79 protein-coding genes and 1 other RNA gene (2 of these 80 only partly in view) are annotated in these 115,343 nt (G+C 34.6%); 38 read left to right on the forward strand and 42 right to left on the reverse strand.

What is annotated here, in order from left to right; all coding sequences use genetic code 11:
• Positions 1–5,959, reverse strand: partial view of a collagen-like domain-containing protein gene (locus tag M0M44_RS20635; protein WP_248727410.1) — the 5' portion only. The gene continues 353 nt to the left of window position 1, outside the view; only the first 5,959 of its 6,312 coding nucleotides appear in the window; its start codon is at positions 5,957–5,959; the stop codon falls past the left edge of the window.
• Between the two features lie 446 nt (positions 5,960–6,405).
• Positions 6,406–12,543: a T9SS type B sorting domain-containing protein gene (locus M0M44_RS20640; protein ID WP_248727411.1), complete on the reverse strand. Its 6,138-nt coding sequence runs from the start codon at positions 12,541–12,543 to the stop codon at positions 6,406–6,408.
• Positions 12,544–13,250: 707 nt separating this feature from the next.
• On the opposite strand from M0M44_RS20640, the gene M0M44_RS20645 reads away from it, so the two are divergent.
• From M0M44_RS20645 to M0M44_RS20665, 5 genes are all read left to right on the forward strand, one after another.
• On the forward strand, positions 13,251–14,051 hold the full coding sequence (locus tag M0M44_RS20645; protein ID WP_248727412.1) for a helix-turn-helix domain-containing protein: 801 nt from the start codon (positions 13,251–13,253) through the stop codon (positions 14,049–14,051).
• Between the two features lie 89 nt (positions 14,052–14,140).
• A complete protein-coding gene (locus tag M0M44_RS20650) occupies positions 14,141–14,965 on the forward strand; it encodes a hypothetical protein (protein WP_248727413.1) in 825 nt (274 codons plus the stop codon).
• Between the two features lie 315 nt (positions 14,966–15,280).
• Positions 15,281–16,267, forward strand: a complete 987-nt coding sequence (locus M0M44_RS20655) for an SDR family NAD(P)-dependent oxidoreductase (RefSeq protein WP_248727414.1) — start codon at positions 15,281–15,283, stop codon at positions 16,265–16,267.
• A 76-nt stretch (positions 16,268–16,343) separates the two neighbouring features.
• Positions 16,344–16,925, forward strand: coding sequence for a TetR/AcrR family transcriptional regulator (locus M0M44_RS20660; RefSeq protein ID WP_248727415.1), 582 nt, complete (start codon positions 16,344–16,346; stop codon positions 16,923–16,925).
• Between the two features lie 50 nt (positions 16,926–16,975).
• On the forward strand, positions 16,976–17,767 hold the full coding sequence (locus M0M44_RS20665; protein ID WP_248727416.1) for an SDR family NAD(P)-dependent oxidoreductase: 792 nt from the start codon (positions 16,976–16,978) through the stop codon (positions 17,765–17,767).
• Between the two features lie 64 nt (positions 17,768–17,831).
• On the opposite strand, the gene M0M44_RS20670 is transcribed toward M0M44_RS20665, so the two are convergent.
• The 14 genes from M0M44_RS20670 to M0M44_RS20735 form a co-directional block, all read right to left on the reverse strand.
• The gene (locus M0M44_RS20670; RefSeq protein WP_248727417.1) at positions 17,832–18,839 is read right to left on the reverse strand and encodes a VOC family protein; all 1,008 of its coding nucleotides are present in this window, start codon (positions 18,837–18,839) and stop codon (positions 17,832–17,834) included.
• Between the two features lie 51 nt (positions 18,840–18,890).
• A complete protein-coding gene (locus M0M44_RS20675; RefSeq protein ID WP_248727418.1) occupies positions 18,891–19,748 on the reverse strand; it encodes an SDR family oxidoreductase in 858 nt (285 codons plus the stop codon).
• 163 nt (positions 19,749–19,911) lie between these two features.
• Positions 19,912–20,490 (reverse strand): Crp/Fnr family transcriptional regulator, encoded by a 579-nt coding sequence (locus M0M44_RS20680; protein ID WP_248727419.1) that lies wholly within the window; start codon positions 20,488–20,490, stop codon positions 19,912–19,914.
• A gap of 158 nt (positions 20,491–20,648) precedes the next feature.
• Positions 20,649–22,046 (reverse strand): DHA2 family efflux MFS transporter permease subunit, encoded by a 1,398-nt coding sequence (locus tag M0M44_RS20685; RefSeq protein WP_248727420.1) that lies wholly within the window; start codon positions 22,044–22,046, stop codon positions 20,649–20,651.
• Between the two features lie 151 nt (positions 22,047–22,197).
• Positions 22,198–26,898 carry a hypothetical protein gene (locus M0M44_RS20690; RefSeq protein ID WP_248727421.1) on the reverse strand — a complete coding sequence of 1,567 codons (4,701 nt, stop codon included), beginning with the start codon at positions 26,896–26,898 and terminating at the stop codon, positions 22,198–22,200.
• Between the two features lie 91 nt (positions 26,899–26,989).
• Positions 26,990–29,446, reverse strand: a complete 2,457-nt coding sequence (locus M0M44_RS20695; protein WP_248727422.1) for a TonB-dependent receptor — start codon at positions 29,444–29,446, stop codon at positions 26,990–26,992.
• A 7-nt stretch (positions 29,447–29,453) separates the two neighbouring features.
• Positions 29,454–30,797, reverse strand: a complete 1,344-nt coding sequence (locus M0M44_RS20700; protein WP_248727423.1) for a PKD domain-containing protein — start codon at positions 30,795–30,797, stop codon at positions 29,454–29,456.
• A gap of 79 nt (positions 30,798–30,876) precedes the next feature.
• The gene (locus M0M44_RS20705; RefSeq protein WP_248727424.1) at positions 30,877–32,169 is read right to left on the reverse strand and encodes an IPT/TIG domain-containing protein; all 1,293 of its coding nucleotides are present in this window, start codon (positions 32,167–32,169) and stop codon (positions 30,877–30,879) included.
• Between the two features lie 33 nt (positions 32,170–32,202).
• On the reverse strand, positions 32,203–33,039 hold the full coding sequence (locus tag M0M44_RS20710; protein ID WP_248727425.1) for a hypothetical protein: 837 nt from the start codon (positions 33,037–33,039) through the stop codon (positions 32,203–32,205).
• Between the two features lie 155 nt (positions 33,040–33,194).
• Positions 33,195–34,367 carry a hypothetical protein gene (locus M0M44_RS20715; protein WP_248727426.1) on the reverse strand — a complete coding sequence of 391 codons (1,173 nt, stop codon included), beginning with the start codon at positions 34,365–34,367 and terminating at the stop codon, positions 33,195–33,197.
• The gene (locus M0M44_RS20720) at positions 34,364–34,804 is read right to left on the reverse strand and encodes a hypothetical protein (RefSeq protein ID WP_248727427.1); all 441 of its coding nucleotides are present in this window, start codon (positions 34,802–34,804) and stop codon (positions 34,364–34,366) included. The genes M0M44_RS20715 and M0M44_RS20720 overlap by 4 nt, the downstream gene beginning before the upstream one ends.
• Before the next feature lie 3 nt (positions 34,805–34,807).
• A complete protein-coding gene (locus M0M44_RS20725) occupies positions 34,808–37,849 on the reverse strand; it encodes a fibronectin type III domain-containing protein (RefSeq protein ID WP_248727428.1) in 3,042 nt (1,013 codons plus the stop codon).
• A gap of 3 nt (positions 37,850–37,852) precedes the next feature.
• Positions 37,853–43,006 (reverse strand): T9SS type A sorting domain-containing protein, encoded by a 5,154-nt coding sequence (locus M0M44_RS20730; RefSeq protein WP_248727429.1) that lies wholly within the window; start codon positions 43,004–43,006, stop codon positions 37,853–37,855.
• A gap of 4 nt (positions 43,007–43,010) precedes the next feature.
• A complete protein-coding gene (locus M0M44_RS20735; protein ID WP_248727430.1) occupies positions 43,011–45,077 on the reverse strand; it encodes a fibronectin type III domain-containing protein in 2,067 nt (688 codons plus the stop codon).
• 494 nt (positions 45,078–45,571) lie between these two features.
• Here M0M44_RS20735 and M0M44_RS20740 point away from each other — a divergent pair, with 494 nt between their 5' ends.
• The 5 genes from M0M44_RS20740 to M0M44_RS20760 all read left to right on the forward strand — a co-directional run bounded on the left by M0M44_RS20740 (position 45,572) and on the right by M0M44_RS20760 (position 53,342).
• The gene (locus M0M44_RS20740) at positions 45,572–48,031 is read left to right on the forward strand and encodes a tetratricopeptide repeat-containing sensor histidine kinase (RefSeq protein WP_248727431.1); all 2,460 of its coding nucleotides are present in this window, start codon (positions 45,572–45,574) and stop codon (positions 48,029–48,031) included.
• 6 nt (positions 48,032–48,037) lie between these two features.
• Positions 48,038–49,951, forward strand: coding sequence for a sigma 54-interacting response regulator (locus M0M44_RS20745; protein ID WP_248727432.1), 1,914 nt, complete (start codon positions 48,038–48,040; stop codon positions 49,949–49,951).
• A 209-nt stretch (positions 49,952–50,160) separates the two neighbouring features.
• Positions 50,161–50,727: a Crp/Fnr family transcriptional regulator gene (locus M0M44_RS20750; protein ID WP_248727433.1), complete on the forward strand. Its 567-nt coding sequence runs from the start codon at positions 50,161–50,163 to the stop codon at positions 50,725–50,727.
• 460 nt (positions 50,728–51,187) lie between these two features.
• Positions 51,188–52,507, forward strand: a complete 1,320-nt coding sequence (locus M0M44_RS20755; RefSeq protein WP_248727434.1) for an antibiotic biosynthesis monooxygenase — start codon at positions 51,188–51,190, stop codon at positions 52,505–52,507.
• A 37-nt stretch (positions 52,508–52,544) separates the two neighbouring features.
• Entirely contained in the window at positions 52,545–53,342 is a 798-nt protein-coding gene (locus M0M44_RS20760) for a DJ-1/PfpI/YhbO family deglycase/protease (protein WP_248727435.1), read from the forward strand.
• Positions 53,343–53,416: 74 nt separating this feature from the next.
• Here the strand turns inward: M0M44_RS20760 and M0M44_RS20765 are convergent, their stop codons facing one another.
• Complete coding sequence (locus tag M0M44_RS20765) at positions 53,417–53,992, reverse strand: Crp/Fnr family transcriptional regulator (RefSeq protein WP_248727436.1); 576 nt, start codon at positions 53,990–53,992, stop codon at positions 53,417–53,419.
• 217 nt (positions 53,993–54,209) lie between these two features.
• On the opposite strand from M0M44_RS20765, the gene M0M44_RS20770 reads away from it, so the two are divergent.
• The 5 genes from M0M44_RS20770 to M0M44_RS20790 all read left to right on the forward strand — a co-directional run bounded on the left by M0M44_RS20770 (position 54,210) and on the right by M0M44_RS20790 (position 57,490).
• A complete protein-coding gene (locus tag M0M44_RS20770) occupies positions 54,210–54,428 on the forward strand; it encodes a 2TM domain-containing protein (RefSeq protein WP_163410185.1) in 219 nt (72 codons plus the stop codon).
• An 11-nt stretch (positions 54,429–54,439) separates the two neighbouring features.
• Complete coding sequence (locus M0M44_RS20775) at positions 54,440–55,006, forward strand: cupin domain-containing protein (RefSeq protein WP_248727437.1); 567 nt, start codon at positions 54,440–54,442, stop codon at positions 55,004–55,006.
• Between the two features lie 17 nt (positions 55,007–55,023).
• Positions 55,024–55,578: a carboxymuconolactone decarboxylase family protein gene (locus M0M44_RS20780; RefSeq protein ID WP_248727438.1), complete on the forward strand. Its 555-nt coding sequence runs from the start codon at positions 55,024–55,026 to the stop codon at positions 55,576–55,578.
• A gap of 49 nt (positions 55,579–55,627) precedes the next feature.
• Positions 55,628–56,476, forward strand: coding sequence for an alpha/beta hydrolase (locus tag M0M44_RS20785; protein ID WP_248727439.1), 849 nt, complete (start codon positions 55,628–55,630; stop codon positions 56,474–56,476).
• A 249-nt stretch (positions 56,477–56,725) separates the two neighbouring features.
• Positions 56,726–57,490: a DUF2490 domain-containing protein gene (locus tag M0M44_RS20790; protein ID WP_248727440.1), complete on the forward strand. Its 765-nt coding sequence runs from the start codon at positions 56,726–56,728 to the stop codon at positions 57,488–57,490.
• Positions 57,491–57,498: 8 nt separating this feature from the next.
• On the opposite strand, the gene M0M44_RS20795 is transcribed toward M0M44_RS20790, so the two are convergent.
• Positions 57,499–58,476: a YheT family hydrolase gene (locus M0M44_RS20795; RefSeq protein WP_248727441.1), complete on the reverse strand. Its 978-nt coding sequence runs from the start codon at positions 58,474–58,476 to the stop codon at positions 57,499–57,501.
• A 401-nt stretch (positions 58,477–58,877) separates the two neighbouring features.
• Between M0M44_RS20795 and M0M44_RS20800 the strand changes: the two genes are divergently transcribed.
• Positions 58,878–60,248 carry a sensor histidine kinase gene (locus M0M44_RS20800; protein WP_248727442.1) on the forward strand — a complete coding sequence of 457 codons (1,371 nt, stop codon included), beginning with the start codon at positions 58,878–58,880 and terminating at the stop codon, positions 60,246–60,248.
• Positions 60,249–60,337: 89 nt separating this feature from the next.
• On the opposite strand, the gene M0M44_RS20805 is transcribed toward M0M44_RS20800, so the two are convergent.
• Both M0M44_RS20805 and M0M44_RS20810 read right to left on the reverse strand, forming a co-directional pair.
• A complete protein-coding gene (locus M0M44_RS20805) occupies positions 60,338–61,030 on the reverse strand; it encodes an SIMPL domain-containing protein (RefSeq protein ID WP_248727443.1) in 693 nt (230 codons plus the stop codon).
• Positions 61,031–61,081: 51 nt separating this feature from the next.
• Entirely contained in the window at positions 61,082–61,720 is a 639-nt protein-coding gene (locus M0M44_RS20810; RefSeq protein ID WP_248727444.1) for a rhomboid family intramembrane serine protease, read from the reverse strand.
• A gap of 119 nt (positions 61,721–61,839) precedes the next feature.
• Between M0M44_RS20810 and M0M44_RS20815 the strand changes: the two genes are divergently transcribed.
• On the forward strand, positions 61,840–62,712 hold the full coding sequence (locus M0M44_RS20815; RefSeq protein WP_248727445.1) for a lysophospholipid acyltransferase family protein: 873 nt from the start codon (positions 61,840–61,842) through the stop codon (positions 62,710–62,712).
• A 67-nt stretch (positions 62,713–62,779) separates the two neighbouring features.
• On the opposite strand, the gene glmM is transcribed toward M0M44_RS20815, so the two are convergent.
• Positions 62,780–64,168, reverse strand: coding sequence for a phosphoglucosamine mutase (glmM, locus tag M0M44_RS20820; RefSeq protein WP_248727446.1), 1,389 nt, complete (start codon positions 64,166–64,168; stop codon positions 62,780–62,782).
• A 206-nt stretch (positions 64,169–64,374) separates the two neighbouring features.
• On the opposite strand from glmM, the gene M0M44_RS20825 reads away from it, so the two are divergent.
• The 9 genes from M0M44_RS20825 to M0M44_RS20865 all read left to right on the forward strand — a co-directional run bounded on the left by M0M44_RS20825 (position 64,375) and on the right by M0M44_RS20865 (position 80,140).
• Complete coding sequence (locus M0M44_RS20825) at positions 64,375–64,959, forward strand: acyl carrier protein phosphodiesterase (protein ID WP_248727447.1); 585 nt, start codon at positions 64,375–64,377, stop codon at positions 64,957–64,959.
• 21 nt (positions 64,960–64,980) lie between these two features.
• Entirely contained in the window at positions 64,981–66,669 is a 1,689-nt protein-coding gene (gene ggt / locus M0M44_RS20830; protein WP_248727448.1) for a gamma-glutamyltransferase, read from the forward strand.
• 74 nt (positions 66,670–66,743) lie between these two features.
• Positions 66,744–68,528 (forward strand): chloride channel protein, encoded by a 1,785-nt coding sequence (locus tag M0M44_RS20835; RefSeq protein WP_248727449.1) that lies wholly within the window; start codon positions 66,744–66,746, stop codon positions 68,526–68,528.
• 63 nt (positions 68,529–68,591) lie between these two features.
• A complete protein-coding gene (locus M0M44_RS20840; protein WP_248727450.1) occupies positions 68,592–69,545 on the forward strand; it encodes a Fic family protein in 954 nt (317 codons plus the stop codon).
• Positions 69,546–69,647: 102 nt separating this feature from the next.
• A complete protein-coding gene (gene uvrA / locus M0M44_RS20845) occupies positions 69,648–72,479 on the forward strand; it encodes an excinuclease ABC subunit UvrA (RefSeq protein ID WP_248727451.1) in 2,832 nt (943 codons plus the stop codon).
• 24 nt (positions 72,480–72,503) lie between these two features.
• Positions 72,504–73,370, forward strand: a complete 867-nt coding sequence (locus tag M0M44_RS20850) for a toxin-antitoxin system YwqK family antitoxin (protein WP_248727452.1) — start codon at positions 72,504–72,506, stop codon at positions 73,368–73,370.
• Between the two features lie 420 nt (positions 73,371–73,790).
• Positions 73,791–74,519 (forward strand): LOG family protein, encoded by a 729-nt coding sequence (locus M0M44_RS20855; RefSeq protein WP_095931557.1) that lies wholly within the window; start codon positions 73,791–73,793, stop codon positions 74,517–74,519.
• A gap of 268 nt (positions 74,520–74,787) precedes the next feature.
• Positions 74,788–77,535, forward strand: coding sequence for a gluzincin family metallopeptidase (locus M0M44_RS20860; protein ID WP_248730022.1), 2,748 nt, complete (start codon positions 74,788–74,790; stop codon positions 77,533–77,535).
• Between the two features lie 190 nt (positions 77,536–77,725).
• Positions 77,726–80,140: an alpha-ketoacid dehydrogenase subunit alpha/beta gene (locus M0M44_RS20865; protein ID WP_248727453.1), complete on the forward strand. Its 2,415-nt coding sequence runs from the start codon at positions 77,726–77,728 to the stop codon at positions 80,138–80,140.
• Positions 80,141–80,199: 59 nt separating this feature from the next.
• Here the strand turns inward: M0M44_RS20865 and M0M44_RS20870 are convergent, their stop codons facing one another.
• The 3 genes from M0M44_RS20870 to M0M44_RS20880 all read right to left on the reverse strand — a co-directional run bounded on the left by M0M44_RS20870 (position 80,200) and on the right by M0M44_RS20880 (position 82,438).
• Complete coding sequence (locus M0M44_RS20870; protein ID WP_248727454.1) at positions 80,200–80,679, reverse strand: hypothetical protein; 480 nt, start codon at positions 80,677–80,679, stop codon at positions 80,200–80,202.
• 55 nt (positions 80,680–80,734) lie between these two features.
• Positions 80,735–81,469, reverse strand: a complete 735-nt coding sequence (kdsB, locus tag M0M44_RS20875; RefSeq protein ID WP_248727455.1) for a 3-deoxy-manno-octulosonate cytidylyltransferase — start codon at positions 81,467–81,469, stop codon at positions 80,735–80,737.
• A gap of 159 nt (positions 81,470–81,628) precedes the next feature.
• On the reverse strand, positions 81,629–82,438 hold the full coding sequence (locus M0M44_RS20880) for a class I SAM-dependent methyltransferase (RefSeq protein ID WP_248727456.1): 810 nt from the start codon (positions 82,436–82,438) through the stop codon (positions 81,629–81,631).
• 285 nt (positions 82,439–82,723) lie between these two features.
• Here M0M44_RS20880 and M0M44_RS20885 point away from each other — a divergent pair, with 285 nt between their 5' ends.
• Entirely contained in the window at positions 82,724–84,064 is a 1,341-nt protein-coding gene (locus M0M44_RS20885) for an outer membrane protein assembly factor BamB family protein (RefSeq protein WP_248727457.1), read from the forward strand.
• A 94-nt stretch (positions 84,065–84,158) separates the two neighbouring features.
• Here the strand turns inward: M0M44_RS20885 and ygiD are convergent, their stop codons facing one another.
• A complete protein-coding gene (gene ygiD, locus M0M44_RS20890) occupies positions 84,159–84,989 on the reverse strand; it encodes a 4,5-DOPA-extradiol-dioxygenase (RefSeq protein ID WP_248727458.1) in 831 nt (276 codons plus the stop codon).
• A gap of 89 nt (positions 84,990–85,078) precedes the next feature.
• The gene (locus tag M0M44_RS20895) at positions 85,079–86,488 is read right to left on the reverse strand and encodes an ATP-dependent DNA helicase (protein WP_248727459.1); all 1,410 of its coding nucleotides are present in this window, start codon (positions 86,486–86,488) and stop codon (positions 85,079–85,081) included.
• 344 nt (positions 86,489–86,832) lie between these two features.
• Between M0M44_RS20895 and M0M44_RS20900 the strand changes: the two genes are divergently transcribed.
• Positions 86,833–87,654 (forward strand): DUF3822 family protein, encoded by an 822-nt coding sequence (locus M0M44_RS20900; RefSeq protein WP_248727460.1) that lies wholly within the window; start codon positions 86,833–86,835, stop codon positions 87,652–87,654.
• The gene (locus M0M44_RS20905) at positions 87,651–88,256 is read left to right on the forward strand and encodes an RsmD family RNA methyltransferase (RefSeq protein ID WP_248727461.1); all 606 of its coding nucleotides are present in this window, start codon (positions 87,651–87,653) and stop codon (positions 88,254–88,256) included. Before M0M44_RS20900 ends, M0M44_RS20905 begins: the two co-directional genes overlap by 4 nt.
• Positions 88,257–88,396: 140 nt before the next feature.
• Here M0M44_RS20905 and M0M44_RS20910 read toward each other — a convergent pair whose 3' ends face one another.
• Positions 88,397–90,511, reverse strand: coding sequence for an outer membrane beta-barrel family protein (locus M0M44_RS20910; RefSeq protein ID WP_248727462.1), 2,115 nt, complete (start codon positions 90,509–90,511; stop codon positions 88,397–88,399).
• Between the two features lie 138 nt (positions 90,512–90,649).
• Between M0M44_RS20910 and M0M44_RS20915 the strand changes: the two genes are divergently transcribed.
• From M0M44_RS20915 to M0M44_RS20925, 3 genes are all read left to right on the forward strand, one after another.
• Entirely contained in the window at positions 90,650–92,008 is a 1,359-nt protein-coding gene (locus M0M44_RS20915) for a sensor histidine kinase (protein WP_248727463.1), read from the forward strand.
• Positions 92,009–92,018: 10 nt separating this feature from the next.
• A complete protein-coding gene (locus M0M44_RS20920) occupies positions 92,019–92,705 on the forward strand; it encodes a response regulator transcription factor (RefSeq protein WP_248727464.1) in 687 nt (228 codons plus the stop codon).
• Between the two features lie 97 nt (positions 92,706–92,802).
• Positions 92,803–92,997 (forward strand): hypothetical protein, encoded by a 195-nt coding sequence (locus tag M0M44_RS20925; RefSeq protein ID WP_248727465.1) that lies wholly within the window; start codon positions 92,803–92,805, stop codon positions 92,995–92,997.
• An 86-nt stretch (positions 92,998–93,083) separates the two neighbouring features.
• Here the strand turns inward: M0M44_RS20925 and M0M44_RS20930 are convergent, their stop codons facing one another.
• Positions 93,084–94,334, reverse strand: a complete 1,251-nt coding sequence (locus M0M44_RS20930) for a cation:dicarboxylate symporter family transporter (RefSeq protein ID WP_248727466.1) — start codon at positions 94,332–94,334, stop codon at positions 93,084–93,086.
• Between the two features lie 30 nt (positions 94,335–94,364).
• An RNA gene (gene rnpB / locus M0M44_RS20935) (RNase P RNA component class A) lies at positions 94,365–94,692 on the reverse strand.
• Between the two features lie 123 nt (positions 94,693–94,815).
• Between rnpB and M0M44_RS20940 the strand changes: the two genes are divergently transcribed.
• Positions 94,816–95,109: an SH3 domain-containing protein gene (locus tag M0M44_RS20940; RefSeq protein ID WP_248727467.1), complete on the forward strand. Its 294-nt coding sequence runs from the start codon at positions 94,816–94,818 to the stop codon at positions 95,107–95,109.
• Between the two features lie 89 nt (positions 95,110–95,198).
• Here the strand turns inward: M0M44_RS20940 and M0M44_RS20945 are convergent, their stop codons facing one another.
• The 6 genes from M0M44_RS20945 to M0M44_RS20970 all read right to left on the reverse strand — a co-directional run bounded on the left by M0M44_RS20945 (position 95,199) and on the right by M0M44_RS20970 (position 98,584).
• Positions 95,199–95,570, reverse strand: a complete 372-nt coding sequence (locus tag M0M44_RS20945) for a LysM peptidoglycan-binding domain-containing protein (RefSeq protein ID WP_248727468.1) — start codon at positions 95,568–95,570, stop codon at positions 95,199–95,201.
• Positions 95,571–95,577: 7 nt separating this feature from the next.
• Entirely contained in the window at positions 95,578–96,054 is a 477-nt protein-coding gene (locus M0M44_RS20950; protein WP_248727469.1) for a BON domain-containing protein, read from the reverse strand.
• A gap of 210 nt (positions 96,055–96,264) precedes the next feature.
• A complete protein-coding gene (locus M0M44_RS20955; protein WP_248727470.1) occupies positions 96,265–96,636 on the reverse strand; it encodes a LysM peptidoglycan-binding domain-containing protein in 372 nt (123 codons plus the stop codon).
• An 8-nt stretch (positions 96,637–96,644) separates the two neighbouring features.
• Positions 96,645–97,121, reverse strand: coding sequence for a BON domain-containing protein (locus tag M0M44_RS20960; RefSeq protein WP_248727471.1), 477 nt, complete (start codon positions 97,119–97,121; stop codon positions 96,645–96,647).
• A 246-nt stretch (positions 97,122–97,367) separates the two neighbouring features.
• Positions 97,368–97,766, reverse strand: coding sequence for an NIPSNAP family protein (locus tag M0M44_RS20965; protein WP_248727472.1), 399 nt, complete (start codon positions 97,764–97,766; stop codon positions 97,368–97,370).
• A 17-nt stretch (positions 97,767–97,783) separates the two neighbouring features.
• Entirely contained in the window at positions 97,784–98,584 is an 801-nt protein-coding gene (locus M0M44_RS20970) for a hypothetical protein (protein ID WP_248727473.1), read from the reverse strand.
• Between the two features lie 109 nt (positions 98,585–98,693).
• On the opposite strand from M0M44_RS20970, the gene M0M44_RS20975 reads away from it, so the two are divergent.
• Both M0M44_RS20975 and dnaX read left to right on the forward strand, forming a co-directional pair.
• A complete protein-coding gene (locus tag M0M44_RS20975; RefSeq protein ID WP_248727474.1) occupies positions 98,694–99,350 on the forward strand; it encodes a hypothetical protein in 657 nt (218 codons plus the stop codon).
• Between the two features lie 61 nt (positions 99,351–99,411).
• Positions 99,412–100,497, forward strand: a complete 1,086-nt coding sequence (dnaX, locus tag M0M44_RS20980; protein WP_248727475.1) for a DNA polymerase III subunit gamma/tau — start codon at positions 99,412–99,414, stop codon at positions 100,495–100,497.
• A 178-nt stretch (positions 100,498–100,675) separates the two neighbouring features.
• On the opposite strand, the gene M0M44_RS20985 is transcribed toward dnaX, so the two are convergent.
• Positions 100,676–100,837 carry a hypothetical protein gene (locus tag M0M44_RS20985; protein WP_248727476.1) on the reverse strand — a complete coding sequence of 54 codons (162 nt, stop codon included), beginning with the start codon at positions 100,835–100,837 and terminating at the stop codon, positions 100,676–100,678.
• Here M0M44_RS20985 and M0M44_RS20990 point away from each other — a divergent pair.
• Positions 100,836–101,180 (forward strand): DNA polymerase III, encoded by a 345-nt coding sequence (locus M0M44_RS20990; RefSeq protein WP_248727477.1) that lies wholly within the window; start codon positions 100,836–100,838, stop codon positions 101,178–101,180. The two genes, M0M44_RS20985 and M0M44_RS20990, sit on opposite strands and share 2 nt — an antisense overlap.
• A 95-nt stretch (positions 101,181–101,275) precedes the next feature.
• On the opposite strand, the gene M0M44_RS20995 is transcribed toward M0M44_RS20990, so the two are convergent.
• The 6 genes from M0M44_RS20995 to M0M44_RS21020 form a co-directional block, all read right to left on the reverse strand.
• Positions 101,276–101,854 carry an NAD(P)H-dependent oxidoreductase gene (locus tag M0M44_RS20995; RefSeq protein ID WP_248727478.1) on the reverse strand — a complete coding sequence of 193 codons (579 nt, stop codon included), beginning with the start codon at positions 101,852–101,854 and terminating at the stop codon, positions 101,276–101,278.
• A 205-nt stretch (positions 101,855–102,059) separates the two neighbouring features.
• Positions 102,060–102,620 (reverse strand): Crp/Fnr family transcriptional regulator, encoded by a 561-nt coding sequence (locus tag M0M44_RS21000; protein ID WP_248727479.1) that lies wholly within the window; start codon positions 102,618–102,620, stop codon positions 102,060–102,062.
• A gap of 12 nt (positions 102,621–102,632) precedes the next feature.
• Positions 102,633–103,205: a TMEM175 family protein gene (locus tag M0M44_RS21005; RefSeq protein ID WP_248727480.1), complete on the reverse strand. Its 573-nt coding sequence runs from the start codon at positions 103,203–103,205 to the stop codon at positions 102,633–102,635.
• 14 nt (positions 103,206–103,219) lie between these two features.
• Positions 103,220–104,110: a Ppx/GppA phosphatase family protein gene (locus tag M0M44_RS21010; RefSeq protein ID WP_248727481.1), complete on the reverse strand. Its 891-nt coding sequence runs from the start codon at positions 104,108–104,110 to the stop codon at positions 103,220–103,222.
• Between the two features lie 34 nt (positions 104,111–104,144).
• The gene (gene ppk1 / locus M0M44_RS21015) at positions 104,145–106,223 is read right to left on the reverse strand and encodes a polyphosphate kinase 1 (RefSeq protein ID WP_248727482.1); all 2,079 of its coding nucleotides are present in this window, start codon (positions 106,221–106,223) and stop codon (positions 104,145–104,147) included.
• A gap of 5 nt (positions 106,224–106,228) precedes the next feature.
• A complete protein-coding gene (locus tag M0M44_RS21020) occupies positions 106,229–106,714 on the reverse strand; it encodes a SixA phosphatase family protein (protein ID WP_248727483.1) in 486 nt (161 codons plus the stop codon).
• 496 nt (positions 106,715–107,210) lie between these two features.
• Here M0M44_RS21020 and M0M44_RS21025 point away from each other — a divergent pair, with 496 nt between their 5' ends.
• Together M0M44_RS21025 and M0M44_RS21030 are read left to right on the forward strand one after the other, a co-directional pair.
• Positions 107,211–107,843, forward strand: a complete 633-nt coding sequence (locus M0M44_RS21025) for a hypothetical protein (protein WP_248727484.1) — start codon at positions 107,211–107,213, stop codon at positions 107,841–107,843.
• A 54-nt stretch (positions 107,844–107,897) separates the two neighbouring features.
• On the forward strand, positions 107,898–115,343 hold the 5' portion of the coding sequence (locus M0M44_RS21030) for a T9SS type B sorting domain-containing protein (RefSeq protein ID WP_248727485.1). The gene runs 2,424 nt beyond the window's last position; only the first 7,446 of its 9,870 coding nucleotides appear in the window; it begins with the start codon at positions 107,898–107,900; its stop codon lies off the right edge, out of view.

Consider the following 115,343-nt stretch of genomic DNA (forward strand, 5'->3'; position numbering starts at 1 on the left):
TTGCACCTTTTAATCCATCTAAGAATTCAGTAAGTGTTTTACCGTCGTTTCCAGGAATGCCTTTCCAGATTTCATATGCTGATGCTCCAGTTGCTCCGGTTGCTCCGTCCGTTCCAGTTGTTCCTTTCAGTCCGTCTAAGAATTCTGTAAGCGTTTTTCCGTCGTTTCCAGGAAGACCTTTCCAGATTTCATATGCTGATGCTCCGGTTGCTCCGGTCGCTCCATTAATTCCGTCTGCTCCGGTTGCTCCTTTAATACCATCTAGGAATTCAGTAAGCGTTTTGCCGTCATTTCCAGGAAGCCCTTTCCAGATTTCGTATGCAGATGCTCCTGTTGCTCCAGTCGCTCCTTTAATACCATCTAGGAATTCAGTAAGCGTTTTGCCGTCATTTCCAGGAAGACCTTTCCAGATTTCATATGCTGATGCTCCTGTTGCTCCAGTCGCTCCATTAATTCCGTCTGCTCCGGTTGCTCCTTTTAATCCATCTAAGAATTCAGTAAGCGTTTTTCCGTCGTTTCCAGGAAGACCTTTCCAGATTTCATATGCTGATAGTCCAGTTGCTCCGTTTACTCCGTCTGCTCCTGTAGCACCTTTCAGTCCGTCAAGATATTCAGTAAGTGTTTTTCCGTCGTTTCCAGGAAGACCCTGCCAGATTTCATATGCTGATGCTCCTGTTGCTCCAGTTGCTCCTTTAATTCCGTCTAGGAATTCCTCATATGTTTTTCCATCGTTGCCAGGAAGTGCTTTCCACTCTTCGTATGCTGATGCTCCCGTTGCTCCGGTTGCTCCTTTAATTCCGTCTAGGAATTCAGTAAGCGTTCTGCCGTCGTTTCCAGGAAGACCCTGCCAGATTTCATATGCTGATGCTCCTGTTGCTCCAGTTGCTCCTTTAATTCCGTCTAGGAATTCCTCATATGTTTTTCCATCGTTGCCAGGAAGTGCTTTCCACTCTTCGTATGCTGATGCTCCCGTTGCTCCGGTTGCTCCTTTAATTCCGTCTAGGAATTCAGTAAGCGTTCTGCCGTCGTTGCCAGGAAGACCCTGCCAGATTTCATATGCTGATGCTCCCGTTGCTCCGGTTGCTCCTTTAATTCCGTCTAGGAATTCAGTAAGCGTTCTGCCGTCGTTTCCAGGAAGACCCTGCCAGATTTCATATGCTGATGCTCCGGTTGCTCCGGTTGCTCCTTTAATTCCGTCTAGGAATTCAGTAAGCGTTCTGCCGTCGTTGCCAGGAAGACCCTGCCAGATTTCGTATGCTGATGCTCCCGTTGCTCCGGTCGCTCCATTAATTCCGTCTGCTCCGGTTGCTCCTTTAATACCATCTAGGAATTCAGTAAGCGTTTTGCCGTCATTTCCAGGAAGCCCTTTCCAGATTTCGTATGCAGATGCTCCTGTTGCTCCAGTCGCTCCTTTAATACCATCTAGGAATTCAGTAAGCGTTTTGCCGTCATTTCCAGGAAGACCTTTCCAGATTTCATATGCTGATGCTCCTGTTGCTCCAGTCGCTCCATTAATTCCGTCTGCTCCGGTTGCTCCTTTTAATCCATCTAAGAATTCAGTAAGCGTTTTTCCGTCGTTTCCAGGAAGACCTTTCCAGATTTCATATGCTGATAGTCCAGTTGCTCCGTTTACTCCGTCTGCTCCTGTAGCACCTTTCAGTCCGTCAAGATATTCAGTAAGTGTTTTTCCGTCGTTTCCAGGAAGACCCTGCCAGATTTCATATGCTGATGCTCCCGTTGCTCCGGTTGCTCCTTTAATTCCATCTAAGAATTCCTCATATGTTTTACCATCATTGCCAGGAAGACCCTGCCAGATTTCATATGCTGATGCTCCTGTTGCTCCAGTTGCTCCTTTAATTCCGTCTAGGAATTCCTCATATGTTTTTCCATCGTTGCCAGGAAGTGCTTTCCACTCTTCGTATGCTGATGCTCCCGTTGCTCCGGTTGCTCCTTTAATTCCGTCTAGGAATTCAGTAAGCGTTCTGCCGTCGTTGCCAGGAAGACCCTGCCAGATTTCGTATGCTGATGCTCCCGTTGCTCCGGTTGCTCCTTTAATTCCGTCTAGGAATTCAGTAAGCGTTCTGCCGTCGTTTCCAGGAAGACCCTGCCAGATTTCATATGCTGATGCTCCTGTTGCTCCAGTTGCTCCTTTAATTCCGTCTAGGAATTCCTCATATGTTTTTCCATCGTTGCCAGGAAGTGCTTTCCACTCTTCGTATGCTGATGCTCCCGTTGCTCCGGTGGCTCCTTTAATTCCGTCTAGGAATTCAGTAAGCGTTCTGCCGTCGTTGCCAGGAAGACCCTGCCAGATTTCATATGCTGATGCTCCTGTTGCTCCAGTTGCTCCTTTAATTCCGTCTAGGAATTCCTCATATGTTTTTCCATCGTTGCCAGGAAGTGCTTTCCACTCTTCGTATGCTGATGCTCCCGTTGCTCCAGTCGCTCCTTTAATTCCGTCTAGGAATTCAGTAAGCGTTCTGCCGTCGTTGCCAGGAAGACCCTGCCAGATTTCATATGCTGATGCTCCCGTTGCTCCGGTTGCTCCTTTAATTCCGTCTAGGAATTCCTCATATGTTTTTCCATCGTTGCCAGGAAGTGCTTTCCACTCTTCGTATACTGAATCTCCTTTATCTCCTTTCTCTCCTTTATTGCCACTTACTTTTACCCATTCTCCTGTCTCAGGATCTTTAACATAAACATAACCAGTTTTACTATCAATCCATACCGTAGCGTTTGATGGTGCACTTACACCGTCGATTCCAGGTACTCCAGGACCTCCAGCTATACCGTCTGAACCGTCAAGACCATTAATCTTAACCCAGTCAGCTGTTCTGTCTCTCCATGCATCATCTCTGCCCTTAACCGTTTTATCTGTTCCAACGTAAGCATAAATATCTCCGTTTGGTGCTTTTATGATTGCATCAAGGGTAGTGATTGAACCAGCTGTTCCAGGTGCTCCATTAGCTCCAGGAATACCATTTTCTCCGTTTAATCCGTTGATTTTAACCCAGTCTGCTGTTCTGTCTTTCCAGGCCTGATCACGTCCGTCAACTGTTTTATCTGTGCCAACGTAGGCATAAATATCTCCTTTAGGATCTTTTACAATCGCATCAAGGGTAGTGATTGAACCCGCTGTACCAGGAGAACCGTTTACACCTGGAATACCGTCATTACCTGTTACTTTCACCCATTTTCCTGTTGCAGGATCTTTAACATAAACGTAACCTGTTTTGCTATCAACCCATACAGTAGCGTTTGATGGCGCACTTACACCGTCGATTCCAGGTATACCAGGACCTCCGGCAATACCGTCTGATCCGTCAAGACCATTGATTTTAACCCAGTCAGCTGTTCTGTCTTTCCAGGCCTGATCGCGTCCGTCAACTGTTTTATCTGTGCCAACGTAAGCGTAAATATCTCCGTTTGGTGCTTTTATGATCGCGTCAAGGGTAGTAATTGAACCAGCTGTTCCAGGTGCTCCATTGGCTCCAGGAATACCATTAGCTCCATTCAATCCGTTGATTTTAACCCAGTCTGCTGTTCTGTCCTTCCAAGCCTGATCGCGTCCGTCAACTGTTTTATCTGTACCAACGTAGGCATAAATATCTCCGTTTGGTGCTTTTATGATTGCGTCAAGGGTAGTGATTGAACCAGCTGTTCCAGGTGCTCCATTAGCTCCAGGAATACCATTGGCTCCATTCAATCCGTTGATTTTAACCCAGTCTGCTGTTCTGTCTTTCCAGGCCTGATCGCGTCCGTCAACTGTTTTATCTGTTCCAACGTAGGCATAAATATCTCCTTTAGGATCTTTTACAATCGCATCAAGGGTAGTGATTGAACCCGCTGTACCAGGAGAACCGTTTACACCTGGAATACCGTCATTACCTGTTACTTTCACCCATTTTCCTGTTGCAGGATCTTTAACATAAACGTAACCTGTTTTGCTATCAACCCATACTGTAGCGTTTGATGGTGCACTTACACCGTCGATTCCAGGTACTCCAGGACCTCCAGCTATACCATCTGAACCGTCAAGACCATTAATCTTAACCCAATCAGCTGTTCTGTCTCTCCATGCATCATCTCTACCCTTAATCGTTTTATCTTTACCAATGTAGGCATAAATATCTCCTTTAGGATCTACTACAATCGCATCAAGGGTAGTGATTGAACCCGCTGTACCAGGAGAACCGTTTACACCTGGAATACCGTCAATTCCATCTTCACCATTTAATGGAACCCACTTGGTGTTATCCTTAGGATCTCTAACATATACAATACCTGATGAATAATCAATATACATTTGTATTGTACCGTCTAATCCTTTAGTTCCAGGCAGACCATTTCCTCCGCTGATTCCATTTTTACCGTCGATTCCGTTTTTACCATTAATTAATATCCAGTTCGCAGGATCTTTAGAATCTGTATCTGGTTTTAAAATATAGACGTCACCTGTCGAATTATCTACATAAATTGTAGCATCAGCTGGGATATTAACTCCTGGTGTTCCAGGTGCTCCATTTCCTCCTGCTGCTCCGTCTTTACCGTTTAATGGCACCCATTTGGTGTTATCCTTAGGATCTCTAACGTATACAGTTCCTGTAGAATAATCAATATACATTTGAATTGTACCATCTAATCCTTTAGTTCCAGGCAGACCATTTCCTCCAATGATTCCATTTTTACCATCGATTCCGTTTTTACCATTAATTGGCAGCCAGTTCGCAGGATCTTTAGGATCTGTATCTGGTTTTAAAACATATACAGTACCTGTTGAATTATCTATATAAATAGTCGCATAAGATGGAATGCTTACACCTGGTGCTCCCGGTGCGCCGTCGCCTCCAGTAATACCATCTTTTCCATTATTTCCATCTTTACCATTTATTGGGATCCAGTTAGAAGGATCTTGAGAATCTGTACCTGGTTTTAAAATATAAACATCTCCTGTTGAATTATCTACGTAAATAGAAGCATCGGCTGGGATATTAACTCCTGGTGCTCCAGGCGCTCCATTACCTCCTGCTGCTCCATCTTTACCGTTTAATGGAACCCATTTGCTATTATCTTTAGGATCTCTTACATATACAACACCTGTTGAATAATCAATATAAATTTGGATTGAACCGTCTAATCCTTTAGTTCCAGGCAGACCATTTCCTCCATTGATTCCATTTTTACCATCGATTCCGTTTTTACCATTAATTGGAATCCAGTTAGCAGGATCTTGAGAATCTGTACCTGGTTTTAAAATATAAACATCTCCTGTTGAATTATCTACGTAAATAGAAGCATCGGCTGGGATATTAACTCCTGGTGCTCCAGGCGCTCCATTACCTCCTGCTGCTCCATCTTTACCGTTTAATGGAACCCATTTGGTATTATCTTTTGGATCTCTTACATATACAATGCCTGTTGTATAATCAATATACATTTGGATTGTAGCATCCAGTCCTTTAGTTCCAGGCAGACCATTTCCTCCATTGATTCCGTTTCTACCGTCGATTCCGTTTTTGCCGTTAATTGCAGTCCATGTTCCATCAGGGTTTTGAACATATACGTTCCCTGTCGAATTGTCTGTGTAAAAAGTTACACCTTCACCTGGATAGCCTGGGTCTCCTTTTATACCTGGAGCACCATTGCCACCTGCAATACCACTTGCTTCACCAGAAACCGCAAGTCTATGCCATCTGTCTATATACCAGTAGTAGTAGCCCGGCTTTATATCAGAACCTGATGCTGTATTATATAACAGTAAGCTATCTATATTACCATCTGACATTGTTGTAGTGTCTGTTGAACTTGTTAAAGCAACTCTCGGAATTAATATACCTTTATTTGTCGCAAAAACTTCCAGCTGTGCTGAATAACTGGTTGGATCCTTTTTACCTACAACTACCTGAGAGTAAGCAGAGAAACTACCCAAAACAAATAGTAAAGGAAGTAATCTATTCTTCATAAGATTGAATCATTAATTTGTTATTAAATTATTTCAATTGGCAAGACAACAAAAGTGGTAGTAAATCAATATCAAAAAAGTATATTCCTATTTTTAAAATCAGAATATATCCTTAATCTATATGATTTGTATTACTGAAGTGGACAGCCATTTTTTAGTTAAATTATCAAAACACAAATTTTCTACATTTATAATCTTTTTCTTACCACTAAAAGTTTTAATTGTTATATTTTAGGACATTTTTTTGAAATGAAAATTAACAGGAAGTATATTTGCGAAGTAATTTTCGATGAAGTAAAATGCAGGCAACGTAAGTATTAGCAGAAGAAAAACAGTATTAAAAACAAAAATCCCGGCTATATAAATAGTCGGGATTTTGTGCCGCTAAAGTAAAGCGATCCATTAATTGTTATAAAAAAAATATACTTTAAATATATCTAATTAGCTTATTGGCTGCTTACGTAAAGATAACCTGCTTTTTCTATTTTTCGTCCATTACTGTCGTATTCCAAAGTATAAAAATAAGTTCCTGTCGGAAGTTTGTTTCCTCTGGCAACAGTTGCGCGTCCATCTGAGAATCCCTCAAAAGGGCTTGTGACATTATCGTAACCGTTTTTTTCATAAACTATAACGCCGTATCTGTTGTAGATTTTTACAACATTATCTGGATAACAGTCAATTCCTTTAATAAATAAGCTGTCGTTTAGCCCGTCGCCGTTTGGCGATATGGCGTTGTATATTTCTTCGACACAAGACACATTTATGGTTTGTACCAATGAATTCTGGTTACCGCACTGATCTGAGGCGGTCCAAGTCCTGATGAGTGTATATCTACTGCTGCAATCTCCGTCGACCCGAGTTTCATCATACGATACCGCAGCGCTGCCACAATTATCTGTTGCTGTAAAAGCTGGCGCGGAGGGTATAGTATCACAATCTGCATTTATAACTGCTGTCGGCGGTGTTTCTGCAAATACTGGCGCTATGGTATCGTGAACTTGAATTATCTGCGTACAAATGGCCGTATTTAAAATTGTGTTTTCTCCAGCATCCCGCAGACCATTTCTATTGGCATCGTCGTATTCTGTTACGGTATATGTTCTTGTTACGTTAGCGTTACAGCCTGGATCTGGACTGTTTGCTGCAGTAATTTCAATTACTCCGCAATTGGTTTCAGCAATTTGGCCATCACCATTGCCTAAGGCCTCAAACTGTACTTCTGTTAAACTTACTTGTGAAGGAACCTCATCGTAACAAGAAACTGTCAAAGGCTGAAAAGTTGGACAAGTTACATTGAAACTACAGCAGTTTGGAGAAACTCCAGCAACTGTAACTGTATTACAAGCACTTGCATCCTGCAGGTTTACACTATAATTGGTAGCTGCGCTTATTAATCCAGAAGTCCAGGTATTTCCTGACCATGTACCTGGTGCCCCCGTACCTGATGCCGTATAAGGCTCCTGGCCGTTTACGGATAAAGTAATAGTATAACCTGCATTTGCTGTTGAACAAACTGCCGCTTCTGTGCCTACCAATGCTATCTGGCTGATAACGACATTTTGGTTTGCTGTTACACTGTTTCCATTTGCGTCATTAAATGTCCATGTTACAATTGTGGTTCCGACAGCTGTAATAGGAAAAGCAACTGTTGTTGTTCCTGTAATTAAACCTGAACATGCATCTGTAGTTGTTGGGACGGCAGGTGTTACGCTGCATTGCCCCGTTATATCAGCCAAAACCGGTACTACGGGCGGCGTTATATCATCAATAATTACATTTTGATTAACTGTTGCAATATTTCCGTTTCCGTCATCAAAACTCCAAGTTACCACTGTGGTTCCCTGAGCTGTAATTGGAAAAGATGTGCTTGTAGTTCCGGTTATTGTTCCTGAACATGCATCTACTGCTGTTGGCACAGCTGGCGTTGCTGCACATTCTCCTTTAACGTCGGCTAAAACTGGTACTACGGGCGGCGTTATATCATCAATAATTACATTTTGAAGGGCTGTTGAAATATTTCCGTTTCCGTCATCAAATGTCCAAGTTACTGCTGTAATTCCCTGAGCTGTAATTGGAAAAGATGTGCTTGTAGTTCCGGTTATTGTTCCTGAACATGCATCTACTGCTGTTGGCACAGCTGGCGTTGCTGCACATTCTCCTTTGACGTCGGCTAAAACTGGTACTGTAGGAGGTGTGAGATCATCTATAATTACATTTTGATTAACTGTTACAGTATTCCCTGAACTATCGGTAAAGTTCCATGTTACTGTAGTTGTACCCTGAGCCGTAATTGGGAACGAAGTGCTTGTGGTTCCTATTATTGTTGCGCTATCACAATTATCAACAGTAGTTGGAGCCGTCGGTATTACAGAGCATTCTCCTGTCAGATCAGTTAATACGGGCGCCGTGGGCGCAGTAGTATCTGTTATAATAACATTCTGGTTGGCAAATGAAGTATTACCGTTTCCATCATCAAAAGTCCACAATACAATTGTTGTACCCTTTGCTGTAATTGGAAATGGAGTTGTTGTTACTCCTGTTATTGCCCCCGTGCATGCATCAGAAGCTATTGGAACCGTTGGAGTTGCCTCACATTGTCCTGTTACATCTAATAATATTGGCATAACGGGAGAAAACGTATCTTCAATAATTACATTTTGAACGGCTGTTGCAATATTTCCGTTTCCGTCATCAAATGTCCAAGTTACTGCTGTAATTCCCTGAGCTGTAATTGGAAAAGATGTGCTTGTAGTTCCCGTTATTGTTCCTGAACATGCATCTACTGCTGTTGGCACAGCTGGCGTTGCTGCACATTCTCCTTTGACGTCGGCTAAAACTGGTACTGTCGGAGGTGTGAGATCATCTATAATTACATTTTGATTAACTGTTACAGTATTCCCTGAACTATCGGTAAAGTTCCATGTTACTGTAGTTGTACCCTGAGCCGTAATTGGGAACGAAGTGCTTGTGGTTCCTATTATTGTTGCGCTATCACAATTATCAACAGTAGTTGGAGCCGTCGGTATTACAGAGCATTCTCCTGTCAGATCAGTTAATACGGGCGCCTTGGGCGCAGTAGTATCTGTTATAATAACATTCTGGTTGGCAAATGAAGTATTACCGTTTCCATCATCAAAAGTCCACAATACAATTGTTGTACCCTTTGCTGTAATTGGAAATGGAGTTGTCGTTACTCCTGTTATTGCCCCCGTGCATGCATCAGAAGCTATTGGAACCGTTGGAGTTGCCTCACATTGTCCTGTTACATCTAATAATATTGGCATAACGGGAGAAAACGTATCTTCAATAATTACATTTTGATTTACTGACTGCGTGTATCCATTTCCATAATCAAAAGTCCAGGTTACTACAGTTGTTCCCTGAGTTGTAATAGGAAAAACCGTCGAGGTCGCGGCCGTTATAGTTCCTGCACAAATATCTGTTAAAGTTGGCGCAGTTGGTGTTGCTTCGCATTGCGCGTTGATATTGGATAAAGGAGATGGTAATACAACTGGATTGATTACTATTGATGCAGTCGTACTATTTGAGCAGGTACCATCACTAAAAAAGTAAGTCACAGTGTGATTTCCAGTAGTAGAACCCGCTAAATCTATAGCTCCTGTTATTTCATCAATGCTTAAACCTGCATCTCCGCTGTATACTCCTCCAAGAATACCCGTTTCAGTTGAAACAGCTGTTCCGGCTTGACAATAAAGTGCGTTTGGATAACTAATTGTTGCTATTGGAAGTGCATTTATAGTAATAAGTGCAGTAGTGGTATTAGAACAACTGCCGTCATTAAAGGTATAAGTTACCGTGTGATCTCCAACTGTAGAAGCTGCTAAATCAATTTCTCCCGTTGCTGCATTAATAATTAAATCAGGATCTGAGGAATAAATTCCTCCCGCTACGCCAATTTCTTCAACGGCAGCCGTTCCTGTTTTACAATATGGTGTAGCTAAATAGTTTATGGATGCTGTTGGCAAAGCATTGATAGTAACTACAACTGGTGAAATTGAACTACAACCATTTGCATTTGTTCCTTTTATATAATAGGTGTCAGCTATTGTGATTGCAGCAGGATCAGCTATGGGTACGGTGCCAATATCGTCAGAAAAATAAGTATAGGTCAAACCTGCATCACTTCCGGCAGTTATGGCAGCAGAAGTAATATCAACAGAATTGGGTGCACAAACCCCTGCAGGATTTGTAATAGCAATGGTGGGAAGCGGGTTAACATTGATAGTCAAATTAGAAACTGTGCTGCTGCTGCAGGGGGCTCCAAAAGTTACCGTAGCCGTTATATTATTTGCTCCCACTAGTAAATCTGCAAAATTTATAACAGGATCTTTAACATTTTCATTGCTTGCATTTATACCCGGTCCGGCCCATAAATAAGAAACAGCTCCCAACACATCTACATCGAGCTGTATAGTTCCTGAGCCTACATTACAAACCGTTGCAGGTGTAGCAATACCATCTGCAGTTATAGTTGGAGCGGCAGCTACACCAATCTGTGCAGATTGGGTAATAATATTACCACAATCATCTTTTACTCTAAAAAAATAAATATTATCTGTTAATCCGCTAAAAGTATTGCCATTTTGATAAGGTCCGTAATTGGTACCGCCGTCTGTACTTAAAGCATATTGCAACACGTTGCCGGGCGGAGGTGAAATAGATGTCGCTGTAATAGTCAAAACACCATTTGTGGCACCACTTGCACAGACATATCCCCCAGTATTTGTTTTATCAACTATAATAGCATTATTTGCATCAAAGGTAACTGTTTGAGTAAAAAAGTTTTGTGTTCCTCCTTTTGAGCGAAGAGCAAATACGTAGGTACCGTATCCCAAACCATTAAAAGGCAATGAAGCTGTTGTACTAGCTAAATCTCTTGTTTGGCCGACACTTGATGGTCCTGAAATAATAACAACCTGATAAGAAGGCGGGTCATCAAAAGTACCATTCATTACATAATTAAAACCTCCACAAACAGGGGTTGTTGTATAATTTGCAGATAAAGTTGCCGCAAAACCAGCCACCGTAACATTTATACTTTTTGTACCACAAGGGGTTGTTATATCTAAGGTATAATTTCCTTTTGGCCAGTTTGCTGTAGGATCAGTAGCATTTACTTTTGGGAAATTGGCATAACCTCCACCATCTAACGGTACATTGCCTGAGTATCCAACAGGTACTAATGAATTGTTTGAGGATGTTACTGTAAAACCGATTACATCTCCGGTTTGAAATGGACTTACATTTACACTTAAAGTCCCATAACCAACCACATTCATATTACGCGCAGATGCATATTGAAACAAGGTAATGTTTGGTGCCGCAGGAATAGTTATATTTTGTGAAACAGGTAAACTAAAATCTCCTGTTGTATTTCCTTCTGCATCTGTGTAAGTAACATGATAAGTAGCACCTGTTGTAAAACCGGTGAAATTATTTACCGGAGCGGTAACTGTTTTTAAAACAACATCAGCACTATTGGCAATATTTGTAAAAGTAACGTTTATTGGTATACAAGCAAGCGATGAAGGTCCCATACGTACTAATCCACTATTTGCACAATTAGTAGCTGCAATTGTATTATATAATATCTGTACAGGAAATTCTTTCGTATTTCCACAATTATCTATTAATACGGCCTTCATGTTAGCAATATCTGCTATTACACCGTCTCTTGTGGCAATTGCAGGCAAACCAATTTTTGTTTGTGTCGAAGGATAACCAGCACCTCCAACATCACTAAACCCATCGGCATCTATATCTTTACCATATAATAGTCCCTGATATTTAATTTTCCAGGTAAAGTTAGCAGCATCAGCTGCAGAAAGTATTGTATTAGTGGCAACATATCTAAAGTTAGCCGAATTCGTAACATAAAGTCCTGCTCCACAATTGTATTCGGTCGAATAACCAGGATAAGCAATATACCCTAATTTAATATCATTTAGTCCTAAAGTAGGGTTAGTAATAGATGTTGCTCCCGTAATTGTCTGACCGCAGTCATCTGTCACACTAATAATATAACTATTAGCTGGCAGAGCGTTAAATGTAAATGAATTTGCCGTTATACTTCCACTGCTTTGCAAGATGGTACCAGGAGCCGCTTGTGTTGCAATAGTATAAGTAAATGGGGTTTTTCCTGCCGTTACTGTTGCTGTTAGAACTGCATTGCCGCCAACACAGCCAGCGACCTTTGTCGGCGTTGTTACTACCATCGGTGTATAACCATCGGTAACAGCAATAGTCGTACTGCTATAAACTGTTCCTCCCGTAGATGCTCTTGCATTAACAACATAACTACCAGTAATTAAACCTGTAAAAACAGGATCATTGGTAAATTGAGTGCCATCTCCAGGAACTGGAGCAACAACAACCCCAGATCGGAGCAATTGGTACTGAGGCGTTGACCCAAGTCCTGTACTAGAAGCATTTACAGAACCGCTAGAGATACATCCGGTATTACTAGCTGTACCGCTTACAGTCTGCGCAAACGCAATATTACCCATAAAATTCATAACGGGTAACATAATTAGCATTACTACTAAAGTAATTTTTGATTTCATAATTGTTCATTATTAATTAAACACTCTTAGTCTGAATACAATGCTCCTAAAAAATAGAATTATAATGCATTAAAAGAATTTGTTTGGTAATTAAATTTTCTTATTTAATTGATTTTCTTCCTTTTACGAAAGCGGATGCAAAAGTCTTGCTAGTTAAATTCTAATTCTGTCTCTAGAAATTTTAAAAGTTGTAGATTAAGACTTTTTTTTAAAAGTCGAGATTTAAAAAAATTGAAAACAGAACAATCACCAATAACCACTAAACAACTTAATAACAAATAGTTAACACAAAATCTTTAAAAAAAAAAGTTAAAAAATCAATTAAACATTGTGGGCATGGAAAAAGTTATACCATTAATCTGGCTTGTAGTAATGGCTTTTATTAATGAATATCGTTTGAAAATTCAATTAAATCTAAAAGCGTATTGGAACAGATAATAGTAAAAGTACTGAATTTCAATATATTAATTAAAATTATTTTAAAAAAACAGTAACAAATTATAAACAAGAATAATCTTCCACGCTTAATTTGAACTATCATTTTAAGCAATTATGATAAAAACAAAAAGAGAACTGGTATTATTTTGTCAATTTTAAATTTAAAAAAGAACAGACAACGATAGCGCAAACTTTTAATTTGCTATTTTAGTTTTGTCAATACTATTCCCGAAAGAATAAACCTTTATCAATTACCGCAAAGAGAACAAATGAATCTGGATTTTTATCAGCCGAAAAATGAAATTTTAAAAAAATATATTGAAGGGTATTACTTTATTTCAAAAGATAAAAATTCGGGCTCTGTAAAATATCTAACTTTCCCTAATAATTTCTGCATTCTAACTACCAATGAAGATATAGAGGTTGAAATACAAAATAACGAAGTCATCCTAAAGTCATCGCCAGATAAAAATATCATGACATGTGTAGTTTCACGTTATACCAAACCTATTAAAATTCATTACAAAGAACTTATAAATGAAGTTACGATTTACTTTAAACCATTAGGAATAGGTCAATTTTTATCAGATTCAAAAAGTATTTTTTCAGAAAGTACTATTTTGGATTTTACTTTTATGCCTGACTTTAATGCTAAAATGATTGAAATTTTCAATTTGGACAAAGACAGACAAAGTCAGGAGCTTGAAGATTATCTGCTTTCTAAATTACAAGTCAAAGATTTTTCTTTAATTGAAAAAATACTTGCCGATATTGAAACAGATGAAAAGATTGAAGAAATCGCTCTTAAACATCAAATGAGCAGGCAATATTTGAATAAGCTCTTCACAAAACATATTGGGAAATCACCTTCAGAGTACCGAAAAATTCATCGTTTTAGAAACTCAATCCTTAAGCAGAAGCAAAGCAAGAATTTTTCTGAGTTATCTCAGTACGATTTTTACGATCAATCTCATTTTATTCGAAACTTTAAAGAGCTTACAAACAGGAAACCACAAATATTTTTCAAAAATATAGATACAGAAAAAGAAAATATTTGGCTGTTTGTCTAAACAGTTTCCATTTGTACAATTCTGCGATTTTGGGATCATATACTTTTACCCAATACCAAATAATGTAAAACAAAAAAATCCCAAAAAATATGAACTGGCAAAAAATACATCTTTTTTTACACACCTTTTGCAGATACTTTCTAGCTACCATCATAATCTTATATGCTTACGGTAAAATATTAAAAACCCAATTTGTATCACAGCCAAGCGTATATGATATGCCAATTGGCTCTCTCGATGGTTTTCGTCTTACTTGGTATTATTATGGTTATTGCAATTGGTATCCAATGGTTATTGCCGTTACTCAGATTATAAGCTCGTTTCTACTCTTTTTTAGAAAAACGACAAGAATAGGGATTATTCTTTTCCTAACTTTTATGGTCAATATTCTTCTAACAGATTTTGCTTATGATATTAATGCAAAAGAAATTGCGATAACATTAACCCTAATGGCATTGTTTGTACTATTTTCTGATTATAAAGTTTTTCTAAAATATTTTTTGGAAGAACCTCCATTGTATCAAAACAGTGACAGACCTAAATGGATGAATAAGATTAGCGTAATAAAATTCGTCTATATTCCTGCTGTATTCATTGGTTTCTTTATTATGTTCAGTATTATGAAAACCAAATACATGTCACAAGACGATTTTTACGGAACTTGGGAAAATCTTCAAACTAAAGAAAGGCTACATTTTGAAATCATGAATAATTTTCAAATTAACAAAACAGATCGACTGGATAGCATTGTAAATGGAGAATACTCGTTTACCAAAGATTCTTTAACTTTAAAAACTAATGATAAATCACAAAATAAAACAAAAGACTATCTGAAAGGAAAATATATCTTGCACAAAGCGGATCTAATTATTACAACCAAAACTGAAAATCTAAAATTTGTAAGGATTAGGTAAATAGCTTCATAATCAAAGACCCTTTTGCAATCTCTTAATTAAGCAATTAGCAAGCGTAATTATATAACAGCGAGCAAATAGTTTTCATCTAATTTTATATTTCAATTAGACGAAAAAGCTATTTCGTTGCTAAATTACTTGCTATGCTTTTTTTAAATCAAAAAAATAGAATATCCAGTACACGAACATCTGATAAAAAATATATCTTAAAAAGTAGTTCTAGCAGAACAAACGAAAAGCGCATCTTGTCTAAAAAAGCAATTTGAGTAACTCACCGCAGTAAAATGCGCTTTTACGCACTTTAATATTTAGGATATGAAGAATGAAGGAAAATATACCAATGATCTAAAAGGAAAAACAGTTGTTATAACGGGTGCAAGCAGTGGTGTTGGCCGTGCAGCCGCAGAAGCTTTTGCTCATGAAGGATGCAATTTAGTTCTAGCAGCCAGAGGTTGGAAAGGTATTAATGAAGTTGTAGAATTTTGCCGAGCATTAAATGTTCCTGTTGTGGGTGTTTCGGCAGATACTTCTATAGCCAAAGATGTAGAGAAAGTTGCCACAGAAGCCCTCGCTATGAGCGGTAAAATCGATATCTGGATCAATAATGCCGGAGTGATGGCAAGTGGAAAATTTGAAGAAATTCCGTTAGAAATTCATCAGCAGGTTATAAAAACCAATTTATTTGGATATATGCATGGAGCTTATAACGCAATCAAAATTTTTAAAAATCAAAATCACGGTATTTTAATTAATAATATATCAATTGGTGGTTTTATGCCCGCGCCTTACAGTGCTGTATATTCTGCATCAAAATTTGGTATTAAAGGTATGATGGAATGTTTGCAGGGAGAAATTTCTAATCGCAGACATATTCATGTTTGCAATCTCTATCCTCAATTACAAAATTCTACAGGAAATCTTCACTCTGCTAAGTATTCGGGTTTTGAAATCAAAATTCCTTTTATTGCTTCTGATCCCCGCGAAACTGCGGCTAAAATGGTTTATTTGGCAAAACATCCTAAAAAAGATTTGTTTCCTGATTTTAAAGCAGCCGCAATTACTACTACCTATAAATTGTTTCCAAAATTAATTAGTAATACAGCATCGACAGCACTTCGTCTAAAAATGAAACTCAACCAAAATAAGGAAAACAATCCTGGAAATGTGCTTACCAATTCGAAAGAGCCATTACGAGTTTACGGGAAACTGCCTTCAAAAACAGATTCTAATTTTGCTAAAACTGCAATTATGGGATTAGGCATCGCAGCCGCTTTATTTTTAGTTCTTAAAAAATCTTCTTAAAGGATACTATTAAAAAAAATTGCCTGAATCATTATTTTTATATAATTTTGTATCGATCGTTACAAAATAAAATCAAATGAGAGGCAGACCCACAATCTATGAAGATTCTAATATCATAAAAAAGGCTCAGGAAGTTTTTTGGCAAAAAGGCTACAGTGCAACCTCTTTAAGCGATTTGCAAAAAGCAACTGGAGCTGGAGCCGGGAGTTTCTACAATACTTTTAAAGGCGGAAAAAAAGAAGTTTTTAAAAAAGCTATTGAAGAACGCAGATTAGCTTTTGATGCTTTTAAAAATCAACTTGCTAAAAGTGATTCGCCTTTAGAATTAATTAAAGATTTTTTTAGAAGTATAGCAGAAGCTGACGCAGATGAACATCTGAAGGGATGTATTATCGCCAATACAATCGTCGAAATGGCTTATATAGATGAAGATCTGGAAGCAAATGCTGTACAGATTTTAAAAGAAGTCGAACAGATGTTTACAGCAACCATAAAAACCGAACAAATTAAAGGAAACATAAAATCTAAAACTGCTCCTGAGATTCTGGGAAAATACCTCATCACGTTTTGGTGCGGACTTAATACGCTCCGCAGAATGTATCCTGACAAGAAAATATTAAAAGATCAGATCGAAATGCAATTAGCTGTCATCAGCTAATTTTTTTGACTATTTATGTATCAATCATTACAAAATTAAATATTAAAAAAATGGATTTAAAATTAGAAGGTAAAAAAGCTTTCATCAGTGGATCGACTCAAGGAATTGGTTTTGCTATTGCACAACAATTATTAAATGAAAAAGCAGAAGTAATCATCAACGGAAGAGGTGAAGAAAAAACAAATCTGGCGGTCCAAAAATTGAAAACTGAATTTCCTAACTGTAAAGTATCTGGAATCGCAGCAGATTTTAGCAAAAAGGATCAAATAGATGCGCTATTAGGCCAATTAAATAACATTGATATTTTAATTAATAATATTGGCATATTCGATCTAAAAAACTTCGAAGAAATTGAAGATGAAGATTGGTATAAAATATTTGAAATTAATGTGATGAGTTCTGTTCGTCTTTCTAAGAAACTTTTACCACAAATGCTAGAAAAGAAATCAGGAAGAATTATTTTTATAAGCAGTGAATCTGGAGTTAACATTCCAGGAAATATGATTCATTATGGAATGACTAAAGCAGCAATGACTGCTGTGAGCAATGGCTTATCAAAACTAACCATTGGAACTGAGGTAACCGTAAATACCATTCTAGGCGGACCCACTTATTCTGATGGTGTTGCGACTACTATAGAACATATAGCATCCCTGCAGAATATTGAAGTGGAACAAATGAAAAATAGCATTGTACAGCAAACCAATCCGCATTCTTTATTGCAGCGTTTTATAAATCCATCTGAAATTGCCTCCCTTGCCGCTTATCTCGCAAGTCCTCTTTCTCTGGCAACAAATGGAGCTTCTCTACGAGCAGATGGTGGTGTTTTAAAAACCGTTTAATAGAAATTTAAAAAGCCAGAACTTATTGTTCTGGCTTTTTAAAACTTTCAAAATCAATTAAAAGTTATTCTTTTTGGTCCACAAAAACATACAGTTTCTGAACTTTACCATTTTCGATCACAAACAAATCCATACCGCTTACAATAGATGGTTTTACTTTTGAACCAAACTGCCAATACAAACGAACTATATTATGATTGGTTTCAACAGATTGGGCTGTAAATCTAAAATCAGGATTTTTAGTTTGAAGTTCTACGATGAATTTATTGATATCCTCAATTCCTTCGGCAATAAAATGACGGTCAACCATTTCAACATTAACCGCATAAACTTGATTTAATAAAGCTTTGCGTTTCACCTCATCTTTTTCATTCCAGATTTTAAGATGGTTTTCTACTACTGCCGTGTTCTTTTTAGAATCGAAATCATCAGCAGAAACTTTTTTCATTACTTCATTTTTTGGAGACCATAATATCGTTTTTGGATTCGTTTTTTCATATCCTTTCCCATTAGGATAAGAAACCAATTCCATTTTAGATCCCCAAGGCGTTTCAAAATAAACCCAAGTTTCTCCTGCTGTATCACCAGAAGTCATTGTAAAAGGTTCTCCTATCATTTTTACACCTTTACTTTTCAAATATTGCACAGATGCATTGATATCTTTTACATAAAATGCAATATGAGATGCTCCAATATCTTCTGTATTAGGGTGTGTTTTGCTTCCTTTATTGTCTGCATATTCAAACACTTCTATACTTGCTCCGTTTCCTGCATTGATCATTTTTATGGTAACGGCTCCAGTATTTGGATTAATGTGATTTAGTTTTTTCCAATCAGCGTCAAGCGGAATTGGTCCTAATTGAGTTACAGGTGTAAAACCCAGAACATCATTAAAAAATGTAACGGCTTTATTAAGATCAGGAACATTGATTCCGACATGATCGATTCCGACGATTCCTGCACTAGTTTGTGCAACTGTTTTTTCTGAAGCAGAAAAGAGTATTAATAAATTAAGCATTGTGGCTGCTGAAGTTTGCACTTTTTTATTTGATTTTTTATGCGTTGTTTTCATGATTATTTTCAATCTTAAGTAAATTATTAAAATGTGTTTTAAAGGAGGGAATTAATTGGTGTAAGCTGCGACCCATTTTGCTTTAATATTGGCGCGGGCTTCTATAAATTCTTTATCGGTTCCTTGAGCAATGGCATCTAGTGGAAAACGAAGCGGTCTCTCTCCTTTTTTCATACTTACCAATTCTAGAATACCATCGGCAATGGTCTGCGGATTCATATCAAACTGAGCCATTTTTCCAAATAATGCAGTGCCTAATGCGTTGAATTTTTCGGTTGCTGCTTCTCCATATTCTTCTACAATTTGTGTTTTGTCAGCGTGAATACCCGCTTTAGATCCGTTATTCATTTCTGTCGGATAAACTCCAGGCTGAATGCTTACGTTTTCAATTCCATAATCGGCAAGTTCGTCTTGCAATCCTTCTGTAAAACTTTCAACCACTAGTTTTGATGCGATATACGGAACCATAAATGGAAGTGTATGCGCGCTTGCTCCTGTTGTAATGTTAATTACGAGTCCGTTTCTTTCTTTTCTCATCGAAGGAAGCACTGCCTGATACATGCGAAGTACGCTGTAAACGTTTACATCAAACATTTTGCGAACCTGATCGATAGAATATCCTTCAAGCAAACCAAAACCACTTACTGCTGCATTATTGATTAAAACATCTATTTTTCCGTATTTAACTAATACTTTTTCGATTGCTTTAGTAACTGATGCATCATCTGTAACATCGATGTCTACTACTTCAATGTTTTCTATTGCTTGCAATTCTTTCGCAGCAGCGGCATTTTTATCATTTGTATTTCGCATTCCTGCAATTACGGAATGACCTGCGTTTGCTAATGTTACGGCTGTTAATTTTCCGAAGCCTGTACTTGTTCCTGTAATGAAAATTGTTTTTGACATGATTTCTAATATTTAAATGTTTATAATGTTTGTTTCTTTTGAACATTACAAAGTTGCGATGAATGCAAAACCTGTACATTGATTAGAAATAAGTAAAAACTTGATATAGATCAAGAGTTGGAAGAAGACATAAAAAAAGGAGCTTTAAAAGCTCCCTATACGTTTATTTCTTTGCTGTTTGTTTTCGAATACGGCTTAGCGTTTCTGGTGTCATACCCAAATACGAAGCGATCATAGTTTGAGGAATTCTCGAAGCAAAACCTGGATACTTACTTATAAAGTTCAAATACTTTTCTTCGGCCGTTAAAGTAAGTGAAGCCTGAATTCTATTTTGAGCGGCAATAAAACTTCTCTGCAGAATAGCATTTACCATATTATTAAATGCAGGAATTTCTCTGCATAGCAATTCAAAATTCTCATGAGTAAAAAGAACAAGCTCTGTATCTTCAATAGCATCAATATTAAAACGAGACGGTTGCTGCATCATTAAACTCTCGCGATCTCCTGTCCACCAATTTTCGATACTGAAATTATTTACATGCTCACTGCCTTTTTCATCAACGGTATAAGTTCGAACACAGCCTTTTGTAATAAAAGCATCGTATTTCCAGACATCTCCTTCTTGAAGCAAATATTGTTTTTTACGAAGTTTTTTAATTATAGCAAATGATTGAATACGTTCCGATTCTGCCTGAGTCAGTTCTGTTTTTTCTTCTAGATACTTTTGGAATATTTCATACATAGCATGTAAAATTATGCAAAAGCCATTTGAAGAACAAATCTTGATTGTAAATAAAACCGATCCTTTTAAAGAAGAATAACTTAATCCAAAACAAGTTAGATTGATAAGATAAGCTTTGATTTTTTTTAGAATTAACAACTTACTTATACGAAACAAAATTACATATAGCCTCCTCCATCTGTTTTACTTAATTTTGAAAAAGTAAAGCTTGAAAAGATCGTAAAAACAGCCAATGCAATAAAAGTATATTGAAATGCTTTTGAAGCGTCTACATTGAATATTCCGTCCTGAAATAAAGAAAGCGCAAGACTCGCCACAGAAACTCCAAAACTTACTGAAAGCTGCTGCATAATAACCAACATAGTATTTCCGCCGCTCGCTGTATCTTGATCTAAATCTGAAAGCGTAATGGTGTTCATGGCAGACATTTGTATAGAGGTGAAAATTCCGTAGAATATCATCAATAAAATATAGTATCCAATTGGGGTTTCTTTCGTTACAAATCCAAGAACAATCAAGACAATTCCTAGCAAAATGGTATTACTTATCAATACCGTCCTGTAACCAAAAAACTTTATAATATTTACCATAAAAGGTTTAACAGCAACATTGGACAAAGCAGAAGGCAACAGCAATAATCCTGATACAGATGCCGAGTAACCAAAACTGGTTTGCAGCATAAGCGGTAAAAGCAATGGCAGTCCGCCAATTCCAAGTCTGGTAATTAAACTTCCCATCAGCCCTATTTTTAAGGTTCTAATATTTAAAAGATGCAGGTCGATTATGGGTTTTTCAGTTTTTTTATAATGAATGTAATAAAAGAGAGAAAGCAGTCCGAAGAGAAACAATAAACTTAGAATTACAATCATGTGTGGTCGTCCGTTTCCAATAAGTTCTAAAACCAAAGTAATAGAAATTAGTGCCAAACTGAAATAAACCAATCCCCTAAAATCGAATCTTCCTACTGCGTGCTTAAAATTAGGCATAATGCGATATGCCATCGAAATTCCGATTAGTCCTATTGGTATATTTATTAGAAAAATCCAATGCCAACTGAAATTATCAGATAGAAAACCTCCTAAACTTGGACCAGCAACCATTCCTAACAATCCAAATAAGGTTATAAAGTTCATTGTTTTAAGCAGTTCGTTTTTAGGGTATTGGTACAAAATAGCCAATCGGGCAATTGGCACCATCATTGAAGCACCAACCGCTTGTAAAACACGTGCCATATTAAGCGTATTCAAATCAACTGAAAGGGCACAAAACAAAGATCCCATGATAAACAGAAATACAGCAATCATAAACATTGTTCTGGTGCCAAACTTATCTGCAAGCCATCCTGAAAGCGGAATAAACATTGCTAATGTGAGTGTGTAGGTTACAATAACCGAATCCATTTCGGTTGCCGAATATCCCATATTTTTGGCTATTGAAGGCAGCGAAGTATTAAGAATTGTACCATCTAAAGATTGCATAAACATGGCGATTGCAGTTACCAAAGGAAGCAGATATACTGCATTTTGTTCTTTCTTTTCTTCTTTATTATTCAGCATCTTTTAGTTTTAGATAAAAACTCGATTTGTAAGACTATGTAAATTAATAAAAAAAAGCGCTCCAAAGTGTTAAATCTGATTTTCTAAAATAAAAACCCGTTTGAGAATTCTCAAACGGGTTTTTAAAATTACTTAGCGTTCTTTATAGAATTTACCTAAAATCGGCTATGTTTTTATACTTATAAACAAACTCATTTGCTTGTTTATTTCCGGGCAAATTATACTTTACTACTATCTCATAATTTCCATGTCTCATGAATTGGAAATTATTATTATGAAATCGTTGAGAAAGTGCCATGATACCAGCATCTCCGTTAACGTATGAGTTAACTATTTGGTTGTTTAAATCAACCCAGTCTTCCTTATAGAAAAATGGCATGTTATAATTAAATGGAAAATTTCCTTTTGTATACGACTGATTGATATTGTTTTCTAAACTAACCGTATAATAAGAACTAAGTGGAATTCCTTTGGCTGGAACCACACCTAAATCGTTAGTATCTCTATTTGTTATAGTGAAAGTGCCGTTTAAAGGATAATCTTTGTATAAATATGGATAAATATCTACTAGGTAATATTGATCATTCAACTTAGATTCTGCTGTTATTACGGCTTTATTATCACTATAAGCTACTCCCATAAGATCAACTATATCAAAGGCTTCCTGACTCGAAATAGTATTGCTCAAATAAATAACATCTGAATCTAAAATTCCGAAATTATAATTTTGAGTACTAATCGCATTCATCTTAGATGCAAAAGTTCTGTACTTACTAGTATTGAATGAATAAGTTAGACGATCGATAGTTCCTTCAGATTTTGATACGGCATCGGCTTGGTTCTCTTTTATTTGTATATCGTTGCCTTCATCGCTAATCGTATTTGTTTTTGTATTCGATGCGGTATTTCTTGTTACATTCTGCTTTAAATTACTAACGATAGAGAAATTATATTTCTTTTCCTGATCGATATTTGGCAAGTTATAATATACTTCATTTGTAGCAGTATCATAGTTAAACGCAACCGCTTTTGCATTAGAAATTCCGTCTTGCTCTACCTTGATACTGGTTTCCCAATTAGCATCTTCAAACAAATAATCCTGACCACGCTTCAACTGAATATATCCTTTTGGATACTCTTCTTCAAGGAAATATTTTTGCTCTACAATTGGATAAGAGTATTTAATATTATTAAGCGGAATGTGGTTTGGCGCACCTCCTGTTGTAAATATTCTTTCTTCAAATTCTGTGGCCACTTTTCCGTCTACTTTTATAGGTTGGAAAGAACCATTCACCATTTTTTGGAAACTTACCTCAACTTGAACTTTCAATTCTTTATTTGGAGGAAGAATGTCGCTTGAGACAAAATTGACTCTGTCTTTAGTTGTGCTCCATTCAAAAACCCCAGGAATTTCTTTTGTTCCATCCAATACTTTGAATTTCTCTAAAATTATTTTGTAGGTCACATCACCAGAATCTTCAGGAATTACAAAAGCTTCATTCACCTTCATTGAAAATGCGGCTTGCGGCACAGCAAAAACATCAATATCTGTCGAACTTTGCTTTGGAGTTACATCGGTTATTAATTTAATTCCTCCAAGTGGCGACGGATTTTCAAATTGGCATTCTTCACCAATTTCAAATTTGAATCTGAATTTTCCTTTTATCAGTCCACCTAAGATATTCATGTTTCCAGCCATATAACCTCTCATCCAAACTGGATTTGGTAATTTCGCCTGCAATAAAACTGCGGCTCCTCCAGAAATAATTGGAACCTTTAATTTTAAGAAAGATAATTTAACTCTAATTCCAAGTTCTCCTTGCAGATAAGCATAAGATTGTCCGTTAGCATACCAACCATTTATACCGACACGGCTTCCTGTGTTGGAACATCTTGCTTCCTGATAATCTTTAAGCATAATATCGAATCCCATTCCTGCTTGAAAACGTGCGTAGAAAAGTAAGAAACTTAAATCTCCTGTATCAAAATCTAGACTGGCTCCAAAGGCTATACCTCCTCCATTTGCCAATGCATTTTCGTCACGCATATAATCCAGTTCTTTTAAGTCGACACCCAAAATTTGAGCAACTTGTGGAGGTGGCTCTGGACTGCCCGGAAGCACCGTTCCTGCCATAAAATAGCTTGTAGTTTTTAAATACATACCTGCCACTCCAATTTTAATTCCGCATCGGTCTTTTGGTGTTCCCATGTACATGTACCAATCTTTTGGATCTTTATGGAAGACTCCCCAAACGGCTCTTCCTCCTTCTCCAATTCCCGAAAGGAAATTTCCTGGCGTATTGATATAGACATCAGTAGTGGCGTGCATCGATTTGTTTTCAAAATCAAATTCGACAGCTGCTGCCATTTTTATTCCTACTGCTGCAGACAAATCTCCTGGAATTGCTTCTTTAGCTTCTGGAATATATTTGCTGGCAAAAGAACCTTTAAGATCATTTTCTGTAACTCCTAAAAAGCTTTTCTTAGCTGTAACATTTGAAGCTACTTTACCCATTAAATCGGTAACATTTTTAAGTCCCGGAATTTTAGCCATAACATTGGCTTTACCGAAAATAGCTAATCTGTTTATTCCTCCTTTCGAGTTAAATGCCATTTCAAATCCAGCTTCCCCATCGCAAATTGTTTCTGCTCCTACGTGAAAATAAATTAAAGCCTTAATTCCTAGACTTATTTTTTCGTCTGGCGTGTAACTTAGTCCCGAAGGAGAAAATTCGCCAATGGCAATATCTTGATTTCGATGCATTTTGTAATATGCTCCTCCACCAAAACCTGTAATCATAAAAGGAACACCTGGTGTTGGAGGAAACTTAACCGCTCCATCAAAATACCAATATCTAAAAGTAGTACGTCCGAAAATTGCTTTTGCTTTTACATTAACAACATCTACAACGTCGACTTCAACATCTGCATTAAATCCATCTCCATATACAGGGTCTTTTTCCATCAGAATAAGACCTCCTTTAATGGTTAATCCACTGAATTTACAATCTATATGAATTGCCGAAAGATCAAGACCAGCGTATCGGCTTCTTTGCCTATATCCATCATCATACATCTTACCTTTTATCCCAATTCTTGCGGTTGCTCCTGCTCCAATACTTTCCATTAAATTAATTCCTAAATCAAAATCAATTCGGGAATCATCTCCATTAATGGCTACGTTAATATTTCCGATAGAAACAGGGAAATTACCAAAACCAACCGTTCCTTTATATCCCATATTTCTAACAGAAATAATAGGTGAAACAGTCTGTAATTGCAGGTTCTCAAAAGTAATTCCTTTAAAGTCTACTGTTTTTTTACCTTCTACATCTTTATCGTCTGTTGCTCCTTTATTAGTTCCAAAAGAAACCGAACCATTTAGATTGGCTTTAGGCAAAAATCGTCCGTTGACTAATTTTAACTCGACAGAACTATTAGGCAGCAATAACGCTTTTGCTTTCCAGATATCAAAAGCTATGGAATCTTTTGTTATCACAACCAATTGCTGCTCTTCCATAGAAATAAATCCGTTGTATTCTAAACCAGCTCTATTGGTCTGTTTCGGTTTAGCAGAATCGGTTCCTGTTGCGCCAGCAGTTCCTGTATTGGCTGTCGCATTTGCTGCAGGAGTTGTAGCCGTTTCTTTTTTCTCTGGTGTGGCTTTACTAATGGGTAAAAGAATCTGTCCTTTTAAATTTGCTTTTACAAAAGTATTTGCCGCAATAGTTACATCAATATGGTCTAATGAATATGCCCACGATTTTTCTTGACTGGTTATTCCTCGATCTAAAGGAAAAACATTATCTGCATAGAAAGTTCCCGAAACCCCAAATTTATCTATAATAAGATTTTGCGCGCCTACATGAAGCCTTTCTTTACTTGATGCCGTATCTGTTGTTTGAAATTCCTTTGGCAGACCTACATCAAAAGTTTGGACAAAAACTCCTTTCCACGATTCCTGACTTGGAACCAAAAGCGAGTTTTTTGCATAATATTCTGGAAAAACAACTACAGGATCATTTTTTAAATCACTTAAATCTAATACTGCATTGCTTACCAGAAACTGAAAATTACCATCAAAATCTTTTCCGTTTCGTTTGTCTTTTAATACGAAAGGTTGCAGACTTACATTTAATAAAATATCGTTCCAGCTGCCTGCTGTAAAACTAAATTCTCCTCTAACTCTATTAGGAATTGGAACTGTTTTTCCGTTATAATAGGTTTTTGGAATTGTTGTTTTTGCTTCATCAACCGTTTTGGTCAACGGATCGATTGGCAGAATTAAATCTCTAGAAAACTCAACGGCGCCAGAAATCTTCATTTCTTTAAAACCATCACAATCAATCTTTACATAAGTCAAATCGTTTACGTTTCCAGTTGCCATATCGAAACCACCATATAACGAAATCTGCCATTTATCTTCGTTAAACGGAATGTCAACATTGCCCAGCAATACCAATTTAGCTTCTCCCATAATACCTCCCTGATGCGATAATTTTACATTATCTGCACCAAAGAAAAGCTGCATTGGCTGTCCTGTTTTTTTATCTTTCTGAGGAATATCAACTCTGCAAAAAACAGTTAAAGTGGTATACTCTGGCGTAAAAGTAGCCTTTGTAATTCCAATAGAATATTGAATGTTATTTACCGTATTACGAATACCAATAGGCAGTTCTACCAAATCTTGATTTGAAAATTTATCTACCCAACGGTCAGCGGCTTCAATCTTTTGTATCGAACTTGAAGCTGCACTTAATTCTTTTGGTGGCTGAATATCCTGTCCATAAGAAAAAACAACTGAAAGCATGATAAGCAGTGTCGCAAAATGTATTTTGTAATTTTTTTTCATAAGCAAATCATTCTGTTTTTTTGAAAAATAAAGCATACCGACTTCTTTTATATTTTTACTCTTTCGAACAGCAAAAGAGTTAATTTGACTATTAATTATTCTTTAAAAACTTAAAATCGACTTCTCCATCCTTAACATTTTTAACTGCTAAATCATGATAGAATGGAATTAGTTTGATTTTTATTTCTTCAATTATTGCTGCATCTGTTTTTTTCTCTTTCATCATTTTAAAGAAATCTCCTAGCTCTTCTTTATTAAAAGCAGAAAGGTTTTCATTTTGATGAAGCTGATCTACAGGTGTATTTGAAAGTATTCCAATCTCATTAAGCATCCATCGATGAACTAATAAAGGCTGTAATTTTTTATTTTTTCTATCTACAAGCTTTAGATATGAATTATAACTCACTTTATCTGTGACGTCTTTTTCATCTACACCATGCATCTTATGTTTGTTTACTCTTCCTAGAGCCATCACATAATCATTCTCATATCCTTCGTCTTTACGAACCATTTCTTCTCTTAAACTTTTTACAGTTTCATGAATGTAATTGTCGTATTTATTTAAGATGTCATTATTTAAATCGTATGCTTTTAAATAATTCAACGCTTTTTCTTTGAAGCTATCATCATCTGGAGTCAACGTAGTAAGTGTTAGCAGATGTTGCAGTTCTTCCGAATCTTCTTTTGGCATCGGACGAAGCGCTGACTGCATATCCTGAAGTTGCTTTATAATTTCGTCTCTCGTTCCTTCGTAAGTTTTGTCTTTATGATTTATTTTTAGAATGGGATTTAAAACCTCTTCTTTTTCTTTTTTAGGTTCTTTTTTGGCAGGAAGCTTTATTTTATCCAATGAACAGGTATAATTTAAAGTAGCCGTCAAATCATTAAATCTGTCTGTATTAGTACTGCTTCTAAACATTGAAATAACATTTAAACCAAAATTATGCCTTTGATACATTACATAACTATTGTTAAACTTGATTCCAAATACAGAGCTTGAATTCATATTTCCTTGCGAATTATTATAAAGAAATCCAAGGTTTGTGTTTAGCTTGTCTTTGAATAATTTCTTTGATGCTCCAACTGAAGCTCCTATAGAGGAATTATTGTTTCGGCTCACTTCATTTTTGGTATAATTAAGCGAACTGTTTAAAGCGACTTTCGTTGCAAGAAAACTAACCGTATGCGCTAAGTTATAATTTTGAACTGTGCTCGCCTGACCTTTTCTAATCACGCCTCCTTGTTCGTTGGCCTGACCTGCAATGCTATAATTAAAGTTTAAATTTTGATTTCTTTTTTTTCCGAAAGCATAAGACATATTTACATTAGCATTTTGAGACAATTGTCTGTAATCTAAAGTGTCTGCCTGCACTACATTCGGATTATTTATAAGTTCAAACTGATCTAATTTTTTATTGGTATAAGTAGAAAAATTAGAATAACTACCCGTAATGTTGATTTGATCTGTAACTCTATAATTCATGTTGATAGATCCTACAACACGTTTTGTATCTTGTTTTTTAACTTTTTCTAAATCGTCTTTTTGAAATCCTAAACTGGTCGAAACTGTAATTTTATCTTGATAAAAAGGTCTCGCAAAACGCAACGCAATGTTTTCTAAATCATTATTAAAATATAATGCTCCAAGGGTATTATAATTAGGATCAATGCGCTCATAAGTTAATCCGACAGTACTTTTCTGAATATTATAATCGAAATTAACGTTGAAAGCGTTCATATAACTGGTACTTTCTTTACCAGAAAATATTTTATCTCGAAAACCTCCGCCCGAAAGACTTTTACTTCTCGTATCATCGGTTAATACGGACAAGGCATACTCGACATTTAAATTTAAATTTTTCACTACCGAAGTGCTAAAAATCAAACTATTTACAAAGTTTTCTTTTGGCGTAACTCCGTTATCATTTACCATGTTTAATGAATTGGCATCGTCTTTGGCATAAAAACCAATCCAACCTAACTTATATTGGGCTTTCTCAAAACCTACTTTTGCCCCATAACCAAAACGCTGATAAATCGGAATTCCTCCTGAAGCATTTTCGGCTGAAACGGCTTTAAGCAGCTGTCCTCCCATCAAAGAGACTTTAAACGGACTATTTGGCGTCAGTTCTAATCCGACTCCTTTAAATGGATAACCACTTAACGTATAAGGCGAGAATGTCATACTTACATTTCCAATATAGGCCTTTACCCATTTGTATTTGGGCATAATGCTTAATCTGTTAAAATCAAATGGAGCAGTATATCCTAAATTATCTCCTTGATTGGTAAAACTATAAAACAACGGAACGCTAAAATTAAAAGCACTAATATTCAAACTCCCTGAAAACAGATAAGTGAAAGGTTCACGCGAATTTTCCATATTTGAATTGTAGTACATCATATTGGCATTAATGTTTCCTGTCACCTTAAAATTAGGTTTATAAAAATTCTGCAAATCTATGTCCTGCGCATATCCTTTCCTGCAAAAACAACAGCCCAAAACAATACATAACCAAAACAAGATTTTATTATTCTTTATCTTCATTTACCGGTTATTGTTTTTGAACTTTTATGTCGCATAAAATATAAGAACTTGCACCGTTCTTTACCATTTCTTTTATTTTAATGGCGCCTTTTCTGCCGTCTTGTGTTTTAAATAAAATAATTCTCGGATAGGTAAAACCAAATTCCTGTGCGCCTCCAGCACTATAACTTATGTTTAATGCTTTTATAGGCGTGTCATTTACCATGTTGTCAAACTGTGCTTCGGTAAAATTTAAACCACAATTACACAAGTTTTGAGAATTTACAAAAATGGTGCTTTGCGCATTTTTTAAGGCTAAAAATCCATAGTTATTGGCCTGATCTGGAGAGATGAATCTGTTGTATGTAAAATTGCTGTTTAGACCTTGAAATACAATATCTATTAAAGCGCTATTCTCATCGTTAATTTCGTTTGCTTTATAAACTTCACGTGTAACTGTCGAGAACATTGCACCAATATTATTGCCGTTATGCGCTGCGTTAATTCCTAATTTTATATTAGTAAATGTTCGCAGATTTGTATCGGGCAGAACTGTAATAGTCGATTTGAAAATCTGACTTGTTTTATCATTAAAAGCTTCTAAAGTCACTTCATGAGCGCCTGCATTTGAAAAAACAGCAGTTGGATTCTCTTCTGTAGAAACAGCTGGATTTCCACCTTCAAATGTCCATTTGTAATGGGTTGCGCTGACAGATTTGTTCGTAAAATTAATTGTTACAGGAGCTTCATAATCATCATCTTCAAACTTTGGCTCATAGGTAAACAAACTTATCAAGTACGGAGCAACCGTAATAGTTTTTGTCTGTTTTTCAGATTCAAAACCATTTGACACGGTCAAGGTTATCAGGTGTTCTCCCGGAGTTGTAAATACAACATTTGGAGGTGTTTTTCCTGAAAAAGAAGCTGGCGAACCGTCTTGAAATTCCCAATTAAAAGTCAAGCCTTCTCCAATAGTAGCATTCTTTAAAATTACCTCAACAGGAGAATAATTGCTTTTTACAATTTCATGTGTAAACTCAATATTAATCCCCTCTTTTATTACAACAGTTTGAGTAAATTCTCGACTCTCACCATCTACATTTTTTGCTGTTACTTTAATGGTATAAGTCCCCTGCTTGCTGTATAAAATCTCGCCCGGATTTTTAGAATTTGAAACAGAAGGATTTCCGCCCTCAAATGTCCATTCATACGTATCTGCACCCGTTATTTTATTATCAATTTTAATAATAACGGGTATAGATTCATCCTGATCAACATACGAAGTCGTGAACTCACCTTCTATGACTATAGCAGTTTCCTGATAACAAGAAGTAATAACAGTAAGTAAGAATAAGAGTAAAGTTTTTTTCATTCAGTGCATTTTAAAACACTGCAGTTATTAAAAACTGCAGTGTTTTTTATTCTATATTTTGAATTCTATTGATTAAAAATTATAAGTAACGCTTGATAATCTTATCTATAGAAATAGCCCAAATAATATTGTTTTTATAGCCAATTGATTTTATAGCTTGAGTATTTGTGTAATCAAGTGTCCATGTTTTGGCTCCATCTACTGTTTTGTAAATTTTGTTCTCTAAAACTGCCCAACCGGTATTAGCATCTTTAAATACCAACTTTGTGAATTTCTCTCCACTATAAATTTTAGTCCAAGAATCGCCGCCATCTGTAGTTTTGTAAATGGTTGAATTATTAATTAAAACATAACCATTTGCCTTATCTGCAAAAGAGACTTCTGCTGCTACAGTATTTGGTTCACTTGCAAAATAATGTTCCTTCCAACCGTCAGTTTCATTATTTTTAAATAAGATGTAAGGGTAATTTATGCTTTCTACTTTTTTGGTTCCAATAGCCCAAATATGATCGTTGTCAACTTCATCAGATTTGCTTATAGATCCTGGATCGAAACCTTTATCACTTAAATGAGCATCATAGACTTGTGAAAACTCAACTCCATCAGCCGTGATATAAACATCTCCGCCTGAAGTAATAATAGTTCCTTTTTTCATATCATCATCAACATAAACAGAGTAATAAATACCATTTGTTGTTGCGCTGATAAAATCCATTTTCGGAGAACCTCCAACAGGTACCTTTTGGATTCCAAATGCTGTGTCTGCCCAGCCCTCGTCATTTTTTGTAGCAGAAAAAGCTCCAGAAAAACCAGTTCTTCCCCATTCTACAAAAGTAATACCTCCGTCAAGTGTTCTATAAACTCCGCTTCCTCCATAATCTGCCATAGAATAGTACATTATTTTATCACTAACTACTTGAACACTATAGACTTTATTTTCATTTTTCTGAACGTTGTCCATTGTAAACCAATCAGTAGTAGATGATTTAGGTAAAACGCCTATATTTCCTTGATAAGCATTCTTAACTTCATTCGTAATGGTTCTATTCTCAATTGTTAAAGACAATTGTGGAACTAGTTTTTCAGTTGACGGCAATTTGAATACAATCTCAGTAGCTGTTGATGAAACAACTGTCGCAGAAACGCCGTCAAAGGCAATTTTAATATCACTTATCTTATCTGAAAAATTTTCACCAAAGATTGTAATGGTTTCTCCAACTTCTCCAAAGTTTTTAGAGTAGGATGTTACTTTTGCTGCTTTTATTACAACAACTGGCGGTTCTGGAGTTGAAGTGCTATCTGAATCCGAGCTACAGCTACCTAGTACCATAAAAAGTTGCAATACTGCGGCTAATAAGACTGTTTTTTTCATTTTAATTATTTTATACATTTTTTTTTTAAAATTCTATTTAGACTGACTTCCTAAAGTATATCCATTTCCAACCAAAACTCTCACAATATTCATTGCTGTTATATCTTTGCTCATTTTGTAACCTGTAGGGTTTCCTCTATTGTCGAAAGTCGCTTTGAACACTTTCCCATTGAATGTAATCACTTCCTGATTTAGTAGTTTTTCATATCCTGAGAACATACCGCCTCTGGCAAACCAAGTTCCTACTAAATTATTATCTAGGTCCATTATTTCATATTTTAAATCTCCATTTTGAGAAGGTGATGTCACTCTGATAAACCCGATTCTTTTATCGTCTATATCTTTATTTTGTGCCTTAATGCTAAAGATTGTACCATAATCATCAATCGCTAACTGATAGGTGTCTGCAATTTTACCAGCATTATCTATTTCGCCTTGAACGCCCAAACGCTTTGCAGCTATACCTGCTGATTCACCATTGATAAAACTTTCAATTGCTTCTTTGTTTAAACCTTCTGCTCCTACCATACCTCTATCCAATAATTCATAGACTATACTGCGGTCGTAATTGAAGGCACTAAATTTTCTGCTTTTGTTCTTAAACTCTAATTCGTTCGATTTCCCCGTCGCTTCATCTTTAATTTCAATCCATGGCAATACCATAGAATCTTCATTGGGAGCTTTCTTTAGTTCTGCCGTAATTGAATAACTTTTATCTAAACTAAAAATGGTAAAAAGCGGTTTTTTACCTTCTACAAAACCTATTGTTTTTTCGTCCAGTTTTATTTCTCCTTTGTCAATTTTTAATTTTTGAGCAAAACCACTAATACTAATTAGCATTACGATTAGGGTTAAAAGATTTTTTTTCATTTGTTAGTTTTTGTTTTTATTTTTTGTTTTTATTTTTAATTAATGTTGGATATAATCTTCTTTTTTTGTCATCAATGGGCGTTTTATATTTTAAATATTGCTTTGATTCGCAAGATGCTTGCGCTAGCAGGGGAAATTATATTTAAAAAAGTTTTTTATTCGTCTAGATATTTGGCTAACTTAACTTTGTTTTTTTCTATAATTTCACCTAATTTGTTAATATTTAAAGCCCCATCTGAGTCTTTAACTGATGGTCTTAATGCAACAACTTCAGGAAATTTTTTATTCGTCTCATTAGAATAAAAATTTACAAATACTTCAAAATTAATTTTAAGCAACACAGATAAGACAATGTTTTTTTTAGCAAGATCCATATTTAAAAAATCAAAATCAGTTTTGATTAAAGGAGGATCAGCACCATAAAATTTAATAATTGTATAATCATTATTAAGAACATTTACTTTTATCACTTCTTTTACAGAAAGACTATCTTTTTTGATCATGTTTAAAGGAATTCTGTACTTCTCTGAAAATTCATTTTTTGAAATATCAATTTTTTTTAAAACAACTCCACTTATTTTATCATGATAGGTTTTCTTATAATTAATTTGAATCTCCCTTGTCAAAAAGTTTTTCTTTTCATTTTTTTGACTTCCTTCATTATAAAAAGGAGAATATTCTTCATCAGTCAAGTCAAATAGTTTGTTTTTTTTTGATGGATCTTTTATGTTACCAAGATAATCAGTACACAAAGATGTAATATCTACCTTGTTTAATTTTAAATTACTTAAATAATCAATTGTTTTATCCGTACTTGTACCAAGTAAAAAAAATCCTAAATCAAAATTTTCTCCCATGTCCTTTACCATTAAATCATGAGAATTTTGTTGAATATAAAATACTGAATAAACTGGTTTAGGAAAAACTTCATTATAATTTATGTACTTAATAAATACTTCTTTGTTTACTGAGTTATCAAAAATATATTTTGAATCTAGTTTATAGTAATTCTTATAATCATCATAAATTAGCATCTTTTTTAAGTAATCTTCTTTCTTATAAATTTTAGGAATTTCATTTCCAAAAAATTTTTTTAATTCTTCTTGTGTTCTTAAATTAAAAGATTGACAAAGCTTTTCTTCATAAACCTCATTTTCAAAATCACATTCATTATTTCTTTTAATAATAAAATCTTTTGTATACTTTTCTATTGTCAGTTTCCCTTCACTTTCACTTGTTACAATTAAATTGTTACCCTCAAATTCTATTTGAGAGTACACATTAGCACTAGTAATTAATGAAAAGAAAGCTATTATCAATTTTTTCATTTTTTCATTTTTAAATAGTTTAACATAAAAATTATTATTATTGAGAAAAATATATATAAACTAAAAAAGAGCATAGTCTTTTTCCATTCTCCAAATTCATTATCATCAAACAACATTACATTGTCTGAATTTTTAAATTTTATGACATTTATGATTAAATTATTTTTCTTTTTTGAAGAAAGAGAAGGATACAAATTATATAATTCGTTTATATCATCGTCAAATCTTGAAAAATATACGTGTTCTTCTTTAATAGTCCCTTGAAAAGTAACGCTTTTTCTTTTTGAAGTCGAATTAGAAGAAGAACTAGTAATTGTCATTTTTTCTATCGAATAGTTACCCAAACAATAATCAAATATTCTATATCCCTCAAAAAACACATTGAAAAGGAATATCAATAATATTGATAAATACCATATAATTTTTATTGCTTTCATTACTTACTTTATAACATGTTTAAAACTTTTTTCTATCTTAAGATCTTCCCAAGTATGCTTAATATCTCCACCAGGTAATAAATCATAATCTCCTAATGTCACTTCCCCTTTAATTCCCACATAAGGTTTACCTACACCTAAAGCCCCCTCTACCGTTTTAGTTTTATCAAAATATGATAGCTGCCCCCAAGAAGATATTCCTGCATAAGGTTCTGCCTTAATTTTAATTAATTTAACATCAAAACCAATTTCTCCACCTACTTTTAGATCTGCTTGTAAAGCAAAATTCATCACAGTACCATTATCAGTAAAAGTTGTCTTATCATTTCTTCTAACAGACAGCATTTTACTATTTGCCGAAAGGCTAATAACAGGCTTTAAATAAATTTGTGCGACTGCAATTTTTAAATCAACTCCATATTTAAATCCTTTAAATTCTAAGTCAATTGAACCTCCAAACCCTCCTTCTCTTTTTATATTATAAAATCTTGATAGACTATCTTCTTCTACACTTTGTTGACCTTGATAATTTATATTAAAGACAAGTTTACCTGTATTATCTAATGTCCTTAGAACAGATCCAATATTATTAACATAATCCCCCAACTTTGTTAAAAGTGTTTTGACAGCTGGAGTAACTACTTCATATTGGACAGTATATGATGTTACCCATTCTACATTTGCAGTCTTACTGAGTAAATTAGGATATCCAGCAAATGCTTCTACTTTTATATCCTTATCATTTCCAATTTTTTGGCTAAACCTTAAAAGCCCATTCTTACTTTCAACATCAATATCATTAAATTTCCATTTAATATTTTGTTCAGGAATTTCATCTACTGCCAAATTAGGAGAATTTGAAATTTGAAATTTTGTATTTCGAGAAACACCTGGTTTAGTAACATAATATAATATTTCTCCATTTGAAGCAACTCTATCTTCATCTGACACATCAATCACTTCTAATGTGTTTATTTTAAAAGGTTTAACTATTAAATTAATTTCATTTGATAAATTTGGCTTACTATCAGTATCGGCAGCAGATTTTAATTGATATTTTAAAGTATTATCAATAGAAAAATCAAAATCAGCTTCCTTTTTTGATTCCATTTTTTTTAAATAATTATTTCCTTCTACTTTTTCAAGTCTGTTTGCTTTCTCACTTTGAAAAGCTAATTCATATTTTACATTTATTTCTTTATCTAATTCCCCCATTTTAAACCTATTATGTCCTAATAAATTTCGCTTAAATGGAATCTGTATTTTTTCTCCGTTTTTATATTTCTTTCCCTTAAATATTATAAAGTAATCATTTTTGCCTTTCTCTGAATTTTCAGTATTATTTGAATTCTCAACTATAGGATTTTCATCTTTTGTACTTACTGGATTATTCGGATTTTCAGGATTCTCAGAATTGCCGGGATCCAAATTAACTATAGGATTTGCTACAGTATCTGTATCAGATCCTGTGTTCGGGTTTGTATCATCATCAGCTCCTCTAGGTTCGTCATCAATATTCGTTACGATTTCATTATCATTATCGACAACAGTATCCGTTTCACCTTGTGGTCCAAAAATTTCTTCAACCAAAGGGTCTGGCTTTACACCAACTACATTTTTCCAATCTGGATTATAACTCGTTTCCACAATACCACTTATCAATTGATAATCGGTATTGATTACAATGCTATTAAACTCAACTGCAATTTTAGTATCTCCCAAGTAAGGCACAATAATGTATCCTCGCCCGGAATATGGGCTGTTTTCTCCTCTAAGTTCTAAAATAGTTACAGGAAAATCGCCAGCCCTAAATGTCTCGCTTTGAATTAAATTGGTAAGCGGTTTTTGATTCTGGATATTGATTTGCGGAACGATACCACAATTGTATGCAGGAACACCATTGGTTTCTGTGGTTGTTGTGAAAGTGCTTATGTTGGAATAAGTAAACGACTGAATTCCATCTTCGGCTGGATCACAGCTCGATCCTACTCTAAATTCATAGGTGACTCCTGGTTCTAAATTGGTGATTAAACTTTGTTTGTTTAAACTGTTTGATGAGAACCATTGTGCATTACGAACACCTTGTTTTTTATATTGTACTTGATAGCGTGTATGCTCTGGCACTCCTTCCCAAGTAATTTTTACACTTTTTGAGCTTTGAGATTCACTTAATAAAAACGTTGGTGCAGTACAAGACGCAGTGTATTTAAACGAATATATTTCGCTATATCCATCATTTTTAAAAACAGCATTTTCTGAAAGTCCTGTTGTCGAAATCGCTCGTACTCTCCATGCGTAACGTAAACCTGGAGTAAGTATTGGCATACTCAAATTATAGAGAACAGCTGTACCAAATAAAGTTTCTTCGTATAAAGTTGGTGACATTTGAAAGCCGATTTGAGGATCTAATGTTGGATCTAAAAGCTGTTTTAGCTCAAATTTATACGATATGTTAGTTGCGTTGATCTGACGCGGTGTCCAAGTAAATAAAATATTCGGAAACTCTGTCGAAGCAATTTGTTCGTTTTTCTGCGGTGTATTTAATAGTGGCGGATCATTTAAGATCAAATATAAATTGGCACAGCTTTTTTGAGATATTTTTTGATTCGTTACGTAATCGTACATCTCAAAACAAAAATTGTACATTCCCTCTGGCAACGGATTCGCATATTGCGCTGCAGATATTCCCTGCAGATTTTCTAACCTGAAAAGCGATGCAATATCGACATTCGTTAAAGTTTGAAGTTCTCCTCCATTTATATATATCGGCCTTTGTTCTTGTGCATAATCAGAAGTTTGGATGTTTAATCCGTTACCTTGTATGTACAGTTTTAAGCGTACTCTTCTTTGCGAGATAGAGATATCGGTTGGATTAATCAACAATTGCATCTTCGTATCCATGCTTGTCGCATAATCGGATATTTTGACGCTATACGGACTATTGAAAACTGGTGTTAATTGAACTGGATATAATTGTGCATATCCAACTGCATTAAAAAACAGAAATAGAACAATGAAATATAGGTTGTTGAAAAGGTTCTTCATTTTTTAATTGATGATAATTTTTTTAACCAATGTTTGCTGTCCTGTCTCCAATACTAAAATATACATACCCGATTGTAGTGAAGTATTAAAATCTATTTCATACTTTTTCTTTCCTGAGTCCTGTTTTTGAATCATAGTATTTTGTCCAGAAGAGGAGAACAGTCTTAAATTTATCGCACTGTTGTTTTCTAAATTTACAATTGCTTTAAAATTACCATTGTTCGGATTTGGGGTTACAATAAAATCTATAATAAATTGCGATGCCGTTTCGGTATTTGGCAATGTGCCGCGCTGTTCTACCATAATATTCTTGGTATAAACGGCATAACATTCTCCTTGTGTCTGCTTTAAGCCAATTGAATACACTCCAATTGCATCAAACTTTAAGGTGATATATTTTTCTTTTTGCTCTACAACTTTTACTCCATTTGGAACAACCCAATCTGTGCTTTCTCCAAAAGGACTGCTGGTATTAACCAAAATTACTTCCTCGTCTAAATAAGCCTGAGAACTCAATAAAAATTCTGCGCTAATTGCCATCTGGCTCGTTTTAATTACGATTTCATCTTCGCCAATACATCCTAAAGAAGAAGTCACTTTTACATGATACGTTCCTGCTTTTGATACATTGATTTTTGCTTCATTTGAAGTGAATCCGTTTGTAGAAGTCCAGCTATATTTTGCTTGCGGATCTTTTATTGAAGCATCTAAATCTAGACTTTGGTCAATACATAAAGTTCGATCTGGACCAACGTTGACAATAACTGGCTCAGGATCTTTTAAAACAAATCGCTTTTTATAAACGCAACATTCTGGACAAGTAATCGTAACTTCATAATTTCCAGCTATAAGATTATTTAAATCTTTGGTAACTGCTCCTGTATTCCATAAATACGTATAAGGCAAATTTCCTCCTGTAACATTAAGTTCTATAGACCCGTCGTTTCCTTTATAGCAAATAGGATTTTTAACCGTTTCCGTTGATAGAATTCCGTTTGGATCTCCCACAAAAATACTTCCTTGAACTACGCATCCTTTTGCATCTGTCGCTATTACAAAATAATTGTTTGTGGTAATGTTTTCTATTTTAGCACTTGTTTCTCCGTTTGTCCATTCGTATGTATAAGGCGGCGTTCCACCTGTTACATGCGCTTCTGCCCAACCGTCATCTCCAGTTGTACAGCCCACATCAAACTTCGTAAAGGTTAATTTCAACTGATCTGGTTGCGGTATATACTTCTCGGCATCAATTTCTTTGACTAAAACATTATTCACATAAGTACCCAATTTTATTCCGTTGGCATCTTCAATGTTTAGTGCATAAGTTCCTTCAGAAAGATATTCAGCTGTATCTCCTGTATTATTCCAAATAGTCCAAGAACCGTTGACTTGTTTTTTCTTCCAAGTGTAGTAATAAGGTAATCCATTATTTTTCGCTGTTGCAAGCTGAATTCCTCCTTTTACATGTGCTTTTAAAATTCCATCTTGCGATTCATCTCTTTGATTATCTAGAGGATTAGCATCAATCTCGTTACCAAACTCATTGCCCACATTACAAGAAATAGTGCGAATCACTTCAAAAGTAACTTCAAGAGGATCTGGATCGTCTAACTCTATAACAGAATTAATCACAGTACAACTTGTTTTATTTGTCGCCACATTGTAATTAGCATCTCGTACCGTTAAAGTATAAGTTTCTTCAGGAAGTCCTGTTAATGCTATGGTATAAATGTTATTGCTAAAGCTCGTGCTTGTGCTGGTTTGTGTTGTTCCTTTACTATTTTTCCATTCAAACCAATAGGTATTGTCTGCGGCAATAGTTCCGCCTGTAACCTCAACTACAATTTTTCCGTTTGTTGCTTTGTAGAAACTCGGATTTACAACCTCAGTATATTTAATCGCAAGCGGAGCTTTTGGCTGATCGATAAAAACTTCAGCATAAGCCGTACAGCCTTTTTTGTCTGTTGCAATTACCCAATAATTTCCTGTTTTTAAAACCGTATTTTTATCCGATTTAACTTCATTAGACCATTCGTAAGTATAATCTCCGCTTCCTCCTTCTGCAGTTGCAGTTGCCCATCCGTCATTACCTCCATTACAAAAAACATCTCCTTTTTCGATTTTCACAGACAAGACTGGAGGCTGATCCATAAATTGCGTCACATCTATCGCCTCGGCAAGCTCGTTGTTCACATAAGTTCCTAAAACAATTCCATTTCTGTCTTTTACATTAAGTGCATAAGTCCCGTAAGAAAGATTTGAAGCTGTTTCTCCTTTTATGTTCTTTAACTCAATCCAAGTACCATCTTCCTTTTGTTTTTTCCAATAAAAATAATACGGCAACCCATTGTTGTCATCTAATGGGAGCGGAATTCCGCCTGTAACATGAGCCTTCAAAATTCCATCTTGAGATTCATCTCTCTGGTCATCTTTTGGAGTTGTATCGGTATTGTCCCCAAACTCATTTTTAGCATTACAAGAAATAGTCTGAACAATTTCGAAAACCACTTTTATAGGATCTGGTTCTGTCAATTGAACTTCAGATTCTGCTACCGTACAATTAACCGTCTGGCCAGTCGCTTCATTGTAATTTTTATCTGTTACAGTCAAATAATAAAAATCTGCAGGCACATTATTTAAGGTGATAGTATAAACTCCATTTATTACTTCAGCAATTGGATTTTGAACCAATCCAGCCGAGTTTTTCCACTCGTAATTATATAGTTTGCCTCCATTTAATGCAGGATCAAATTCTGTTCCTCCCTTTACTTCTGCTATAATTTTACCGTTAGAGCCACCTGAAAAAGTAGGAGGTTTTATTGTCTCATAATTGATACTTACAGCGAAATCAGGCTCATCTATATCTATATCTAATGTGCTAAAACATCCGTTTGCATCAGTAACCTCAATAGTATATGTTCCTTTAGTTAAATTTGATATTTTATTTTCATCAACAATTCCTTCTCCTGTATTATACCATTTATAAGTATAAACACCAGTTCCTCCTATTGCGGTTACAGTTGCCCATCCGTTATTACCTTCATGACACGAAACATTTCCCGAAGTATAGGATAACTGTATTTTTTTAGGTTCAGAAATTTTTTGAGTAGCTGGTTTTGCTTCTAAGAGTTTTTCTGTATCGAAAGTTCCCCGTACGATTCCGTTTGCATCTTCAACATTTATAGAGTACAAACCTTCAGAAAGATTTTCGGCAACCAACTTTTTATACTCTGACAATTCATCCCATTCTTTGGTATCCTCATTATATTTTGACCAGAAAATTTTATACGGCTGACCACCATTATTTCCTCCTTCAAATGGCACACCTCCGCTTACTTTAGCTTTTAATATTCCGTCTGAGGATTTGCCTTCGCCTCCAATCGGGTTTAGGCTTTCTGAATTACAAGAAATCTCTTGCTCTACAGTAATTTCAATTTCAATCGGATCAGGATCAATTAATATAACTTCTAAATTTGGATCTATTTGTTTATCTATCAAACATTTTCTTTCGTCTGTTACAGATAATTTATAAGTATCGGCAGGAACGTTTTTTAATGAAATGGTAAAAACATTATTCGCAAATTGAGTAGATGACTTACTTGCATCGATAGTTTCGTTTTTACTATTTGTCCAAATAAAAGCATACGAATTACCTTTTATTGGCGTTCCTCCAGAAATTGAAGCTGTTATTGTACCATTTTCAGCTTTGTGAAAAGTAGGATTCGATTTTGAAACTTTACCTTCTACAACAAGAGCCCCGTCAGGTTGGGTAATTTCTTCTGATAATTCTTTATCTTTTTTTTCTGGTGTTAGCGATATACAACCAACTTGATCACTTGCATCTTTTATTTTTCGAACTCTAACATAATGATAGCCTAATTTAAGACCTTCTATAGAAGTTGTCGCTCCATTTTCAAAATCTTTCCAGTTTACCCCATGATCCGTAGAATATTGAAAAATACCGCTTTTTGCTCCTCCAGTGGCCGTTACAGTTATTGCACCATCTGAACCTCCATGACAATTAATATCATTTTTTTTCTTAATCGAAAAATCTACAGGATCGGGTGTGCCTATATTAAATATATAAGGGCTACTATCTATATATGTAGAGCTCGTACTGGCATCATTAATATATCCTGCAAATGTTAGGCTATACTTCCCTTTTTCAAAATCACATGGCGCTACAAAATTTTTTCCATTAAATGAAGACTTATCTGCCTGTGAAGAACAGATCGGATCTGTCCACATATTTAGAGTTTCATCAAAGCGTTTAATACTAAAAATCAATTTTTCGGTAGTAAATAAAGGCCTATCAAATTTTACAGTCAATTTAGCATCATTAGAACCAAAACATGTCATTTCTTGTTCTTGATAAGATTCAATTAAAGGAGCTGATTGGCGCACGATATAAGTAACAATATTAGAGACAGAAGTACATGCTACTTGTCTAAAATAAATATTTTTACCATGATATTCTCCTGCATCATTAACTAGAATATCTTTTGCACTAGCTGTAAAACTTGATTTTGTTGCAAATTGTGGCATGTTGACCCAACTATATGGATCTGTATAATCAAATGAATACTGCCAATTATATTCTGAACTGTCAAAACCTGTATCAGAGCTTATTGTAACTTTAGTGTCGGTTGGCAAATCATTTTTACTCCCAGGATCAACAATTACAAGAACGGGACGAATCTTTACGTTAAATGAAGAACTGCCAAGCCCCTCCCCATCACTATCTACATTCTTAAATTGTTTAAATTCAAAGGTAAAATCATAGCAACGAAATTTATCTGTTCTTGTAACTCTCCCCATATTATAAGGCCTATTTCCGTTACAAGACTTCTTATCGTATCTTGAAGCAGAATAAAACATGGATAACAGTGTTTGATCTGCTTTGAATGTAGTTCTAGTTCCCTCATAAGTATAATATTTAGTATTCCTATCATCAGAATAAGTAATATCTAAAGCTTTATAATTTTGTTTAGGATCTTTAAATTCTAAAGCAACGTATGCAGTCCCGCAATTGTGGTGTTCATCATTATAAGCCCAGCCATCAAAAATAACTTCGTATGAACCCAATTTTGCAGTCTGACCTTGAGCATATCCTAATCCGCAAACCAATAAAATAATAAATAAGTAAAATTTCTTCATAGGCTTAATACATAACTGTTAAGGTCTCTGCTTTTGCTGGACTATCATTTTCTAAACTTGGCACCAGATGATATTCGTATTCTTTATTAATTTTCAAATTTTTATCTTCTAAAGTAAAAACAGTTCCGTTTAATTCTTTCCATAAAGTTGGCGGAAGCCCTTTTTCATTTTTATAAATACTTAGGCCTAGAACCTTGCCTTTATTCTTTGCATAGTCCCAAGAAAGAACTATTTTTCGATTTTCTCTATCTGCTGTTCCTTGCGAAAATGTAATCACTTTTACTGGTGTAAAATTCAACACACTAACCGTGATTACTGAATGATCTAGTGAAGACCATAGATTACTTTTATCCTTAGCCAGAATAGCATATTGATAAATCTTCTTGTTTTCTATTCGATCATCTGTAAATTCCTGAATAGTGTCGTTTATTTGTTTGATTTCCAACCATTTCTCCTGTCCCTTTTCTCTTCTTCTTAAACTATGACTTACAACATCTTCACTATAGCTTCGTATCCACTTTAAGTGTACTTTGCCATCTTTATTATCATAATCTTTAAAAATAGGTGCTGCCGGCGGAATTTTATCGGGTTTATCCAATACCAGAATATCAGAAGGATCTGAGATATTATAACGCATATCTTCAGCAGCAATTCTATAATAAACTTTGCTGTTGGTCATTTTTAAACTCACGCTGTCTTTGTACTCTGTACCACTATAAGATTGATGATAAATATCTACAAACTCCTCTCCTGCCGTATTGGCTTTTAGTATTCGGTATCCGCGAAGATCTTTTTCTGTATTGGGTTTCCATTTTAGTCTAACCGTTCCAAGACTATCAATTACTCCTTCTAGCCCGATTGGCTTGGCTGGCGGTATCGAATCGACTGGCTGTACCAGCATACTTTGGGAAGTTAATCTCTGATTGTTTTTTCCAACAACCGAAATGGTAAAATAATTGGATGGATACAGTTCTTCTTTAAACTTGAGTTTTCTTTCAGATGGCGGAATAATTTTAGAAACAACCTTATACGGTCCTTTATCATTACTTGCTAAATTAATTTCATAACCTTGAATAAATCCTTCTGATTCTTTCGGATAATCCCATTCAAGATTAACTTCATTTGAATTTATAATAGCATAATCTACCAATCTTGCCGGAGTTACTACAGCGGCAACACCCGTAGCTGTTATAGGTTTTGTAAATTCTCCTTTTTCTCCAAACGAAGTTATACCATATAATCTATAATGATAAACTTTGTCGTTTACACTAAGTGTATCAACAAAGTACATGTTTTTGGACGGATTTTCTTCTTTATCATTTAAGTTAACAAGTCCGGTATTTGATATTGGTTTATAATTAATTCCATCTGAAGATTTTTCTACCATAAACGAGGTATAAATTCTTTTGAAGGTTTCATAATCCCAAGAAAGCAGTACTTTTCTATCATCTGGAACAGCAATAAAATCTGTTGGTGCAGGCAGAACCGAATAATCTTTTAAACCAATCATATAGGAAGCTTCTTTTACCTGCGGACTTTCAAAAACCTTTACTTGGTAAGCATATACTTCATTCTTCTTTACATCTGTATCTACATAACCCCAACCCGCTTTTACAGCTCCTTCAAAGCTCATATCTGCAGCATATAAAGCAAAAGTATATCGCTGATCTAGCTCGTCGGCCATATTAACTATTTTTGCCAAATCACCTTCTTTTGCGCCTGTTACTTCAAAACTTTCGCCATAAATAGATTGCGCAATAATAGCCGCATTATTGTCTTTCTGTACAAAATCAATCCAAGAATCTAATGGTTCGGGAGTTAATGGTTTAGGAGTAAGAAGAATTTTCTCAGGTTTAGGCAAGACATTACCGTCACGTAGAATTGTAGTCCTGGTAATTGTAAATCCTTTTTTATTAGCTTTCTGCCATTCGGCTGGAGAATTGATAGCCCAGCGAACTAAAATTTTATCCTTTTGTGCTCGGGCTTTAACCACAACAGCAGCACGTTTAGTCTGTGAATAGGATACCGATATAAACAATAAAAAGAAAAAAATAAACTTATTTGGGGACATAAGATGTAATTATTTCCATGTTAAAAAAACAAAAGTAATCTTTTTAATTATGAATTAAATACGGTTTCCCGTACTACAATGTAATAACACATTAACACAAAAAACACAACACAATGATATACAATATTTTAAATTAAATTTTACCGTTTTTTTCTTATGAATTAAAATCAAAAAATATCAATTTAAATATTTTTCTATAACATTCTTGCTGACGAAGCGCTTACTATTGATAAAAACAAAGTCCTTAAAATCATTTCATTTGTCTTTCTGTAATTACAAATCTCCAAAACATTCAAACAATTAAATATCATTAGCATACATTTAAATTTTAACAAATTTCTTACGCCATTTTAATCAAACTGACAATATACTTTTCGATATTTTTCAATCCTAATACTTTTATTGTATTTTTGATAACACACTAAATAACAACATTTTACATTTCATTAAAGTTTTAAAAGCAAAACGCTATAATTGACTCAAAATATATTATTGTGGAACATAAGCTTTTTAATATAATTTCTTTAAACTTTACAATAGCCAGAAAAGCGCTTTCCGTTCTGCTTTTTTGTTGGCTAAATGTATACTCACAGTATAATAAATCTGGATATACTGATATAGCCAGACAAAGATTATTAGTTCACATTACTTCAGATTATCTTCATACCATCAGTCAGGGACAAATTGATAAAGATAGTGCGGTAAGAGCTTCATCCCGACTTTACAATTTGAGCATCTTAATTCCTTACAATGAAACCTATAATAATGGCACAACAAATCCTGCGATCAAACTTCTCGAACAGGATAAAGTAAATCAAGCCAAAAATGTACTCCCCAACTTAAAAGGTGAAAATCGGTTTTTACTGCTGCTTGAACTAAGCAATTATTTCATTTTTAAAACAGGGACACAAAAAGCAGATCTTGACCAAGCCGAAAAATATCTGGAAGAAATTTTACAGCAGAAAAAATGGGATAAATGGAAAATGGGTGCTATGATGTTAAAAGCCAATCTTCTTAATCAAAGAGGTAGTTCAGACGAAAGTCAAAAATTATATTCAGAAATTGAAAAACGCTGTAACCAATCCGAGAATAATCTGGATTTAGCCAGAGCATTTTTAGAAGCTGGAAAAGCACTACAATATGGTAATCCGCAAAGATTGGTTTATTTTCAAAAAGCACTTTCTATATTTCAAAATCTGAAAGAAAAGGAAAAGGAAATAGAAACCTTATCGCAGATAAACATCGAATATTTTATTGCCAGACGTTTTGATGACTCGCAGAAACTTATTTACAAAATATTACAGCTTCAAAAAGAAATAAAATACCATCATAATCAATATGCTTTTGATGTGCTTTCCTATTTATCGTATCGAAAAGGAGATTTAGTTAAAGCTTTGTATTACTCCAATAAAAGCATTGAAAGTATTCAATCCAAAGAAGATTCTATATTTAAAGGTTTGTTTTTCTTAAGAAGAGGACAGTTATATCAACATTCAAAAAAGAATCAAGAGGCACTTTTTTGGTACACGAAAGCTTTAGAAAATAAAACTCAAGAAACCAAACTGTACTGGTATAAAGCATTTTTATCTAAAGCTTGGGTTTTAAATGAGTTGCATCGAAACAACGAAGCTTTAACTCTGTTGAAAAAAACAGCAAGCGAATTTCCTCCTGTTACCGATTTTGAAAAGATGCACTTTGCCTTCATACTTGGAGGAACTTATGAGAAATTAAAAAAGGTAGATCTAGCAGAAAAAAACTATTCTATTTTTCAAAATATAGCCCAAAACTACCCCCTTCAATATGTTCATGACGAATTTCCAGCTGCCTTTTTTCAAATCGCTTCTTTTTACCAAAATATAGGTAAAAACGATAAAGCGAGACAACTGCTTAAAAATGGAATTTCGCATACTTTTGAAATAGGAGTTGCAGAAAAAAGCCAGTATTACTACAACCTTTTTAAAATTGATTCTACCGAAAAAAAATACAATGACGCGATTAAAAATTTGGTTTTAAGTCAGAAATATAAAGACTCTGCTTTTAATAAAGAACAGCAAAAAAAGTTTGCAGAATTATTAATTAAATATGAAGCCGATAAGAAAGACAAGAACATTAAATTACTGCATACTCAAAATCAGCTACAGCTCATTAAGTCACGAGAAACCGAAAGGGAAAAGAACATCCTTCTTATCGGTTCACTGTTACTAATTGTCATTATGTGTCTTTTACTATACAGCTATATCATTAAACAAAAAAACAATCGCAAACTAGAAGCCAGCCAACGTGAATTGGATCAAAAGAATAACTTTCTGGAAAGCTTAAACCACGAACAGCAAAAACTGTTAAAAGAAAAAGAATGGCTTATTAAAGAGGTGCATCATCGAGTAAAAAATAATTTACAAATGGTGACAAGCCTGCTCAACTCACAATCGACCTATCTTAAAGACAGTGATGCGAAAATGGCGGTTAAGGACAGTCTCCGTCGGATGCAGGCCGTGTCAATGATTCATCAAAAATTGTATCATGATGATAATATTTCGACTATTGCTATGCCTCAATATATAGATGAATTAGTTCATTATTTACATGAAAGTTTTGACAATGAAAATCAGATTGTTTTCAAAAAGAATATCGAGGCAATAAATTTGAATATTTCACAAGCCATTCCGCTCGGGTTAATCGTTACTGAAAGTGTTGTCAATGCTATAAAATATGCCTTTTTAGAAAAACAAAACGGAACAATAGAAATCAGTCTGTTTTATGAAGATAAAGACAATATTATTCTTAAAATAGCTGATAACGGAATAGGCCTACCTGATTTTACCAACAAAGCCGATCCTAATTCTTTCGGACTTAATCTCATAAAAGGTCTTTCAAAACAATTAAAAGGCAGTTTTAGCATCGAAAATAATAACGGCGTACATATAATAATTAAATTTACACATCTAAACAATTGATTTACAATGAACAACAAAGTTTTAATTGTAGAAGATGAATTTATAGTCGCAAATGACCTGCAACTAATATTAAAACAAGCAGGCTATATGGTGACTGGAATTGCTGTTTCGGCTGAAGAGGCATACCAACATATTGCAAAAAATAAACCTGATCTTGTATTATTGGATATTTATTTGGAAGGCAAACAATCTGGAATTGATCTCGCAAAAAAATTAAAAACTGAGAATATTGCTTTTGTTTATTTGTCTGCCAATTCGAATCAAACCATACTTGAAGAAGCAAAAAAAACGGATCCTTACGGTTTTCTTGTAAAACCATTTCGAGAAAAAGATTTACTGATTACTTTAGAAATTGCTACGTACAGACATAAAAACAGCATAGAATCTCGCTCAAGACAAGAAAAGCTTTTACAAGAAAAGCTAAATACAATAAGCCGTCAAACGCTTCAATATGAAGATTATCTAAATGAAATTGCACAATTATTACAAGCTTTTATCCCTTACGAACTTATTGTTTTCGAAATAAAAAACTCCGATCAAAAAAAATGCACTGCTTATTTACGCATAGGTTTTAATGAATATCAATACATAGGCGAAAGAGAATTAGAAAACATCACGAATTCAAAAAGTAATTCATCTTTTACCGAAATCAATTATCTGGAAAATGAACCCCTTATTTATGAAACGGACCATCTTAATCCAAAATTATCTTTCATAAAAAAACATTTTAGAGCAGAATCTTTTCTGGTATTTCCTTTTCCATTAAATGACAAATTAAGCGTTCAATTTATATGCTGCAACCAAAAGAAAAAAATCTATTCGCAATATCATATTGACTTACTGACAAGTGCACGAAAGCATTTCGAAGACCTTATGAATCAAGTTACAAATCGGCAAAAGATCTCGAAAGAAAATATGAAAGATAATTTTAAGCAAACTGTTTCCAATCAGTTTAGTGAGATTGTCGGGAAACATCCTCTTTTACTGGATGCTCTTGATCTTATTGCACAAGTTGCTCCTTACAGCACCTCGGTTCTTATACTTGGAGAGAGCGGAACAGGAAAAGAAAAAGCAGCTCAGTCCATTCATAATCTCTCTATGCGAAAAGAGGGTCCTTTTATAAAAATTAATTGTGCTGCAATATCTCCAACCTTGATAGAATCTGAATTATTTGGTTACGAAAAAGGTGCATTTACGGGTGCAGTGGAAAGCAGAAAAGGAAAATTTGAACTGGCCGATGGCGGAACTATTTTTCTAGATGAAATTGGAGAATTATCGAATGAAATGCAAATTAGATTATTGCGCGTTTTACAGGAAAAAGAAATTGATTCTGTGGGAGGAAATATGGCTAGAAAAATAAATATCCGAATTGTGGCCGCAACAAATCGAAATCTCGAAAAAGAAGTTGCTATGGGCAATTTTAGAATGGATCTTTACTATCGCCTAAATGTATTCCCTATCACAATGCCAGCCTTACGCGAGCGTAAAAGCGATATCCCAGAATTAGCATATCATTTTGCAGAGAAATTCTGCAGAGAATTCAATAAAAATTTTAATGGTATCAGTCCAAAAATGATGCGGCAAATGAATGAATATGACTGGCCAGGAAATATTCGCGAATTAGAAAATTTTATGGAAAGGTCGGTTATATTAAATAACGGAAAATCTGAATTAGAGCTTAATCTGAATTCTTCTTCTCCAAATTCAGAATCACTCATTAAAGAAGATGATCAGACTTTAGAAGATGTAAAAAATGCACAGCAGCAAATAGAACGTGATTACATCATTTCTATTTTAAAAAAAGTAAAAGGCAGAATACGCGGAACAGCTGGCGCGGCTTCAATGCTAAATATTAAACCTACAACACTAGAATCAAAAATAAATAAACTATCTATTAAAAAAGAAGATTACTCAAACTAGAAAGTACTCCGATTTTTTCGGAATTATTTTATCTTTCTCCGAAATCTTCGTAGAAATATAAGATTTTGATTTTCTAATATTTCAACAATATTTTAAAAAAAAACCAGTAACAGCAGCAGTTAAGATTTCATTTCAGTTCATTTATCTGTTTCACAAAATTATTGGCATGTTCTTGGTCATTTTTAATAGCATATTGATATCTAGACATTATGGATCAGCTGCGAAATCATATTGAAGAAATTACCCCCATAAGCGATGAAGAGTTTGCTTACATCAAAACTTTTTTTACCAAAAAAAAAATAAAAAAACACCAGTATTTAATTCAAAGTGGAGACAAAGTACAATGCGAATATTGGATTATAAAAGGTACTCTTAGAGCATTTTACATTAATAAAGATGGCAAGGAGCATATTCTTCAATTTGCGATAAAAAATTGGTGGATATCAGATTATAATGCCTATTTCAATCAAACAGAATCTGCCATAAATATTGTCTGTATGGAAGATGCCGAAATATTATGTCTAACGCTGTATGCAAGAGAAAAACTGGCTTCTGAACTTCATAAAATGGAGCATTTTTTTAGAATGAAGTTAACCCTCCTCTACTCTTCGCAGCAAAAAAGGATTATTTCTCTATTATCAGACAATCCAAAAGAGCGTTATGAAAAGTTTGCAAGTTATTATCCAAACATTTTGCAGAAAATACCAAAAAAATACATTGCAGAATATCTTGGCGTCTGTCGGGAAACACTGAGCAGGATTTATCTCAATAACTAGCTTTGAAGAGCTTAATATGTTATAAATAAATCTAGTAGATTTAAAAAGTTTACTCGTAGCAAATATTTCAATTCTGTGGAGCTCCTCTTCAAATTACAAATATTTCTCTAAATATTTCGTCCCACTAGGACTTTTTTAAATTCTCCTTATTTCTAAAAACTTCAATTTTTGACTATCAAATATCCATTCTTAACCAAAGTCAATGATTTGGAAAGAATGGCCGATATACTTTTGCCTTGTTTTTAAAATTAATGTGATCAAAATCACACTTTTAAAGTGATTTGAATCAACTTCTAGCGAATATTCAAAATGGAAATTTGTATAAGAGATAACCGAAATATTAAAATGAAAAAACATGAAAACGACATCATATAATTCAATTACACAAAAAGTCTTAATAGTTGCACTATGTGCCTTTATAACTATTACCGCCAGTGTTAAAGCTAAAAATTCTGAAAGCATGAAAAAGAAGATTTTATTCGTGGTCACCAACCATGAAAAAAAGGGAAATACGGGAGAGAAAACAGGTTTTTATCTTTCTGAAGTAACACATCCGTGGGATGTCCTAACAAGTGCCGGATACGAAGTTGATTTTGTCAGTCCGAAAGGAGGCAAAGCACCTATAGAAGGATTCAATTTAAGCGATTCGACAAACAAGAAATTTTGGCTTGATACAAATTACAGACAAAAAATAGAAAACACACTGAAACCAGACGCGATCAATCCTGAAGAATATGTAGGAATACATTTTTCAGGCGGTCACGGCGCAATGTGGGATTTGCCTAATAATAAACAGCTGAATGCAATAGCTTCTAAAATTTATGAAAATAACGGAATCATCAGTGCAATATCTCATGGTTCAGCAGCCCTATTAAATATTAAACTTGATAATAAATATCTGGTAGATGGCAAAAAAATTAATGCTTTTACGAATGAAGAAGAAACTGCCGTAAAATTAGATAAAGCAGCGCCCTTCTTGTTAGAAACTAAACTTATAGAAAGAGGAGCCATTTTTGAAAAATCAGGTTTATGGCAAACACATGTAACGGTTGACCAGCGTGTGGTTACGGGACAGAATCCGCAATCGGCAAAAGCAGTTGGTGAAGCTCTTTTAGAACAGTTAACAGCTTTTGAAACCATCGCAAAATTAACGATGTATGAAGTGCCAGAAAATGCCTCAGAACCATTTCGAAAAGCATTAAAAGATTATGTAACATCTTCGCTTTCATCTAAAGGAAACATTATGTCTGAAGCTTTTTACGAACAAGAAAAACCTAATGTGTTATGGCTAATTGAAAGATGGAACGAAAAAAAACAATTAGACGATTTCAGCAAAAAGTCACAAGCAAAAGCATTACAATCTTTAATCCAAAAATCCTTAAAAACTACGCCCAAAATCTATTATGTAAAAGATCTTGAACCTTTAACCAAAGAGCAATGGCGAAAAACTTCCAAAAAAGAAGACAATCAGCTTGTGATTATGCTTTTTGTTGATGGGAAAAAAGGAACTGAACAGAATTTTAAAGACACCTATCATATCGCAATGCCACAATTTCGCAGTGAACCCGGCGTAGTAACCTACCAGCTTTCTGAAATTGAAGGAGATCAAACTCAGTTTGTAACCTATGAAAAATTTAGAAGCAATGATGCTTTTCAATATCATCTCAACTTTCCTCCTATTAAACCCGTAATCGAATATTTGGAAACCAGCATTAAAAAACCTCCTTTTCAAAACGGACTGCACAATCTTATAGAATTTGCTCCGATGACAAGAGAATAAAAAAGAAAATCAGTAGTAATAGTTAAAATAAAAAATCATGAAAAAATTAAGACAAATTATGACAGCAAGTTTATTAAGCGCCGTTGCATTATCAGATGCACAAGCACAAGATATCGATCACAAATTAGATGTGATCAACCAATTGACAACACCGTCTCATGTTTCTGTAATGCCTGTTTCTTCGCTGTTAAATGCGCCTGGAAACGAAGCTTTAAGAGCCTTCTTTTTTAATCCTGTAAAAGACAAAACCGTTTTAAAAGGCAAAAAAATCGCAGTACTTGCTGCAGACGGTTTTGAAGAAATAGAACTAACTGGCCCTGTGTGGTATTTTAGAGAATTGGGTGCTCAGGTTGATATTGTATCGCCAAAATACAATCCTGCTCCAGCAAGATACGGATTAAGCAGTCCAGAAATGGCAAAAACACACGTTATGGCCATTCAATATTTACAGCCTGTTGGATGGATAAAATTTGACCGAACAGCAAATCAGATTAAAGTTAGCGATTACGATGCTGTATTTATTCCGGGAGGTGCGTGGAATCCTGACAATCTTCGCTACGACAAAGACGTTATCAAATTCATTCAGGATTTTAATAAATCGGGGAAATTGATCGCTGCCATTTGTCACGCACCGGTTGTATTGGCATCTGCTGATATTTTAAAAGGAAGAAAACTTACGGGATATTGGAACATTCAAATCGATCTTAAAAATGCTGGAGGAATTGTTTCTGATCAGCCAGTAGTTGTTGATGCCAACATTATAACAAGCAGACATCCTATTGATGTAGCTGATTTTTCGAAAGCAGTTGAAAGCTGGTTAGTTAAGAAAAAGTAATTCTATTACATTACTGCTGAATTAAACATAACGGGAGATAAAATTTTGTCTTCCGTTATCATTTATTTTACGAATCATTTACCGATCATTCTTTTACGAAGTCTACTGAGAGATTCTGGTTTTATGCCGATGTAAGAGGAAAGCTGATTCTGCGAGACCATCTGAAAAAGATAAGGTTCTTTTTTTAAAATGGTTTTATATCGTTCTTCGGGAGTTTGAAAATGTAGCATTTCTTCTCTTTCAATAATGATTAAATAAGCATATTCTGCTATTAATCTTCCAAATTTGGACCAGTTGGGAGAACTATGATATAAGTTTTCTACTTGTTCATATTCTAAAGCAATTACTTTGGAATCTTCCATCGCTCTGCAATAGTATTGAGCTGTTCTTTGCGTGATGAAACTAGCGAAATCTACCAGAAAATCATCTGGTTTTGCAAATCGGCAATTGATTTCATTCCCTTTATAATCCACATAAAACATTCTAAAAAAACCACTTTCTATAAAGTAGATATGACGGCAGATTTCTCCCTGTTGTAAAAGGTCGGTATCTTTTGTCACTTCCCTTCTTTCAATAATCGGAAGCATCAGACTATACTCTTCATCAGACATCGGGACAAATGATGTTATAACTTTTTTAAGTGCATCCATAGCAATACGTTAAGAGAAATAACTTCTCTAAAATTAGATTTTATTCTGCTAAATACAAAATGCTTTTTTTTAAATCTAAAAGATTCGTTCTTAACCAAAGTCAACGATGTTCCTCAAGCACCCGTTCTACCTTTGTCATGTAAATAAATTGAAAATCATACAATTAAAAAACATTTCATAAAAAAACAATCTATTACTAATCATTAAAAAAAAAATCATGAAAACTAAATTTAACATCGACACTAAAGCACACAATCCAAAATTAGGATTCAAAATTCACTTTCTTGTTTTCCTATTAGCAACTCCAATAATCTTCCTTATCTGGTATTTAACAGACACTACTTATCCTTGGCCGCTTTGGTCTACCTCTGCTTGGGCAGTTGGAGTTCTCTTTCACTATTTAGGTGTATTTGTATTCAGAAAAAATAAAATCTAATCTCGATAATCATGAAAACAAACACAACATTCAGACGCATCGTAACCGGACATAATGTACAAGGAAAAGCAATTATAGTTTCTGATGAAATTCCAGCAAGAACTTATATGGTCGGTGGGCCAAATGGAGCTAAATTTCATGAGGTTTGGAACACGAAACAAACTCCTGCCTTAATAGACAGCATTTCTAAAGATGCTGAAGAAAACGGACTTATACTGGGTCCTCCAAAACAAGGAACAAGAATACGAGTGATCGATTTTCCGCCAGAAAGCGATGAAATCCGCAATCTTACCCAAGAACAAGCTTTGGAACATTTTAAATCCATGAGTGGAGAAAACGCTTCAAAAGCTGGTGGAAATGCACCTCATCCTTTAATGCATAAAACCGAAACTATTGATTACGGAATTGTTCTGGATGGCGAATTGACCTTGATTGTGGACGAAGGCGAAACGACGGCAAAAGCTGGAGATATCATTGTACAAAGAGGTACCAATCATGCCTGGAGCAATCGATCTGGAAAAATCTGCCGTGTAGTCTTCATATTAATTGATGGAAAATTTGAAGAAAATCTTCGCTAAATCTAATAATCACTATCATGCGAGTAAATCCTATACATCCAGAAACAATGAACGACGAAGTACGCTATGTACACGACGAAGTTGTAAAACTCATTACAACAAGCCAAGGGCCAGTTTCAATGCTAAACAACGAAGGTGCTTTGACGGGTCCGTTTCCGCCCATGCTTGGTTTCCCACAATTTGGAATTCCTGCTTTGAGTTTTGTTCGTTCCTTAGACAATCATGCAACACTTTCCAAGAAAGTGCGAGAAGTGGCTATTCTAACGATTGGCGCTGCCTTTGGTGCTCGTTTTGAACTTTATGCTCACGAAATTATGGCTAAACATTTTGGTTTTTCAGCCGAAGCAGTTGCATCGTTGGCATCAGGAATTCGTCCAAATGAATTAAATCAAGAAGAAGCTATCGCTTATGAAATTGCTTCTGTATTAGCCAAAGGCAAAATTGTTTCTAACTCGTCTTATAATCTTGCCAAAGAAATTTTAGGGCAAGACGGAGTTGCCGAACTCATCTTTTTAGTTGGCGCTTATACGCTTCTTGCAACTGTTTTAAATGGTTTTGATGTTCTTTCCTAATCTAAAAAAACATCCGATTTTAATAAAAACAACAATAAATATAAAAACAATGAAAAAATCAGAAATGAATTCTCAAACTCCCTTCAAATCAATTTCAAAATTATTCCTGCTTTTGTTTACTTCCATCGCAAGTGCATCCTGTTCAAACGATGATAATACTGTAAAAAAATCTCCAGTTGTGCTGGTGCATGGCGCATGGCAAGCATCATACGTATGGGATCAAACAGAAAAAGACTTAAAAGCTGCAGGTTACAATGTCACAGTCGTAAAACTGCCAGGTCACGGAGACGATACAACTCCAGCTTATCAGGTTTCGTTTCAGGCTTATGTTGATGAAGTTAAAAAAGCTATTAACACCTACAATGAACCTGTAATTTTAATTGGTCACAGTTTAGGAGGAGCTGTAATTACTCAAACTGCTGCAGAAATTCCTCAAAAAATCAAAAAACTGATTTATGTTGCTGGCTTTATTCCGCAAAACGGAAAAAGCGTTTTGGATTATTCTCAAATGGATACGGCTTCACTTTTACCTCCATCATTAAAATTATCAGATGATCAAACTTTAGCAGGAATCGCGAATCCAGAAGTGAATCTTCCAAAAATATTTGCTCAGGATGCAACAGATGCCCAAAAACAATTTCTTGTTTCAAAATACAAAGCAGAACCGACAATTCCGCTTGGAACGCCTTTAAACTATAAAACAGAAGATTTTAATGCTGGCGGGAAAAAGTATTACATCTTCACAACCGCTGATAATACTATTACTTACAATTTTCAGCAAAAAATGGCAAAAGAAGCCGAAATTACCAATACATATACAATCAATTCAGGGCATAGTCCGTTTATATCCAAATCTGATGAACTTACTAAACTTATAAAAGACATTTTATTGAAGTAATTTTTAAATGAAAAAAAGGGTTGTTTCAAAAGGACAGCCCTTTTTTGCTTGTGGGCGCAAAACATCGTTGCTAACACTTTACTCTCAAAAAAAAACATAAATATCTGATATAAAACACATTAAACTTTAAACTTACTCTATAAACCTTCATTAAAAAAGAATACCTTTACTTGTAATAATTGTTTGCATAATTGCCTTAGACTGATTCAAAAGAAATTTACCCTTTAACTAATTTCTATCGTACTTATTATGAATAACAATTTTAGAGTCCTGATTTTATTACTTCCATTCAGTATATTAGGGCAAACTCAAAAAAAAGAAATCAACCAGCAGCTTCAGACTTGGGTTTCTATCAATACGGTTACCAAATTTGCAGAACATTGGGGAGTGATTGGTGACTTTCATATCAGGCGGAATGATTTTGTCGCCGATCCGAGTTTTTATTTTATAAGAGGAGGAATCAGCTATATTCCAAATTCAAATATTTCCTTAAATCTAGGATATGCGCACATGTGGCTAGCTCCGTCAAATCCCGACTGGAGTACTTTTGCAGATGAAAACAGAATTTACCAACAAGCGCAGTTAAACACAAAATTTGGAAATGTCAGCATTTTGCAACGCTTACGAAATGAACAGCGCTGGCAGGAAAAAATGGTCAACGATAAACCCAGCGGCGATTGGCGTTTTACCAATAGAATTCGTTATCTGATGAGTTTTACTTTTCGAATCTCCGATAAGAAATCATGGCCTCAAATGGTTCTTTCAGATGAGATTTTGCTGCATTTTGGAGAAGAAGTCGTTTACAATACTTTTGACCAAAACCGATTTTTTATCGGAATTAGAAAAAATATTAATCCGAAATGGAGTTACGATTTTGGGTATATGAATGTATACCAGCAAAAATATTCTGGCTATCAATATGACATGAATCACACCATCAGATTGTTTTTTTATTTGAGTACCAGCATCAGGAAAAAAGCGCCTTCTGAGATTGAGAATTCTGGCGATGAGTAAATTTGCTTTTATATCAAAGTATTGTTAGACCTGAAAGATTCAAAAAACTCGAAAGCTCTTTTCTCTGCATAAGAATACTCAGAATCACGAAGCGGAAAAGCACAATGCCCACCGTATTTTGGTGTTTCTAGATAAACAAACGCACTGTCTTTGGCAATAGTTCTCGGGTAACATCTTTCGCCCAGAAAAGGATCGTCTAGCGAATTAATAATTAAAACTGGAGTTGTAATGTTTTTAAGAGAAAACTCTGGAGAAACACGCTCGTAATAATCGTCACGACTTGCAAAACCATGAAGCGGAGCCGTAAAATATTGATCGACTTCATCAAAAGTAGAAATATTATCTATTTGATCACGGTTGATAAAATCAGGAAATTGAGCTGCTTTGTATTTCAGTTTCTTTTTAATATCAATGGTAAAATTCTTCAAATAAACTCTGTTAAAACCTTGCTTAAGCACCTCTGCACTTGTGGCAATATGAGTTGGCACCGAAATTGAAACGGCAGCTTTTATGCGCTCATCTATTTTTGTCCATCCCAAATAATTTAGAAGCTGAACGCCTCCCATTGAATATCCTATCAAATAAACATCTTCAAATCCTTTTTTCAAAGCAAACTGAACCACTTCATCCAAATCATCAACTGCACCGTGATGATACAACCTTGGAAGACGATTCATTTCTCCGCCACAAGTACGATTGTTCCAAGCAAAAACCGAAAAACCTTTCTCCTTGAAATAGGCTGCACAGCTGTTATTATAAGTTCTACGCGAATCGCCCTCTAAACCATGGCATAAAATAACTGCCTTTTTTGAATCATTTAAAATATAATCGATATTGATAAAATCTCCGTCATTCAATTCATGCTTTTCTCTTGTGTATTCAGGCACTTCAAATTTCTTAATCAGTGCAGCATAAATGGTAGAAACATGCCTGTTGCGATGAATAATAGAAGGAGAATTATATTCTGATTGTTCAATTAGTGGCATAACAAAGAGTTTTTGTGGTATTTACTACAAAGCTAAGAAATCATTCAATATGTAAATTAATTCTCTCTTTCTATTTTATCTTTTTAATAATTCCCTAAAAAAACACATCCAAAAAAATCGAAAGAAAGTTATTTTTAAATCTATAACACAAAACGGTAAAAACTATTGCTTTTTTTAAGGTATACGATTTTACAGCATCTGTTTCTTATTTCAAAATACCAGAAATTAATTTAAAAATAAACTCCTGTTAATTTTTAAAACAGCTTAATATTGTAGCACATTAGAAAGAAAACAAATTGTTAAATGTTCTAGAACACTGCGCTTGTCGCGCCACCTCTAACTTAAATACTTACTTTATTTGTATATTTGTCAAATCGATTTCTAAAAACAAAATCCCTCTAATGTTCGAACTCTTACCAGTAGATCCAAAAACAATATTTCTACTTTACTTTTGGGGCAATTTGTTTACTTGCATTCTTATTTTTAGTTTTTCGTTTTCATATGCCAATAGCGATAACAGAAAAACTTTAAAATGGTTTGGCTTAGGCAAATTAATACTTACACTTGCTTGGGTATTGGCTCTTTTACGAAATATCATTCCTGATTTTGCGTCTATTAACATTGCCAATTCTATGATTCTGGGTGCTTGCTGCTTTGAAACTATGGCTATGCTGTCACTTATTAAAACGCATGCAAAAAAGCATTATCGGTTTCAAATAGCAATTACCGCAACATCAATAGTATTATTTAATATTTCCACATTTTTTGACGCGTCACTGAATGCTCGTGTCATAATTGGCGGTATTGGCATATTTTTTATCTATTTATTGCCAACTATAACTTATTTTACAGAAAAGGGAAAAAGCTTTTTTAAGACTTTTTATGTTTTGTGTTACATGGCATTTGAAATTCTAATTGCAATACGAATTATTCACAGATATTTGTATCCTCAAGATCTTATTATTTCCAATGACATTTTCGATAGTCTATACAGCATTTGCCTATTTTTATTGACTTTAATTGGTATTGTAGGCTTTTTACTTTTGGTAAAAGAAAAGCAGGATCATAAAATTAGAAAGCTTTTAAACGATAAGAACCAGTTCTTTTCTATTATTTCTCACGATTTAAGAGGTCCTTTAGGATCTTCTGTTTCTCTTTCTGAAATTCTACTGGAAAATATCGAAAAATACAGTCGAGAAGAAATTAAAGAAATATCAGAGCTTCTGCACGATTCGAACAAGAACATTTACAAATTACTGGAGAACCTTCTAGATTGGTCTAGAGTACAAACAGGAATGATTGCCTTTAATCCCAAAAATGTGCTTTTAAATGCTTTGATTGAAGAGAATATAGAATTAAGCCGAAATATCGCTTTAAATAAAAACATCAACATCACGTTTGAATCGGCTTACCTTGTCGAAGCAGAAGTTGATAAAAATATGATTAGCACCATCTTGCGAAATTTACTAAGTAATGCCATTAAATTTACAGACAAGAACGGTGAGATTAAAGTCAAATTAGTCAAAATAAATCAAAAAATAGAAATTTCGATTACAGATAACGGAATCGGAGTTCCTGACTACATAAAAGAAAAACTATTTAAAATAAACGGAAAGGTTCTACAAAAAGGAACAGAAAACGAACTAGGCAGCGGGCTCGGATTATTGCTTTGCAAAGAGTTTGTAAGCATTCATCAAGGAACAATTTGGGTAGAAAGCGAACAAGGAAAAGGAAGTACATTTCAGTTTACACTTCCGATAAAGGTGGTCTAAATTCCAAGTCCAAACGAATAAAATAAAAAAATCCAAATTCCGGTTTGAACTGGAATTTGGATTTTAAATATTGGAATTTTTATATTCGTTTAGTCTAATACAAAACTTACACTAACATTTGCTGTAATTTCAATTTCACCGATAGCTAATGTTTCGTTGGACGCTCCTCCCATTGAATCTGCTTCTTTCATTCTCATTGCAGCATACATTGGCTGTGGACGGTAAACTTGAGAGTTATCAGAGATTGTAAAAGCCTTACCTACTTTTTGCCCTAAAACAGACACGTATTCTTCAGCTTTTACTTTAGCATCTTTCATTGCTAATTTTCTAGCTTCAGACTCGTATTGTGCTAATTTAGATGTTTCAAAAGAAACCTTATCGATTCTATTAATTCCTTGCTGAACCAAACCTTCCATTAACTCATCGTATTTAGCTAAATCTTTCACTACGATTTCTACCGTTTGTGTAGCATTATAAGAAGTTTTCTTTTTCTCATAATCGTACTGCGGATTAAGAGCTACTTGTTTTGTTTTGAAATCTGCTGTTGGGATATTCATTTTTTTGATGAATTTTAAAACAGCGTCCATCTTTTCGTCATTTTGTTTTTTAACGTCTTTAGCATTATTCCCTTTTGTTTCAACCGAAGCTGAAATACAAACCTGATCAGGTGCTACTTTTACTTTTCCTTCTCCATTAACATTAATTAGAGGTATTTGTTTGATTTCTTGGCCGTAAGACATAGTCATAAACATGATTGTTAAAAATAATACTAGTTTTTTCATTTTTGTTAAATTTTAATATTTAAAAAAGACATTTCAAAAGTTATGCCAGCATTACAATTTCCCCAATTTTGCCATTCCAAAAAGTATCAAAATTGGTATTGCAAGCAGGATTACCATCATTGTATGGTCGGTAAATAAAGAAGGTTGTTTGATCAAAGTAATTAAATATCCTCCTATAGCACCTCCAAAGTGTGCTGTATGCCCAATATTGTCATTTTTGGCTTTCATACCATAAATCGAGTATAATAAATACAAAATTCCAAAAATATAAGCTGGCATTGGGATGACAAAAAATATTCCGAGCATCATGTCGGGCTGCAATAATATTGCGGAATATAAAACTCCCGTTACAGCACCAGAAGCACCAACCGCACGATAACTATAATCATTCTTATGAAATAGCATAGTAAGAAGACTTCCAAAAATTAAACTCCCGAAATAAACCAAGATGAAAGAAAAATTGCCGAGCCAGCCTAAAACTACAGGAGCAAAAAAATACAATGTTAGCATATTAAAGATCAAATGCATCATGTCTACATGCAAAAAGCCAGAAGACAACATTCTAATTTGCTCTCCGGAACGAATGCTTCCTACATGGAATTCGTATTTTCTAAAAAAATAAAGATCGTTAAAACCTTTGTAACTAATAACAACGTTCGCAATGATAATCGCTATTAAAATAATATTCATAAGTAATAAGTATTGTGAATTATGATTTGTAAATATAATCATTCTTAAAGATAAGTTAGCAAGAATGCAAAATAGCAGTCGATAATCATTTTTAATTTATCTTTGCCAAAAAAAATTACATGCAGTTTCTTGTCTATATTTTAGCCTACCCATTACTTTGGCTTATCTCTATACTTCCTTTTCCTATATTTTACCTTTTTTCAGATTTTGTCTGTTTTTTGGTTTATAGAGTTATTGGATATCGCAAAAAAGTGGTTCGCGAAAATCTTGCGCTTACTTTACCTCATTTGAGCGATGCCGAAAGAAAGGTTATAGAAAAGAAATTCTACAAACATATGTGCGATATGTTTTTGGAGATGATTAAAACCATGAGCATGTCTCCTGAAGAAATGGAACGAAGATTTCATGTTACTAATATCGATCTTGTTTTGGATTATGCTAAAAAAGGAAAAAGTGTTATTCTGGTGGCTTCGCATTATGCTAGTTACGAATGGCTTTTGACTATTAATCCGAAACTGGGATTTCAGGGCGTTGCTGTTTACAAAAGACTGGCCAATCCTTATTTTGATAAATTGGTTCGAAAAATCCGTTCAAAATATAATACAGAAATGATCGAAACTAGAAAGGCGATTCCAACAATGGCAAAAAACCAGCGTGAAGGAGTTTTAAGCATGTACGGTTTAGCAAGCGACCAATCTCCAAAAATGGAAAGGATTTTTCATTCTATGAAATTTATGGGAGTTGAAGTTCCTGTACATACAGGTGCCGAAACATTGGCAAAAAAGTACGATTTGGCTGTTATATTTGTACAGGTAAAAAAAGTAAAAAGAGGGTATTATGAAGCAACTTTTGTTTCGCTTGCCGATAATCCAAAAGATTTTGAAAACTTCAAAATTACAGAACTGTATTTAAAAGAAGTAGAAAAACAAATTCTAGAAGCTCCAGAGTTTTATTTATGGACGCACAAAAGATGGAAACACCGTATTGAATAATCCTAAATAGAAAAAGCCTCTTTCGAAAGTTTCAAAAGAGGCTTTTGTATTTAATAATGCTAAAATCTTAGATTCCAGCAATTACTTTAATTTCATCAATAATTCGAAGTGCTAATTTGTCTGCAGCATCTTGAGAAGGCGCTTCAGTATAAATACGAATAATCGGTTCTGTGTTTGATTTTCTTAAATGAACCCATTCTGTCGCAAAATCAATTTTTACACCATCAATTGTCGAAATATCTTCATTTTTGTATTTCTCTGTCATTTGAGATAGAATCGCATCAACATCAATCTGTGGTGTCAATTCGATTTTATTTTTACTCATATAGTATTCTGGATAAGAAGCTCTCAAAGCAGAAACTGGCATTTTTTTGTTCGCCAAATGCGTTAAAAACAATGCAACTCCCACCAGACTATCTCTTCCGTAGTGCAATTCAGGATAGATAATTCCTCCGTTGCCTTCGCCACCAATTATTGCGTTGTTTTTCTTCATTAATTCTACTACATTCACCTCTCCTACTGCACTTGCTTCATAGCTTCCGCCGTGCGCTTTAGTTACATCTCTCAAGGCACGAGAAGATGACATATTAGAAACGGTATTTCCTGGAGTTTTGCTCAAAACATAATCTGCACAAGCCACCAACGTATATTCTTCACCAAACATTTCTCCGTCTTCGCTAATAAAAGCCAAACGATCAACATCTGGATCTACTACGATACCAAAATCAGCTTTTTCTTTTACAACAAGCTCAGAAATATCAGTTAAATGTTCTTTTAATGGCTCCGGGTTATGAGGAAAATGTCCGTTTGGTTCGCAGTATAATTCTACAACTTCAACGCCCATTAATTTTAAAAGTTTCGGAATGATAATTCCTCCAGACGAATTTACACCATCCACAACCACTTTAAATTTAGCTTCTTTAACCGCTTCGATATCAACCAATGGCAAGTTTAAAACTTCATCTATATGAATATCCATATACGCATCATTAGAAATAACTTCGCCTAAACTATCTACATCAGAAAAGTCGAAAGCTTCAGCTTCAGCAATTTCAAGAATTTTTGCACCGTCAGCGCCACTTAAAAATTCTCCTTTTGCATTTAATAATTTTAAAGCATTCCATTGTTTTGGATTGTGCGATGCCGTTAAGATAATTCCTCCGTCAGCTTTTTCCAAAGGAACAGCCACTTCAACGGTTGGTGTTGTAGAAAGTCCAAGATCTATAACATCTATTCCTAAACCAATTAAAGTATTCACTACTAAATTATGAATCATTGGTCCAGAAATTCTCGCATCACGGCCAATTACAACAGTCAATTTATCTTTAGCAATATTATTTTTTAAGAAAGTTCCGTAAGCCGAAGCAAATTTCACTGCATCAACAGGAGTTAGATTATCTCCCACTTTTCCTCCGATCGTCCCACGGATTCCAGAAATAGATTTTATTAGAGTCATTTTTGTGAGTTAGGGTTATTTTTTACAAATATAAAAAAGTTACTGAGTTACTAAGGCGCTAAGTCTCTAAGATTTTAAATTTAATCTATAAGAAACCACTTATTTCTCGTTATTTTTATAACAAAATGATTTAAAAAAGTTTTTATACATTTACTAAAATAACGTCAGAATCTTAGCCTCTAAGGTTCTTAGCAACTTTAACAAAAATGAATTTCTTAGCCCACATATACCTTTCTGGAGAAAATGATCTGATTAAAATAGGAAATTTTATGGCTGACGGAATTCGCGGAAAACAATTTGAACATTTTCCCGAAGATGTACAAAAAGGAATTTTACTGCATCGATTCATTGATACCTATACCGATTCTCATGATATTTTTAGAACCAGCACCAAACGTCTTCACGACAGATATCATCATTATGCTGGCGTAATTGTCGATATTGTTTATGATCATTTTTTGGCCAAAAACTGGACAAAATATTCAGATGAAGAATTAGAACATTTTGTAAAGCGATTTTATCATTCTTTGCATGATAATTACGAGATTTTAACCGAAAAAACACAAGGTTTAATGCCTTACATGATTGAAAGAAACTGGCTGGTAAGTTATCGTACAACCGAAGGAATCCAGCATATTTTGACGCAAATGGACAGAAGGTCGAAAAATATTTCTCAAATGCAATTTGCTGTTGAAGAACTTATTGAGTTTTATGATGAATTTGAAGAAGAATTCACCCTTTTCTTTGAAGAAATGAGAGTAAAAGCCAAAGAAAAACTACTTTCTCTCTAGCCTAATTTAATTATATTGCAAATGAAAAAAATTACATTTTTAATAGCCCTTTTATATTTCAATAGCAGCAACGCCCAAGAAGCCTTTTCAAAACCAACAGGATTGGTTGTTACAAAAGCAATGGTCGTTTCTGCTCGCGAAGAAGCTTCAAAAATTGGTGCCGACATTATGAAAAAAGGAGGAAATGCTTTTGATGCCATGGTCGGAACTGAATTGGCTCTTGCAGTTGCTTTTCCGTTTGCAGGAAATATAGGTGGCGGCGGATTTATGGTTTACAGAAAAGCAAATGGCGAAGTCGGTTCTTTGGACTATCGCGAAAAAGCGCCACTTGCAGCCACAAAAGATATGTTTTTGGATAGCGAAGGGAATGTTATAAAAGGAAAAAGCACGCAAACAGCTCTTGCTATTGGTGTTCCTGGAACTATTGCAGGCGTTTTTGCCGTACATAAAAAATATGGAACAATGCCTATTTCTAAAATTTTAGAGCCCGTTATTGCTTTGGCAGAAAGAGGTGTCATTGTAACGAAAAAGCAAGAGAAAAGTATAAAAGACTATCATGAAAGCATTGTAAAAATAAACGGCGAAAATTCGCTTGTATCAGGCAATTTCAAAGAAAATGACACGATCAAGTACCTAGCTTTAGCCAAAACTTTAAAAAGAATTCAGAAAAAAGGAAGAAATGAATTTTACAAAGGCGAAACTGCTAAAATCTTAGTCGATTATCTTCAGAAAAAAGGCGGTATTATCACGATGCAAGATTTAGCCAAATATGAAGCGAAATGGAGAAAGCCGCTTCAGTTTACTTATAAAGATTTAAAAATCATTTCGATGTCTCCTCCAAGCAGTGGTGGAATTTGTCTGGCGCAAATCTTAAAAATGTTGGAACCATATGATTTAGCAAAAATGGGACATAATTCTCCAGATGCCATTCAGGTAATTGTTGAAGCCGAAAGAAGAGCATATGCCGACAGAAGTTATTTTTTAGGCGATCCTGATTTTGTAAAAATTCCAATGAAAGAGTTATTAGACCAAAACTATCTGCGCGATAGAATGGCAAGTTTTAATCCTGAAAAAGCAACTTTATCTACCGAAATTAAAGAAGGAAAAATAAATTATGCCGAAAGCACAGAAACCACACATTATTCTATCGTAGACCAATTCGGAAACGCAATTGCAGCTACAACCACTTTAAATGACGGCTATGGTTCTAAATATTACTGTGATGAATTAGGCTTCTTTTTGAATAATGAAATGGATGATTTTAGTGCCAAACCTGGTTCGCCAAATATGTTTGGTTTGGTCGGAAATGAAGCCAACAGCATTGCGCCGCAAAAACGCATGTTAAGCTCTATGACACCAACAATTGTAGAAAAAGACGGAAAACTTTTTATGGTAGTTGGAACTCCAGGCGGTTCAACCATTATTACTTCTGTTTTACAAACGATTTTAAATGTTTACGAATACAAATTAAGCATGCAGGAAGCTGTAAATGCTCCGCGTTTTCATCATCAATGGCTGCCCGATTTAATAACTTTCGAACCTAATACCTTTGAAACGAAAACTATAGACAAGCTAAAAGCTAAGAGTTACATTATCAACGAGAAACCTACTCCAATTATCGGAAAAGTAGATGCCATTTTAGTTTTACCTGACAATAAATTAGAAGGAGGAGCAGATTTTAGAGGTGACGACACAGCTGTTGGTTTTTAAATTGATTCTTGATTTTATTTTTTTTAAACGAGATTAAAATATAATTTTGTAAGATCGCTAATTTTTAAAACATAATGATAAAAAAATATTTCAGACGACTTGAAAGTATAATTGCTTTGGCTCAATCTTTAATGACACCCAAACAATTTCTGTTTTTATCTAGTGTTTTAACTGGAATATCATGTGCCTTTGCGGTAATTATCCTGAAAACATTCGCACACAGCGTTTTTTCTTTTGCAACTTACATCAACGGAATTCTAAAATTAAGTTTCATCAATAGTATTTTGCCTATTATTGGTATAACACTAACTGTTTTTGTAGTAAACAAAGTCCTTAACGGAAGTATACAAAAGGGAACTTCACAGATACTTTATGCTGTTGCTAAAAAAGCAAGCATTATTCCAAAAAAACAGATGTATGCCCAGATTGTTACCAGTTCGTTAACGGTTGGTCTTGGAGGTTCTGCTGGTTTAGAGAGTCCGATTGTAATTACAGGAGCCGCTTTTGGTTCTAATTTTGCTCAAAACTATAAGTTACAATACAAAGACAGAACACTTTTAATTGGCTGTGGCGTTGCCGCCGGAATCGCTGCCGCATTTAATGCACCCATTGCAGGAGTCCTTTTTGCTATTGAAGTCCTATTGGTAGATGTTAGTATTTCTGCTTTTACCCCTATTATGATTTCTGCTGCAACAGGCGCCTTGGTTTCTGCAATTGTTTTGGACGAGAGCATTTTATTGAGCTTCAAAAAACAAGAAACATTCGATTACCATAATATTCCATTTTACGTTCTTTTAGGAGTTCTAACTGGATTGGTCGCTATTTATTACTCGAGAAATTTCCAAAAAGTAGAGCATTATTTTGCCAAACAGCAAATTAATCCATATAAAAAAGCTTTGATCGGTTCATCGTTATTGGCTTTATTAATTTTTATTTTTCCAACACTATTTGGTGAAGGTTACGAAAGCATTAAAACATTATCTGATGCAGATCCTGGACTTTTATTAGATAATACTTTATTTGCCGATTTTAGAAATAATCAATGGGTTTTACTTTTATTTGTTGGAGCAACAGCAATGGTTAAAGTTTTTGCTTCTGGATTAACCATTGGCAGCGGTGGTAATGGAGGAAACTTTGCTCCATCTCTTTTTTTAGGATCTTATTTGGGCTATTTCTTTTCTAAATTGGTTACTCTGATTGGCTTATCTAAACTTCCTATCAGTAATTTTACAATGGTCGGAATGGCCGGAATTCTAAGCGGTTTATTTCATGCTCCTCTTACTGCTATTTTCTTAATCGCAGAAATTACTGGGGGCTACGGACTAATGATTCCGCTTATGATTGTTTCTTCAATCAGTTTTGCTATTTCTAAGCGTTACGAAAAGTATTCGCTTGACGTAAAAGGATTAGCTAAAAAAGGACATGCTTTTACGAGCAATAAAGATTCTAATATTTTATCCACTTTAGAAATTGACACTATCATTCAGTGCGATTACCTAACTGTTCATCCAGATGAAAACCTAAGCAAATTAGTAGACCTGATTTCACATTCTAATCAAGTTGTTTTTGCGGTTGTCAATAATGATAAAGATTTGGTTGGAGTGGTTCATTTTAATGATATTCGAGAAATTATATTTAACTCTTACCGTGTAAAATATACTTTCATTAGAGATGTAATGAAAGCGCCTTCTGCTACAATTTCTACACTTGACAGCATGGAAATTGTAATGCGCAAATTTGAAACCTCAAAATCTGCTTTTCTTCCTGTTCTACGAGATGGAAAATATCACGGATTTATTTCCAAATCAATAGCGCTTGAAGCTTACCGAACAAAACTTCGTTCTATGACGATTGAATAGTCTTAATATCGGATACGTTAAAAATTTTATTTATCCGATATTAAGAAGTACCTTTGTAGGATTATGTGGAACATAGACCTAACATACAGAGAAGAATTTCAATCAACTTTTAATCGGTTGTACCAAAAAAGGCAGGAACTGCAAAACAGCAGACCATTGCCTAATATTGCTTTGAATAAAATACGAGAAAGTCTTTCTCTAGAATGGACTTATAACTCAAATAGCATCGAAGGGAATACACTTAGTTTGAGAGAAACCCAAATGGTTATTCAAGAAGGAATTACCATTAAAGGCAAATCGCTACGTGAACATTTTGAAACCCATAATCATGACAAAGCTATTGATTACCTCTACTCTATTGTAGACGAAAATTACAAGCTCAGAAGTATAGATATTCTCTCTATTCATGGTTTGGTCATGCGTTCTATAGAAGAAGATTTTGCAGGCAGAATTCGTAACGGAGGAGTTCGAATTTCAGGAGCCAATTTTATGCCTCCAAACGCTAATAAAGTCTCTGATTATCTCGACGAATTGATCGAGTTTATCAATACAAATCCGTTAGGTTTAAACGATATTGAACTTGCAACAATTTACCATCACAAACTAGTCTGGATTCATCCTTTCTTCGATGGAAATGGGCGAACGGTTCGACTAAGCATGAATTTACTATTAATGCGCTGTGGCTTTCCGCCGGCCATCATTCTAAAAAATGATTGCAAGAAATACTATGAAGCACTTAATCAAGCCAACAATGGCAATTATCAGAAACTTGCTCTTTTAATGTGTCAAGCACTGGAACGAACATTAAATATTTATCTAGGTGCAATGCCAGGAAGCAATTATGATTATCAATCGATCCAAAATATAGTTAGCGAACCTGATACGCCTTACGGCCAAGAATATGTTAGCTTACTGGCCAGAACAGGAAAAATTGATGCTTATAAAGAAGGCCGAAATTGGTACACCACCAGAGAAGCCATAGAAAACTATATGGCAACCCGAAAAAGAAAGCGCTAGTTTTAAACTAGCGTTTTTTTGTTACTAATTGTAACATAAAGTTTTGCTATCGAGCACTAAAAGAACAAATCAAAGTGGTAACTTTGCGTTTTGCTCAAAATTATGTTAGACAAAGACAATACTATTGAAGTTCTTGGTGCAAGAGTTCACAATCTAAAAAATATCGACATATCTATTCCGCGTGAAAAACTGGTTGTAATTACTGGTTTATCGGGTTCGGGGAAATCTTCTTTGGCATTTGATACTATTTATGCCGAAGGACAGCGTCGTTACGTTGAAACTTTTTCTGCCTACGCGAGGCAATTTCTTGGCGGATTGGAACGTCCTGACGTGGATAAAATCGACGGGCTTTCTCCTGTAATTGCGATTGAACAAAAAACGACGAGTAAGAGTCCGCGTTCTACAGTTGGAACAATTACTGAAATTTACGATTTCTTAAGGCTTTTGTACGCTCGTGGTGCTGATGCCTACAGTTATAATACAGGTGAAAAAATGGTTTCGTATTCTGATGAGCAGATTAAAGATTTGATTATTCAGGACTACAACGGAAAACGCATCAATATTTTAGCACCGGTTATTAAAGCCAGAAAAGGACATTATGCCGAATTGTTCCAGCAGATTACCAAACAAGGATTTTTAAAAGTTCGTGTAAACGGAGAAGTTCAAGATCTTGTGGCAGGAATGAAATTGGATCGTTACAAAACGCACGATATTGAGATTGTGGTAGACAGAATGGTGATCGAGGACAATCCTGACACACAAAAAAGACTTGCAGAAAGCATTAATACCGCGATGCATCATGGTGAAGATGTCTTGATGATTTTAGATCAAGATTCTAATGAAGTGCGTTATTTCAGTAGAAATTTAATGTGTCCTTCAACAGGAATATCGTACCAGAATCCAGAACCAAATTTATTTTCGTTCAACTCTCCAAAAGGAGCTTGCCCGCATTGTAATGGATTGGGAACTGTTCATGAAATCAATGTTAAGAAGATTATTCCAAATCCGAAATTATCTATAAAAGCAGGTGGTTTTGCTCCACTTGGCGAATACAAATCTTCTTGGATTTTCAAACAATTGGAAACCATTGGAGAAAAATTCGGATTTAAAATTACCGATGCAATTGAGAAAATCCCTGAAGAAGCAATGCAAATGATTTTGTATGGCGGAAAAGATAAATTTTCTATCAATTCTAAAGATCTTGGCGTAACGAGAGAATATAAAATCGATTTTGAAGGAATTTCTAATTTCATCAAAAATCAATATGACGAAAGCACTACAACCAGCATAAAACGCTGGGCAAAAGATTTTATGGACGAAGTTAACTGTCCTGTTTGCGACGGTTCACGTCTTAAAAAAGAAGCTTTGTTTTTTAGAGTAAATGAAAAAAATATCACCGAGCTGTGTGATATGGATATTTCAGATTTAACAGCTTGGTTTCAAGATCTAAATAGTCATTTGACTGACAAACAGCTTTTAATTGCTTCTGAAGTTGTAAAAGAAATCAAAGACCGATTGAACTTCCTGATGAATGTTGGTTTGAATTATTTGGCTTTAAGCCGAAGTTCAAAATCGCTTTCCGGCGGTGAGGCACAGCGTATTCGTTTGGCAACACAAATTGGCTCACAGTTGGTTGGTGTTTTATATATTTTGGACGAACCAAGTATTGGTTTACACCAAAGAGATAACGAAAAATTGATTCATTCTTTGGAACAATTACGCGATATTGGAAACTCGGTTATTGTGGTTGAACATGATAAAGACATGATCGAAACAGCTGATTATGTCATTGATATTGGGCCTAAAGCAGGTAAATATGGAGGAGAAATCATCAGCATTGGAACTCCAAAAGAAACTTTGGCATCGGATACTATTACCGCTCAATATCTGAATGGTAAAATGAAATTTGAGATTCCGAAGAAAAGAAGAAAAGGAAATGGCAAATTTTTAAAACTGACAGGAGCAACTGGAAATAACCTGAAAAATGTTTCTATTGAAATACCTTTAGGTCAATTAACCTGTGTGACGGGAGTTTCAGGAAGCGGTAAATCGACTTTGATTAATGAAACGCTGTATCCAATTTTAAATGCCTATTATTTCAATGGCGTTAAAAAACCGCAACCTTACAAAAAGATTGAAGGTTTAGAACATATTGATAAAGTAATTGATATCGACCAAAGTCCGATTGGTAGAACACCGCGTTCAAATCCAGCGACTTATACGGAAGTTTTTACAGAAATTAGAAATTTGTTTACCATGACTTCTGAAAGTATGATTCGTGGTTACAAAGCGGGACGTTTTAGCTTTAACGTAAAAGGTGGACGTTGCGAAACTTGTGAGGGTTCTGGCGTAAGAACAATTGAAATGAACTTTTTACCAGACGTTTACGTAGAATGCGAAACGTGTCAGGGAAAACGTTTCAACAGAGAAACTTTAGAAATTCGATACAAAGGAAAATCTATTTCGGATGTTTTGGATATGACGGTTGATGAAGCGGTTCCGTTTTTTGAAAATATTCCGAAAATTTACAGAAAAATCAAAACCATTCAAGATGTTGGTTTAGGTTATATTACCCTTGGACAACAAAGTACAACGCTTTCTGGCGGTGAAGCACAACGTATTAAACTGGCGGGAGAATTATCTAAAAAAGATACTGGAAATACATTTTATATCCTTGACGAACCTACAACGGGATTACACTTTGAAGACATCCGTGTTTTAATGGAAGTAATTAACAAACTGGTTGATAAAGGAAACACCATTCTTGTGATCGAACATAATATGGACGTTATCAAACTTGCTGATTATATTATCGATATTGGCCCTGAAGGCGGAAAAGGCGGCGGACAATTGGTTGCTAAAGGAACTCCAGAGGAAGTAGCTCAGAATAAAAAGAGTTATACTGCTAAGTTTTTGAAGAAAGAATTGGAGTAAGAATTAGACACCCAATACATCAATATGAAAAAAAATATAGTTATAATTTTCTTCCTGATATTTACATTGATCTCTTGTAATAAAAAAACTGTCATTGATAAAGAAATAGAAAGTTTAGAAATCAGACCTACGAATTTTACTAATATAGATACGGTATTTTATAAAAATCATAACATAAAATCTTTACGATTAATCACAACGCCAACTGAATATATCGATATATCTTTTTATGAGACTGGAAAGAAAAAATCAATTGGTCCTGTAAAAAATCATCAATGTCACGACAAATACATTGATTGGTATGAAAATGGTAAACTTAAATGGACAAGAGAGTACAATTACGGAAATCAAATTGGAAAAAGCATTGAATATTATGAAAATGGAAATTTTAAACAGCAATTTGATAATACAACAAATGAATCAACAACTTATTGGATAAATGGTAAGCCAAAATTAAAATTTATCGAAAATGGCTCGCATTATTATTTTTATCAGAGCGGCAGTTTAAAAGAAAAATTCGACCCAATTAATAAAGACGAATACTTCGTTAAATACTATGATGAAAACGGAGAAATTAAGTTTTCAGGAAAATACATACACAATTTATTATACAAGGAAAATAAAAAATTCGAAGGAAAAATAATTTGCTATTTCAAGAATGGTAAAATATCACATTTTGAAGAGGTTCTTGATGGAATTCCAGTTGGCAAATTCTATAGTTATTATGGAAATGGAATTTTAAAATTTGAAAGTAAAGTCGAAAATGGAAAAGAGCTTTACCACAAACAATATTACGAAAATGGAAAAATCTATTTTATCCGAGATGCTATCAAAAATACATTTACGCAATGGGATGAGAATGGAAAAAAAATAGAAGAAAACCTAGATTAAATTGTAACGTCAATTAGTTAAGTTATTGTACAATTTTCTTGGATTCTTATAATAATTTAAAGAAAATCACTTGATCCAATCACTTGATAATGAATCAAAAAACCGAATTTGATTATTATCGCAACATTACTTTTGGATTATAATTCCTGTTTTTTATAACAATTCTAGAAAAAAGCGTTAATTTAGTGTCCGCTTTTTCTAAAAAACTCAAGCTTTTTAAAGAAAAAATGTTTCAATTAAACCAAATGTTTATATGAAACCAGCTGCCCTAGCCCTGATGGGAGCGGCATCCTTTTGTGCCGGGGCTCGGCACAAAAGATATAGCGGACAGCAGGAAACAGCTCCTTCTTCCGAGTATGCTCAGGATGGCAATTACAGGGACAAAAAACATAAATAAAATAATAAATTAAAATACCTAAAATGAGATTAGAAGATTTTGATAATGATGAAGATAAAGTAATTCAGGATCGTTTGAAACAAAGAACGTGGAATGAAATTAAAACCAATGACAGCTGGGCAATTTTTAAGATTATGTCTGAGTTTGTAAATGGTTACGAAGCAATGGGGCGTATTGGCCCTTGTGTTTCTATTTTTGGATCGGCAAGAACAAAACCAGAGGATAAGTACTATCAATTGGCAGAAAAAATCGCTTATAAAATCAGTAAAGCAGGTTACGGTGTGATTACAGGAGGTGGTCCCGGAATTATGGAAGCTGGAAATAAAGGCGCGCATTTGGGCGGAGGAATTTCGGTTGGTTTAAATATCGAGCTTCCGTTTGAGCAGCATTTTAACCCTTATATTGATCATGATAAAAACTTGAATTTCGACTATTTCTTTGTGAGAAAAGTAATGTTCGTAAAATATTCGCAAGGTTTTGTGGTGATGCCAGGTGGTTTTGGAACTTTAGACGAAATGTTTGAAGCTATCACTTTGATTCAGACTAAGAAAATTGGAAAATTCCCGATTATTTTGGTTGGAGTTGAATTCTGGTCTGGCTTAATTGAATGGGTCAAAACTGTTTTGGTTGAAAAAATGCATACGGTAAGCCCAGAAGATTTGAATTTATTTAAAATTGTAGACACTGAAGATGAAGTTGTAGAGGCATTGGATAAATTCTACAAAAAGTACGATTTAAGCCCGAATTTCTAAATTTAATTTTCATATGCGAGATTGCATTTCGCTGTGAACATCATACTATTTATCGTTAAATTACGTAAAGTATCGTAAAAATTGAAAGCTGTTTTTTTAAACAGCTTTTTTTATACTATTTTTACAAAAATCCGAAACCGCAATATGTCCGTAATTTAAGTATGTCTGATAATTTTTAAGCCACTATTTGAAAGCACTTTATAAAATTATTTGCCTTGTTTTAGCTTTATCATTTTCGATAAAACTAACTGCACAACATCAATCTAAGATGGAAGTGGCGGTCAATCTCGAACTTAAAACACTAAACATAAAACAGGATCTTACGTATCACAATACTACAAACGATACTTTGGCTTCGATTGTTTTGAACGATTGGAATAATGCTTTTGCTGATAAAAACACGCCTCTTGCAAAACGTTTTTCTGATGAATTTTACAGAGGTTTTCATTTGGCAAAGGCTGCCGATAGAGGAAAAACGACAATTATTAACCTGACAGAAACTAATTTTTCGGCTCTAGAATGGGAAAGAAGCGCTCAGAATCCTGACTATATTATGGTTAAGCTGAATCGTAAACTACTTCCTAATGAAAAAATCGTTTTACATCTTAATTATATTGTAAAAATACCAAACGATAAATTCACCCATTTTGGTTTTGATCAAAATGGCGGCATGGCTCTTAAAAACTGGTTTATAAGTCCTGCCCGTTTTGAAAATGGCCTTTTTGTAAAGTATAACAATTTCAACCTTGATGATATTGCCAATGCAGTGAGTGATTATGAAGTTGAAATTAAAATTCCAAATTCACACTCCATTACTACCGATTTAAATTCGGTTTCAAAAGACACCAGCAATCACAGCTACACTATTTATTCTTTCTCAGGCAGAAACAGAACCGATTTTAGTCTTTATATAGAAAAACAAAATAGCTTTAGAACCTATGATAATGGTTCTGTACTGGTTGAGACCAATTTAAAAAATAAAAAAATAGACGAAATTCAGAAAGCTATTATCATTAATCGAGTGGTTTCTTATGCTGAAAAGTTTATTGGCAAATACCCGCACGAAAAAATAACCGTTTCTCAGATCGATTACGATAGAAATCCTTTTTACGGTTTAAATCAGTTGCCGTCTTTTATCAGTCCATTTCAGGATGATTTTATATTTGAAATTCAGTTTTTAAAGACTTTTCTAAATAATTATCTTAAAAACAGTCTTCGTTTAGATCCTAGAAAAGACAATTGGATTTATGACGGAATCCAGATTTATGCCATGATGAAGTATATGGAAGAACATCATCAGGACGAAAAAATGTTGGGAAGGCTTTCAAACATGAAGCTCTTTAAAAGTTACAATATCACGAATCTGACTTTTAACGAGCAATATAGCTATTACTATATGCTAATGGCTCGCAAAAACTTAGATCAGCCACTTGGTGATCCAAAAAACACATTAATAAAATTTAACGAACAAATTGCCAGTAAATATCGCGCCGGTTTGAGCTTGAGTTATTTAGATGACTATTTGAATCATGATATTGTTTCTAAAAGTGTCAAAGAATTTTACAATCTCAACCAATTTGGACAATCGAATCGTTATGATTTTGAGAAAATCTTAACCCAAAAAAGTTCAAAAAATATCGATTGGTTCTTTAAAACCATTATCGATTCGCGAGATATTATCGATTACAAATTTTCGAACGTTTCGAGAACTGCAGATAGCATTACGTTTTCGGTTAAAAATAAAACTGGCATCTACGCTCCTATTCCGATTTACGGAATTAAAAAGAAAGAAGTCGTATTTAAAGAATGGATCGAGCCTACTAAAAAAGATTCTGTTTATGAGTTCGGTCGTAAAAATGCAGATAAAATTGTAATTAATTATGACAATGAAGTTCCAGAATACAACCAAAGAAACAACTGGAAATCTCTTAAACATGTTGCGCTCAACCGTCCTCTTAAATTTAATTTTGCTAAAGATTTAGAAGACCCAGACTACAATCAGATTTTATACATTCCGACCTTAAACTATAATTACTATGATGGTATAACGCCTGGAATTCGTTTTCATAATAAAACCATTTTAGACAAGCCTTTTAATTTTGATATTAATCCGGCGTATTCTATAAAAGCAGGTACACTTTCTGGTTCGTCTGCTTTTTCATGGAATCAATATTATAGAAACAGTACCTTATATAATGTTCGATATTCTATTAGTCAAAATTATTATCATTACGCGCCCGATGCAACTTATTTAAGGTTAAATCCTATGGTGCAGTTTCGTATTCGAGAAAAAGATTTTAGAGATAATAGGAAACAGCTGTTTTTAGCTCGTCAGGTTATTGTAAATCGTGAAGCAAGCACCTACATTACAGATAATTCAAAACCAAACTATTCAATCTTTAACGTCCGTTACTCTAATACAAAAACAGAATTAATTGACCATTTTAGTTTTATGACTGATTTGCAATTCTCTAGCGGTTTTGGAAAAGCTTCTGGAGAAGCTGAATACAGAAGGCTATTTGAAAATAACAAAAAGCTAAATTTAAGACTATACGTTGGAACTTTCTTATACAACACAACAAATTCAGATTATTTTAGTTTTGGCTTAGACCGTCCAACAGATTATTTATTCGATTATAATTTATTCGGAAGATCAGAAAGCACGGGCTTTTTTAGCCAGCAGTATGTTATTGCTGAAGGAGGTTTCAAATCGCATCTAGAGCCTTCTTATGCCAATCAATGGATGACCACTTTAAATGCCAGTTACGCCATATGGAACTGGGTTGAAATTTACGGTGACATTGGTTTCTTAAAAAACAAGCACCAAAGCGAGTTCTTTGCTTACGATTCTGGAGTCCGTTTAAACTTGGTTCCTGACTACTTTGAACTCTATTTTCCTGTTTATTCTAATAATGGATGGGAAATATCACAGCCTAAATACAATGAAAAAATACGATTTATAATCACATTTTCGCCAAAAACGTTAGTTACTCTTTTTACCCGAAAATGGTTTTAATCAAATAAATTTTAAACAAAAACTTGCGAAATTATCAATAAAATTAAATTTCATATAAAAATAACACAAATAAAACACATAGTTTTTAGATTTGAATACAAATAATTAAATTATATTTAGTTCAAAGAATTATGATTATTGATTGTTTTTAAGTAATTTCGCGACATAAACAACATGACGCTACAAGATTATGATAAAAGAAAAAAGCAATACTACACTGACATTTGAAGATTTCAAAACTGAGGTATTGAATGACTATAGAATTGCGGTTACAAGCCGTGAATGTAGTCTTTTAGGTCGAAAAGAAGTGTTAACAGGAAAGGCTAAATTTGGAATTTTTGGTGACGGAAAAGAAGTTCCGCAGCTGGCAATGGCAAAAGCTTTTAAAAACGGAGATTTCCGTTCTGGATACTATCGCGATCAAACTTTTATGATGGCAATTGGTGAATTGAACGCAAGACAGTTTTTTGCCGGTTTATACGGTCATACTGATTTAGCTTTTGATCCGATGTCTGCTGGAAGGCAAATGGGGGGACACTTTGTAACGCACAGTTTAAACGAAGATGGTTCTTGGAAAGACTTAACCAAACAAAAAAATTCAAGTTCAGATATATCTCCAACAGCAGGACAAATGCCAAGATTACTTGGTTTGGCACAAGCTTCAAAAATTTACCGAGAGGTTGATGGAATAACAATTAAAGATAAATTTTCTGTTAACGGAAATGAAGTAGCTTGGGGAACTATTGGTAATGCAAGTACATCTGAAGGGTTGTTTTTTGAAACTATAAACGCTGCTGGAGTTCTACAAGTTCCAATGGTAATGAGTGTTTGGGATGATGAATACGGAATTTCTGTTCATGCTAGACATCAAACTACTAAAGAGAATATTTCTGAAATTTTAAAAGGATATCAGCGTGATGAAGATTCTAAAGGTTATGAAATCTTTAGAGTGAAAGGCTGGGATTATGCCGAACTGGTTTCTACTTATGAAAGAGCTGGAGCAATTGCGCGCGAAGAACATATTCCGGTTTTAATTCATGTTAACGAATTAACACAACCACAAGGTCACTCTACTTCTGGTTCTCACGAACGTTACAAAAATGCAGAGAGACTAGCTTGGGAAAGAGATTTTGACTGCATTCGTCAAATGCGTCTATGGATGATTGCAATTAATATTGCATCGCCAGAAGAATTGGCAGAAATTGATTTCGAATTGAAGAAAGAAGTTTTAGAAGCTAAAAAAGAGGCTTGGAATAACTTTATTAATCCAATTATTGAGGATCAAAAAAACCTTCTTGCCTTATTAGAACAAATTGCTGATGCTAGCATTAACCATAAAGATAGAATCAAGAAATTAATTTCTGAATTAAGCGCAATTAAAGCGCCTCTAAAGAAAGAATTATTGGTTTACGCTAGAAAGATTCTTCGTTTTATCGAAGTTCCAAATAGCAAAGTTCTTTTATCGAATTGGATTCAAGATTTTATAGCAGAAACTCAGGAAAAATTTAGCAGTAATTTACATTCTGAATCTTCTAAAAATGTATTTTCTGTACAACAGGTTCTTCCTAAATATGCTGAAAATGCAAAACCAGATTTAGACGGAAGAATGATTTTGCGTGATAACTTTGATGCTTTATTTGCAAAATATCCTGAAACTTTAATTTTCGGTGAAGATGTTGGAAACATCGGAGACGTAAATCAAGGTCTTGAAGGCATGCAGGAAAAATACGGAGAACTCCGTGTTGCCGATGTCGGAATTCGTGAAGCTACAATTATTGGTCAAGGAATCGGAATGGCTTTGAGAGGTTTACGTCCGATTGCTGAAATTCAGTATCTAGATTATTTATTGTACGCTATTCAGATCATGAGTGACGATTTAGCTACTTTACAATACAGAACGGTTGGAAAACAAAAAGCACCGTTAATTATTAGAACTCGTGGGCATCGCTTAGAAGGCATCTGGCATTCTGGTTCTCCAATGGGAATGATTATTAATGCCATTCGCGGAATTCACGTTTTGGTTCCAAGAGATATGACACAAGCAGCTGGTTTCTACAACACTTTGTTAGAATGTGATGAACCTGCTTTGGTTATTGAATGTTTGAACGGATATCGTTTAAAAGAAAAAACGCCACTGAATTTTGGTGAATTCAAAACGCCAATCGGAGTTGTAGAAACGCTAAGAGAAGGCTCTGATATTACTTTAGTGTCTTACGGATCAACTTTAAGGTTGGTTATGCAAGCAGCTAATGAATTGGCGGAAAAAGGAATTGAGTGTGAAGTTATTGATGTTCAATCTTTACTTCCGTTTGATATTAGCAAAGACATTGTAAAAAGTGTAGCCAAAACAAATCGTCTTTTAGTAATTGATGAAGATGTTCCTGGAGGAGCTTCAGCATTCATTTTACAGCAGATTTTAGAAGAACAAGATGCTTATAAACATTTGGATAGCAAACCACAAACTTTAGCTGCAAAAGCACACAGACCTGCATACGGAACTGATGGCGATTATTTCTCTAAACCTTCTGCAGAAGATATTTACGAAAAAATTTACGATATGATGCACGAAGTTAATCCTTCTAAATATCCTGCTTTATATCAGTAATTTAGATTGTTTTAGATATTAAAAAAAGCTCCAAATTCTTGGAGCTTTTTTAGTGTTTTTTATCTTTCTAATATTCTTTTTATTTCTTTATAATTAAGTATATCTTTAAAAAACGTGAAGGGAGCTCTACCTGTGGGTAAAGTATTTATCAATATTTTTTCTCTTGTAACTTTAATTATTGTTACCTTTTGCCCCCACGAAAATGAAGATGCGTCTGTATAAAACTCTAAAATTCCATCACCTTGACGAATTAAAATCCAATTATTTTTTTGCAATAATTTTCCAATTTCATCTGTAGAATAATCCTTTTTTAAAACCAACTCTTTAAATCGGCGTTCAATCTCAATTCTTAAAATAAAAAAAACAAAAATTACTAATCCCCACGATATAAGAAATGGCCCATCTCTTTCATAATTAGTGACACCAGCATAAATCAACAACAAGGGCATAAACAAAACAAAATAATTACTTATATAATTAAAATAACTAATTGGCCATCTCATCCTTTGAATCACATAATCTTTTGTCGTTTTATCCATACTTTAAATCCATTTAAATCTGCTTCCTCTCAACCATCAACAACTAACAATTAACTTAAATATCTCTCAGCATCGCTCTTGCTCTTTCCAAATCGTCAGCCGTATCAATTCCAATACCAACATGGGTCGTTTCGACCATTTTGATACGTTTTCCGAATTCCAAATATCTTAACTGCTCTAACTTCTCAGAAGCTTCTAAAGATTTCATTGGAAGACTGTAAAAGTCTAATAAAGCCTGTTTTCTAAATGCATAAATTCCGATGTGCTGAAAGTATCTCACTCCAACATTTTTCTCTCTTGGATAAGGAATTACAGATCTTGAAAAATACAATGCAAACTGCGACTGGTCTACCACCACTTTCACATTATTTGGATTATTGATTTCTTCTTCATCTGTGATTTCTCGCATTAAGGAAGCCAAATCAATCTTTTTATCTGAATCATTTTTAAAAACCGATAAAACCTGCTCTAATGGTCCTGCTTCTGTAAAAGGCTCATCACCTTGTACATTCACTACAATATCAACATCAAGGTTAGCAACTGCCTCTGCAATTCTATCACTTCCAGATTCATGTTCTTTAATGCTCATAATGGCTTTTCCTCCATTAGAAACAATTTCGTCAAAAATCAAATCAGAGTCGGTAACTACAAAAACATCATCGAACAATTTTGTCGAAACTGCTGCTTCATAGGTTCTTAATATTATCGTTTTACCTCCTAAATCCTGCATTAATTTTGCTGGAAAACGTGTAGAGGCATACCTTGCGGGAATTACTGCTATTACCTTCATTATTTTGTTTTACTGAGTTAAAAACTCAAAATTTAGTATTTAATATTCTGAAAATTTATTCCTGATTTTTTTCAGGCTTAACCTTTTGCAAATATGCAAAAATTACTTTTAAATTTTCCGTTTTCCTATTTCCGTGCAGAATACAAATACCACAAAAAATCAAACCGAAACGGTAACACGAAGATAAGTCGCAGGAATTAACGTTGAATTTTCATTACCCGTATTCTGTGTGTTAACTAAATCTTCAAGCTTAGCATACAATTCTGAAGCTTTCCCATTTTGCTCTGCCGCTTCAAAAGCATTCATTGTTGGACCATAGTAATTTTTTAATCGATCTAAAAAATCGGAAGGAGAAAATGTGGCTTTAAACATAAAGGTATCTCTATCAAAAGAAATATTTTCTTTAGAAACTCCAGCATTTGCAAATCTTTCGACAACATTGTCTTCAATACCCCAAAGCATCGGACTTACAAAACCTTCAGGAGGCGGGGGCGTAAATTCGGAACTAATTTTCAAAATTTGTGCAACCAATGTTGGATCTCCTGGAATCCAATTCCCCATCACAACTTTACCTCCAGACCTTGTAACACGAACCATTTCTTTAGCCACATCAAAAGGTTTAGGAGCAAACATTGCCCCAAAAATGCTCATCGAAATATCGAATGATTGATCTTTCAATTCATTCAAATCGGTTGCATCTCCTTCTTTAAATACAATATTACTAAGACCTTCGTTTTTAGCTCGAATATTACCCGCATTCACTAGATTTGTCGCTATATCAACGCCTAAAACATTGGCGCCTAATTTTGCTGAAGGTATTGCTGTTGTGCCATCGCCACAACCGAGATCTAAAACGTCTAGATTTTCTTTAATTCCAATTTTGGCAACCAATTCTGCACCGCTCTCTCTCATAGTTTCTGCAATGCGTGTAAAATCGCCCTTTTCCCATAATGCTTTGTTTGGATTCATCTTAATTTTATCAGTGATTATAGTGCTGATGCCGCACTTTTAATTAACTTTTTAAACGTCTCATCATCAGTCAATCATAAAGGCGTTTAAATCATTAATTACAAAAAAAACAATGGAAAAAGAGGAAGAAAAACAAAACTAATCAACTGACAAACAAATACTTAATAAAACAACAAACAAATTTAGACAAAAGATTTTAATATCTCACTGAATTTATTTCTAACATATTTTATAAACATCTAGATTTTAATCTCTTAGAATATTTTTACTTTTATAAGAAAAAACATGAAAAGAAACTTTACTTCACTCCTGCTCTATTTCTTTTTAATTCTAAGCTCTAATACTTTTTCTCAAAACAATACTTCTACTATTCTAAATGCATTTTCCAGTCGTATTTTTTCAGGAAAGGGATATCAGCCCATTCAAAGTTTAAAATGGAAATTCAAGACTGAAGGTAAAATCTTTTCTTCTCCAATTGTTCAAAACGGTATTGTTTACATTGGCAGTGAAGACGGCTATTTTTATGCTGTTGATGAAAAATCAGGAAACTCAAAATGGAAATTTAAAACCAATGGAGCTATTCATACTTCGGCAAGTATTTATAATGATATTATTTATTTCGGAAGTTTTGACGGCTATTATTATGCTTTAAACTCAAAAACAGGAAAAGAAATCTGGCGCTTTAAAACCAAAGGCGAACATTGGTACAGCGAAGTTGGAATGTGGGGAATGAAACCAAGCGATTTACTGATGGCAGATTTATGGGATTTTTACCTTTCGACACCCGTTATCCATTTGGATCATAAATCGGCATTAGCAATATTTGGAAGCAGCGATGGAAACCTTTATGCTGTTGACGCTAAAAACGGAAGTATAAAATGGAATTTTCAAACCAAAGCTCCTATACACAGTACTCCTATTTTAGAAAACAACACGGTTTATTTTGGTGGATGGGATGGCATTTTTTATGCACTAGATAGCAAAACAGGAAAGGAAAAATGGAAGTTCTCGACTGAAATCAAAACAGGATTTACTGGAATTCAAGCTTCTGCTGCCGTTTCTGACGGAATAGTTTATTTTGGCGCACGAGATCCGTATTTCTTCGCACTTGATGCAGAAACTGGAAAATTAATATGGAAATACAATGTCGAAAACTCGTGGATTTTGAGTTCGGCTGTTGTTAAAGACAATACGGTTTATGTTGGGACTTCAGACACTTATGCTTTATTGGCATTGGATGCAAAAACAGGAAAAGAAAAATACCGTTTTAAAGGAAACGGATATGTATACTCGTCACCTGCAATTGCTGGAAATACTATTTACTTTGCTGATTTTTCAGGAAATTTCTTTGACTTAAATCTTCTTTCTGATGGAAAAGAATCGCATACAATTCCAACCGAAAATAGAACTAAATATGCTGCAGACATTCTAAATAACAATCAGCTAGATTTTGTTTTTGCAGCCAAACAAGCAGACCTATCTCTTTATGCCGAAAACAAAAAAGTTATGGACGAATTTTATAAATTAGGCTCAATTGTTTCTTCTCCATTCATCAGCAATGATGTTATTTTCTACGGAAGTGTAGATGGATATCTGTATGCTTATGATTTGAAAAAAGAAAAATAATCTCTGCGAATCTCTGCGAAACCTTTGTGAATCTTTGCGGTATAACCGATTTCACAGAGGCCTTCAAAGGCTTCGCAGAGATTCGAAAAATATATTACATCAGTTTTACTGAAGTCATGCTCAAAGAACCCGCCAGTAATTTATCATTAAATAGACTTAAATTATCTGTTCTATCTTTTAAACCTAACGTATACAATAACGGAAGATAATGTTCTGGAGTTGGAACTGCCAATTGAATGGCTTTATTCATTTTTTCGAAATCAATTAAAGGTTGGAAATTTCCATCTAATAAATAATTATTTACCGTTTCACGGGCTTCAATTGCCCAATCGTAGCCGTAATTATCTTTGTCAAAATTTCTAAAATCAACCATTCTAAGATTATGAACAATATTACCGCTCCCGATAATTAAAACGCCTTTATAACGCAATGCCTGCAGTTTCTGAGCCAATTCAAAATGGTATTGGCCCGATTTGGTATAATCGATACTTAGCTGAATTACGGGAACATCCGCATTTGGATACAAATGTTTAATGACGCTCCAAGCACCATGATCCAATCCCCAATGTTCGTCTAATTCGACCATAACTGGATCTAGTATTTTTTTAGTTTCAACTGCTAATTCCGGACTGCCTTTTGCTGGATATTGAACATCAAAAAGTGCCTGCGGAAAACCGCCAAAATCATGAATGGTCCTTGGCATTTCCATCGCGGTTACTTTTGTTCCTTTGGTAAACCAATGCGCCGAAACGCATAATATTGCATTAGGCTGTGGCAATGTTTTAGCCAGATTACGAAAACCAGCCACAAACTGATTTTCTTCAATAGCATTCATCGGGCTACCATGTCCTAAAAATAGAACTGGCATTTTATCGGTATTCGAAAACGTTGATGAAATCGAATGTAAGTCGTTTAGTGTTGTCATTGTCTTGAAATTTTTTCCGCCACGAATTCACGAATTTTATTTTAAAACCTTTCCCTATTCTCTATAACTCGGATCGTGGCTAATAAAAACTATTCCACGAAACTTTCGTCTTTAAATCCTATCAAATATAGTTTATTTTTGGCACGTGTCATAGCAGTATAAAGCCATCTAATATAATCTGTATCAATGCCGTTTGGCAAAAATGGCTGTTCGATAAAAACCGTATTCCACTGCCCTCCTTGCGATTTATGACACGTTATAGCATAAGAGAATTTTACCTGCAATCCGTTAAAATATTCGTTTTCTTTAACCTTCTGAAATCTTTTGTATTTAGTTGGTTCATCTTCATAATCTTTCATCACTTCTTCATACAAACGGTTCGATTCTTCATAAGTTAAAGAAGGCGATTCGCTTGTTAGAGTATCCAAAATCAGAACTGTTTCAAAAGGCTTTTGTTCGGGATAATCGACCATTCTGATTTTCACTTTGGCAAACTTAAATCCGTACAATTCTTTGATTCCGAAAAGTTCTAAAACTTCGATAATATCACCGTTGGCAATAAATCCAGCTTCGTCGGTTTCTTTCAGCCAGAAATAATTGTTTTTTACCACCATCAAGAAATCTCCAACCGAAAGTTCGCTTTCTTTAAATAAAATTCGGCTTCTAATCTGTTCATTATACTGATTGGCGCGTTTATTTGAACGAACAATAAAAGCGGTATCTTCTATACTATAATTGCTATATGCGGTATTAATTGCGTCCTGAATATCGTAACCATCGGTCAGTCGAACGATATCTTTGAACTTTTTTACATTGAATTTGAATTCCGTAATAAAACTCTCTTTCAGCAACTCGCGTAACTCTGTAGCATTATATAAAATCCCAGAGCTTTCTTCCTGACGCATTACTTCGTCTAATTCGATATGTTCGATTTCCTTATCGTAATGAATTCCCAAAGTTTGAATATCAAGCGCCGGACTAATATCTAGATTGACAGGAGGCAGCTGCGCCGTATCTCCTAAAAGAATCATTTTGCAATTGCTTCCCGAATACACATAATTGATTAAATCGTCTAAAAGCGAACCACTGTCTAAAGTGCTATCTGAAATCATCGAAGCTTCATCGACGATAAAAATGGTGTTCTTATGTTTGTTGACTTGCTTGGTAAAAGCTACTCCTCCGCCAGAAGATTTCTTTGGAAAATAGATCTTTTTATGAATTGTAAATGCTGGATTATTCGAATAATTGGCAATTACTTTTGCCGCACGCCCAGTTGGAGCTAGCAAAACATATTTTTTATTGATGTCGCTAAGATTATTAACAATAGTAGAAATAACGGTAGTTTTTCCCGTTCCAGCATATCCTTTCAAAACAAAAATCGTGTCGTTTTGAGGTTCGGTTAGGAAGATTGCAATTTTCTGAAAAAAAATATCCTGTTTGTAAGTTGGAGCAAAAGGAAATCGTTTTTGTAAAGTACCGTAAAACTGTGCAGAATTCATAAAGTAATATTGAAATACAAAGTTCGCTTTTTTTAATGGCAATGGCAAAAATCAATTTCAATGTCAATTTCAAATTTCAATAACAATTTCAATACCCAAAATACAAATTGAGAAACCATATAAGTCATATAAGTTAATATAATCTAGAAACCAAAATTTAAATGAACTTATATAACTTATATGGTTCAAAAACAGCAAACTAAACTTTTTCTTAACCTTGTTTTAAACTTAAATCCAAATTGTTTTTTGAAATTGCAATTATAATTGTTCCTTTTTAATTTGTAAGTTTGTGGTCGCTTAAATTCTTTCTTGATTTAAAACAGGTAACGAATTGTAAATCAACTATGTCATTACAAAACACTAACATTACTTCAAAAAATTACAGAAAACTTTCTATTCAGGTTTCTCTGACTGGATTCTCCTATTGCTGTTTTGATACTCTAAATAATATCATTACTTCATTCAAAGAAATAAAGTTTGATACTGCTGGCAAAACCGCTCGAATTGAAGATCTATTCAGCGATGCTTTCAAGAATAATCCTGAATTAAAAAACACTTATGATGAAGTAATGGTTATTCACAATAATAACCTTTCAACTTTTGTTCCGACTGCTTTGTTTGATGAGAATTATTTAGGAAGTTATTTGCAATATACGACGAAAGTATTTGAAACGGATCATTTTACCTTTGATCAAATTCCTAATTATCAGATGAATTCGGTTTATATTCCGTTTGTGAATATCAACAATTTCTTGATCGATAACGTAGGTTCTTTTGATTACAAACACGCGAACAGCATTTTGGTCGAAAAAATCTTGGACAGCTCCAGAAACAACGACGATAAGAAAATGATCGTCAATTTTAATCCAGGTAATTTTGAAATTATCGTGGTGCAGAATCAAAAACTTTTGCTGTTTAATTCCTTCGAATACAATACTCCGGAAGATTTTATCTATTATATTTTATTCACGGCAGAACAAATGAGCATGAATCCTGAAAGTTTCAAACTGGAATTTTTAGGAACCATTACAGAAAACGATCCGTTTTATGCTCTAGCTTACAAATATGTACGCCATATTTCTTTCATGGATGTTTCAAAACTGAAAGAAAGAAATAGCTTTACAACAGCTCAAAATCAAAAACATTATATCTTATTTCAATCATGAGAATCATTTCAGGAAAATATAAAGGACGCAGAATTTTTCCGCCAAAAAATCTACCTGTGAGACCAACGACTGATATGAGTAAAGAAGCATTATTTAATGTTTTGAATAATCATTTTAGTTTTGACAGTTTAAAAGTTTTAGATCTTTTTTCGGGAACAGGAAACATCAGTTATGAATTTGCTTCACGCGGAAGCGCGCCTATCACTTCAGTTGATGGTGATTTTGGATGCGTTAAATTTATCAAACAAGTGTCATCAGAATATGATTTTGATATTGCGGCAACCAAAAGCGATGTTTTTAAATTTTTAGAAAACTGCAAAACTACTTACGATATTATCTTCGCAGATCCGCCTTACGGATTGGATCAGGCGACTTTTGAAAAAATTGTTCTAACCGTTTTCGAAAGAGATTTATTGGAAGAAGACGGAATGATGATTATTGAACATTCTAAATATACAAAGCTCGATCACATGATTAATTTTTCTTTCCAGAAAAGTTATGGCGGTTCTTATTTTAGTTTCTTCGAACTAAATTCTACCGACGACGATGAAGAATTGCCTCATGATGATTCTAAAAAAGAATCTGAAGAAGATGAAGGGTAATTTTTTTTAAAATTCCAATATTTGAAATTCCAAATTCCAATTTTCTCCGTGATGTAGAGATTGGAATTTGGAATTTCTATTTTTGGAATTTTCCTTTTTTTGGGTTGGAATTTGGAATTTAAAAAATTGGAATTTAATTATTATCTGATTCTGTTTTCACTTTCATTCACACTTTTCTGTTTAAACTCTGAATCTTTTATTTTTCCGAAAGAATAACGAACAGCAATAGAAATCTCATTAGCATCAACAAAATATTTAAACTTTGAATGGATATTATTCACGGTAAAGCGATCTGTATAACTTGTCGCTTTAAAAATATCATTGTAGTTTAAGGTGCAATTCCAGTTTTTCCCAAATGCTTTTGCCAGCGATAAATCGACTATAAAATTGGCCTTACGTTCAAAAATTCCATCGTTTTGTTTGGTTGCTCCCCAAAAAGATAAAACGACAGTAAAGTCTTTAGGCAATTTGAAAGTATTGTTGGAGTAATAATACAAATACGGTTTTGAAGGATGCACAAGTGCTGTATAATCTTCAACTTTACTTTTTACAAAAACTAGTGAATTTGCTGTTGTCCAGAATTTATAGGTAAACGGAAGGGTGAAATCTATCGTAAAGCCCGTTTCTCTTTTAAAATTAATGTCGGTGATCATTAATACATTGGTTTGCTCATTAAATACAAAACTCGGATTGGTTACGTCTTTGGTCTGATAATAACTTAATTTTAAAGTTTTGTCGTGATACTGAAATGAGCTTGAAAGTTCGTCTACAAATGATGGACCTAAATTTATACTGCTCCCATATAAAAAATACGGATTTATATACGTTGCAATTTGACTTAAAGACGAATAATTAGGCCTCACGATGCTTTTTGAATAATTTACATTGATGCTTTTTGTACTGTCAATAGGAATTGTAAGATCAGCTTTAGGGAACAGATTGGTGTAGTTTTTATCTATAGAAGGCAAAGCTTGCGTTTTAAACTTGGAGTACACATTGGTGTTTTCAGCTCTTAATCCGAATGAAAAATCGATTTTTTTCACCTTTCCCGAAAACTGAACATAAGCAGCAAGGTTTTCTTCTTTAAAATCATAATCAGAAACTTGGCTTTTACTTTCTACAAAATCAAAGATATCAGCATTTGATTTTGATTTCGCTTTTAAATACAATCCTCCATATTCAAGAGTCATTTCATTTTTGAACTTTTTCTCCAAATCGATCCTTCCGGAAAAAACATCAACATTAAATTTCTGATCCCGGTTTTGAGACAATTGAAAATCTGTTTCATTAAAATTATTTTGCACCAAACTCAACAAATGCTGATTGTAGTTGGATCCCTGAAAACCAACAAACAGCGTAGTATTTATCGCTTTTATTTTCTTCGAATAATTGATAAATGAATTCATGAAATTCTTAGAACTCGAATTTTCGCTAAAAGTAAAGACATTATTTATCTGATTCTGATTTTGATTAAAAGTAAAAGTGTTGATATCGAAAGTATCATTTCGCATCTTGCCATTTATATTAACCGACAAATAATCTTCTTCGTTTATTTTATAAAAAACTCCCCCTCCAAAAACATATTCCTTTACATCCGAATTTGCTGTCACATCATAATTGGAGACTATAGATGCCTTCGGGATTTCATATTCTAAACTATGATTTTCCCACGGATTTCGTAGATTGTAATTAAAATTGGCCTTCCATTCTAATTTATCTTTTTTAAAGCTAGAATTAAATCCCAAATAATTATTGTAATTTCTTTTAAAAGATGCGACTTCAGAAATCTCCGTTTTAAAACTATCTTTTTTACTTACTTTTCTAGTAATCAAAATAACAGCTCGACCTTCGGCTTCGTATTTAGAAGACGGATTTTTAATAATTTCTATTGTTTTAATATCGGCAACAGATAAAGCATTTAAATCGCTTATAGTTCCTTTTTGACCGTCTATATAAATTAACGGATTTCCTTTTCCCACAATCGAAATACTTTCTCGATCACTACTTATTTGAACCGATGGCAGTTTTGAAAGCAAATCAATCGGATTTGGAATTGTACTGTAAACCGAATTGGCAACGTCAACCTTTACATTTCCGTTTGAGTTAGTAAACATCTTTTTTTCCTGACTGATTACGACCTCATTTAATTCATTTGAAATAGAATCCTTTGGTGTTTCATTCTGAGCGTTTGCGATAAGTGAGAGACAGAAAAGCATAATTGCGAGAAGAAGTTTTAATGGCAGATAAAGATTCATTTAAAGTTTTTTTTAATTAATGAAAGCGCAAAAATGCTTTGAAAAAACTGTTGCGAAAGTTAATCGTAGGTTAATGCAAGGTTAATCTGCTATTTGTTTGCTAAAAACTGTATTTTTGGAACATCATTTCAAACCAATATGAAACAAAGAATCAATTTATTAATAGGATTTTCTGTCGTAGCGCTATTTGTGCTTATGACCGTACAATGCTATTTAGTAAAGACAGCTTACGAATATAAAGTAGCGCAGTTTCATACGCAGATTAAAAACGAAATTGCTCAAATTACCAATAATTACAGCGATATCGATTCGGCTTTGGTTTCTAGAAAAGAAATGCTTTACAAAAGCCTTTCAGAAAAATACATGAAAGGGAAAAAAAGTAAATTAGACCTTAAAAATGGCATTTTAAATACGCAAACTCAAAATATAATAACTCAAAAAATCAAGCGAAAATTCGAAAAAGATTTACCCGATTTTAAAATTGATTTTGCCATTGTTCTAAACAAATTTATTCTTTACAAAAACGAACAAGAAGCTGATACTATTTTCTCTGAAAAACCTTTTATCCAAAATAAATTGTATGGAAATCTGGCTTCTTTAAATCATGCCTTTTTAGTAAGAAGTTATGTTGGAACAACAAACGGCACTTTTGAAAATGAGGAATATAAATTATTGACAGAAGATTCGATGTACGTTTCTGTAATAGATTGGGAAATGATTATTCTAAGAAGAATGACGTTTATCCTGATTCTTTCCTTATTCTCGATTGCTACATTAATCAGCCTATTCGTAATTGCAATTAGGGCTTTAATTAAACAGAAAAAAGTAAGCGACGTTAAAACCGATTTCATTAATAATATTACGCACGAACTGAAAACTCCATTGGCAACTTTGGGGATTTCGACAAAGATTTTAGCGCAGAAAAACATTCGTGACAACGACGAAAATTTCAATTCGATTGTAAACACCATTTCACGCCAGAATAATCGTCTTCAGAATCTGATTGATCAGGTTATGGCAAATTCTTTGGCTGAAAACGAAATTGAATTGCAAAAAGAAAAAATAGAAGCCGAAGATTTTCTGCTTTCTATTGTTAATGATTTTAAAATTACTTTTCCTAAAATCAATCTTAAAACCGATTTTCAGACTGAGAAAACTATTTTAGTTTTAGATAAATTTCATTTGACAACTGCTTTCTTAAATGTTCTCGAAAATGCTGTAAAATATGGATCAAACACCATTATAGTAAAAACAAAAATTGTCGAAAAACAATTTTCAATAAGTTTTGAAGATGATGGAATTGGGATTGCGAAAAACAAACAAGCGTTTCTTTTCGATAAATTTTACCGAGTAGAACAAGGAAATCTTCATAACACAAAAGGTTTAGGTTTAGGATTGTATTATGTTGACCAAATCGTAAAAGCGCATCAGGGCTCTGTAAACGTTATTAGCGATTTAGGAAAAGGAACTCAGTTTACTATTTTATTAAAAGTTTAATCCCTTTATTTTGAAAAGAGTATTATTAGCCGAAGACGATTATGACTTTGCGGCGATTTTAAAACAATATCTAGAATTGCATCAATTTGAAGTAATCTGGGCAGAAAACGGCGAAATAGCTTTGGACTATTTTAAAAACCAGACTTTTGATATTTGTATTTTTGATGTAATGATGCCCAAAATGGACGGATTTTCATTGGCTGAAAAAATAATCACCATTAATCCCGAAATTCCATTTATTTTTCTCACGGCAAGAAAGCTAAAAGAAGATAAAATCATTGGTCTAAAACTTGGCGCAGACGATTATATCGTAAAGCCTTTTGAAGTTGACGAACTGGTTCTTCGTTTACAGAATATTCTAAAAAGAATTGAACAAAAGAGAAGTCTTGACGGAAATAACATAATCGAAATTGGTTCGTATGTTTTTGATAACGAACGTTTAACGCTCAATAATAAAAACCATGTTCAGCAACTTACAGAAATGGAAGCTTCTCTTATTGAATACTTATATCTCAACCATAATCAGTTATTAAAAAGAGATCAGATTTTAATGTCGGTCTGGAAAAAAGACGATTATTTTTCAGGACGAAGCATGGATGTTTTTATCAGCAGACTTAGAAAATATTTTAATTCAGATCCGAAAATCAAGATTGAAAGTGTTCGTAATATCGGATTGGAATTTAAAATAGAAAAATAGTATCCTGCGAATCATATAATTTTTCATAAGCAATTGTATAACAGCAATTCACTCGTCAGAATTTAACTTTGTTAGAGAACTTTTAAATCTAACAATCATGAACCTAAAAAGATTTTTCGGTGGGTTGCTTACAATCCTCGGAATTATAGGACTTATTTATACAGCCGTCATTTTTGCTGGCACATCTGGAGAAACCAGAGATATAAAATCACTTATTATTTACGGAATATTAGGAATTGTCTTTTTCATGTCGGGCATTAGTCTGGTGCGAACTACGAAAGACGAATCTTAAAAAAAGGACAAAGGTGCAAAGTCACAGAGATACAAAGTTTTAATTACTTTGTCACTTTGAACCTTTGCACCTTTGAACCTAAATAATCATTCTGAAGCAGAATTGCTTAAATCCAATTCTGTGAAATCTCTTTCTGTTTTGGAAATTATTATCGTTGCGACTGTGTTTCCTATTAAATTGGTGATGGCTCTCGCTTCACTCATAAATTTATCTACTCCCAATAAAAAAGCTAATCCTTCAACAGGAATCTTGTGCAATGCCGTTAAAGTTGATGCTAAAACTATAAATCCGCTTCCTGTCACGCCTGCTGCGCCTTTTGAAGTAATCATTAAAATTCCGATAACGGTCATGATTTCGAAAAAGGTTAAATGCACGTCGTACAATTGCGCAATAAAAAGCACCGACATCGAAAGATAAATTGAAGTCCCATCTAGATTAAAAGAATAACCTGTCGGAATAACCAATCCTACAACCGATTTACTGCAACCCATTCTTTCCAATTTTACCATGATACTTGGCAAAGCAGCTTCAGAAGACGAAGTTCCTAAAACCAGTAAAAGTTCTTCTTTAATATATTTCAAAATCGAAAGAATACTTATTTTATAATATCTCAAGATGCTTCCTAGAACTAAAAAGACAAAAAGCGCCATAGTCAAATACACACAAAGCATTAGTTTTCCAAGCGGAATCAAAGTCGCGAGACCGAATTTACCAATTGTATAAGCCATTCCGCCAAAAGCACCAATTGGAGCGAGGTACATTACATATTTTAAACCAAAGAAAACAACTTTTGAAAATCGTTCTAAAACCAAAATGGTCTGTTCTCTCTTTTGATAAAAATTAAGAGCGATTCCGCAAATGATAGCCGCTAGTAGAACCTGCAGCGTAAAATTGGACAAGAAAAACTGCAGCCAAGAAAAATGCTCTGAAGCACCTTTTGTATACTGGCTGGCATCTCCAAATGTCAAACCCGATTTATCAATTTTTCCTGGTTTAAAGATGTAAGCAACTGCGACACCAATTGCGAGAGCAACAGTTGAAACTACTTCAAAATAAGTTAAAGCTTTAACGCCAATTCGTCCTACTTTTTTTAAGTTCCCCATTCCAGAAATCCCTAAAACAATGGTCAGGAAAATAATTGGGCCAATAAAAAGAGAAATAAGCTGAATAAACTTCTTTCCTAGAAATTCCATTTTTATACCATTTTCGGGAGAAAAATGTCCAAGTAAAATACCCGAAATAATAGCAATTAAAACCCAAAAAGTAAGATTGGTTACAACGGTTCTAAAAAGACTTTTTTTAGATTTAGGAGAAGAATTTGGAGTGGTAATATTCATGAAAATAAGTTAGATAGTTCACAAATATATAAAAAATGCAGACCTATAAGCCGGATTCTGTTCTTGTCTCATTTTGCAACGATACAATACCTTATCATTTATCTAGATTCCGAATTACTTCGAAACTCAATCTACCTACCCTTCGACAACGGACGAGAAGCCCTTAAATGCCGATATACTTGGTATTTCACCGCATAGAGTTTACCTGGTTTCACTACAGCATTACCTGTACATACTTTCTGCTGCACTTGTCCTAATCCCTTTCGGAACCGACGGGCGTTACCCGCTATGCTTCTCTGTGGTGTCCGGACTTTCCTCCCTTCCAATAAATCGGAACGACGATAAGGCGGTCTGCGCTGCAAAAATAGGCATTTAAGGACTAACAATAACGATTTTAAATTTCAGATTTTATGAATTTTATCATAACTTTTTAATTTTAAAATAGTTATCTTTAAAAATCTATAATTTAAATCAGTTTATCATGAAAAGAATGTATCATTACGCAACTGTTTCAAAAGCTTTAGATCAATTGAATGAAAAAGGGTTTACGTGCGATTTTAATCGAAATGCAGAAGCGATTAAAAAGAATCCTGAGAAATTTGAAATTGTTCATGTGTATCGATACGAGGGTGAGTCGGACCCAGCAGATGAAGCAGTTGTATACGGAATTAAATCGACTTCGGGTAAAAAAGGAGTTTATGTTGCTGGCTTTTCGGCAGATTCAGATCAGGAAACAGCAAAGTTTTTATTTGATTTAAGTATTAGGGGAAGGTAAAATTTTAAAACTTAAAACTAAAAAAATCCAAATTCCAATTCGTTTATTAAAAATTGGATTTTGGATTTTTTTATTGGAATTTTCGAAATTTATGCTGAAGGAATTTTAAGTTTCCAACCTGGTTTAATTAAATCAGGGTTTGAAATAATATCTTTATTCGCTTCAAAAATATCATTCCACGAAATACCGTATGCCGCAGCAATTTTAGATAACGAATCACCTCCTTTTACAATATATTCCTTTGTTGCACCTTCTGTAACGGCAATATTCATTACAACATCTGCCGATCTGTATTCAGGATCAATTTTTTCGTACGCAGTCCAAAGTTTTTCTTTATCAGCAGCCGATTTAGCCGTACCATCAATATAAAGCACATTATCCTGTTCTCTTACCTGTAAATTAGCAATTCCAACTTCAGTTGCTAAATTTATCACTTCTCTGTATTTATCCTGTAAACTCATAACATCCTTATTTAATAGTTAATTTATTGTCTACTTTTTTAGGATTTAATTCCTGAATACTTTGCATTAAAGGCTGCAATCTGTCTTTTGCAATTTCTCCCGAAAGCGTAACAACGCCACCAACAACAGTTGCACTCACACCATCGTAAGCATCGACTACTTTGCTCACAGCTTTATCTAAATCGGTGTCTGAATTAATAATAACAGTCGCCGCGGCAGGCTCTTGATTGGCTCTGGCAAGTTCGCAGGTATTGACAACAGATTTTACACCTTTGGTTGCTCTTACGCTTTTTTCAATATTTTTCTTGAACATTTCATCGTCACAAATACCTGTAATTGTAGCTACACCTTCATGTACAGAAACTTGGATATCAGGATCATTTATTTTTTCTTGTAGTGCTTTTTCAATGTCAGCATCGTTAGGTTTACAGGATACCAAAGCAACAGTAAGGCATATTCCTAATAAAATGGATCTCATTTTCATAATACTCTCTTTTAGTTATTTACATTTTTAAAATTAAGGAGATTAATTATCAAATGATTATAAAATGTTGTGATGAGATTTATAAGTTTTCAAGTAGCATATTAACCTGAGATTCTTTAGTGACATAAGATGAGAATAAATTTTTCGATTAAATCACAACAAAAAAAGCCCATCATTTAGATGGACTTTTACAACACAACATAAGTAAAATTATACTGTTGGTATTTTTAACTTCCAGCCCGGCTGTATAATGTCTGGGTTTTTAATAATGTCTTTATTGGCTTCATAAATAGTCTGCCATGAAACGCCATGCGCTTTTCCTATTTTTGATAAAGAATCTCCACCTACAACAGTATATTCTATAGAAGTTCCTTCTGAAACTTCAATATTCATTACTACATCTGCCGATCTAAAATCAGGGTCTATTTTTCCGTAAGCAGCCCAAAGTTTTTCTTTATCATCTGCAGATTTTGCCGTTCCATCAACATATAGCACATTATCTTGTTCTCTTACTTGCAAATCAGCCACTCCTAAATTAGAAGCTAAATCTGTTAACTCTTTGTATTTATCTTTTAAACTCATAACATCAATTATTTAATAGTTAATTTGTTTTCTACTTTTTTAGGCTTCAATTCCTGAATACTTTTTATCAAATTTTGCAATTGACTTCTTTTGATCTCGCCAGTAAGTGTAACCACGCCATCTTTAACTGCTGCCGTTACACCGCTGTACGTTTTTACTACCTCATTTACCGAAGTGGTTAAAACTGCATCAGGATTAATTTCTACAGGAGCCGCAACTACAGGTTCTGGAGCTGGAATCTCACAATTGTTCACGACCGATTTAACACCTTTAATTCCTTTTACAATACTTTCTGCATTTTGCTTGAAAGCGTCATCTTTACAAGTACCCGAAATAGTCGCAACACCTTTCTCTACAGTTACTGAAACTCCAGGTAATTTGCTTAATTTTGCAGTAATTTCCTTTTGAATATCTGCATCTTTAGGTCCGCAAGCCACTAATAAAAAAGTAAAACTCATTCCTAATAACATCGATTTAATTTTCATAATGATATCTTTTTTAAATTAATTAATCTTCTAAGTTAACGAATAAATCAATCATATATTACAAAATAATCTTACATTTTTAAATATTATTGATTTCTTAAAATTAGCTCATAAAAAAAGTTTTGAATTATAAAATTCAAAACTTCTATGATTTCACAAAACACAACTAGCTACTTATCAATCAATTACCAATAATAAAGATAAATATCTTAATACATACTCTGTCCAAACTTTACAATCAAAACTTTAATTAGGTGAATAATCTACCTTTGTCAAAATTCGGTCTTCAATATTGCCTACTACATCACCATATTTGGCTGTATATTGTTTTTTAATATCAATCCACTCCTGATCTTTTCTAAAATCTTCCCAAGCTTTTTTCATTGCTGTTTCATTTGGCCATTCTAGAAAATATACAAATTCGGTCTTCTTATCTGATTTTGATTCGTAAATCGAAATAATTTTAAAGTTGTATTTCTTCATAATACGCATTGCATGATCCTTAAAACGTTCGTGGAACTCATGTTTATTGCTTTCAAAAATCTCATAAATACGCAATTGAAAAACTGGTTTTGTCTGAGATTGATTTTGTGCTTGAGCAGCAAATGCTGCAAAAAGAACAAAAATTAAAAAATATTTTTTCATGAGCTATAAGTTTATTATTAACTGCCGATCTTACCATATCGCTGTTGTTCAGAAAAATAGATAATAATTGTTTTTCCATTCTTTTTATATGGATAAAACAATTCATAAACTCCCTTACTCGAGCTATATCTTAATTCATCATTATTTTGATTAAAAACTTCATTCAAATAAGCTCTTTCTTCTTTAGTGGTCTGATAAATATAATTTACCTTTTTAGGCTGTATGCTATCATTTGCATCCAAACTTTCATTGTAATAGGCATTAAATCCAAGAAAAGCAGGCGCCCCTTTAATAGAATCTTTTACAATCAATGTTACACTCGGAAAGTTTTTATCTGTTGCAGACAAAACCCTTAAAATGCCAGTTGTTTCCTTGATATAAGATTTAGAAAAAGTGTAATTCAAAAGTTTATCGCTATTGGTTTTATTCGATTCTATAATAGATTTTGCAGAATTAATGAGCATCTTTTCTTTTTTAGCAGAAGTCAGATAATTTCCTCCAAAAAGTATAATTAGAATTAATGGAAAAATTAAAAGCAAAGTCAGAACCTTGCGTCTATTTGATTTGGTATTTACTTCGTCTTCATTTTTTCTTTCTGCAATTCTCGTCAAATTAAACATCAGATTGACAATTAGAGATCCAGCCATAAGGGCAAGAATTCCTAGAATGCTTAAATAGAAACTTTCGGTCATATTTTCTCTAAAAACTTTTAGTCCGAAAACCTCAATTACAATAAATGTAAACACCCAATACAATAATAAAAGTATAGAAGTAATTCCGATAATGTTGCTTAATTTAACAATCTGTTTTGCGTTCATGAATTATAAAGATTATGTTTCTTTTAAAATAAGTTATTTAGTTTCGCATTAAAAATAGTACATTTTTTATTACAAAAAATTTATTATTATTGTATTTAAAATCTAATTTATGAAGTTTAGTCCTCTTCTATTTTTTTTAATTCTTTCATTTCCTAATTATTCTTTTTCATGTGATTGTAAGACGATTGACCGAGAGAATATGGTAAAAACAGGATTAAAGCATGAAATTGTGTTTTACGGAGAAGTTATCGAGGTAGACTCAATTAAAAAAAAATATACTTTTAGAATTATAGAACTCTTTAAAGGAAAATACAATTCTCAGTTCATTACACAAAAGTATTCTGGCAATTGTTCTAAAATCCCATCTCTAAAACAACTTTGGATTGTTTATGCTGATTTTAATGAAGATAAAACTATTGAAGTAAGTGGCTGTTCTCCTAGTACTGGTTTTAAACCTTATGGGAGCGACTCCATACCTCCTCCACCAAAAATCAAAACCGCTCAAAAGACAGATGATCAAATAAAATCATTGTTTTTTTATGTTTGGGATCTGAAATTTGAAAATCGAAATTTACAAGACTGGATTTACCAATTAGAAAAGTTACGAGCTTATAAGAAATCCCAAAAAGAAATTTCTGATAAAGAAATAATAGCAACAAAATTGGAAACCTACAGCCAATATATTATCATTTCTTTGATTGTCAACATCGTATTATTTCTGAGTTTACTCTTTGTTATTTTGAAGAAAAAGAATTTCGCCAAATAACTAAAATCGGTTTTAAACAACGAAACAAAAGTCATATATTTGCTATCGAATAAAAAAGAATATGGAACAATTTGTAGTATCGGCACGTAAATATCGCCCGCAGACCTTTAAGGATGTTGTGGGGCAAAAAGCCATTACAAACACTTTGTTGAATGCTATTGAAACCAATCACTTAGCTTCTGCTCTTTTATTCACAGGACCACGTGGAGTTGGAAAAACGACTTGCGCCCGTATCTTGGCTCGAAAAATAAATCAGCCTGGATATGATGATCCTACCGAGGATTTTGCATTTAACGTTTTTGAGCTAGATGCTGCTTCAAACAATTCGGTTGATGATATTCGTAATCTTATCGATCAGGTTAGAATCCCGCCACAGACTGGACAGTACAAAGTATATATTATTGACGAGGTTCATATGTTGTCTTCGGCTGCTTTTAATGCTTTTCTTAAAACATTGGAAGAACCGCCAAAACATGCTATTTTCATTTTAGCAACAACAGAAAAACACAAAATCCTTCCAACGATTTTATCTCGCTGTCAGATTTTTGATTTCAAAAGAATTACAGTAAAAGATGCTAAAGAACATTTGGCAGATGTTGCTGAAAGTCAAGGAATTGTTTTTGAAGATGATGCACTGCATATTATTGCTCAAAAAGCAGATGGTGCGATGCGTGATGCTTTGTCTATTTTCGACCGTGTAGTATCATACTGCGGAACAAATTTAACCCGTCAGGCTGTAACTGAAAACCTAAACGTTTTAGATTACGAAACTTACATTTCGATTACCGATTTACTTTTAGAAAATGAAATTCCTAAGCTTTTATTAGCTTATAACGACATTCTTGCTAAAGGTTTTGACGGACATCATTTTATTGCTGGTTTGGCTTCTCATTTTAGAGATTTATTGGTAAGCAAAACTCCTTCGACTATTGCTTTATTAGAAGTTGGAGAACAAGCACAGCAAATGTATGCAACGCAATCGCAGAAATGTTCTCAAGAATTTTTATTAAAAGGAATTGACATTGCAAACGACTGTGATTTAAAATACAAATTAAGTCAGAATCAACGACTTTTAGTTGAATTATGCTTGATGCAATTGGCCTCTATCAACTTTGATGGAGAAAAAAAAAAGCTGAGCAATTCATAATTCCGCCTGTTTACTTTAAAAACGGAGGCTATTCTATTGTTGAAGTTCCAAGTGTAAAACCCCAAACTCCAAGTTCGGAAGAAAAAAATAATGTCAATGCTAATCCAAATAGCAATGACAATCCTGTTGCTGTAAATATTTCAAATACAGCACAAACTCCCGTTGAAACTCCAAAAGTTCAAACTCCAGAAGCTCCAACAACAGATACAACTGGAGCTCCAAAAGTTTCTGCTTTTTCTCTTGCTAGTATCCGCAAGAAAAAAGAATTGGAGGCTAGCACGAAATCATACGTTAAACCATCTTCTGTTTTACCAACTGAAGAATTTAACGAAACGGACATGCGTCTTCATTGGAACAAATATGCGGAACGTTTAGGCCAAAAAGGACTTAGAATTATGGAATCGATTCTATTGATTAGCGATCCAGTTTTGAACGGAACAACAATTTCTTATGAATTGCCAAACGAAGGATCAAAACTAGAGTTCGAAAGTCAGATGAATGGTTTGTTAGGGCATTTAAAAGGTCATTTACACAATCACGATATTACGATTGAAGTGATTGTAAATGAACAGGCTGAAACGAAACGAACTTACAATAATCAAGACCGTTATAATCGTTTCTTAGAAATCAATCCAAACATCGAACTTTTGCGCTCAACATTTGGATTGGATTTAAAAGATTAATTTTTTATTCGCCACGAATTACACGAATGTTCACGAATTAATTATTAAAATTCAAAATTTACGCAAATTAGTGTAATTCGTAGCAGACAGTAAAACTATTTATTTTTGAGTCCGAGACTGTAAACTTTTTCCAGCCATTTTTTTCTTTGTTCTTCGTTAGAACCTTTTATAATTCCGATATAGCTTACTTTTACGGGTTTTATGCCACAGAATTCTAAAGTCGATTTCTTTAATTGATTAACGCTTGGCCTTCCATAAAACAATCTATAATACCAGCTTGGCTGATCTAAAGTTGTAATAATATGAGCAGTTTTGCCTTTTAGTAATTTATCCCACCAAACCGAATTTTCGCGATACTGAAATGCCATTCCAGGCAAAAACAAACGATCTATAAATCCTTTTGTTATCGCTGGAAGTCCGCCCCACCAAACGGGATGAATCCAAACTAAATGATCTGCTCTTTTTATTTTCTCCCAAGATTCTACTAAATCTGGCTCTAATTCGGTACGTTTTTGATAACCAAATTGTAGATTGGGATTAAAGTTTAAATTGGCAATTGTAATAGTTTGTACTACAGCACCAGAAATAATAGCGCCTTTCTGATACGATTCTGCAATTCCGAAATTGAAGCTTTCGGCGTTTGGATGTCCGTTTATTATCAGTATTTTTTTCATATTGATGTTTTTTCAAAAATACTATTCGTATATTTTCTTTTACTAGACAAATGTCCTGAAAAACTGTTTAAATTATTTCTCTCGCAGATTTAGGAGATTGAGCAGATTTGTTTTTTTGACTTATTAATTGAGAAGAAAGAATATGCGCGATCTGCAACCCGAACGACAGCAAACTGCCGAAGAAAATCTGCGGGAAACTAAAAAATTAAACTATAGCTTTTCTAATTCTGCTTAAATGTCTTGGCGTAATTCCTAAATAAGAAGCCAAATATTGCAACGGAATTAATTGAATATACTTTTGATGATTTTTACAAAGTTCTTCATAACGCTGTGCTCCAGATAATTTCTGAAAAGAAACCATCCGTTTGTGCAGGTTTACAAATTCTAATTCAGTCAGTTTCCTTCCTGCTTCCTGCCAGTTAAAACCTGATTGGTAGAGTTTTTCTAAAGCTTTTCGATCTAAAACCTGCAATTCTGTATCTGTTAAAGCCTGAATATTTTCTTCTGCTTTTTCTTCTGTTATAAAACTGGCAAAAGAGGCCATAAATTCATTTTCGAAAGCAAAACAATTGGTGATTTCGTCACCTTTATGATTGACAAAAAAGGAACGGAGAATTCCTTTTTCAATAAAAACTATTTCGTTGCAAACCTGATTTTCAGTCAGTAAAAGCTCTCCTTTTTTTAAGGTGCGAAACGTAATTAAATCATCTAAAAGACTTAATTCGTCACCAGAAAAATTTTGAATGGATTGAAAAACAGTTTTCATAAACTATTCATTTTAAGAAAAAATCCTGCCAATTCTTTTGTCTGGAATAAGCCATAACATTGCAACTGTAAAATAAGCTGCTCCAGAAACCCACTGGTTAAAGAATGCCGTAACAATTCCGATAACGTATAAAACTAAGGAAATTTTGCCCTTATAATCTTTGTTAAGTGCTTTTCTTAAAGCTGAATTAGCCCCTTCGGCACACATTATAGTATATTGCAGAATAATATAAGATATTGCAGAAAGAAGCAGTACAACTCCATACATTGTCATTGCAGCCTTTTCAAAATTATGTTCTCCCATCCAAGCGGTAGAAACAGGAATTAAAGAGAGCCAAAACAAAAAGTGCAGATTACTCCACAATACTTTTCCGTTTACTCGTGATAAACTATGAAGCAAATAATGGTGATTATTCCAATATATTCCAACATAAATAAAACTCAAAATATAGCTTAAAAACTTAGGGATAAGCGGTTTTAAATCTGCAAATTGATGTCCTTCTGGCGCTTTAATCTCCAAAATCATGATCGTAATAATGATTGCCAAAACACCATCACTAAAAGCTTCTAGTCTGCCTTTATTCATTAAAAAAAATAGTATTAAATTTTACCGTAGTACATTGCTTTTACGATACCATCAGAAAGTCCGATTTTAGGAACATAAATCTGGCGTGCACCACTCCATTTCATTGCATTTAGATAAATTCTAGTGGCATGGATAATTACGTCGGCACGGTCGGAATTCAGACCTAATTCGGCAATTCTTTGTTCGTATGTCAGCGAATTTAAAAATGCATATTGGGAGTTAACATAAATATACGAAAGCGGTTTTTCCTGCTGTTTCCCAGACATTTTAAACAACTTATTGATGTTTCCTCCAGAACCTATCAGCGTTACTTCATCGTAATCGGCTGTGTTGGTTTTAATCCATTTTTCTATTTCATCCCAAACCACATCATGAACCATGTTATTTAATAAACGAACCGTTCCTGCTTTGAAAGATCTTGAAGTAATCATTTTTCCGTCCGAGAATAACGTAAACTCGGTACTTCCGCCTCCAACATCCACAAAAAGATAAGTTTCGTCCGATTTGATTAAATGATGCAAATCTGTCGAAGCAATAATTGCCGCTTCTTTTTTACCATCAATAATCTCGATTTTTATGTCGGCTTTTTTCTTAATTAAAGCCACGACTTCTTTTGCATTATAAGCTTCGCGCATTGCAGAAGTTGCAAATGCCATATAACGCTCTACCTTATGTACTTTCATCAAAAGATTGAATGCTTTCATAGCATCAACCATTCGCTCAATATTTTCTGGTGAAATTTCTCCAACTGTAAAGGCATCTTGTCCTAAACGAATTGGCACACGAACAAGTGAACTTTTGTTAAACTGCGGTTCTTTGCCTTCTTGTTCCACAACGTTAGCGATCAAAAGCCTCATGGCATTCGAACCGATATCTATCGCTGCAAACTTCCTAATATTAATCATGCTCACTTTATGATTTAAAAATTGGTATTTATTATTAATTTACTTTTTGAGGAACCTCTTCTAATATTGCTACTTTATTCTGATAATATTTATAGGTTTCAAATTGTGCTCTAAATGGGGCATGATGGTTTTTAGGCTTATATTTATTATCTAATTTGTATGAATGATATCTTACTTTTACGTTTCCTTTCCACGCAATATTGAAGTTATCGATCAATTCTTTCTTAATTTCTAGGTCATAAATTGGACAGGTGACCTCTACTCTTCCGTCAAGATTTCTAGTCATAAAATCGGCAGACGAAATGTATACTTCGGTCAAACCTGCATTTCCAAAAATGTAAACTCTCGAATGCTCTAAGTAATTGTCTACAATACTTATTGCTTCAATGTTTTCGCTCATTCCTGGAATTCCTGGAATTAAAGAGCAAATTCCTCTTACTTGAAGCTGGATTTTTACTCCCGCATTACTTGCTTCGTATAATTTATCGATCATTTTAAAATCGGATAAACTATTCATTTTTAATTTTATATGTGTTTTTCTACCTGCAAGGGCATGCAGAATTTCACGATCGATCAGTTTTATAAATTTAGTTCTTGTGTAATGAGGCGATACTATTAAATGCTTGTATCTATGAACTCTATAATTGATGTCGAAAAACTCAAATATTTTAGATATATCTTTTAGAATTCCCTGATGGCATGTAAGCAATGTTACATCGGTATAAATTTTTGCTGTTGACTCGTTAAAATTTCCAGTTGAAATGAATCCGTAACGACGATTTTTACCTTCTTCTAATCTTTCGATTACACAAATTTTACTATGAACTTTTAATCCTTTAATCCCAAAAATAAGTTCAATTCCTTCTGTCTGCATTTGTTCTGCATAAGAGATATTGGAAGCTTCATCAAAACGTGCCTGAAGTTCTATTTGCACTACTACTCTTTTGCCATTTTTAGCAGCATTTATTAAAGAGCTAATTACTTGAGAATTTTTAGCTAAACGATACAAGGTTATTTTGATGCTTGTAACTTTCGGATCTAAAGCAGCTTCACGCAAAAATTTGGTTAAATAAGAAAACGACTGATAGGGTGCATGAACTAAATAGTCTTTTTTACTGATTTTTTCTAAAATACTACCTTCTAAACTTAAACCTGGAACTGGCATAGGTTCATTTGGTTTGTATAATAAATCGTATCTGCCAAGGTTTGGAAAACTCATGTAATCGCGACGATTATGGTATCTTCCTCCCGGAATTATACTATCTGTTTCTACAATTTTCATTTTATCTAAGAAAAACTGGAGCGTATCTTCTTCAATTAAATTATCATAAATAAAACGAACAGGCTCTCCAATACGACGGTCTTTTACAGAAGAAGCGATTTTTTCAAGCATACTTTTACTCAAATCACTATCTATATCTAATTGTGCGTCGCGGGTAATTTTGATCATGTGGGCAGAAACACTCTTATAATCAAATATATTAAAGATGTTTTTCAGTTTGAAACGAATAACATCATCAATTAAAATAACATATTGCTTTTCGTCTTCAGAAGGAAGTACAACAAACCTGTTGATGGTTTTTGGAATTTCTATTAAAGCATAACGAACCTCATCATTTGCCAATTCTAAACGAACAGCCAGATAGCCTAAAGTATCTTTAAGAATTGGAAAAACGGCTAGATCATTTAAAATAATGGTTACTAACTCTGGGCTTAATTTTTGGTTATAAAAGTCTTTTAAGAAACACTCTTGTTTTGGCGTAATCTGTGTTTCATTTATAATAAAAATATTCTCAGACTCAAGCTCGGCTTCAATATTGCCGAGAATACGCAAACTTTCAGATTGTTGCTGAATTACGATTTCGGTAATATCTTTAATTAATTGATGAGCAGAAATACCGCCTAAATATTTTTCGCCAGAAATACCTGAGAGGCTTAATCGCCTAATAGCTGCATATCGAACTCTAAAAAATTCGTCTAAATTGTTTGAAAAAATTCCAACAAAACGCAGTCTGTCTAAAAGTGGCACTGTATTGTCTGCTGCTTCCTGAAGCACTCTTGCATTAAACGCTAACCAGCTTTTTTCTCTATCGATATATTTCTGTTCGTACACTGTTATTATTTTAAATCTTTGGGGAAAATAGTTTTATGTGTTTTGCCCTTATGGATCGTATCCCAGCTGTTTGCATCAAATTGTAATGATACAAAGCCAGAAGTTGGAACATTCTCTATAAAAACATCCCCAAATTTATTAACAAAATTTGTAATAGCCTCGTTATGTCCGAAAAGAATAACGCTTTCAAAACTATTATCACACGATTTAATAACTTTTTCGAGTTGTTTTTCATCGAAAGTGTATAAATCATCTCTAAAAACAATGCTTTCTAAAGGATAAGATATGTTTTGCGCAAAAATTAAAGCAGTTTCTGAGGCTCTCGCAGCTGTACTGCTCCACATTATATATGTTTTAGGAAGATACTCTGAAATATTTAATGAAACATCATGCGCATCTAAAATCCCCCTTTTCATTAACGGACGGTCAAAATCTTTTAATGGTGCTTCCCAGCTAGATTTGGCATGACGAATTAAAATAAGATTTTTCATAAACAGCAGAATTTAAAAACCTGAATTGCAGGCCATTTTTAATTAAGTTCTAATTTACAAAAGAAATTTTAAACCTTCTCCTTTTTTTATTTCTGTTAACATTATAACGAAATTTTAACAGGAATAAACAATTCGTAAAATGTTAACATCTATAAAATCATAGAAAAATAAAAATTGCATTTTATGTACTTCATCTATAAAATTAGTATTTAGTCGATAATGTGACAGTTCGTAAAATTTTAACTAAATATTTGATTATTAGTTATTTATATTATTTCAAACAAACCAATTCTAGCTAATAAAGCAAAAAAATGTACGAAAAAATTTCACTTTTTAGAGTTAAAAAAAAGTGTTTTTGAGTCAATTTTTGATAAAAAAACAACACTTCAACGAGTTTTTAGGTTAGTTATAGATAAAAAAATAATATTAGAAAAACTCTAATATAACTTTGATTCTGTTAAAATTTCATAAATACTTTAAAACTAAATCTTAAGTTATGAAAACAAAATCTACTCTTGAAAAAGCAGTAAAATTTGTAAGCAATTGTAAGTTTATTTTTTTCTCGAAGAAAAATATCTTTAGCAAAAACATTTTTAATCTGCTTTGCTTATTAATTACTTCAATTGCGTTTTCGCAATCTGGTTCGTGTAATTCTGAAATAACTATTGACGGAGAGAATTATCAAAAGTACAATGGTTTTGAAGTTTCGTTTTTACTACAAGTTAAAAATACTGGAAGCAATACAGATACTTATCAGCTGTCTGCTGAGAACTTTTCAAATTTTCCAGAAAACCCTGATGGCAGTACCACAAAAAGCAATGTTTTAATGAACAATAGGCTGGAGAGCAAAAATTATGCTCCCCTGAATAAAACACTTACACTTTCTCCAGGAGAAACTGCTGAGTTTTATGTAAAACTAAGTTTGGCTGATATTTCTAACCTAGATCAATGGAACGGCACTTCGGTCACAGTCACTTCTACCACTTGTCCTGACAGTAAAAGCCAAACTGTTGTTCATACCTATATTCCTCCAAAAAAGACAAAAGGTATTGGATTTACTGTGCCATCATTAGACCTAAAAAACAACACAACTCCCAAAACAGTAAGTGCTTTTTACTACTCTATGTAGGTATAAATCGTTTTCAGTTAGTTAAAATATGATATCAATATTAAACTTTTTAATATGAAAAACTTTACTTTCGAAAAAAGAATAAAAATCCTCCTAAGTTTTCTATTAAGCATTTTGTTTCTTAATGTTTATGGCGGAGAAGGAAGCAAACAAACAACTCCTGACACTAATCATAGGGCTTCGCTTGCGATAAACAATAGCACTTATGGAAGTTTTGGCAGATATGGTTCGACAGACGCACAGCGATTGTATATTCGAATTCAAAACCCAAATAGCGAAAAAGTATATTTAGGTTTTAGCAGAGCTAGAAGATCAAGTCCAACTGGTACCGAAATTACTTCTAGATTTAGAATCATGAGACCCGATGGAAGCGTAGCATTTGCAAACTACAACTTGGATGGCAGCTCATCGAACATAACAGGTACTGAAGCCCAAAGACTTACCAGAGCGCAAAATGGTCCAAATGGTATAGACGGAGTTACTTCTGCTGGATATACTCCTATAGTTTTTAATCCAAATGGCATGCCTGCCGGTGATTACTATATCGAATTTGAGAGCACAACTGATGGTAGCAGTACTGAAATCTACTATAACTATTACGACATTACAGTTGCCAATACTTCAAACAATTCAATTCCAGGGCGTATTTATTCAAAACGCTGGGCTTTTGCAATGGATGATGTTGAGACCGATTTTAATGGTGCCTTTTATGTTTTTGCTCCTGATAATGGTTCTACAACTGGAGCCGTTACTCAAAACGGTTTTGTAAATAAAATCAATTTTAATGGTGCTGGTTTCAGACCTTGGTATTTTAATGTGGCTTTTAATAATACAGGTCCAGGAAATTCAGGAAATGCTGCTAATGATCAAAAAAGTATTTATAACGCACCGAATGCTACACAAATGAGTCCAAAATATGAGGTCTTCTTAAATGATCCTGATATTAATATATGGAAAAATGGAACCTATAACGGTAACATACAAATTAACGGAATTACCAATTGTGGTATTGGTGAAAGTAATATAAACATTAGTGTTTTTAAAAGCGGAACTATCGAAATACTTCTTGACTTTAACGGTGGAGATGGAATTTATACTCCAGGCACAAAAGATGTACTAACTACCCAAACTGTTACAGCATCGGGAGCTCCTCCTTATGCCGTAAGTGTTCCTTGGAATGGAAAAGATGGTTTAGGAAATACCATAGCACAAGGAACTTCGATACCAATAGTAGTTACTTTTGGACAAGCTGCTTTCCATTTTCCGATATATGATGTAGAAGAAAATCAATATGGTTTCTCCTGTACAACCGTTAGACCTGCAGCTCCATCTGGATATGTTTTAAAATTCTACTGGGACGACAGCAATATTACGTATACTGGAGGTACTTTTGACGCCAAAGTAAATCTTACTGGCTGTACACCAAACGGTACTCCTCCAAGTAATTGCCATAGATGGAATGGGTTTAACGACAATAATAATGGTTCGCCTCAATATGGAAATTTAAATACCATAAATACATGGTGGTATGCCAATCGAGATTTTGTAACTTCTAACATCGTTTTACCTCCATTCTACACTGTTGCACTAGGAACAACAAGCAATGTTACTTGTTTTGGCGGTAATGATGGTAAAATTCAGATTAATGTAACAAACGGAACTGGTCCGTTTAAGTATTACATCAACGGAGAAACAACAGTAAATACTTTACAGAGTTTAACTGCTGGAACTTATAATATCAAAGTTGTCGATGCAAATGGCTGTTCTGCAAATATTAATGGCGTTGTAATTACACAACCTGCCGCGGCAGTAACCGTTGCCAAAACGTCTCAAACGGATGTATTATGTTTCGGAGCCTCAACCGGAGCCATCAACATAACAGCTTCTGGAGGTGTGGGACCGTATACTTACGACTGGACTGATCTTACAGGAACCACTGATCCTGAAGACAGAACTGGACTTATTGCAGGAACTTACACCGTAACCGTAAAAGATTCTAAAGGATGTACCTCTGCCCCTCTTGTCGTGACAATCACACAATCAGGTTCAGCAGTAGCATCTGCTAAAACTTCCCAGACTGATGTATTATGCTTTGGCGCTTCAACGGGAGCCATCAACATAACAGCTTCTGGAGGTGTAGCCCCTTACACGTACGACTGGGCTGATCTTGCGGGAACCAATGATCCTGAAGATAGAACAGCATTGCCTGCAGGAACTTACACCGTAACCGTGAAAGATGCAAACGGATGTGCTGCCACACCGCTTTCTGTAACCATAACACAGCCTGCTTATGCTGTAGCCTCTGCTAAAACTTCCCAAACTGATGTATTATGCTTTGGCGCTTCAACAGGAGCAATAAACATAACAGCTTCTGGAGGTGTAGCGCCTTATACTTACGACTGGGCTGATCTTGTGGGAGCCAATGATCCAGAAGACAGAACAGCACTTCCTGCAGGAACTTACACCGTAACCGTAAAAGATGCAAACGGATGTGCTGCCGCACCGCTTTCTGTAACCATAACACAGCCTGCTTCTGCAGTAGCTGTTGCTAAAACTTCCCAAACTGACGTATTATGCTTTGGCGCTTCAACAGGAGCCATCAACATAACAGCTTCTGGAGGTGTAGCGCCTTACACTTACGACTGGGCTGATCTTGCAGGAACCAATGATCCTGAAGACAGAACAGCACTTCCTGCAGGAACTTACACCGTAACCGTAAAGGATGCAAACGGATGTTCTGCCGCGCCTCTTGCCGTTACAATTACACAGCCTGCTTCAGCAGTAGCTGTTGCTAAAACTTCCCAAACTGACGTATTATGCTTTGGCGCTTCAACAGGCGCAATCAACATAACAGCTTCTGGAGGCCTAGCGCCTTACACGTACGACTGGGCCGATCTTGCGGGAACCAATGATCCTGAAGACAGAACTGCACTTATTGCGGGAACTTACACCGTAACCGTAAAAGATGCAAACGGATGTTCTGAAGCGCCTCTTGCCGTTACAATTACACAGCCTGCTTCTGCAGTAGCTGTTGCTAAAACTTCCCAAACTGACGTATTATGCTTTGGCGCTTCAACAGGAGCCATCAACATAACAGCTTCTGGAGGCGTAGCGCCTTACTCTTACGACTGGGCCGATCTGGCGGGAACCAATGATCCTGAAGACAGAACTGCACTTATTGCGGGAACTTACACCGTAACCGTAAAAGATGCAAACGGATGTTCTGCAGCGCCTCTTGCCGTTACAATTACACAGCCTGCTTCTGCAGTAGCTGTTGCTAAAACTTCCCAAACTGACGTATTATGCTTTGGCGCTTCAACAGGAGCCATCAACATAACAGCTTCTGGAGGTGTAGCGCCTTACACTTACGACTGGGCTGATCTTGCAGGAACCAATGATCCTGAAGACAGAACAGCACTGCCTGCAGGAACTTACACCGTAACCGTGAAAGATGCAAACGGATGTTCTGCCGCACCGCTTTCTGTAACCATAACACAGCCTGCATCTGCAGTGGCTGTAGCTAAAACTTCCCAAACTGACGTATTATGCTTTGGCGCTTCAACAGGAGCAATCAACATAACAGCTTCTGGAGGTGTCGCTCCTTACACTTACGACTGGGCTGATCTGGCGGGAACCAATGATCCTGAAGACAGAACTGCACTTATTGCGGGAACTTACACCGTAACAGTAAAAGATGCAAATGGATGTTCTGCCGCGCCTCTTGCCGTTACAATTACACAGCCTGCTTCTGCAGTAGCTGTTGCTAAAACTTCCCAAACTGACGTATTATGCTTTGGCGCTTCAACAGGAGCCATCAACATAACAGCTTCTGGAGGTGTAGCGCCGTACACTTACGACTGGGCTGATCTGGCGGGAACCAATGATCCTGAAGACAGAACAGCACTGCCTGCAGGAACTTACACCGTAACCGTGAAAGATGCAAACGGATGTTCCGCCGCACCGCTTTCTGTAACCATAACACAGCCTGCATCTGCAGTGGCTGTAGCTAAAACTTCCCAAACTGACGTATTATGCTTTGGCGCTTCAACAGGAGCAATCAACATAACAGCTTCTGGAGGTGTCGCTCCTTACACTTACGACTGGGCTGATCTGGCGGGAACCAATGATCCTGAAGACAGAACTGGACTTATTGCGGGAACGTATACTGTAACCATAAAAGATGTAAACGGATGTTCTGCCGCACCGCTTTCTGTAACCATAACACAGCCTGCTTCTGCAGTAGCATCTGCTAAAACTTCCCAGACTGATGTATTATGCTTTGGCGCTTCAACTGGAGCCATCAACATAACAGCTTCTGGAGGTGTAGCGCCGTACACTTACGACTGGGCTGATCTTGCGGGAACCAATGATCCTGAAGACAGAACAGCATTGCCTGCAGGAACTTACACCGTAACCGTGAAAGATGCAAACGGATGTTCTGCAGCGCCGCTTTCTGTAACCATAACACAGCCTGCTTCAGCAGTAGCATCTGCTAAAACTTCCCAAACTGACGTATTATGTTTCGGAGCCTCAACTGGAGCCATTAACATAACAGCTTCTGGAGGCGTAGCGCCTTACACTTACGACTGGGCCGATCTTGCGGGAACCAATGATCCTGAAGACAGAACTGCACTTATTACGGGAACTTATACCGTAACCGTGAAAGACGCAAACGGATGTGCTGCCGCGCCACTTTCTATAACTATTACACAGCCAGGTACTGCTTTATCATGCTCTGTTGTACAAAATAAACCAGTAACTTCAAATGGTTTAAGCAATGGTGAGGCAACTGTATCTCCAATTGGAGGCACTCCTACTTACACTTACTTATGGGATAATGGCGAAAATACACCCAAAGCAGTAGCTCTAAATGCAGGAACGCATAGCGTAAAAGTTACGGATGCAAACGGATGTACTACAGAGTGCAGCATTGTAATTACTGAACCAAATGTTCTTTCTTGCAGTATAGCGCAGGATGCAACTGTAAAATGTTATGGAGGGAATACTGGTAAAGCTACGGTAACAGCTGTGGGCGGCAATGGAGAGTATACCTACCTTTGGGATAATGGCGAAACAACTGCACAAGCAGTTGCTTTAACAGCAGGTTTACATTCTGTAACAGTTACTGACAAATTAGGATATAGTACAAAATGCGAAATAACAATTGGTCAGCCTCAAGCTCTTTTAAGCGCAACAACAACGCAAGTTAATGTAGCTTGTGGTGGCGGAGCAACAGGTTCAGCAACTGTTATTCCATCTGGAGGAACAAGCCCTTATACTTACTCTTGGGATACTAATCCTGTTCAGACAGATGCTACAGCTATAGGACTTAAAGCCGGAACTTATAATGTTACGGTTACAGATGCCAACTTATGTACCATCGTAAAAACTGCAATTATTATCGATGGAGATTCCGTTATACCTGTTATAGATCCACTACCTGCAGTTTCTACTATCAATTGTCCAGCAGAACCAGTTTTTGCACAAGCAACAGCAACTGACGACAATGGAACGATCTCTTCATTAACTTATGAAGACACTACTACAGAAGGAAATTGTGCTGGAACTTATACAAAAACAAGAACATGGACTGCAAAAGATGCTTGTGGAAATGTTTCACTACCTGTAAGCCAAACCATTATAGTGCAAGACAATTCTGCGCCAACATGGACTACTCAAGCTGGATCTTTAGACAAAACTATAGAATGCAGTGACGAACAGGCTTTAGCAAATGCGCAATCTTTATTCCCAACAGCTTCTGACTTATGCGATACTGATGTGTCTAACATCATTAAAGTAAGCGGACAGTTCGTAGCTTCTGAAGGATGCGGAAATGCAGGAACTTACACCAACACTTGGACTGTAAAAGATGACTGTGGAAATACTTCTGAAACTTTCACTCAGATAATTACAATTCAGGATACAACTGCGCCAACATGGACTACTCAAGCTGGATCTTTAGACAAAACTATAGAATGCAGTGACGAACAGGCTTTAGCAAATGCGCAATCTTTATTCCCAACAGCTTCTGACTTATGCGATACTGATGTGTCTAACATCATTAAAGTAAGCGGACAGTTTGTAGCTTCTGAAGGATGCGGAAATGCAGGAACTTACACCAATACTTGGACTGTAAAAGATGACTGTGGAAATACTTCTGAAACTTTCACTCAGATAATTACAATTCAAGATACAACTGCTCCGACATGGACTACTCAAGCTGGTGCTTTAAATGCAACTTTAGAGTGCAGTGACACTGAAGGGCTTGCTGCTGCTCAGGCTCAGTTCCCGATAGCTTCTGACTTATGCGATACTGATGTGTCTAATATTACTAAAGTAAGCGGACAGTTTGTAGCTTCAGAAAATTGTTCAAATGCAGGAACTTACACCAACACTTGGACTGTAAAAGACGACTGTGGAAATACTTCTGAAACTTTCACTCAGATAATTACAATTCAGGATACCATGAAACCAGCTTTCGTTGGCGAATTGCCTTCAGATATTACGGTTTCTTGTGATGCGGTTCCAGAGCCATACAACATGCAAGCTTCTGATAATTGCAACGGAGACTTGCCAATTGTTTTTAGTGAAACTAAAAGCGATATTAAAAACGAATGCGGTACAGAATATACCTTAACTCGCAACTGGTCAACAAGTGATTGTGGAGGGAATTCAATTTCTTATACCCAAATTATTACGGTAAGAGATACAACACCTCCAACAGGCACTGCACCAGCAGATGTTGCTAATCTGCAAAATGCTGCAGACATTCCAGCAGGAAGCCCAGAAGACATAAAAGATGCGACTGATAACTGTGGTGGAACGGTAAATATTACTGTAAACGATACTAACAATGGAGCAACTGGATGCAATGGAGAATCTTACATTTTGACTAGAACTTATACACTAACAGATTGCGCAGGAAATAAAACTGAATTGGTACAAACCTTTACAGTTGAAAATAAAGTTTCTGTGAGCGGCATACCTACCAATGTAAGCTGTCAAGGAGAAAGCAACGGTTCGATAGCAGTTACTAGCAGTCCTGGAGCTACTGTAGTTATTACAAATCAAAATAATGAGGTAGTTGGAAATACTAATTTACCAGCCGGAACATATACACTTACTGCAACATCTGTAGTAAATGGTGAGAACCAAACTTGTACAGCAACTGCAACAGTTGTGATTACAGAGCCAAATTATAGAGTTAAAATATCTGGACAAATCATAAATGTAAATACGAACGCTCCAATTGCAAATGTACCTGTGACATTGATTCCTCAGGGAACAACTACCGGTCCAATACAAATGCGTATTACTGGCGCTGATGGAATGTACAGCTTTACAGGAATGCCTGCTGGAAGCTATTTGGTACAAGTTCAGGATGCTAATTTAAATAGTGCCTATCAACTATACCCTGTCGATTCAAGCTTGTTCTTTACTACTCTTGAAGAATGTGCTTTCCAAGTTCATAACTTTGAATACGGAAAATCAAACCTTCCA

The sequence above is a fragment of the Flavobacterium humidisoli genome (assembly GCF_023272795.1).
Lineage (GTDB): Bacteria > Bacteroidota > Bacteroidia > Flavobacteriales > Flavobacteriaceae > Flavobacterium > Flavobacterium humidisoli.

Excerpts from the sequence above, each read along its gene's own strand:
- M0M44_RS20705 (WP_248727424.1), bottom strand. The coding sequence starts at position 32,169 with ATGAAAAAAACAGTCTTATTAGCCGCAGTATTGCAACTTTTTATGGTA.
- M0M44_RS20750 (WP_248727433.1), top strand. The coding sequence starts at position 50,161 with ATGGATCAGCTGCGAAATCATATTGAAGAAATTACCCCCATAAGCGAT.
- M0M44_RS20860 (WP_248730022.1), top strand. The coding sequence starts at position 74,788 with ATGGAAGTGGCGGTCAATCTCGAACTTAAAACACTAAACATAAAACAG.
- M0M44_RS20930 (WP_248727466.1), bottom strand. The coding sequence starts at position 94,334 with ATGAATATTACCACTCCAAATTCTTCTCCTAAATCTAAAAAAAGTCTT.
- M0M44_RS20945 (WP_248727468.1), bottom strand. The coding sequence starts at position 95,570 with ATGAGTTTACAGGATAAATACAGAGAAGTGATAAATTTAGCAACTGAA.
- M0M44_RS20765 (WP_248727436.1), bottom strand. The coding sequence starts at position 53,992 with ATGGATGCACTTAAAAAAGTTATAACATCATTTGTCCCGATGTCTGAT.
- M0M44_RS20870 (WP_248727454.1), bottom strand. The coding sequence starts at position 80,679 with ATGGATAAAACGACAAAAGATTATGTGATTCAAAGGATGAGATGGCCA.
- ggt (WP_248727448.1), top strand. The coding sequence starts at position 64,981 with ATGAAAAAAATTACATTTTTAATAGCCCTTTTATATTTCAATAGCAGC.
- M0M44_RS21005 (WP_248727480.1), bottom strand. The coding sequence starts at position 103,205 with ATGAATAAAGGCAGACTAGAAGCTTTTAGTGATGGTGTTTTGGCAATC.
- M0M44_RS20840 (WP_248727450.1), top strand. The coding sequence starts at position 68,592 with ATGTGGAACATAGACCTAACATACAGAGAAGAATTTCAATCAACTTTT.
- M0M44_RS20665 (WP_248727416.1), top strand. The coding sequence starts at position 16,976 with ATGGATTTAAAATTAGAAGGTAAAAAAGCTTTCATCAGTGGATCGACT.
- M0M44_RS20985 (WP_248727476.1), bottom strand. The coding sequence starts at position 100,837 with ATGTCCGTTTCGTTAAATTCTTCAGTTGGTAAAACAGAAGATGGTTTA.
- M0M44_RS20745 (WP_248727432.1), top strand. The coding sequence starts at position 48,038 with ATGAACAACAAAGTTTTAATTGTAGAAGATGAATTTATAGTCGCAAAT.
- M0M44_RS21000 (WP_248727479.1), bottom strand. The coding sequence starts at position 102,620 with ATGAAAACTGTTTTTCAATCCATTCAAAATTTTTCTGGTGACGAATTA.
- M0M44_RS20640 (WP_248727411.1), bottom strand. The coding sequence starts at position 12,543 with ATGAAATCAAAAATTACTTTAGTAGTAATGCTAATTATGTTACCCGTT.
- M0M44_RS20970 (WP_248727473.1), bottom strand. The coding sequence starts at position 98,584 with ATGAACGCAAAACAGATTGTTAAATTAAGCAACATTATCGGAATTACT.
- M0M44_RS20950 (WP_248727469.1), bottom strand. The coding sequence starts at position 96,054 with ATGAAAATGAGATCCATTTTATTAGGAATATGCCTTACTGTTGCTTTG.
- M0M44_RS20965 (WP_248727472.1), bottom strand. The coding sequence starts at position 97,766 with ATGAAAAAATATTTTTTAATTTTTGTTCTTTTTGCAGCATTTGCTGCT.
- M0M44_RS20760 (WP_248727435.1), top strand. The coding sequence starts at position 52,545 with ATGAAAAAATTAAGACAAATTATGACAGCAAGTTTATTAAGCGCCGTT.
- M0M44_RS20675 (WP_248727418.1), bottom strand. The coding sequence starts at position 19,748 with ATGTCAAAAACAATTTTCATTACAGGAACAAGTACAGGCTTCGGAAAA.
- M0M44_RS20835 (WP_248727449.1), top strand. The coding sequence starts at position 66,744 with ATGATAAAAAAATATTTCAGACGACTTGAAAGTATAATTGCTTTGGCT.
- kdsB (WP_248727455.1), bottom strand. The coding sequence starts at position 81,469 with ATGAAGGTAATAGCAGTAATTCCCGCAAGGTATGCCTCTACACGTTTT.
- M0M44_RS20805 (WP_248727443.1), bottom strand. The coding sequence starts at position 61,030 with ATGAAAAAACTAGTATTATTTTTAACAATCATGTTTATGACTATGTCT.
- M0M44_RS20855 (WP_095931557.1), top strand. The coding sequence starts at position 73,791 with ATGAGATTAGAAGATTTTGATAATGATGAAGATAAAGTAATTCAGGAT.
- M0M44_RS20710 (WP_248727425.1), bottom strand. The coding sequence starts at position 33,039 with ATGAAAAAAAATCTTTTAACCCTAATCGTAATGCTAATTAGTATTAGT.
- M0M44_RS20645 (WP_248727412.1), top strand. The coding sequence starts at position 13,251 with ATGAATCTGGATTTTTATCAGCCGAAAAATGAAATTTTAAAAAAATAT.
- M0M44_RS20650 (WP_248727413.1), top strand. The coding sequence starts at position 14,141 with ATGAACTGGCAAAAAATACATCTTTTTTTACACACCTTTTGCAGATAC.
- M0M44_RS20715 (WP_248727426.1), bottom strand. The coding sequence starts at position 34,367 with ATGAAAAAATTGATAATAGCTTTCTTTTCATTAATTACTAGTGCTAAT.
- M0M44_RS20815 (WP_248727445.1), top strand. The coding sequence starts at position 61,840 with ATGCAGTTTCTTGTCTATATTTTAGCCTACCCATTACTTTGGCTTATC.
- M0M44_RS20680 (WP_248727419.1), bottom strand. The coding sequence starts at position 20,490 with ATGTATGAAATATTCCAAAAGTATCTAGAAGAAAAAACAGAACTGACT.
- M0M44_RS20850 (WP_248727452.1), top strand. The coding sequence starts at position 72,504 with ATGAAAAAAAATATAGTTATAATTTTCTTCCTGATATTTACATTGATC.
- M0M44_RS20880 (WP_248727456.1), bottom strand. The coding sequence starts at position 82,438 with ATGAATCCAAACAAAGCATTATGGGAAAAGGGCGATTTTACACGCATT.
- M0M44_RS20735 (WP_248727430.1), bottom strand. The coding sequence starts at position 45,077 with ATGTCCCCAAATAAGTTTATTTTTTTCTTTTTATTGTTTATATCGGTA.
- M0M44_RS20685 (WP_248727420.1), bottom strand. The coding sequence starts at position 22,046 with ATGCTGAATAATAAAGAAGAAAAGAAAGAACAAAATGCAGTATATCTG.
- dnaX (WP_248727475.1), top strand. The coding sequence starts at position 99,412 with ATGGAACAATTTGTAGTATCGGCACGTAAATATCGCCCGCAGACCTTT.
- M0M44_RS20865 (WP_248727453.1), top strand. The coding sequence starts at position 77,726 with ATGATAAAAGAAAAAAGCAATACTACACTGACATTTGAAGATTTCAAA.
- M0M44_RS21020 (WP_248727483.1), bottom strand. The coding sequence starts at position 106,714 with ATGAAAAATCTTATTTTAATTCGTCATGCCAAATCTAGCTGGGAAGCA.
- M0M44_RS20960 (WP_248727471.1), bottom strand. The coding sequence starts at position 97,121 with ATGAAAATTAAATCGATGTTATTAGGAATGAGTTTTACTTTTTTATTA.
- M0M44_RS20770 (WP_163410185.1), top strand. The coding sequence starts at position 54,210 with ATGAAAACTAAATTTAACATCGACACTAAAGCACACAATCCAAAATTA.
- M0M44_RS20785 (WP_248727439.1), top strand. The coding sequence starts at position 55,628 with ATGAAAAAATCAGAAATGAATTCTCAAACTCCCTTCAAATCAATTTCA.
- M0M44_RS20940 (WP_248727467.1), top strand. The coding sequence starts at position 94,816 with ATGAAAAGAATGTATCATTACGCAACTGTTTCAAAAGCTTTAGATCAA.
- M0M44_RS20955 (WP_248727470.1), bottom strand. The coding sequence starts at position 96,636 with ATGAGTTTAAAAGATAAATACAAAGAGTTAACAGATTTAGCTTCTAAT.
- M0M44_RS20995 (WP_248727478.1), bottom strand. The coding sequence starts at position 101,854 with ATGAAAAAAATACTGATAATAAACGGACATCCAAACGCCGAAAGCTTC.
- uvrA (WP_248727451.1), top strand. The coding sequence starts at position 69,648 with ATGTTAGACAAAGACAATACTATTGAAGTTCTTGGTGCAAGAGTTCAC.
- M0M44_RS20775 (WP_248727437.1), top strand. The coding sequence starts at position 54,440 with ATGAAAACAAACACAACATTCAGACGCATCGTAACCGGACATAATGTA.
- M0M44_RS20780 (WP_248727438.1), top strand. The coding sequence starts at position 55,024 with ATGCGAGTAAATCCTATACATCCAGAAACAATGAACGACGAAGTACGC.
- M0M44_RS20910 (WP_248727462.1), bottom strand. The coding sequence starts at position 90,511 with ATGAATCTTTATCTGCCATTAAAACTTCTTCTCGCAATTATGCTTTTC.
- M0M44_RS20975 (WP_248727474.1), top strand. The coding sequence starts at position 98,694 with ATGAAGTTTAGTCCTCTTCTATTTTTTTTAATTCTTTCATTTCCTAAT.
- M0M44_RS20700 (WP_248727423.1), bottom strand. The coding sequence starts at position 30,797 with ATGAAAAAAACTTTACTCTTATTCTTACTTACTGTTATTACTTCTTGT.
- M0M44_RS21010 (WP_248727481.1), bottom strand. The coding sequence starts at position 104,110 with ATGATTAATATTAGGAAGTTTGCAGCGATAGATATCGGTTCGAATGCC.
- M0M44_RS20790 (WP_248727440.1), top strand. The coding sequence starts at position 56,726 with ATGAATAACAATTTTAGAGTCCTGATTTTATTACTTCCATTCAGTATA.
- M0M44_RS20670 (WP_248727417.1), bottom strand. The coding sequence starts at position 18,839 with ATGAAAACAACGCATAAAAAATCAAATAAAAAAGTGCAAACTTCAGCA.
- ygiD (WP_248727458.1), bottom strand. The coding sequence starts at position 84,989 with ATGACAACACTAAACGACTTACATTCGATTTCATCAACGTTTTCGAAT.
- M0M44_RS20900 (WP_248727460.1), top strand. The coding sequence starts at position 86,833 with ATGTCATTACAAAACACTAACATTACTTCAAAAAATTACAGAAAACTT.
- M0M44_RS20885 (WP_248727457.1), top strand. The coding sequence starts at position 82,724 with ATGAAAAGAAACTTTACTTCACTCCTGCTCTATTTCTTTTTAATTCTA.
- M0M44_RS20695 (WP_248727422.1), bottom strand. The coding sequence starts at position 29,446 with ATGAAGATAAAGAATAATAAAATCTTGTTTTGGTTATGTATTGTTTTG.
- glmM (WP_248727446.1), bottom strand. The coding sequence starts at position 64,168 with ATGACTCTAATAAAATCTATTTCTGGAATCCGTGGGACGATCGGAGGA.
- M0M44_RS20810 (WP_248727444.1), bottom strand. The coding sequence starts at position 61,720 with ATGAATATTATTTTAATAGCGATTATCATTGCGAACGTTGTTATTAGT.
- M0M44_RS20800 (WP_248727442.1), top strand. The coding sequence starts at position 58,878 with ATGTTCGAACTCTTACCAGTAGATCCAAAAACAATATTTCTACTTTAC.
- M0M44_RS21025 (WP_248727484.1), top strand. The coding sequence starts at position 107,211 with ATGAAAACAAAATCTACTCTTGAAAAAGCAGTAAAATTTGTAAGCAAT.
- M0M44_RS20730 (WP_248727429.1), bottom strand. The coding sequence starts at position 43,006 with ATGAAGAAATTTTACTTATTTATTATTTTATTGGTTTGCGGATTAGGA.
- M0M44_RS20755 (WP_248727434.1), top strand. The coding sequence starts at position 51,188 with ATGAAAAAGAAGATTTTATTCGTGGTCACCAACCATGAAAAAAAGGGA.
- M0M44_RS20720 (WP_248727427.1), bottom strand. The coding sequence starts at position 34,804 with ATGAAAGCAATAAAAATTATATGGTATTTATCAATATTATTGATATTC.
- M0M44_RS20725 (WP_248727428.1), bottom strand. The coding sequence starts at position 37,849 with ATGAAGAACCTTTTCAACAACCTATATTTCATTGTTCTATTTCTGTTT.
- M0M44_RS20915 (WP_248727463.1), top strand. The coding sequence starts at position 90,650 with ATGAAACAAAGAATCAATTTATTAATAGGATTTTCTGTCGTAGCGCTA.
- M0M44_RS20905 (WP_248727461.1), top strand. The coding sequence starts at position 87,651 with ATGAGAATCATTTCAGGAAAATATAAAGGACGCAGAATTTTTCCGCCA.
- M0M44_RS20925 (WP_248727465.1), top strand. The coding sequence starts at position 92,803 with ATGAACCTAAAAAGATTTTTCGGTGGGTTGCTTACAATCCTCGGAATT.
- M0M44_RS20895 (WP_248727459.1), bottom strand. The coding sequence starts at position 86,488 with ATGAATTCTGCACAGTTTTACGGTACTTTACAAAAACGATTTCCTTTT.
- M0M44_RS20690 (WP_248727421.1), bottom strand. The coding sequence starts at position 26,898 with ATGAAAAAAAATTACAAAATACATTTTGCGACACTGCTTATCATGCTT.
- M0M44_RS20825 (WP_248727447.1), top strand. The coding sequence starts at position 64,375 with ATGAATTTCTTAGCCCACATATACCTTTCTGGAGAAAATGATCTGATT.
- M0M44_RS20795 (WP_248727441.1), bottom strand. The coding sequence starts at position 58,476 with ATGCCACTAATTGAACAATCAGAATATAATTCTCCTTCTATTATTCAT.
- M0M44_RS20990 (WP_248727477.1), top strand. The coding sequence starts at position 100,836 with ATGCGTCTTCATTGGAACAAATATGCGGAACGTTTAGGCCAAAAAGGA.
- M0M44_RS20655 (WP_248727414.1), top strand. The coding sequence starts at position 15,281 with ATGAAGAATGAAGGAAAATATACCAATGATCTAAAAGGAAAAACAGTT.
- M0M44_RS20660 (WP_248727415.1), top strand. The coding sequence starts at position 16,344 with ATGAGAGGCAGACCCACAATCTATGAAGATTCTAATATCATAAAAAAG.